Annotated in this window: 86 protein-coding genes, 3 tRNA genes and 1 rRNA gene; 37 read left to right on the forward strand and 53 right to left on the reverse strand. The window is 58.1% G+C overall.

Annotated features, from left to right (window positions below):
• Positions 1–470: 470 nt before the first annotated feature.
• Together QPL98_RS14755 and QPL98_RS19485 are read left to right on the forward strand one after the other, a co-directional pair.
• Positions 471–656, forward strand: coding sequence for a hypothetical protein (locus QPL98_RS14755; RefSeq protein WP_228285454.1), 186 nt, complete (start codon positions 471–473; stop codon positions 654–656).
• Between the two features lie 31 nt (positions 657–687).
• Complete coding sequence (locus QPL98_RS19485; RefSeq protein ID WP_341456418.1) at positions 688–852, forward strand: tyrosine-type recombinase/integrase; 165 nt, start codon at positions 688–690, stop codon at positions 850–852.
• Here the strand turns inward: QPL98_RS19485 and QPL98_RS14765 are convergent.
• Positions 803–1,078 carry a YrhK family protein gene (locus tag QPL98_RS14765; RefSeq protein WP_022991732.1) on the reverse strand — a complete coding sequence of 92 codons (276 nt, stop codon included), beginning with the start codon at positions 1,076–1,078 and terminating at the stop codon, positions 803–805. The genes QPL98_RS19485 and QPL98_RS14765 overlap by 50 nt on opposite strands.
• 32 nt (positions 1,079–1,110) lie before the next feature.
• Positions 1,111–1,449 (reverse strand): 4a-hydroxytetrahydrobiopterin dehydratase, encoded by a 339-nt coding sequence (locus QPL98_RS14770; protein WP_014421872.1) that lies wholly within the window; start codon positions 1,447–1,449, stop codon positions 1,111–1,113.
• A 127-nt stretch (positions 1,450–1,576) separates the two neighbouring features.
• Between QPL98_RS14770 and imuA the strand changes: the two genes are divergently transcribed.
• Genes imuA through QPL98_RS14785 form a run of 3 tightly spaced genes read left to right on the forward strand, consistent with a single transcriptional unit; the run spans position 1,577 to position 6,813 of the window.
• The gene (gene imuA, locus QPL98_RS14775; protein ID WP_011784491.1) at positions 1,577–2,269 is read left to right on the forward strand and encodes a translesion DNA synthesis-associated protein ImuA; all 693 of its coding nucleotides are present in this window, start codon (positions 1,577–1,579) and stop codon (positions 2,267–2,269) included.
• 3 nt (positions 2,270–2,272) lie between these two features.
• Complete coding sequence (locus tag QPL98_RS14780) at positions 2,273–3,694, forward strand: DNA polymerase Y family protein (RefSeq protein WP_023007869.1); 1,422 nt, start codon at positions 2,273–2,275, stop codon at positions 3,692–3,694.
• The gene (locus QPL98_RS14785; RefSeq protein ID WP_286893104.1) at positions 3,694–6,813 is read left to right on the forward strand and encodes an error-prone DNA polymerase; all 3,120 of its coding nucleotides are present in this window, start codon (positions 3,694–3,696) and stop codon (positions 6,811–6,813) included. The genes QPL98_RS14780 and QPL98_RS14785 overlap by 1 nt, the downstream gene beginning before the upstream one ends.
• Before the next feature lie 56 nt (positions 6,814–6,869).
• Here the strand turns inward: QPL98_RS14785 and QPL98_RS14790 are convergent, their stop codons facing one another.
• The 4 genes from QPL98_RS14790 to dbpA form a co-directional block, all read right to left on the reverse strand.
• Complete coding sequence (locus tag QPL98_RS14790; protein ID WP_022991729.1) at positions 6,870–8,192, reverse strand: sodium ion-translocating decarboxylase subunit beta; 1,323 nt, start codon at positions 8,190–8,192, stop codon at positions 6,870–6,872.
• A gap of 25 nt (positions 8,193–8,217) precedes the next feature.
• The gene (gene oadA, locus QPL98_RS14795; protein ID WP_183581307.1) at positions 8,218–10,005 is read right to left on the reverse strand and encodes a sodium-extruding oxaloacetate decarboxylase subunit alpha; all 1,788 of its coding nucleotides are present in this window, start codon (positions 10,003–10,005) and stop codon (positions 8,218–8,220) included.
• A gap of 42 nt (positions 10,006–10,047) precedes the next feature.
• Positions 10,048–10,299 carry an OadG family protein gene (locus tag QPL98_RS14800; RefSeq protein ID WP_011784486.1) on the reverse strand — a complete coding sequence of 84 codons (252 nt, stop codon included), beginning with the start codon at positions 10,297–10,299 and terminating at the stop codon, positions 10,048–10,050.
• Between the two features lie 225 nt (positions 10,300–10,524).
• A complete protein-coding gene (dbpA, locus tag QPL98_RS14805; protein WP_303293520.1) occupies positions 10,525–11,898 on the reverse strand; it encodes an ATP-dependent RNA helicase DbpA in 1,374 nt (457 codons plus the stop codon).
• 104 nt (positions 11,899–12,002) lie between these two features.
• Here dbpA and QPL98_RS14810 point away from each other — a divergent pair, with 104 nt between their 5' ends.
• Positions 12,003–12,539 carry a DUF2058 domain-containing protein gene (locus QPL98_RS14810; protein ID WP_303293521.1) on the forward strand — a complete coding sequence of 179 codons (537 nt, stop codon included), beginning with the start codon at positions 12,003–12,005 and terminating at the stop codon, positions 12,537–12,539.
• Positions 12,540–12,638: 99 nt separating this feature from the next.
• On the opposite strand, the gene QPL98_RS14815 is transcribed toward QPL98_RS14810, so the two are convergent.
• The 6 genes from QPL98_RS14815 to alaS all read right to left on the reverse strand — a co-directional run bounded on the left by QPL98_RS14815 (position 12,639) and on the right by alaS (position 17,428).
• Positions 12,639–12,715 (reverse strand) — tRNA-Arg (locus tag QPL98_RS14815).
• Positions 12,716–12,735: 20 nt separating this feature from the next.
• Positions 12,736–12,812: transfer RNA gene (locus QPL98_RS14820), tRNA-Arg, on the reverse strand.
• A 55-nt stretch (positions 12,813–12,867) separates the two neighbouring features.
• A tRNA-Ser gene (locus QPL98_RS14825) sits at positions 12,868–12,957 on the reverse strand.
• 126 nt (positions 12,958–13,083) lie between these two features.
• Positions 13,084–13,281 carry a carbon storage regulator CsrA gene (csrA, locus tag QPL98_RS14830; protein ID WP_011784483.1) on the reverse strand — a complete coding sequence of 66 codons (198 nt, stop codon included), beginning with the start codon at positions 13,279–13,281 and terminating at the stop codon, positions 13,084–13,086.
• Positions 13,282–13,453: 172 nt separating this feature from the next.
• Positions 13,454–14,692, reverse strand: a complete 1,239-nt coding sequence (locus QPL98_RS14835; protein ID WP_011784482.1) for an aspartate kinase — start codon at positions 14,690–14,692, stop codon at positions 13,454–13,456.
• Positions 14,693–14,797: 105 nt separating this feature from the next.
• Positions 14,798–17,428, reverse strand: coding sequence for an alanine--tRNA ligase (gene alaS, locus QPL98_RS14840; protein ID WP_023011361.1), 2,631 nt, complete (start codon positions 17,426–17,428; stop codon positions 14,798–14,800).
• Positions 17,429–17,586: 158 nt separating this feature from the next.
• Between alaS and QPL98_RS14845 the strand changes: the two genes are divergently transcribed.
• Positions 17,587–18,123 (forward strand): RDD family protein, encoded by a 537-nt coding sequence (locus tag QPL98_RS14845; RefSeq protein WP_226611705.1) that lies wholly within the window; start codon positions 17,587–17,589, stop codon positions 18,121–18,123.
• 8 nt (positions 18,124–18,131) lie between these two features.
• Here QPL98_RS14845 and lptG read toward each other — a convergent pair whose 3' ends face one another.
• Both lptG and lptF read right to left on the reverse strand, forming a co-directional pair.
• On the reverse strand, positions 18,132–19,193 hold the full coding sequence (gene lptG, locus QPL98_RS14850) for an LPS export ABC transporter permease LptG (protein WP_014421880.1): 1,062 nt from the start codon (positions 19,191–19,193) through the stop codon (positions 18,132–18,134).
• On the reverse strand, positions 19,186–20,289 hold the full coding sequence (gene lptF / locus QPL98_RS14855; RefSeq protein WP_303293522.1) for an LPS export ABC transporter permease LptF: 1,104 nt from the start codon (positions 20,287–20,289) through the stop codon (positions 19,186–19,188). The genes lptG and lptF overlap by 8 nt, the downstream gene beginning before the upstream one ends.
• A gap of 237 nt (positions 20,290–20,526) precedes the next feature.
• On the opposite strand from lptF, the gene QPL98_RS14860 reads away from it, so the two are divergent.
• From QPL98_RS14860 to QPL98_RS14880, 5 genes are all read left to right on the forward strand, one after another.
• The gene (locus QPL98_RS14860; protein ID WP_303293546.1) at positions 20,527–22,017 is read left to right on the forward strand and encodes a leucyl aminopeptidase; all 1,491 of its coding nucleotides are present in this window, start codon (positions 20,527–20,529) and stop codon (positions 22,015–22,017) included.
• Positions 22,007–22,516, forward strand: coding sequence for a DNA polymerase III subunit chi (locus QPL98_RS14865; protein WP_141067908.1), 510 nt, complete (start codon positions 22,007–22,009; stop codon positions 22,514–22,516). Before QPL98_RS14860 ends, QPL98_RS14865 begins: the two co-directional genes overlap by 11 nt.
• A 91-nt stretch (positions 22,517–22,607) precedes the next feature.
• Positions 22,608–25,460, forward strand: a complete 2,853-nt coding sequence (locus QPL98_RS14870; RefSeq protein ID WP_153741338.1) for a valine--tRNA ligase — start codon at positions 22,608–22,610, stop codon at positions 25,458–25,460.
• Positions 25,461–25,464: 4 nt separating this feature from the next.
• Positions 25,465–26,349, forward strand: coding sequence for a ketopantoate reductase family protein (locus tag QPL98_RS14875; protein WP_153741337.1), 885 nt, complete (start codon positions 25,465–25,467; stop codon positions 26,347–26,349).
• Positions 26,350–26,372: 23 nt separating this feature from the next.
• Positions 26,373–26,930, forward strand: coding sequence for a cob(I)yrinic acid a,c-diamide adenosyltransferase (locus QPL98_RS14880; RefSeq protein ID WP_153741336.1), 558 nt, complete (start codon positions 26,373–26,375; stop codon positions 26,928–26,930).
• Between the two features lie 27 nt (positions 26,931–26,957).
• On the opposite strand, the gene QPL98_RS14885 is transcribed toward QPL98_RS14880, so the two are convergent.
• The 4 genes from QPL98_RS14885 to QPL98_RS14900 all read right to left on the reverse strand — a co-directional run bounded on the left by QPL98_RS14885 (position 26,958) and on the right by QPL98_RS14900 (position 33,009).
• Positions 26,958–28,988 (reverse strand): methyl-accepting chemotaxis protein, encoded by a 2,031-nt coding sequence (locus tag QPL98_RS14885; RefSeq protein WP_303293523.1) that lies wholly within the window; start codon positions 28,986–28,988, stop codon positions 26,958–26,960.
• A gap of 116 nt (positions 28,989–29,104) precedes the next feature.
• Positions 29,105–29,992 carry a histidine kinase gene (locus QPL98_RS14890; RefSeq protein WP_011784471.1) on the reverse strand — a complete coding sequence of 296 codons (888 nt, stop codon included), beginning with the start codon at positions 29,990–29,992 and terminating at the stop codon, positions 29,105–29,107.
• Positions 29,992–30,603: a 1,6-anhydro-N-acetylmuramyl-L-alanine amidase AmpD gene (gene ampD, locus QPL98_RS14895; RefSeq protein ID WP_303293524.1), complete on the reverse strand. Its 612-nt coding sequence runs from the start codon at positions 30,601–30,603 to the stop codon at positions 29,992–29,994. Before ampD ends, QPL98_RS14890 begins: the two co-directional genes overlap by 1 nt.
• A 105-nt stretch (positions 30,604–30,708) precedes the next feature.
• Positions 30,709–33,009 carry a DUF1631 domain-containing protein gene (locus QPL98_RS14900; protein WP_303293525.1) on the reverse strand — a complete coding sequence of 767 codons (2,301 nt, stop codon included), beginning with the start codon at positions 33,007–33,009 and terminating at the stop codon, positions 30,709–30,711.
• 223 nt (positions 33,010–33,232) lie between these two features.
• Here QPL98_RS14900 and nadC point away from each other — a divergent pair, with 223 nt between their 5' ends.
• Positions 33,233–34,072 (forward strand): carboxylating nicotinate-nucleotide diphosphorylase, encoded by an 840-nt coding sequence (nadC, locus tag QPL98_RS14905; RefSeq protein ID WP_303293526.1) that lies wholly within the window; start codon positions 33,233–33,235, stop codon positions 34,070–34,072.
• Positions 34,073–34,088: 16 nt separating this feature from the next.
• On the opposite strand, the gene QPL98_RS14910 is transcribed toward nadC, so the two are convergent.
• The 5 genes from QPL98_RS14910 to QPL98_RS14930 are packed head-to-tail and all read right to left on the reverse strand — an operon-like array spanning position 34,089 to position 37,878.
• Positions 34,089–34,430, reverse strand: a complete 342-nt coding sequence (locus QPL98_RS14910) for a YqcC family protein (RefSeq protein WP_022991712.1) — start codon at positions 34,428–34,430, stop codon at positions 34,089–34,091.
• 10 nt (positions 34,431–34,440) lie between these two features.
• On the reverse strand, positions 34,441–35,238 hold the full coding sequence (locus QPL98_RS14915) for a ParA family protein (protein WP_011784466.1): 798 nt from the start codon (positions 35,236–35,238) through the stop codon (positions 34,441–34,443).
• Between the two features lie 43 nt (positions 35,239–35,281).
• Positions 35,282–35,980: a DnaA regulatory inactivator Hda gene (hda, locus tag QPL98_RS14920; RefSeq protein WP_014421894.1), complete on the reverse strand. Its 699-nt coding sequence runs from the start codon at positions 35,978–35,980 to the stop codon at positions 35,282–35,284.
• The gene (locus tag QPL98_RS14925) at positions 35,977–36,537 is read right to left on the reverse strand and encodes a CDP-alcohol phosphatidyltransferase family protein (protein ID WP_303293527.1); all 561 of its coding nucleotides are present in this window, start codon (positions 36,535–36,537) and stop codon (positions 35,977–35,979) included. Before QPL98_RS14925 ends, hda begins: the two co-directional genes overlap by 4 nt.
• 21 nt (positions 36,538–36,558) lie before the next feature.
• Positions 36,559–37,878, reverse strand: a complete 1,320-nt coding sequence (locus QPL98_RS14930) for a DUF2066 domain-containing protein (RefSeq protein WP_303293528.1) — start codon at positions 37,876–37,878, stop codon at positions 36,559–36,561.
• Positions 37,879–38,066: 188 nt separating this feature from the next.
• Between QPL98_RS14930 and purM the strand changes: the two genes are divergently transcribed.
• The 3 genes from purM (at position 38,067) to QPL98_RS14945 (ending at position 40,604) form a co-directional block, all read left to right on the forward strand.
• Positions 38,067–39,131, forward strand: a complete 1,065-nt coding sequence (gene purM / locus QPL98_RS14935; protein ID WP_023011367.1) for a phosphoribosylformylglycinamidine cyclo-ligase — start codon at positions 38,067–38,069, stop codon at positions 39,129–39,131.
• The gene (gene purN, locus QPL98_RS14940; RefSeq protein WP_014421897.1) at positions 39,128–39,790 is read left to right on the forward strand and encodes a phosphoribosylglycinamide formyltransferase; all 663 of its coding nucleotides are present in this window, start codon (positions 39,128–39,130) and stop codon (positions 39,788–39,790) included. Before purM ends, purN begins: the two co-directional genes overlap by 4 nt.
• Positions 39,791–39,863: 73 nt before the next feature.
• The gene (locus QPL98_RS14945; protein WP_023007882.1) at positions 39,864–40,604 is read left to right on the forward strand and encodes a DUF3108 domain-containing protein; all 741 of its coding nucleotides are present in this window, start codon (positions 39,864–39,866) and stop codon (positions 40,602–40,604) included.
• Here the strand turns inward: QPL98_RS14945 and QPL98_RS14950 are convergent.
• From QPL98_RS14950 to apbC, 4 genes are all read right to left on the reverse strand, one after another.
• Positions 40,601–41,878: a valine--pyruvate transaminase gene (locus QPL98_RS14950; RefSeq protein ID WP_303293529.1), complete on the reverse strand. Its 1,278-nt coding sequence runs from the start codon at positions 41,876–41,878 to the stop codon at positions 40,601–40,603. The two genes, QPL98_RS14945 and QPL98_RS14950, sit on opposite strands and share 4 nt — an antisense overlap.
• 63 nt (positions 41,879–41,941) lie before the next feature.
• Positions 41,942–42,541: a YjaG family protein gene (locus QPL98_RS14955; protein WP_303293530.1), complete on the reverse strand. Its 600-nt coding sequence runs from the start codon at positions 42,539–42,541 to the stop codon at positions 41,942–41,944.
• Positions 42,538–43,104 (reverse strand): dCTP deaminase, encoded by a 567-nt coding sequence (gene dcd, locus QPL98_RS14960; RefSeq protein WP_011784457.1) that lies wholly within the window; start codon positions 43,102–43,104, stop codon positions 42,538–42,540. Before dcd ends, QPL98_RS14955 begins: the two co-directional genes overlap by 4 nt.
• 305 nt (positions 43,105–43,409) lie before the next feature.
• Positions 43,410–44,510, reverse strand: a complete 1,101-nt coding sequence (apbC, locus tag QPL98_RS14965; protein WP_022991706.1) for an iron-sulfur cluster carrier protein ApbC — start codon at positions 44,508–44,510, stop codon at positions 43,410–43,412.
• A 180-nt stretch (positions 44,511–44,690) separates the two neighbouring features.
• Here apbC and metG point away from each other — a divergent pair, with 180 nt between their 5' ends.
• Genes metG through nth form a run of 8 tightly spaced genes read left to right on the forward strand, consistent with a single transcriptional unit; the run spans position 44,691 to position 52,902 of the window.
• Entirely contained in the window at positions 44,691–46,727 is a 2,037-nt protein-coding gene (gene metG / locus QPL98_RS14970; protein WP_023007885.1) for a methionine--tRNA ligase, read from the forward strand.
• A 21-nt stretch (positions 46,728–46,748) separates the two neighbouring features.
• Complete coding sequence (rsxA, locus tag QPL98_RS14975) at positions 46,749–47,330, forward strand: electron transport complex subunit RsxA (RefSeq protein WP_014421904.1); 582 nt, start codon at positions 46,749–46,751, stop codon at positions 47,328–47,330.
• Between the two features lie 13 nt (positions 47,331–47,343).
• A complete protein-coding gene (gene rsxB / locus QPL98_RS14980) occupies positions 47,344–47,922 on the forward strand; it encodes an electron transport complex subunit RsxB (RefSeq protein ID WP_023007886.1) in 579 nt (192 codons plus the stop codon).
• Positions 47,922–49,751 carry an electron transport complex subunit RsxC gene (gene rsxC, locus QPL98_RS14985; protein ID WP_303293531.1) on the forward strand — a complete coding sequence of 610 codons (1,830 nt, stop codon included), beginning with the start codon at positions 47,922–47,924 and terminating at the stop codon, positions 49,749–49,751. The genes rsxB and rsxC overlap by 1 nt, the downstream gene beginning before the upstream one ends.
• A gap of 20 nt (positions 49,752–49,771) precedes the next feature.
• Positions 49,772–50,824: an electron transport complex subunit RsxD gene (rsxD, locus tag QPL98_RS14990; RefSeq protein WP_031211406.1), complete on the forward strand. Its 1,053-nt coding sequence runs from the start codon at positions 49,772–49,774 to the stop codon at positions 50,822–50,824.
• Between the two features lie 2 nt (positions 50,825–50,826).
• Positions 50,827–51,528, forward strand: a complete 702-nt coding sequence (gene rsxG, locus QPL98_RS14995; RefSeq protein WP_031211407.1) for an electron transport complex subunit RsxG — start codon at positions 50,827–50,829, stop codon at positions 51,526–51,528.
• Positions 51,529–51,530: 2 nt separating this feature from the next.
• Positions 51,531–52,247: an electron transport complex subunit E gene (locus QPL98_RS15000; RefSeq protein WP_022991700.1), complete on the forward strand. Its 717-nt coding sequence runs from the start codon at positions 51,531–51,533 to the stop codon at positions 52,245–52,247.
• Between the two features lie 16 nt (positions 52,248–52,263).
• Entirely contained in the window at positions 52,264–52,902 is a 639-nt protein-coding gene (gene nth / locus QPL98_RS15005) for an endonuclease III (protein ID WP_014421910.1), read from the forward strand.
• A gap of 71 nt (positions 52,903–52,973) precedes the next feature.
• On the opposite strand, the gene QPL98_RS15010 is transcribed toward nth, so the two are convergent.
• The 17 genes from QPL98_RS15010 to QPL98_RS15090 form a co-directional block, all read right to left on the reverse strand.
• Positions 52,974–53,549 carry a chalcone isomerase family protein gene (locus QPL98_RS15010; RefSeq protein WP_011784447.1) on the reverse strand — a complete coding sequence of 192 codons (576 nt, stop codon included), beginning with the start codon at positions 53,547–53,549 and terminating at the stop codon, positions 52,974–52,976.
• 195 nt (positions 53,550–53,744) lie between these two features.
• Positions 53,745–54,743 carry an RNA polymerase sigma factor RpoS gene (rpoS, locus tag QPL98_RS15015; RefSeq protein ID WP_011784446.1) on the reverse strand — a complete coding sequence of 333 codons (999 nt, stop codon included), beginning with the start codon at positions 54,741–54,743 and terminating at the stop codon, positions 53,745–53,747.
• A gap of 194 nt (positions 54,744–54,937) precedes the next feature.
• Positions 54,938–55,723 (reverse strand): peptidoglycan DD-metalloendopeptidase family protein, encoded by a 786-nt coding sequence (locus tag QPL98_RS15020; RefSeq protein ID WP_023011372.1) that lies wholly within the window; start codon positions 55,721–55,723, stop codon positions 54,938–54,940.
• Between the two features lie 275 nt (positions 55,724–55,998).
• Positions 55,999–56,988, reverse strand: a complete 990-nt coding sequence (locus QPL98_RS15025) for a DUF368 domain-containing protein (RefSeq protein ID WP_023011373.1) — start codon at positions 56,986–56,988, stop codon at positions 55,999–56,001.
• The gene (locus QPL98_RS15030; RefSeq protein WP_014421914.1) at positions 56,988–57,644 is read right to left on the reverse strand and encodes a protein-L-isoaspartate(D-aspartate) O-methyltransferase; all 657 of its coding nucleotides are present in this window, start codon (positions 57,642–57,644) and stop codon (positions 56,988–56,990) included. Before QPL98_RS15030 ends, QPL98_RS15025 begins: the two co-directional genes overlap by 1 nt.
• On the reverse strand, positions 57,641–58,411 hold the full coding sequence (surE, locus tag QPL98_RS15035) for a 5'/3'-nucleotidase SurE (RefSeq protein WP_303293532.1): 771 nt from the start codon (positions 58,409–58,411) through the stop codon (positions 57,641–57,643). The genes QPL98_RS15030 and surE overlap by 4 nt, the downstream gene beginning before the upstream one ends.
• 20 nt (positions 58,412–58,431) lie before the next feature.
• Complete coding sequence (truD, locus tag QPL98_RS15040) at positions 58,432–59,487, reverse strand: tRNA pseudouridine(13) synthase TruD (protein ID WP_303293533.1); 1,056 nt, start codon at positions 59,485–59,487, stop codon at positions 58,432–58,434.
• The gene (gene ispF, locus QPL98_RS15045; RefSeq protein ID WP_011784440.1) at positions 59,484–59,963 is read right to left on the reverse strand and encodes a 2-C-methyl-D-erythritol 2,4-cyclodiphosphate synthase; all 480 of its coding nucleotides are present in this window, start codon (positions 59,961–59,963) and stop codon (positions 59,484–59,486) included. Before ispF ends, truD begins: the two co-directional genes overlap by 4 nt.
• 34 nt (positions 59,964–59,997) lie before the next feature.
• Entirely contained in the window at positions 59,998–60,699 is a 702-nt protein-coding gene (gene ispD, locus QPL98_RS15050; protein ID WP_011784439.1) for a 2-C-methyl-D-erythritol 4-phosphate cytidylyltransferase, read from the reverse strand.
• A 151-nt stretch (positions 60,700–60,850) separates the two neighbouring features.
• The gene (locus QPL98_RS15055; protein WP_011784438.1) at positions 60,851–61,123 is read right to left on the reverse strand and encodes a septum formation initiator family protein; all 273 of its coding nucleotides are present in this window, start codon (positions 61,121–61,123) and stop codon (positions 60,851–60,853) included.
• A gap of 199 nt (positions 61,124–61,322) precedes the next feature.
• Positions 61,323–62,618 carry a phosphopyruvate hydratase gene (gene eno / locus QPL98_RS15060; RefSeq protein WP_303293534.1) on the reverse strand — a complete coding sequence of 432 codons (1,296 nt, stop codon included), beginning with the start codon at positions 62,616–62,618 and terminating at the stop codon, positions 61,323–61,325.
• Between the two features lie 218 nt (positions 62,619–62,836).
• Positions 62,837–63,682, reverse strand: coding sequence for a 3-deoxy-8-phosphooctulonate synthase (kdsA, locus tag QPL98_RS15065; RefSeq protein WP_303293535.1), 846 nt, complete (start codon positions 63,680–63,682; stop codon positions 62,837–62,839).
• A gap of 2 nt (positions 63,683–63,684) precedes the next feature.
• Positions 63,685–65,313, reverse strand: coding sequence for a CTP synthase (locus tag QPL98_RS15070; RefSeq protein ID WP_022991690.1), 1,629 nt, complete (start codon positions 65,311–65,313; stop codon positions 63,685–63,687).
• Between the two features lie 88 nt (positions 65,314–65,401).
• Complete coding sequence (tilS, locus tag QPL98_RS15075) at positions 65,402–66,739, reverse strand: tRNA lysidine(34) synthetase TilS (protein ID WP_303293536.1); 1,338 nt, start codon at positions 66,737–66,739, stop codon at positions 65,402–65,404.
• Complete coding sequence (gene accA, locus QPL98_RS15080) at positions 66,723–67,676, reverse strand: acetyl-CoA carboxylase carboxyl transferase subunit alpha (protein WP_011784433.1); 954 nt, start codon at positions 67,674–67,676, stop codon at positions 66,723–66,725. The genes tilS and accA overlap by 17 nt, the downstream gene beginning before the upstream one ends.
• A 102-nt stretch (positions 67,677–67,778) precedes the next feature.
• Entirely contained in the window at positions 67,779–71,261 is a 3,483-nt protein-coding gene (dnaE, locus tag QPL98_RS15085) for a DNA polymerase III subunit alpha (RefSeq protein ID WP_303293537.1), read from the reverse strand.
• A 2-nt stretch (positions 71,262–71,263) separates the two neighbouring features.
• Positions 71,264–71,740: a TlpA disulfide reductase family protein gene (locus tag QPL98_RS15090; protein WP_303293538.1), complete on the reverse strand. Its 477-nt coding sequence runs from the start codon at positions 71,738–71,740 to the stop codon at positions 71,264–71,266.
• A gap of 67 nt (positions 71,741–71,807) precedes the next feature.
• Here QPL98_RS15090 and arsC point away from each other — a divergent pair, with 67 nt between their 5' ends.
• Genes arsC through QPL98_RS15110 form a run of 4 tightly spaced genes read left to right on the forward strand, consistent with a single transcriptional unit; the run spans position 71,808 to position 75,016 of the window.
• Entirely contained in the window at positions 71,808–72,161 is a 354-nt protein-coding gene (gene arsC / locus QPL98_RS15095) for an arsenate reductase (glutaredoxin) (protein ID WP_303293539.1), read from the forward strand.
• A 15-nt stretch (positions 72,162–72,176) separates the two neighbouring features.
• A complete protein-coding gene (gene wrbA / locus QPL98_RS15100) occupies positions 72,177–72,782 on the forward strand; it encodes an NAD(P)H:quinone oxidoreductase (protein ID WP_303293540.1) in 606 nt (201 codons plus the stop codon).
• Between the two features lie 42 nt (positions 72,783–72,824).
• Complete coding sequence (locus QPL98_RS15105) at positions 72,825–73,184, forward strand: DUF2069 domain-containing protein (RefSeq protein ID WP_014421925.1); 360 nt, start codon at positions 72,825–72,827, stop codon at positions 73,182–73,184.
• A 47-nt stretch (positions 73,185–73,231) separates the two neighbouring features.
• Entirely contained in the window at positions 73,232–75,016 is a 1,785-nt protein-coding gene (locus QPL98_RS15110) for a GspE/PulE family protein (RefSeq protein WP_227501061.1), read from the forward strand.
• A gap of 13 nt (positions 75,017–75,029) precedes the next feature.
• Here the strand turns inward: QPL98_RS15110 and QPL98_RS15115 are convergent, their stop codons facing one another.
• From QPL98_RS15115 to smrA, 8 genes are all read right to left on the reverse strand, one after another.
• Positions 75,030–76,091: a DUF3080 domain-containing protein gene (locus tag QPL98_RS15115; protein WP_303293541.1), complete on the reverse strand. Its 1,062-nt coding sequence runs from the start codon at positions 76,089–76,091 to the stop codon at positions 75,030–75,032.
• 10 nt (positions 76,092–76,101) lie between these two features.
• A complete protein-coding gene (mtnC, locus tag QPL98_RS15120) occupies positions 76,102–76,794 on the reverse strand; it encodes an acireductone synthase (protein ID WP_303293542.1) in 693 nt (230 codons plus the stop codon).
• Complete coding sequence (locus tag QPL98_RS15125) at positions 76,794–77,351, reverse strand: acireductone dioxygenase (protein ID WP_011784424.1); 558 nt, start codon at positions 77,349–77,351, stop codon at positions 76,794–76,796. The genes mtnC and QPL98_RS15125 overlap by 1 nt, the downstream gene beginning before the upstream one ends.
• The gene (locus tag QPL98_RS15130; protein WP_303293543.1) at positions 77,348–77,974 is read right to left on the reverse strand and encodes a methylthioribulose 1-phosphate dehydratase; all 627 of its coding nucleotides are present in this window, start codon (positions 77,972–77,974) and stop codon (positions 77,348–77,350) included. The genes QPL98_RS15125 and QPL98_RS15130 overlap by 4 nt, the downstream gene beginning before the upstream one ends.
• Positions 77,975–78,063: 89 nt before the next feature.
• A complete protein-coding gene (locus QPL98_RS15135; RefSeq protein ID WP_303293544.1) occupies positions 78,064–80,262 on the reverse strand; it encodes a xanthine dehydrogenase family protein molybdopterin-binding subunit in 2,199 nt (732 codons plus the stop codon).
• Between the two features lies 1 nt (position 80,263).
• Positions 80,264–80,752 carry a (2Fe-2S)-binding protein gene (locus QPL98_RS15140; protein ID WP_022991680.1) on the reverse strand — a complete coding sequence of 163 codons (489 nt, stop codon included), beginning with the start codon at positions 80,750–80,752 and terminating at the stop codon, positions 80,264–80,266.
• 59 nt (positions 80,753–80,811) lie between these two features.
• On the reverse strand, positions 80,812–81,003 hold the full coding sequence (locus QPL98_RS15145; protein WP_022991679.1) for a hypothetical protein: 192 nt from the start codon (positions 81,001–81,003) through the stop codon (positions 80,812–80,814).
• 53 nt (positions 81,004–81,056) lie between these two features.
• Complete coding sequence (gene smrA, locus QPL98_RS15150; protein WP_303293545.1) at positions 81,057–81,638, reverse strand: DNA endonuclease SmrA; 582 nt, start codon at positions 81,636–81,638, stop codon at positions 81,057–81,059.
• Between the two features lie 181 nt (positions 81,639–81,819).
• Here smrA and QPL98_RS15155 point away from each other — a divergent pair, with 181 nt between their 5' ends.
• From QPL98_RS15155 to QPL98_RS15195, 9 genes are all read left to right on the forward strand, one after another.
• Complete coding sequence (locus tag QPL98_RS15155) at positions 81,820–83,736, forward strand: putative nucleotidyltransferase substrate binding domain-containing protein (protein ID WP_014421935.1); 1,917 nt, start codon at positions 81,820–81,822, stop codon at positions 83,734–83,736.
• 15 nt (positions 83,737–83,751) lie between these two features.
• Positions 83,752–84,459: a PolC-type DNA polymerase III gene (locus QPL98_RS15160; protein WP_022991678.1), complete on the forward strand. Its 708-nt coding sequence runs from the start codon at positions 83,752–83,754 to the stop codon at positions 84,457–84,459.
• Positions 84,460–84,669: 210 nt separating this feature from the next.
• Entirely contained in the window at positions 84,670–84,933 is a 264-nt protein-coding gene (locus tag QPL98_RS15165; RefSeq protein ID WP_022991677.1) for a DUF4212 domain-containing protein, read from the forward strand.
• A gap of 6 nt (positions 84,934–84,939) precedes the next feature.
• The gene (locus QPL98_RS15170; RefSeq protein WP_022991676.1) at positions 84,940–86,706 is read left to right on the forward strand and encodes a sodium:solute symporter family protein; all 1,767 of its coding nucleotides are present in this window, start codon (positions 84,940–84,942) and stop codon (positions 86,704–86,706) included.
• Between the two features lie 97 nt (positions 86,707–86,803).
• Positions 86,804–87,310 (forward strand): hypothetical protein, encoded by a 507-nt coding sequence (locus QPL98_RS15175; protein WP_014421937.1) that lies wholly within the window; start codon positions 86,804–86,806, stop codon positions 87,308–87,310.
• A 27-nt stretch (positions 87,311–87,337) separates the two neighbouring features.
• A complete protein-coding gene (locus tag QPL98_RS15180) occupies positions 87,338–90,856 on the forward strand; it encodes a PAS domain-containing hybrid sensor histidine kinase/response regulator (protein ID WP_023011387.1) in 3,519 nt (1,172 codons plus the stop codon).
• On the forward strand, positions 90,853–92,493 hold the full coding sequence (locus QPL98_RS15185) for a tetratricopeptide repeat-containing response regulator (RefSeq protein ID WP_199451748.1): 1,641 nt from the start codon (positions 90,853–90,855) through the stop codon (positions 92,491–92,493). Before QPL98_RS15180 ends, QPL98_RS15185 begins: the two co-directional genes overlap by 4 nt.
• On the forward strand, positions 92,490–93,170 hold the full coding sequence (locus tag QPL98_RS15190) for a sensor histidine kinase KdpD (RefSeq protein WP_014421940.1): 681 nt from the start codon (positions 92,490–92,492) through the stop codon (positions 93,168–93,170). The genes QPL98_RS15185 and QPL98_RS15190 overlap by 4 nt, the downstream gene beginning before the upstream one ends.
• Positions 93,171–93,318: 148 nt before the next feature.
• The gene (locus QPL98_RS15195) at positions 93,319–94,071 is read left to right on the forward strand and encodes a PleD family two-component system response regulator (RefSeq protein ID WP_014421941.1); all 753 of its coding nucleotides are present in this window, start codon (positions 93,319–93,321) and stop codon (positions 94,069–94,071) included.
• A gap of 65 nt (positions 94,072–94,136) precedes the next feature.
• On the opposite strand, the gene rrf is transcribed toward QPL98_RS15195, so the two are convergent.
• A 5S ribosomal RNA gene (rrf, locus tag QPL98_RS15200) occupies positions 94,137–94,242 on the reverse strand; the annotation flags it as partial.

Consider the following 94,242-nt stretch of genomic DNA (forward strand, 5'->3'; position numbering starts at 1 on the left):
GGGTCATGGCGGCATCTCCTCTTTGAAAAGCCCACTTGGGCCATTCAAAAGTATCCTCCAATCACCTCCATTCCGGGGAGATTCTCAGTATCACCGCTACCGCGGAGCGGTTTAGTTCAACAGCTAATTATACGAACGCGTTCGTATAACACGCATTCGTATAACTCCAAAAAACGCGACTCTCAGAAACCCCAGCTTCACCAATAAAATCAGAAAATTACCTGAATCCACCACGGCTACCGCCGGAGTTATACGCCCGTGTTCGAGCCACCCCTGCTCCAGATTAGGGGCGTATAACTCCGCACGCCCCGATACTCCTTTTCAAACTTATCAGAAGGTTAGCAACATTTCGCCCTGGTTTCCCGGAGTTTTGCGAACGCGTTCGTATAACTCCGCTTCTGGATACTTGATTGACAATTCCGGAAAATTAAATACTGTATATTTATACATAATCATTAAGGAGCCAGGATATGGACATCCGCTGCCCGATTTCTCCGCAATCCACACGCTTTCTGGATCGGCTCAGAAATTTTATCCGACTTCGCGGTCTCGCTTACCAAACCGAGAAAACCTATGTGTTCTGGATCAAGTGCTTTGTCGGGAGTTTCGAGGCTTCCGGTTGTGTTCAGCCCGGACGAGGCCAGGCGGGTAATTGACAATCTGAAGGGCGAATTCAAACTGGTGGCCATGCTGATCTACGGTGCCGGCCTGAGGATTAACGAAGCTCTTCGATTACGTGTCAAAGACGTCGATTTCGGCATGCAGCAGTTGATCGTTCGCGAAGGGAAATTGACCAGGCCGTTTAGGATTCCCAGTTACTCTGTGGTATTCGGCGGATATGAATGTGGCTGATCAGGCGGATGGTGGGCCTTACCAGGAACTGGAAGCTGCCGATAATAAACAGCCAGATTGCGGCGGTCTCATGCTTCGGAAACAGGAAGAGTATGCTCCCCACCAGAAACCAGATGGCGATGAAGAAATCATTGATGATGCTGATCATCTCGTAGCGGCGCCGGATGATCAGCTCTTCGTGGCCAAGTTTCAGGGTAAGCGGGTTGTCCATTGATTGTTCGTCCATGGCACTTCCTGTTTCCGGTCTGTTTGAAGCGATTATGGGTAAAGTTCGTCGGTTCTGGCGGCCATGATGAAATCGTTTTTGTGCAGACCTCCGATTTTATGGGTCCACCAGCGTACGGTGGCTTTCCCCCATTCCAACAGTATCGCGGGGTGGTGGCCTTCTTCTTCCGCCAGGTCCGCCACTTTGTTGGTAAAGGCCTGGGCCTGGACAAAGTTTTTGAAGGTAAACACCCGCTGTAACTGCTCTTCCCCATCCTGAACGATCAACTGCCATTCAGGCACGTCTTTCAACAGGGTCTGCTTTTCAGCATCCGTGACCTGGGGTGCATCGGCACTGCAGGCGCTGCAGCTTTGCTGGCCAAGATTCGACATAGCGTCCTCCACTATATTTGTGGCTTCAATCACATCGTGGGTGCCCCCCCGTCGTTTATCAACCCGGCAGTTGAAATCGACCCTTTTTCCTAATACTGTATATATAAACAGTACTCGAGAAATAAGCATGAGCAAATCACTCAACCACCTGCTTCAGGACGCCCGTATCTGGCAGGGTCATAAGCCCCAGAAACACGCCTCTCCGGCGGAGCACACGGGGTATCAGGTTCTGGATAACCAACTTGGTGGGCTCGGCTGGCCCAAGGGTGCCTTGAGTGAATGCCTGCTGGACAGCTGTGGCATTGGCGAGCTGCACCTGGTACTTCCGCTTATGCAGAAGGTCGCCAGGCAGGGAAAGACCATTTTCTGGCTGAACCCGCCCCACACACCTTATGCCCCGGCGCTGGCCAGGGCTGGCGTAAATACCGATCAACTGGTGCTGGTTCAAACTCACGATTCCGCTGACTTTCTGTGGACACTGGAAAACTGCCTGCGCTCCCCTGTCACAGGCCTGGTGATGGCCTGGCCGGGGAAGTTGGCCACCCGGGATATCCGCCGGCTGCAACTGGCTTCCGAAGCGGGTAACAATGTCTGCATTCTGTTTCGGGAACGTCGGCAGGCAGAGCAGCATTCACCGGCCGCACTTCGGCTGGAGCTGATTCCCGGAGAACACCAGGATCTCAAGATCAACATTCTGAAACGCCGTGGTAGCTGGCCAGGACAGCGCTGCACTCTTGCCCTTGGGCATCGCGCGGGCATTCAGGCCAGCGACCCCACTGGTGTTATTCAGGGACCATGGTCACAGGATGGAGCCACCTGATTCATGTTGTGGCTGTATCTGCACTTCCCTCACCTGCTGCTGGATCATGTTCGCCGCAGCCAGCAAACTCAGGGCGCACTTGCGGTGGTCGATCTTGCCGGGCAGGCTATTCTGCAGGTTTGCCCAGAAGCCGATCACCTGGGTATTCGGCCGGGCATGCGCCTCAAGACCGCACTGGGCCTGGCACCAGACCTGGTGATTCTGCATCTCGATTCTCAACAGGAAGCCAATCTGCTGGAAGAGCAGGCCCGCTGGCTATACCGTTACGCGGCCCACATTACCCTGTCGCCGCCGCACGGTCTGTGGGCTGAAGTCAGCAGCCTCCAGCGGCTATATGGCGGGCTTCCCGCCGTTTGGCAAACGGTCGAGCAGGCTCTGGCAGAGCGGCAACTCACTGCCTGGCTGGCTCTTGGGCATACGCCACTGGCGGCTCAGCTCCTTGCGCAAGCAGGCAAAGGCGAGTGCACCGCAGACAAAGGCCACATTCTGACGGCCCTGGGCAAACTGCCTCTGGTGGCTGCGGGTTTTGATGAAAAATCCTGTACCCGCCTGCATCGCCTGGGACTGAATACGCTGGCTGAAGTCTTCAATCTGCCAGCCCGGGAACTGGCACGGAGGCTATCCCCGGAGCTGCTGGCACGTATACAAAAAGCCCAGGGCACCAGGCCAGACCCCAAATCGCCCTGGCACCCCCCGCACCGATTCCGCCAGCGGGCCGATTTTATTCAGGAAGTGGAGCATGCCCAGGGGCTTTTGTTCGCGCTGCAGCGGATTCTGACCGAGCTGGAAGAAGACCTGTGCTGGCGCCAACAGGACACCGACACCCTGCATCTTTTACTCCAACACCGGCACGAAGAAGCCACCCGGTTAACGTTGCGAACGACTGGCCCGGAGCATCGGGCAGAGAGCTTTCTGAAACTGCTGCGCCTGAAACTGGATCAGCACCCGCTGCGGGCACCGGTGATCAGTCTGTCCCTGTCGGTAAAGCGGTTTCTGGGCCGGGAAGCCCCGGTTGGCCAGGACCTCCTGGGCGATGGTCAGGACCTGAATGAAGCCTGGCATACGCTGGCCAGTCGTTTACAGGCCCGCCTTGGTACTGAGGCATTGCAACAGCTTGCACCGCGGGCAGACCACCGCCCGGAGTTTGCCTGGACAGCCTCCGCCATAAAACCGGCCAGCAGGCACAGCGAAACACCAGAGGTCTCTGGCCTGCCTGCGCGCCCTTTATGGCTGTTATCCACGCCGCACCCACTGGCAGAACCTCCGGCCAGATGGTTCTCGGGGCCGGAACGCATCAGTGCTGGCTGGTGGGACGGCCAGCGGGTGCACCGTGACTACTATATTGCCCAGTTGTCCAGCGGTCAGTTGGCGTGGGTGTTCCGGGATATTCGCGATGGCTGGTACATACACGGGTGGTTTGGCTGATGGATTCTGATTACGCCGAGCTGTTCTGCTTCAGCAACTTCACCTTCCTGACCGGCGCCTCCCATCCCCATGAACTGGCTGAGCAAGCCGCGGAGCTTGGCTATCGGGCAATTGCCATCACCGATGCCTGTTCGGTGGCAGGCATCCCCAGAGCCTGGGCAGCCCTTAAAGACAGCCCGGTAAAGCTGATTACCGGGAGCTGGTTCGAACTGAGCGATACTCCCGAGGGCGCCACTGCCCCACCCCGGTTCATACTGCTGGCTCGAACCCGCGAGGGCTACGGTCAGCTTTGCCAATTGATCACCACCGGGCGGCGACGCGCTGAGAAAGGGCAATACCGGTTATTTACCCGGGACATCGAAACCCATTCGCTGGACCACTGCCTCTGCCTGTGGCTGCCACCGCTGGTATCACAAACCAACGCGCACCAGGCATTGATCACCGGCGAATGGCTGCAACGGATTTTCGAGCACAGGCTACGCCTTGCAGCGACCCGTACACTGGAAGCCGGCGAGGAACAGCAACTGGTCCGCGTACGGTGGTTAGCTGAGCAAATGCGCTGCGCAGTGGTGGCAACCGGCCAGGTGCATATGCATCGCCGCGAACGCCAGCCATTACAGGACGTGCTGACAGCTCTGCGCCACCACACCACGCTGGAACAGGCCGGACACTGCCTGTTTCAGAATGCCGAGCGTTATTTGCGCCCGATACCGGTTATCCGGCGACTATTCCCCGAGCCCTGGGTTCGGGAGACCGTGGCAATCGCCGAAGCCTGCAGCTTTGAGCCTGGCAGCCTGCGTTATGAATACCCTCCCGATTTAGTGCCGGAACACGAAACACCCACATCGTTTCTGGCGCGACTCACCCGGGAGGGTGAACGGCGGCGTTACCCATCGGGCACACCCATGAAGGTGCAGGCACTGATTCGCAAAGAGCTGGAGCTGATTGCCGAACTGCGCTACGAACACTATTTTCTCACCATCCACGACATCGTCGACTTTGCCCGGCGTCAGGGCATTCTTTGCCAGGGCCGGGGATCCGCAGCCAATTCCGCAGTCTGTTACTGCCTGGGCATCACCGAGGTGAACCCGGCCAATGTGGAACTGCTGTTTGAACGGTTCATCTCCAAAGACCGGGATGAGCCCCCCGACATCGATGTGGATTTCGAGCACGAACGGCGTGAAGAGGTTATTCAGTACATTTACCAGCGCTACGGCCGTGAGCGGGCCGCCCTGGCCGCCACCGTGATTCGTTATCGCCCCCGCAGCGCCATCCGGGATGTGGGCAAGGCGCTGGGCTTTGATGCCACACTGGTGGAGAAGCTGCTGGATGGCATCGACTGGCGTGACAAGACCACCGGCTGGCGCCAGCAGATTCTGGACAAGGGCCTGACCCGCAGCCCCAAAGTCGCGGATCAGTTCTTCACGCTGGTGAACACCTTGCTGGGCTTTCCACGCCACCTGTCCCAGCACGTGGGCGGTTTCGTGATCAGCGCCGGCCCGCTTTCAGAACTGGTGCCTGTCGAGAATGCCGCCATGGAAGGGCGCACGGTTATCCAGTGGGACAAAGACGACCTGGAAAGTCTGGGGCTGATGAAGGTGGATGTCCTGGCCCTGGGCATGCTCACCGCCATTCGCAAAGCACTGGCGCTGATCAGTGAAGAGAAAGACACGCCGTTTACCATTCAGGATGTCCCTCAGGAAGACCCTGACACCTACGCCATGCTGCAAAAAGGCGACAGTATCGGTGTCTTTCAGGTGGAGTCCCGCGCCCAGATCAACATGCTCCCGCGGCTGAAACCGGAAACCTGGTACGACCTTGTGATCGAAGTCGCCATCGTTCGCCCGGGCCCCATACAAGGCGACATGGTGCACCCCTACCTGCGCCGAAAACACGGCATGGAAGCGGTGGAATACCCCAACGATGCCGTACGCCAGGTGCTGGAGCGCACCCTCGGGGTGCCGATCTTCCAGGAACAGGTCATCAAACTGGCCATGGTTGCCGCCGGTTTCAGTGCGGGCGAGGCCGATAAACTTCGCCGCGCCATGGCGGCCTGGAAATCCCATGGCGATCTGACACCTTTCCGCGACAAACTGATTCAGGGCATGCTGGAGCGGGGCCACGATGCCGACTTCGCCGAGCGCCTGTACAAACAGATCTGCGGCTTTGGTGGCTATGGATTTCCGGAATCCCATGCCGCCAGCTTTGCCTTGCTGGTGTACGTCTCCGCCTGGATCAAACGCCACCACCCGGCAGCGTTCTATTGCGCTCTGCTCAACAGCCAGCCAATGGGCTTTTACTCGCCCAGCCAACTGGTTCAGGATGCCCGGCGCCACAACGTTTCCGTGCTGCCACCAGACGTCAACCACAGCCAGTGGCAGCACACCCTGCAAGGTCAGGAGCAGCACCTGCGCCTTGGCCTTAGAATCATTCAAGGCCTGTCTCGCAGTGGCGCCGAGCGCGTCCACCAGAACCGCCCGGCAAACGGTTACCAAAGCGCCGCCGAACTGCGCACCCGAGCTGGCCTCAACCAGAGCGACATGGAACTTCTCGCCGGCGCCAACGCCATGCCCGGCTTCACCCGCAACCGCCACCAGGCTTACTGGCAACTGCTCGAACACGAAGAGCCCGCCGAACTCTTCGCTAACGAAGCCATGACCAAATACACACCGGAACCCTGCCACCTGCTCCCGGAGCCCACCGAAGGGCAAAACGTACTGGCCGACTACAGCAGCCAGGGTTTAACACTACAAAGGCATCCCCTTGCCCTGCTCCGCGAACAAGGCCACCTGCGCCATTGCCTCACCGCCGACCAACTCAAAGCCACCCGTCCCGGCATCCCCGTACAAGTAGCCGGCCTGGTCACCGGTCGCCAACGGCCCGGCACCGCTTCCGGCGTCACCTTCGTCACCCTTGAAGACGAAACCGGCAACGTCAACGTCGTCGTCTGGCTAGACACCGCCCGCCGCCAGCGCAAACCGTTGCTCACCGCCCGGTTGTTACACGTCAAAGGAGTCATCGAGAAAGAGGGGGATATCGTTCATGTCATGGCCGGCAAGCTGTCTGACTTGAGCCATCTGATCAACTCGCTACCGGTCAGCTCCCGGGATTTCCACTGACCACAAACGCAAAAACCCCGCCAAAGGCGGGGTTTTCAGGGCAGTGTCGGTAAGGATCAGCCGAGCAGCTTGATCATTACCCCCGCTGCAACCGCAGAGCCAATAACACCGGCCACGTTCGGACCCATTGCGTGCATCAGCAGGAAGTTCTGCGGGTTGGCTTCCAGGCCCACCTTGTTGGAGACCCGCGCCGCCATCGGCACCGCGGATACACCTGCGGAGCCAATCAACGGGTTGATCGCTTCCTTGGTGAACTTGTTCATCAGTTTCGCCATCAGTACACCGGAAGCCGTGCCTACACCGAAAGCCACAATACCCAGGCCCAGGATACCCAGCGTCTGGCCATCCAGGAACTTGTCGGCCATCAGCTTGGAGCCAACAGACAGACCCAGGAAGATGGTTACGATGTTGATCAGCGCGTTCTGTGCGGTATCGCTCAGACGCTCTACCACGCCACACTCACGCATCAGGTTACCGAAGCAGAACATACCCAGCAGCGGAGCCGCATCGGGCAGGAACAGAACCACGGCAATCAGAACAACCAGAGGGAAGACAATCTTCTCTTTCTTGCTCACCGGGCGCAGCTGCGACATCTTGATGGCACGCTCTTTCTCGCTGGTCAGCGCCTTCATGATCGGCGGCTGGATCATCGGCACCAGCGCCATGTACGCATAAGCAGAGACGGCAATCGCACCCAGAAGATGCGGGGCCAGTACGCTGGATACGTAGATGGAGGTGGGGCCGTCGGCGCCACCAATGATGCCGATTGCAGCGGCCTCGAGGATATTGAACTCCAGTATTCCCGTCCAGTCCAGCAACGCCGCGCCAATAACGGTACCGAAAATACCGAACTGCGCAGCCGCACCCAGAAGCAGGGTTTTGGGGTTAGCAAGCAAAGGGCCGAAATCGGTCATCGCCCCTACACCCATGAAAATCAGCAGAGGACCAACGGTACTGCCGATAATCACAGAGTAGAAGTTATACAGCATGCCATTGCCGTAGCCGTAATCCTGCGCAATGGAGTTGGCCATCGCCATTTCGGAATAACTGGCTTCTTTCACCGCTACTTTGAAGGCTTCTTTCAGCTCAGGCGTAATCGCCTGTCCGACCTGATAGGCCACATCCAGCGGCGCCGCCAGTGCAGCCAGAACCTTGGAGTTGCCACCCTGCAAAGCAAAGTGAATAGCGTTTTCAGCCGCAGTCAGGGCAAGCCCTGCCTCCGGAATATTCGCCAGAATGCCACCAAACCCGATGGGCACCAGCAGCAACGGCTCAAACTTCTTGTTGATCGCAAGATAGAGAAGCAACAGGCCAATAGCGATCATGATCACCTGGCCCAGCTCGATGTTGAACAGGCCACTGCCTGTCCACAGTGTCATTAATTTATCCATGGAATGCTGGCCCTTATGCGATTGTCAGCATTTCATCATCAGGGGAGACGGCATCACCGACCTTGATGAAGACTTCGCCGATAGTACCGGCTTTCGGTGCGCGAACCTCGGTTTCCATCTTCATGGCTTCGAGGATAATCAGCACGTCACCTTCCTCAACGGTGTCACCCGGAGAAACCAGAACCTTGAAGATGTTACCACCCAGCGGTGCCACCAGAGGCTCGCCTTCGCCTGCCGCCGGAGCGGGTGCGGAGGAAGCGGCCGGAGCAGACGCGGCGCCACCGTCACCCTGGATCTGGGTAATCTCGCCACCTTCGGAAACCGCCACCACAAACTTCTTGCCGTTAACTTCAACGGTGTAAGTCTCCGGGCCTGCGGCTTTCTTGGCCGGTGCGGCGTCTTCTGCGGTCGGTACCGGCTCGAACGCATCCGGGTTGTTGCGGTTCTCCAGGAACTTCAGGCCGATCTGTGGGAACAGCGCGTAGGTCAGCACGTCGTCTTCAAGATTGTCGGCCAGCTTGATGCCCTTCTCGTCCGCCAGCTTCTTCAGTTCGTCGGTCAGCTTGTCCATTTCTGGCTCAAGCACATCTGCAGGACGACAGGTCATGACTTCCTTGCCATCCAGCACACGCTCCTGAAGCTCTTTATTCATAGGGGCTGGCGCTGCGCCGTACTCACCCTTCAGAATGGCGGAGGTTTCCTTGGAGATGGACTTGTAACGCTCGCCGGTCAGAACATTCAGTACCGCCTGGGTGCCGACAATCTGCGAGGTCGGGGTCACCAGCGGAATGAAGCCCAGGTCTTCACGAACCTTGGGAATTTCTTCCAGCACCTGGTCAAACTTGTCGCTTGCGTTCTGCTCACGCAGCTGGTTTTCCATGTTAGTCAGCATGCCGCCCGGTACCTGAGCAATCAGGATGCGGGAATCAGTGCCGCGCAGGCTGCCCTCAAACTTCGCATACTTCTTGCGCACCTGGCGGAAATAGGCGGCAATTTCTTCCAGGAGGTTCAGATCAAGACCGGTGTCACGATCGGTACCTTCCAGGATGGCAACAACAGCCTCGGTGGGCGAGTGACCATAGGTCATGCTCATGGAGGAAATAGCAGTATCCACGTTATCGATACCGGCTTCCGCAGCCTTGATGGCGGTAGCGGTCGACATGCCGGTGGTGGCGTGGCACTGCATGTGGATAGGGATATCCAGCTCTTTCTTCAGGCGGCTGACCAGATCATAGGCCACATACGGCTTGAGAATACCGGCCATGTCCTTGATCGCGATGGAATCTGCGCCCATGTCGGCGACTTCTTTCGCCAGATCTACCCACATATCGATGGTGTGCACAGGGCTGGTGGTGTAAGCAATCGTACCCTGGGCATGCTTGCCGGTCTTGCGAACGGCCTTGATCGCGCGATCCATGTTGCGGGGATCGTTCATGGCATCAAAAATACGGAACACGTCTACGCCGTTCTCGGCGGCACGCTCACAGAAACGGTCAACCACATCATCCGCATAGTGACGATAGCCCAACAGGTTCTGGCCGCGCAGAAGCATCTGCTGGCGAGTATTGGGCATGGCTTTTTTAAGTTCGCGGATGCGCTCCCAGGGGTCTTCGCCCAGGTAACGGATACAGGCATCAAAGGTAGCCCCACCCCAGGATTCCAGCGACCAGAAACCCACTTTGTCGAGTTTCTCGGCGATTGGCAGCATGTCGTCCAGACGCATGCGGGTGGCGAGCAGGGATTGGTGGGCGTCACGCAGAATTACGTCCGTAATCCCCAGCGGTTTTTTCGTGTCAGTCATCGTGTCAGCCTTCTGTTAAAAGGTTCTAATCGTGTACCGGGGTCACTTCTTGTGGCGTGACCGGTATTGTGCAATCGCCTTCTTGATGGCCTCGGCGGTGTCAGGGTCAACCGACGTGGGCGCCTTCGGCTTGGCACGTGGCGTTCTGGCCGGGGTTGCCGGCTCTGGCGGCGCAAACCGCAGGATGATTTTGGACATCAGGCCGGTCGCGAATACCAGAATAATCAGGAACACGAACACGAAGCCCATGCCGGCAATCATCAAGTCTACGGCTTGTGACATCAGCTCATTCATATCGAACAGCTACCTGTATTGGTTTGTTGATTTCCCCGTACCGCCCGACAAGCCACCACTAAAACTAAAGTCTAATGGCCCGGCGGAACAATTCGGGAGGCAAAATCCTGCGTAATTTACCGTTTTCAATGACCAGGAGCAACCTGAAGCACGCATTTCTATAGGGACTTTCCGAGCGTCCCGGCCTGAAATGACAGCTGCTGAGACAATCTCACCCAGCTCTAATCATGCATATCTAACCCGGAATTTCCGGCCTTTCACCTTACCTTTCTCCAGCCGCGCCAGCGCCTGGGACGCCCACCGGGACTCAACCGCCACGAAGCACTGAAAATCGAACAGGTCGATTTTGCCAACGGCAGCGCCGGGAATACCAGCCTCGCCGGTAAGAGCTCCCATCACGTCGCCAGGGCGCACCTTGTCTTTGCGACCGCCAGCCAGGCACAGCGTTTTCATGGCCGGCGTAACCGGGCGCAACGCCTCCGCCAGCAACGCCTCCGTATCGCCCCACAACACCGGCTCGCCCCGCTCCGCTTCCAGGCGCGTAATCTTGTGGCCCTGGCGCGGAGTGCAAAGAGTAACCGCATGCCCCTGCTCGCCTGCCCGGCCGGTACGGCCCACCCGATGGGTGTGCACCTCGGGATCCCGCGCAGGCTCGGCATTGATGACCAGTGGTAGCCCTTTGATATCGAGCCCCCTTGCCGCCACATCGGTAGCCACCAGAACCGTACAACTCTGGTTGGCAAATCGAACCAGAGCGCTGTCCCGTTCGCGCTGGTCCAGATCGCCGTGTAGCGACAACGCCGAAAAGCCGAGACGACCCAGTTCATCCGACAGCTCATCACAGTCCCGTTTGGTGGTACAGAACACCAGAGACGACACCGGCTGAAAACGGGAAAGCAGTGCTGCCACGGCCGCCGCCCGCTGGTCCGGCTGGATTTCGTAAAAGGATTCTTCAATGGTGATGGCGGCCGCTTTTGATTCCACCCGCACGTCTTCCGGCTTGCTCTGGAATTGCTCGCTCAGCTTTCTGATGGCCGGCGGCCAGGTGGCGGAGAACAGCAGCGTCTGCCTGCCACCGGGAGATTGGGAGACGATACTGGTGACCACCTCCTCGAACCCCATATCCAGCATGCGGTCCGCCTCGTCCAGCACCAGCACTTTCAAGCCATCCAGCGAAAGCGTACCTTTGCGCAGGTGGTCATCTACCCGGCCAGGGGTACCCACGACGATATGAGCGCCATGGCTGAGCGACCCGATCTGGGGGCCGATAGGCACACCACCACACAACGTCAGCACCTTCACGTTATCTTTGGCCCGTGCCAACTCTCGCAACGCTTTGGCCACTTGATCCGCCAGTTCCCGGGTGGGACAAAGAACAAGACTCTGAACCTGGAAGCGTCGCGGATCGATGGCCTCGATAATCGGTATCCCGAACGCCGCTGTCTTGCCGCTGCCGGTTTGCGCCATGGCAATCACGTCCTTGCCCGCCAACGCAAGCGGAACCGCCTCTGCCTGAACCGGCGTAGGTTGCTGGTAACCCAATTGATCAAGATTGGCCTGCATGGCCGCGGAAAGACCAAGCGCTTTAAAAGATGACATAGAAAAATCCGTGGGGTGGGTTGTGATGGGTTATTGAGAGAATGCTGACGGCGTATACTTAACGTTTGATTGCACCAGTTTATCATGAATTCACGGAGTCGCTGATGGCCTCACTGCAGGAACAGTTATTAAAGGCCGGGCTGGCCGACGAAAAAAAAGCCCGGGAAGTACGAAATGAAAAACGAAAACAGAGAAAGCAACAGCCCAAAGGCGCCACGACTGTAAACGAAGCCGGAGAGCGCGCCCGCAAGGCTCGCCAGGAAAAGGCCGAGCGGGATCGGCAGCTCAACCTTGAGCGCAAGAAAGAGGCTGAGAAAAAGGCGATTCAGGCACAGATTCGGCAGCTGATCGAAACCAATCGCCTGGACCGGAGCCGCGGCGAAACCTCCTACCAGTTTGTCGACGGCAAGAAGATCAAGAAGATTCTAGTGAACGAACAGATGGTGGACCAACTCTCTCGAGGCCGTCTGGCCATTGTGGCGCTGGGTGACCACTATGAGATCGTCCCGGACAGGGTGGCCCGCAAGATTATGGAGCGCGATGAGAGCGCCATCATCTCAATGCATGATCGTAAACAGGATGACGCAGGCGAAGACGACCCGTATGCAGGGTATGAAATCCCCGACGATTTGATGTGGTAAAGACAATAAAAAACCCCGCACAAGGCGGGGTTTTTTATTTTGTATAGCAAAACGCCTCAGCCTGTGGGGTACACAAACTGAGGCGCTTTGACTTTAATATGGCGCGGCTGGGAGGATTCGAACCTCCGACCGCCTGGTTCGTAGCCAGGTACTCTATCCAGCTGAGCTACAGCCGCTTGAAACTGATTTGCGATGTTGGCGCGGCTGGGAGGATTCGAACCTCCGACCGCCTGGTTCGTAGCCAGGTACTCTATCCAGCTGAGCTACAGCCGCGCATCGCAACGTTGAGTGCTACCTCAACTGTTCTCACTTCTCTCCGGGGAGAAAATGGCGGAGAGGGAGGGATTCGAACCCTCGGTACGATTGCTCGTACGGTTCCTTAGCAGGGAACTGGTTTCAGCCACTCACCCACCTCTCCTTGAGAACGGGGCGTATACTACCATAATTTTTCTGTTTTCATAGGGTTGACACGACTTTTTTCTGGCCGATTTTCCCCACAATCAAAAAAGCCGTCCGGGTTACCCTCGAACGGCTTTTTAACTGATCAACGATTGCCCGATTCCGGCTCTTCGGAGCCTTTTTCAGATTGAATTCGCTGATAGATTTCTTCGCGGTGAACCGCCACATCTTTTGGCGCGTTCACACCGATGCGTACCTGATTCCCCTTTACACCCAGAACGGTGACGGTAATTTCGTCGCCGATCATGAGGGTTTCGCCAACACGGCGAGTCAAAATCAACATATCCCTTACTCCCTATTCCAGAGCTACCTGTTCCGACAAACACTACTGTTTACTTATTGCTTTTATAATGAGATCACTTCAGACACTAAAGACGCAGAAATACTTATACTTACCTGAACCCTGATAGCTATCTTCAATGACCTTGATCAGAGAGCATTTGAGACCTCCTGCCTCAGGCACTCTCCTCCACCCCGGCTTTATCCAGCTCGAACGCACTGTGCAGTGCGCGAACGGCAAGCTCGAGATACTTCTCATCAATCACCACCGAAATCTTGATTTCTGACGTGGAGATCATCTGAATATTGATGCCCTCATTGGACAGCGCTTCAAACATCTTGGTTGCAACGCCCGCATGGGAGCGCATACCCACGCCTACGATGCTGACCTTCGCGATCTTGGTATCTCCACCCACTTCACCGGCACCCAGCTCAGCGGTAACACCGCGCAACACTTCCTGGGCCCGTTTGAAATCGTTGCGATGCACCGTAAACGTAAAGGCAGTCTTGTTATCCTCGCCCACGTTCTGAACAATCATATCTACTTCGATATTAGCATCACTGACGGGCTTGAGAATCCGCAGTGCGCTGCCCGGTGTATCGGGCACACCAGAGATCGTCAGCTTGGCTTCGTCACGATTGAAAGCAATGCCGGAAACAACCGGTTGTTCCATGGCGTTCTCATCCTCAAAAGTAATCAGGGTGCCCTCGCCTTCCTGAAAGCTGGACAACACCCTTAATGGAACGTTGTATTTACCTGCAAACTCAACTGAGCGAATCTGGAGTACCTTAGAACCCAGACTAGCCATCTCGAGCATTTCTTCAAATGTAATGCGCTCCAACCGGCGGGCACTGTCCACTACCCTTGGGTCAGTTGTGTAAACACCATCTACATCAGTATAGATCTGGCATTCATCGGCTTTCAGTGCCGCCGCCAGGGCAACCGCCGTGGTGTCAGAACCGCCACGGCCGAGCGTGGTGATATTGCCGTTGTCATCAATGCCCTGGAAGCCGGCTACCACGACCACCCGACCGGCATCCAGATCTTCCCGCATGCGCTGCTCATCAATCTGCTTGATACGCGCCTTGGTATGGCTGCTGTCCGTGAGAATCCTGACCTGGGAACCGGTGTAGGACCGGGCATCGCAGCCCCGCTTCTGGAGTGCCATGGACAACAGGGCAATGGTCACCTGCTCGCCGGTGGAAACCAGAACGTCCATCTCACGGGGGGTAGGCTCATCCATAATATCGTTGGCGAGTGCAATCAAACGGTTGGTTTCACCGCTCATGGCCGAAACCACAACCACGACATCGTGCCCTTCTTTGCGGAACCGACAGACCTTGTCAGCTACCGCTTCAATCCGCTCGGTTGTCCCGACGGACGTACCACCAAATTTCTGAACCAGCAGAGCCATGTTTCCCAAACTCCGAAACGGGGTGTCACAACGGGGCTGGGCGCCCCGCCATTAAAAACAAACGGGCGGGATTATAAACCTCCGCCCGTATCAGAAAACAGTTGTTTACCCGATATTTTGCTCAACCCAGGCCGGTACACCAGCCAGGGCTTCGGCCAGACGGGATGGATCATTACCACCACCCTGGGCCATGTCGGGGCGACCGCCGCCTTTGCCATCTACCAGCGAGGCCAGATGCTTCATCAAGTCGCCAGCCTTGATGCGGTTGGTGGCGGACTTGGTAACACCGGCCACCAGCACCACCTTTCCGTCTTCGACAGTGGCCAGCACCACAACGCCCTCGCCCAGCTTGTTCTTGAGCTGATCCGCAGTTTCCATCAAGGCCTTGCGGTCAGCGCCTTCCATCTCGGAGGCCACCACTTTCAGGCCTGCCACTTCGACCGCGGAACCAGCCAGATCAGTACCCGCGGAACTCGCCAGTTTTGCTTTCAGGGCATCGACATCCTTCTCAAGCTGGCGATTGCGGTCCAGAACCTGCTTGACCTTGTCGACGACAGAATCACGGGTGCCCTTCACCAGACGTGCGGTCTCGCGCAGCGTACGCTCGGTTTCATCAACCCATTCCAGCGCACCCAACCCGGTTACAGCCTCAATACGACGAACGCCAGAGGAAATGCCGCTTTCGGAGGTAATGCGGAACAACCCGATATCGCCGGTACGGGCAACGTGAGTACCACCACACAGCTCAACAGAGTATTTGTCGGTACCCATGGTGAGCACCCGTACTACATCACCGTACTTCTCACCAAACAGAGCCATCGCGCCTTTTTCCTTGGCGGTATCCATATCGGTAATGTCGATATCTACCGGCGTGTTCTCCAGGATCTGCTCGTTAACCGTACGCTCGATTTCTCTCAGCTGCTCCGGCGTCACGGCTTCAAAATGGGAGAAGTCGAATCGCAGTTTGTCCGGGTCGACCAGCGAGCCCTTCTGGGTAACGTGTTCCCCCAGGATATTGCGCAGGGCCGCATGCAGCAGGTGCGTAGCCGAGTGGTTGCGCTTGGTGCGTTCACGACGGGCATGATCAATCCGCGCATCCACTTCCAGCCCGGGGAACAGCTCACCTTCAATCAGGGTGCCCACATGCAGGTGGTTATCACCTTCTTTGCGGGTGTCGGTTACCTGGAAGCGGCCACCGCTCCAGGTCAGCAGGCCGGTATCACCCACCTGGCCACCAGACTCCGCGTAGAACGGCGTGCGCTCCAATACCACCACACACTCATCACCCGCTTCCGCGTTACGCTCCTCACCGTTGACCAGCACCGTGCGGATACGTTCATGACCATCGACGTGGTCATAACCGGTAAACTCGGTCTTGCCCTCAATCGTGATGCCGGCGGCATTGTAGTCGATACCAAACTTGCTGGCGGCACGAGCCCGGTCGCGCTGGGCCTCCATGGCTTTTTCGTAGCCTTCGTAATCCAGAGTCAGACCACGCTCGCGGGCAATATCGTTGGTCAGATCGACCGGGAACCCATAGGTATCGTAAAGCGTAAACACGGTTTCACCGGGAATCTCGGTACCCTTCAGCTCCGCAATGTCCTGCTCCAGCAGGCGCAGACCTTTATCCAGGGTCTTGGCGAACTGTTCTTCCTCCTGCAGCAACACCTTTTCGATCTGCTTGCGACTACTCACCAATTGCGGATAGGCCTCGCCCATCAGTTCAACCAGAGCGCCGGTAAGCTTGTAGAAAAACGGCTGGGTAGCACCGAGCTTGTTGCCGTGGCGAGCTGCGCGACGAATAATTCGGCGCAGAACAAAGCCGCGCCCTTCGTTGGACGGCATCACGCCGTCGGCAATCAGGAAGGCGCAAGAACGGATATGATCCGCCACCACGCGCAGAGACGCTTCTGTGGTGGCCGCACCACCCAGGATGTCGGATGCCGCCTTCAACAGGTCCTGGAACAGGTCGATTTCGTAGTTACTGTGAACACCCTGCAGAACCGCAGCAATCCGCTCCAGCCCCATGCCGGTGTCCACCGAGGGCTTGGGCAGGTTCAGCATCTCGCCGTCGGCGGTGCGGTTGTACTGCATGAAAACCACGTTCCAGATTTCAATGTAGCGGTCGCCGTCTTCTTCCGGGCTGCCGGGAGGCCCACCCGCCACATCCGGGCCGTGATCGTAGAAAATCTCGGTGCACGGGCCGCAGGGTCCGGTATCACCCATCTGCCAGAAGTTATCGGAGGCGTAGCGGGCGCCTTTGTTGTCGCCGATGCGCACAATCCGTTCCGCCGGCACACCGATTTCCTGGTTCCAGATATCAAAGGCTTCGTCGTCTTCGGCGTAAACCGTTACCCACAGCTTCTCCTGGGGCAGGTTGAGGTGCTGTTCGCCAGTCAGGAACGTCCAGGCAAAATTAATGGCCTCGCGCTTGAAGTAATCGCCGAAGCTGAAGTTGCCAAGCATCTCGAAGAAGGTATGGTGGCGCGCTGTATAGCCCACGTTTTCCAGATCATTGTGCTTGCCGCCGGCACGCACACATTTCTGGGAGCTGGTCGCTCGTGTATAGTCGCGCTCCTCGCGGCCGAGGAAAAGATCCTTGAACTGGTTCATCCCCGCGTTGGTAAACAGCAGAGTGGGATCATCGTGGGGTACCAGTGAACTGCTGGGCACAATGGCATGCCCTTGCTGCTGGAAATATTCGAGGAATGCTTGTCGCAACTCTGCGGTTTTCATAGACCTTTGATACCTTTCGACCTGATACACCTTGCCAGACACCCGCCGAATGAACCGCCGGGTCTGAGGTTAAATGCGATTACTTACATGCGTGTGCAAATCGGCTACTCTAGCACACGCCGAGAACTTGAAAAACGTGAAAACTCACAGGAGACGCCATGCCCCGACGCTTTCATGAAGCCGATGAACTTCTGCCACCGGCGACCGGCCTGAAACGCGCCCTGGCCATTATTTACGATGGACTGATCAGTATCGCCGTGCTGCTTGTCGCCAGTTGGGTATACACCATGATTGCTGGATGGATTACGGGCTGGGATCGCTATGAACAAATGGCCGAAGCCGGTGAAATCTCAGGAGACCCGGGGCTGACCTTCGTTCTGTTTCTGGTGCTGTATCTGTTTTTCGCCTACTTTTGGACCCGCATCGGCCAGACCCTCGGCATGCAGGTATGGCGCGTTCGCATCGAGAATCTTGATGGCACCTCCGTGAGCTGGACCCAGGCCCTGATTCGCTATGTTACCGCTGCGATCGTCGTTTTCCTGAGCATTCTCGGCGCCTACTACCTGGGCGCGCTGACGTTGCTGCTCAGCATCCCGGCCATCATCGCGTTGTTCTATCCCATCAATGGGCTGTCGCTGACCGACCGCACCTCCAACAGCGTGGTTGTTCAGGTGGCCAAGCCCGAGAAGAAATAGGTCTGGCGCTACCCCGCCCGACGCATCAGGACGGCTCCGACAATACCGTTAACAACAATCGGAGCCAGCACTGCAATCAGCGGATTAAAGCCATAAACCATACTCATCGGCCCCAGCAGATCCTGCATATACTTGAACAGCAATCCCACCAGCAGACCGGTAAATACCCGGAACCCCATGGTCACAGACCGCAGTGGCCCGAACACAAAGGAGATGGCGACCAACACCATCACCGCCGTGCCCAGGGGCATCAGTGCCTTTTTCCAGAACGCGAGCCAGTATTGCGCCGCACTCAGCCCCTGCTCTCCGAGATAGGCCGCGTAGGTATACAGGCCCGTCATCGACAGATTCTCCGGCTTCACAATCAGCACACTCAGCACGCTCGGCGACAGGCCGGTCTCCCAACGCAGTGACGCACTCACATCACGCACGGTCCGCTCCGGCTCAATGCGAGTGGAGGTCACGTTCTCCAGCAACCAGTAGTCGCCCTGGTAGATGGCACGCTCGGCGAAGCTGGCAACCCGCAATTGCCGGGCATCGTCAAACCGGAACAGCGAAACCCCATGCAACACACCGTTTGGCTGAACCGCATTCAGGTGCATGAAAGTATTGCCTTCCCGATGCCACACCCCTTCCGCGGAAGCCACGCTGCTCCCCGCACCCAAGGCCACCGCCTTGTCACTCTGGGCAATACGTTCGGTGGTCGGCGCGACATACTCACCAATCGCCACGCCGAGCAGAACCACGATCAGCGCCGGCTTCATGGCAGACCAGACAATGCGTTTGAGCGACACGCCGGCTGCCCGGATCACCGTCAGCTCCGAGGAACTGGCCATGGAGCCCAGGCCGACAAGGCACCCCATGAAGGCCCCAAGAGGCAGGTAATCGTAGATTCGCCGGGGCAAGGTCAGCGCCACATACCACAACGCCTGCAGGGTTTGATATTCGTTGCGCGTATCTTCCAGTTCAGCAATGAACGCAAAGATCACATCCAGCGACAACACCACAACCATAACCAGGAACATGGCGCCGCCAACGGTACGCATGACATAACCATCGATCTTATGCACGCTGGCGCCCCTCCCTCTCAAGACGACGACGGTTCAGCCACCCGGGGCCAAACTGCAGCCACAGGCCGAGCGCCAGGAACAGCGCATGCACCCAGAGCATACCCACCCATTCAGGCACCTTTTCATCCGCCAGCGCATCCCGCGCCACAATCAGTAAGCCCAGATAGGTGATGTAAACCAGCATTGCCGGCAACAGATGGAAAAACCGCCCCTGCCGGGGATTCACCCGGCTGAGCCGCACGGCCAGCAAGGTAACAATCGGCACTATCAGCGGTAGCGATATTCGCCAGTGCAAGAGAGCCCGGTCTTCCGGATCATCCGAGTTCCAAAGTGCCAGCGTGCTCAGGCCTTCCTCCAGCTCCTTGCTGCCCTCCTGGCCGCTGACAATCTTCAAACCGTAGGCTTCAAATTCAGTGACGTTGTAATCCAGCCGGCCGGGAGCACCCTGAAAACGCCCACCATCCTCCAGCACCAGAAACCGGCTGCCGGTTTCCTCGTCAATGAACTGGGAGCCAGACTCCGCAGTGATCAGAGTGACACCCTTACCGTCCTTGTCGTACTCGGCAATAAACACCCCCTGCAACTGGCGCTTGTCGTCGCTCAGGGCCTCGGTGTAAGTGACCCGATCCCCGGAGGTAAAGTCCTGAAACCGCCCCGGGGCCAGCATTTCAAACTCGGTGGCCTTTCGCTGCTCGTTAAAGATGTGCTCCACCTGTTTCATGCCCCAGGGAGAGATGTAAAGGCTCATGGCCCCCACCACCAGCATGACCGGCAGCGCTCCAAGTAACGTTTTCGCCAGCAACTGCTTTTCACTCACACCGCAGGCGAACAACACCGTCATCTCGCTTTCGAGGTACATCCGGCCATAGGCCAGCAGAATTCCGATAAACAGGCCCAGGGGCAGAATTAATTCCAGAAACCCGGGGAAACGATACCCCATAATCGCAAACAGGACGCCGGCCGCAATCTCGCCCTCAGCAGCATCGGCCAGATACTTGATAAAACGCCCACTCATGAACACCAGCAACAGAATGCCTGACACCGCAAGCATACTGACCATGATCTGGCGAATGAGGTAACGGAAGATAATACTCAAATCAGTCTCTCTGGCGGCGCCGTCATTGGAGATGGAGGTTAAGGAGAACAGCGCGTATTCTATGTAACCTCGCCGACGAATGACAGTACGGGGCCTACACGATAAAACCATCGTAACGAAGCGGGCACCCGGCTTGATTAATAAAGGCTTTGCCCCAATCCTTATGAGCATTGCCATCAACATTCAATTCAATTGAATAAAGCATAATCTGACAACGGAGTTGCCATGAGAGTTGCCATGAATTTCAGCCTGAGCAGCAAAGCCATCACAGCCACCAAAGCCGACTGCCTGGTTATCGGCCTGCCTGAGAAAGGCGAGTGGCCAGAATCCACCAAAGCGGCAGACGACGCGCTGGGCGGACTGATCAAGCAACTCGAGAAAGCCGGCGACCTGACCGGCAAGAACGCCTCCGTGAATACCCTGCCCCTGGTGGATCAACCCTGGCAGCGCGTTGTGGTAATTGGCACCGGCAAAGATGCAGACCGCACAGCCACAGCGTATCGTAAGAGCCTGATTGCCATGACCGGCGCATTGAAAGATGGCCCCTCCAAAAGTGCACTGATCAGCCTGACCGATACAGCGGTTCAGGGCGAAGCTGCGGTCAGCTCTGAAGAAGCCCGGCTCGACCTGATTGGCCGGATTCTGGAAGACCAGCTCTACACCTTCACCGAATTCAAAAGCGACAAGCCTGCCGCCCGCAAACTGAAAAAAGTTGTGGTACAGGCATCCGGCGCCGGCAAGTCCCTGAAAGATGCTTTCAACCTTGGCCTGGCCACCGGCCGCGGCATGAACTACACCAAAGACCTGGGCAACACCCCACCCAACATCTGCCACCCGGTCTGGCTTGCCGAACAGGCCAAGGCCATGGCCAAAGACTACGACTCCATCCAGACCGAAGTTCTGGACGAGAAGCAGATGGAAAAACTGGGCATGAACACCATCCTGGCCGTAGGCAAAGGTTCCAAGCAGCCTCCGCGCCTGATCGTGATGGAATACCGTGGCGGCAAGGCCAAAGACAAACCCTACGTACTGGTGGGGAAAGGCATCACCTTCGATACCGGCGGCATCAGCCTCAAGCCTGGCGAAGGCATGGACGAAATGAAATACGATATGGGTGGTTCCGCCAGCGTATTCGGCACCATGAAAGTCCTGGCTGAAACCAAACCCAAGATCAACGTGGTTGCCGTGATCGCTGCCGCTGAAAACATGCCCGACGGCGGTGCCTCCCGCCCCGGCGATATCGTCAAAACCCTGAGCGGCATGACCGTCGAAATCCTCAACACGGACGCTGAAGGCCGCCTGGTACTGTGCGACGCCCTCACCTACGTGAAGAAATTTGACCCGGCAGCCGTGGTCGACATGGCCACCCTCACCGGCGCCTGCATTATCGCCCTGGGCAATCATGCCACCGGGCTGTTGTCCAACAACGACGAACTGGCCAACGAACTGCTCGCCGCCGGCGAACGCACCGGCGACCGCGCCTGGCGCCTGCCTCTGTGGGACGAATACCAGAGCCAGCTCGACAGCAACTTCGCGGACATGGCCAACATTGGCGGCCGCCCCGCGGGCACCATCACCGCCGCCTGCTTCCTGAGCCGCTTCGCCAAGGACTACCGCTGGGCCCACCTGGACATCGCGGGCACCGCCTGGAACTCCGGCAAAGCCAAAGGTGCCACCGGCCGTCCGGTCCCCCTGCTGGTCGACTACCTGATGACCCATGCAGGATAACCAGCCAAACCCACCGGAGCCCGGCAGCCCAGCTGCCGGCCCCTCCGGCCAGGACGACAGAAACCAGCGCTACTGGTTCCACATCCTCGCCCAGAACACCCACGCCGCCCGCCACCTCCACGCTGCCAAACTCGTGGACAAAGCCTGGCAGCAAGGCGACCGTGTGTGCGTTCTTTGTGACACTGAAGAACAGGCCTTGGAACTCGACGACCTGTTGTGGAACTTCACCCCCGAAGCCTTCATCCCTCACAGCATCGCCAAAGCAGCAACCACACCTTGCACCGACCCCGTCGGCATTTTGCTCTACCCGCCAGCCGCGGTGGACTGGGACACCGTTATCGTATTGTCCTCAGCGCTGCCTGAAGACGCTGACCAATACCGCCGCCTGGCACTGGTTGCCCATAATGATCCGGCGGTATTGAACCAGGCGCGGGGGCATTACAAGCAGTTGCGGTCACTGGGCATTGAAGCTCGGGTGCATGATATGCGGAAACGCTAGCCAGGTTCGCCGCGATCAAGACGACCATGTATAATCGTCCGATTCAGAATTTCCCTATGTGAATCAACCAAAACGGTCACTGCATAATCCCATGGAAAAAACCTACCAGCCAGAAAACATCGAGCGCCAGTGGTACGAAAACTGGGAATCCAAAGGCTATTTCCGCCCCAGCGGCGAAGGCGACTCCTATAGCATCGCCATCCCGCCACCCAACGTGACCGGCAGTCTGCACATGGGCCACGCCTTCCAACACACCATCATGGACACCCTCACCCGCTTCAAGCGCATGCAGGGCCGTAACGCACTGTGGACCGTCGGCACCGATCATGCCGGCATCGCCACCCAGATGGTCGTCGAACGCAAACTGGCTGCAGAAGAAGACAAAACCCGCCACGATCTCGGCCGGGAAGAATTCATCAAGCGCATCTGGGACTGGAAAGAACACTCCGGCGGTACCATCACCCGCCAGATGCGTCGCCTGGGCAACTCCGTGGACTGGAGCAACGAACGCTTCACCATGGACGATGGCTTCTACAAAGCCGTACAGGAAGTCTTTATCCGCCTGTACGATGAAGGCCTGGTGTACCGCGGCAAACGGCTGGTGAACTGGGATCCGAAGCTGCACACCGCCATCTCTGATCTGGAAGTCGAAAACAAGGAAGAAAAGGGCTATTTCTGGCACCTGCGCTACCCGCTGGCCGACGGCCAGAAAACCCAGGACGGCAAAGACTACGTCATCGTCGCCACCACCCGCCCGGAAACCATGCTGGGTGACACCGCCGTAGCCGTGCACCCGGAGGATGAGCGCTACCAGCATCTGATTGGCCAGCACGTTCTGCTGCCGCTGGTTAACCGCCGCATTCCCATCGTGGCTGACCACCACGCCGATCCGGAAAAAGGTTCCGGCTGCGTGAAGATCACCCCCGCTCACGACTTCAACGATTACGCCGTAGGCAAACGCAACAACCTGCCCATGATCAACGTCATGACGCAGGACGCCAACATTCGTGAAATCGCCGAAGTCTTCAATGCGGACGGCACCGAAAATTCCGAGATTAACAGCGCCCTCCCGGCCGCCTATGCCGGCCTGAGCCGGGAAGCAGCCCGCAAGCAGATTGTTGCCGACATGGAACTGGCAGGCCTGGTCGAGAAAATCGAAGACCACGTGCTGAGCGTACCCCGCGGCGATCGCTCCGGGCTGATTATCGAGCCGATGCTGACGGATCAGTGGTTTGCCGACGCCAAGACTCTGGCCAAGCCGGCTATTGAAGCGGTAGAAGACGGTCGCATCCAGTTCGTACCCAAACAGTACGAGAACATGTACTTCGCCTGGATGCGCGACATCCAGGACTGGTGCATCTCCCGCCAGCTCTGGTGGGGGCACCGGATTCCTGCCTGGTACGACGCTGAAGGCAATATCTATGTGGGCCGGAGCGAGGCTGAGGTTCGCAGCAAACATCAGCTCCCGGACACACTGGAACTCAAGCAGGACGACGATGTACTGGACACCTGGTTCAGCTCCGCCCTGTGGACCTTCGGCACTCTGGGCTGGCCGGAAATCACCGAACGGCTGAAGACGTTCCACCCCACCGACGTGCTGGTGACCGGTTTCGATATCATCTTCTTCTGGGTTGCCCGGATGATCATGATGACCATGCACTTCATGAAAAACGAAGACGGCACCCCACAGGTACCCTTCCATACCGTGTATGTCACCGGTCTGATCCGGGACGAGCACGGCGACAAGATGTCCAAGTCCAAGGGTAACGTGATCGACCCGCTGGATATGATCGACGGCATCAGCCTGCCGGACCTGCTGGAAAAACGCACCGGCAACCTGATGCAGCCCAAGCTTGCCGAGAAAATCGGCAAGCGCACCGAGAAGGAATTTCCGGAAGGCATCGCCGCCCATGGTACTGACGCCCTGCGTTTCACCCTCGCCGCCATGGCGACCACCGGCCGTGACATCAACTGGGATATGAAGCGCCTGGAAGGCTACCGTAACTTTTGCAACAAGCTGTGGAATGCCGCCCGCTATGTGCTGATGAACACGGAAGGCGAAGACTGCGGCGTGAACAATGAGCCGGTGGAACTGTCACTGGCAGACCGCTGGATCATCAGCGAACTGCAGCACTGCGAGCAGGAGGTGATCCGTCACCTGGACCAGTACCGCTTTGACCTGGCCGCCTACGCCCTGTACGAGTTCATCTGGAACGAATACTGCGACTGGTACCTGGAACTGTCCAAACCAGCCCTGAGCGATGACAGCGCCAGTGCCGAGGCCAAACGGGGCACCCGTCGTACCCTGGTACGCGTACTCGAAGCCGTACTCCGCCTGGCGCATCCGATCATGCCGTTCATTACCGAAGAAATCTGGCAACGCATTGCACCGCTGGCCGGCAAGCAGGGCGACAGCATCATGCTGCAGCCCTACCCGCAGCCGGATGCCAGCAAGCAGGATGCGGCCGTGGCCGCCGATATCGAGTGGCTGAAAGGCGTGATTGTAGCGGTGCGTAATATCCGCGGCGAGATGAACATCTCCCCTGGTAAGCAGGTACCGGTACTTCTGAAAGGCGGCAACGCCGACGATCAGCGCCGCCTGAACGACAACCGCCAATTCCTCATTTCCCTGGCCAAACTTGAGAAGCTGGAATGGTTCGAGGGCGACAAAGCTCCCATGAGCGCCACCCAACTGGTAGGCGAAATGGAAGTGCTGGTGCCCATGGCCGGCCTGATCGACAAGGACGCCGAACTCAAGCGCCTGGACAAGGAGCTGGAACGCCTGAACAAGGAAATCGGTCGCCTGGAAGGCAAGCTGAACAACGAGAAGTTCACCGCCAAGGCACCAGCCGAAGTCGTAGAGAAGGAAAAAGAGAAGCTGAAGGATGCCCAGGGCAGCCTGCAGCGGCTCAGTGCGCAACGGGCAGAAATCGAGGCCATGTAAGGCCATGATCGCCATCCTCGGTGCCGGCTCCCTGGGCCGGCTCTGGGCGGCAACGCTACCTGCCGGGCAGGTAGCGTTTGTGCCCCGTCCGGGGCAGGCCCCTGCCCCCGTCTGTTATCGCTTTCAGCCCATTGACGGCGAATCAGGCAGTACCATTATTCCCTGGCTACAACCCGGCCAATCTCCTGATCTACTCCTGGTGACGACCAAAGCCGGCAACACTCTCGAAGCCCTCAAGGCGGCCCTGCCCTCCATTGCCAAACAGACTCCCATTGTGTTGTTCCAAAACGGGCTTGGGAGCCAGCAGCAGGTCACCGAAACATGGCCGGACCGGCCGGTACTGGCCGCATCCACGACCGAAGGCGCAAACCGGCCCGCCCCCGGGCTGACCGTTCACGCTGGCCGCGGCACAACCTGGGTCGGTGCCCTGAACCCGGCGGGGGACCCATCGGTCGAATGGGTTGCCCAACAGCTCGCCAGCAGCGGCCTCATGGTCCACCCTGAACACGACATACTGGCAAGGCTCTGGCAAAAACTGGTGATCAACGCCGGCATAAACGCCTTTACGGCCATTCTGGATTGCCCCAACGGAGAGATTCTGACACAACCGTTTTACCTGCAATGGATTGCCCCCTTGTGTGAGGAGATCAGCCGCCTGCTCCCTGCCGCCGGACAACCGCAACAACCCCCGGAAAACCTGCGCGAGACTATTGAGACTGTCGCCCGCAAAACCGCCGCCAACACGTCTTCCATGCGGGCTGATGTACAGGCAGGCAGAACCACGGAAATCGACTTCATTAACGGTTACCTGGCGCGGCTCGGCCATCAACATGGCATACCGGCACAGGTGAACCAAATGCTCGCCGAACAGGTACAACAACTGAACTGACTTTTACCAGAGGGAGCAAGACCATGGGCAATCGCCTGTCGAAGATCTACACCCGAACCGGAGACGACGGCTCTACCGGCCTGGCCGATGGCAACCGTATCGCCAAAAATGCCCAGCGAGTGGAAGCCATGGGTATGGCCGATGAGCTGAATTGCCATATCGGCGTTTTGATTGAGACGCTTCCCTCTCGTGACAGTCTGATCGATACCTTCCGGCGCATTCAGCATCACCTGTTTGATCTGGGCGGCGAATTTGCCATCCCGGGCAGCAAGGTGATCAGCGACAATCACATTGAGTGGCTGGAGCAGACTCTGGACGAGTACAACACCGACCTGCCGCCGCTAAAAAACTTCATCCTGCCCGGGGGCTGCCCTGCCGCAGCACAATGTCATCTGGCACGGGCGGTCTGTCGCCGGGCCGAGCGCGTGGTGGTGGCCCTTGGCCACGAGGACTCCATCAATACTGCCTCGCGTCACTACCTGAACCGGTTATCCGATCTGCTGTTTGTCATCGCCCGGGTGCTGGCTCGCCGGGATGGCAGCCAGGAGATTCTCTGGGAGCAAAAAAAATCCGGCCTCTGAGGCCGGATTTTTCACAACAACCACAGATTACACCTTGAATGCTTCCACCAGGCGCTGAAGCGACGCGGTAAGCTCCGACATCTGTCTGGACGAAGCCAGAGTCTCTTCGGCGTTGGAGGCAGTGCTCTGGCCAAATTCGCCAATGCGCTCCACGTTGGCATTCACGTTCCTGGCCACGGCCGACTGTTCCTCCGCCGCCTGGGCAATCTGGTGGCTCATATCAACGATCTCGGAAATGCCCGAGGCGATCCGATCCAGCGCTTCGGTCACTTCACCAGACTTCTGTACCGTCTTCTCCGTGGCATCGTGACTTGAGGTCATGGCAGATACCGCTTCTTTTACACCACCCTGAAGCCGGGAGATCATGCCTTCAATTTCCTCAGTGGACTTGTGGGTACGCTGAGACAATGAACGAACCTCATCCGCCACCACCGCAAAGCCACGCCCCTGTTCTCCCGCCCTCGCTGCCTCGATGGCCGCGTTCAGCGCCAGCAGGTTGGTCTGCTCGGCAATTGCTTTAATCTCAACCAGAACCTGACTGATATTGTCACTGTCCGCACTCACCCGGTTGATGACATCAACGGCGCCTGCAATCTCCGTAGCCAGCCGGTTAATGGTCGCCACCGTATCGGCCACCACTTCCCGACCCTTCTCGGTATCTTTCTCGGCATTCCCCGCACTATCCGCCACCCGGTGCGCACTCTCCGTGACTTCATTGACCGCTTCCACCATCTGGCCCATGGCCTCGTTGATCTGACCGGTCTCTTCCATCTGTCGGGCCACGGCCTGACTGTTCGCCGAAGCGGTGTCATTCACCCGGACCGCCTGCTGATCAACATCCGCTGTTGTAGAGCCCACCGACCGGACAAGCTCAGCAATACGATCGGTCATGTTGTTGAACTCAGAGGTGAGCTCACCCAGTTCGTCCCGGTTGTTCAACCGGATATGGGTGGTCATATCGCCGGCGGCCACATTTCTTGCAGCTTCGCTGAACCGGTTGATGGCAATCCGCACAGACATAAAGAAACCCACATAGAGGTAGACCACCACCAGCATCACAGCAATCAGCGCCACCAGAATCAGGGTGCGCTGCCCGGTCTGGCGAGCCAGGCGATCCTCAAGATTACCGGCAACCACATCGAAGATACGATCGCTGAGGGTATCGTAATATCCCATCTGCGCCGATACGGTCTCGTCAAATTCCTGCCAGGGCAGCTCCAGGCGCATAGGCGTGATGACATTCAGATCCAGCTCATCACGGACTGTCATCAGACTCTCTTCCGTGCGGGTCAACGCACCGCTCGCACTCTCTGCCAGCTGGGGCGACGCCTCCACAGCAACGGAAAGGGCCGGCGAAAGCAGCGAACTGCGGTTGGTCAACTGATCGTAGATTTCATTCAGGGTTTCGCTGAGTGCATAGCCCACCTGACCTTCCACCAGCGCAAAAATACCGTATGAACGGGCGCGGCCAACAACAGTGCGAGACTCAGGCAACGCAGAACCCACCAGCCCTAACAGCAGCAGGTTTTCCCGGGACGCATCCTGACCCAATCCGCTGATTTCAATGGTCGCCGGCAGCAAGGCCATCACCTTCTGCACAAACTCCTGGTAGTACTTGAACTGAGGGTCAATGTTGCCCTGATAGTTATCGTTGGCTTTGAGCGTCTCCCATTCTTCCCTTACAGCCAGAATCTGCTCCTGCCAGGAGCCGGAGGTGTCAAAAGAACGCTGTGGTTCGGCGAGATCTGCCAACAGGGCATCCATGCGACTGGCCGCCTCGTTGGCTTTTTCGAGCAAGGGCTGTTCGTCTTTCAGAATGCCGGGGGCCTGATAGTCACGGTAATCCATTGCCGCCACCAGCAGGCGCTCCACCTTCTGGAGTTCTGCAAGACCTTCAATGCCGCGGGTCATGGTCTGAACCGACTGGTTAAGCCCGGAAATCACCAACCAGGAGAGCACGATGATGGGACCAAGAAAGAGAATGCTGATGAGGCTGAATTTGTAAACCATGGGCAGCCGATTCATCAGTGCTACAGCCGGATTGATTATATAGTTCACAGAGCCCTCGCTGCTTCTAACAACTGAATCTTTATTCTTTTGTTTGATTATCGCCCGTTGCCGGAAAAACTTAATCACTATTTAGTGTTATTCTGTAATCCGTTTTTGCTTTCCGGCTAGGCCATGCCTGCGATCACCAGCAATGCAAACGCACATATCCACACCAGCATGCTCCGGTTGAGGAGGTCCCTTATAGCGCTGAGGCTCCGCCCGCCAAAATCGGGCCACTCTTCCGGGTGTAACTCCGAAAAGCGCGCAGGATCAAGTGCATATCCAGTTAACGACCCGTTGGCGGAAATCATGAGCACATCCGCGGTCTTTTTCCCGAATCCCGGGAATACCTTGCGTATCTCCCGGGACCAGCCGGCCAGGTCACCGGCGAGCCCGAATGTGCATGACAGCAAGCGGGAAGGAATCCAGCCGATAAGCCGGGCCGCCCGCTGATAGCGTTCCCGCGCGGCCGCCTGCGGCCATTGGCCCGCCAGAGCTACAAGCCCGCGAGCCAGAAAAGCCAGCGCTATGCCGCCGACGGCATACCAGAAAACCACCAGGAAGAAACGCTCGAAAACCGAGACCATCAGCGCCCGCGACACCGACAGGTGCATGGCTTCTGGCGATAGCGCCGCTCCTCTTTCGGAGGCGGGCAGGCGCTCTTGAACATGGTGCCAGGCAGCCTGCATATCTCCGCGCCGCCAGGCATCGGAATAGGCTCGCAGCACCTTGCGCCAGCCCGGCGCTCCCATCAGCACCACCATCAGCACGAGTTCAAGCGGATACAGGGCATAGCGGTAGCCCGCCTCACTGGACAGCGCCCACGCGCCAGCGAGCGCCAGAGAAGGTAACACAACCAGCAGCGCACCTCTCCAGACTGACCGCTCCTGACCCGCTTCAACCCGGCCCCAACGATGAAACCAGTTACGCCAGACCTCATCGCCAGCCAGGTGATCGGCGCGGTCCAGCCTGCGGCGAATCACGTACGCAATCAGAAAAACAACCAACGACATCAGGCCATCTCCTCGTTCGACAGCAGTGCCTGGAAGCGAGACCACTCAAACGCGGGCCCTGGGTCGGTTTTTCGGCCCGGCGCAATATCACTGTGGCCGGCAATGCGACCCGGCGTGATCTCCGGCCAGGCTGTCATTACGAGGCGCGCCAGACGCGCCAGCGCACGGTACTGATCCTCGGTATAGGAAATGTCATCCGCACCTTCGAGCTCGATACCAATGGAGTAGTCGTTGCACTCCTCCTTACCCTGAAAACTGGAACGGCCAGCGTGCCATGCCCTGTCCAGACAGCTGACAAACTGAATAACGGAACCATCCCGGCGAACCAACGCGTGCGCAGACACCTTCAGCTCTGCGATCGTTTCAAAATAGGGGTGGGCAGCGGTATCCAGACAGTTACAGAAAAAATTCTCGATGTGCGGGCCGCCAAACTGTTCCGGCGGCAGGCTGATGTTGTGAACCACCAGCAGTGAGATAGAGGAACCGTCCGGGCGGGGACCAAAATTGGGCGACGGACACCAGCGCACGCCGGGGAACCGGCCACTGGAACGCAAAAGTGCTGCCGCATCTTTCAGGGAGTGTGGGTGATGATCGTTCTGGATACTAGACAACGTGTTTCCATCGGCGCAGGGGACTCATGCAGATGATTGAATCACAAAGCGCCCATGGATGCCACGACGTCGCCGGTGCCCTGCGTGGGCACTCAGTACCAGAGATCAGTCTTTTCGGTTATGACGCAGGTTGTCGATGATGGACTCCAGTGCCCGATCAAAAATCAGGCCGTCATCCAGCATGGTGATCGCCTGCTCCTGCAGAGCAATCGCCAGGTCATCCCTATGATATTCCGCCACCTTCGCACCACTGCGGTTAACAAAGATGTACTTGCCGGTGGCCTTGATGAAGGCGGCCAGCTTGCAACGGACCCTGGTCTCGTCTCTGGCCATTTCAACCCAGGATCCAACTCTCAGGCCGTCCGCCTTCGCCAGCCATTCCGCCGACGCTACTGGTGATTGGATCTCCGCGGATTCCTCGGCGACGGCTGCCGTCTCAACGCCGGCTGAGATCTCAGCAGGCTTGACTGACGCAGGTTCAGTCACCTCGTCAATCACCTCCGGCGCAGGTTCCGATTGCTCGGGAGTTTCCGCCGGCTCTGCCGGAGCTTCAGGTACCTCAAAATTCTCAATCGTGGGTGCCTTGTCTTCAACAACCGGCGCGGTCACCAGTTTCTGGAAAACATCGACATGGGCAAGCTCCAGGTCCCGGATGGCCGCATCGGTTGCAAACGGATCCCAGGAGATCTCCTGAAGCGCCTTGCGGAGCTCTTCCACCACCTCTGGAATCATTCGCAACAGTTCCGCCCGGGTATCAGAAGACACCGGTCGCGGGTCAACACTCCACACCAGCCGCTCGCTGATGGCCTTTGCCTGCAGCCAACGCTCGCTTTCTTCACCCTCGCGCAACACCACCCACTGCAGGTAGCGGGTCCAGGGCTCGTTCAGCACCTGTAAAACCGGCTCGGGAATGTCCCGGCCTGCCGTGTGCTCACGGATAACATCGGTAGCAGCCTGACTGGCACGCTCCTGCCGGGCGCGTCCTTCCTCGGCATCCCGAAGGCGCTGCTCAACCAGCTCGCGACGCCGGCGATCCAGATCCATGAAGTGACCAAAGTCCTTCAGCAATTCCTCGAACAGCCCTACCTGATCGGTGTATTCGGTCAGCACCCGACCCACCACTTCCTCAATCTTTTCCCGAAGCGGATCACGCATTCCGGCACGTTTCTCGCTCCAGCCAATGGCGGCCAGGGCAAGTTCGTTGAGGAGCTTGCGAACCGGATGGCCACCACGATTGAAAAAGTTCTTGTCGCTGAGTGCGACCTTGAGCACCGGAATCTGTAGCCGCCCGATCAGCGCCTTCATGACCGAATGCAACTGACGATCCTCGAGAATAAAATCAAACAGCATTGAGACCAGATTGATCACATCACTGTCGACCTGCCCTACTGAGAATCGCTTCCCTTCCGGACCCTGCAACAGCGGCTGTAACTGCTGGCGCAAAGGCACCACATTGTCGCCTTCACCCTGCGGCGCTGCGCCCTGCAGTTCGTTCAGGCGCGCCATCAGACGATCGGTATCCAGAACAGCGCCGGTTTGTGCCATACCGGCACTACTGGTCTCTCCCTGGTGCAACAGCGCACTCAGCTCACTGAAAGTAGGCGACGGTCCATGGCTATGGGCAGTACCTTCGGCAGCCGGGGCTTCCTGGGCGGGCGCTGGCGAACCGCCTGCCTTTGGCGCACTGCGACCCGGCGCTACCTGAGCACCACCCACCGGAGCCCGCTTCATGTCAGGCAGCACGCCGGCGGCGATCAGGGTTTTGTTGCATTCCTGGTAGAAATCACTGAGCTTGTCCACCAGCAGTCGCTCAAACAGCTTCAAAACCACCAGCTTGGCGCGGATATCAATGTCCAGATCGGTGCAGGCATCCGAGATGGCACCGCAGATCACTTCCGGGCTGAGAGGCATCTGGTCGTCTGAGAGATCCAGTTGCGGAACGAGATGGCGAATCCGGGCCGCCAACATCCTTACCGGCTCCTGGTATCGATTCCGCAGGCGATTGGTCAGGTTATCTATCGCTACCTGCTGTTCAAGATCAGAGTGATCCACCAGGCTGAGGGAGTCCTGGTCCACTTCTTCCAGTGAACCACCGGAGCGGGCAGGTTTGAACTTACCCAGCTCATTGAAGGCCTGGCTGACGTATTGCAGGACTGACACTGTCATTGCCTTCCGGCGCAGTCGCAGCTCCCGCATGGCGTCGAAGTAGGCAGTCTGGTCCTGGTTGGAGCCGGCCCGGTCTGCGAGGGCAAACAAACTGTCGTCAGCCTGTTCGAAAAAACTGGCAAGTACCGCCTTGAGTGACTGACCCGATGTGTCACGCAGTCGCACCAGCTCTACCGGTAACGAGAACCGGCTCACCGGCTTCTGACCGGCCAAGCGGACTACCTTGTTATCGTGCGCCATGTGGATGCTCCGGAATCGAACAGCTGATGGTACTTAAACCTTTATAGGATTACATCATACGGGCGAGTGTCGTCACCTTGTGTCAGAATTTGTCACCTTTTGTGTCAGCAGGAACTGCATCACACTTCAGACCGCTCACACCTCCATTTGGCGAATCGATAGCGCTGGCAGTAGAATTGCCCTCCACACTTTTCCAAGCCACCAACAACCTCCGGACGTCCCAATGATTTCTGCCGAACTGCTGCGCCAGGCCCGTATCGAATCCGTTGCCCAGAGTCTGCGGGAAGATATTGGCGATGGCGACATCACTGCCCAGCTGATTCCTGCCGAAAAACTGGCAACCGCAAGGGTAATCACCCGGGAAGACGCCCGCCTGGCTGGAAGCGCCTGGGTGGAGGAGGTTTTTCGCCAGGTGGATCCCTCAGTAACACTTCAGTGGCAGTTTCACGATGGCGACGACGTACCCGCCAACGCCGTGATTTTCCGCATGCAAGGCCCGGCCCGCTCGCTTCTGACCGCTGAACGAGCTGCTCTTAACTGGTTGCAGACCCTGTCTGGCGTGGCAACGGCCTGTGCCCATTACGCTCGCCGGGTGTCCCATACCAACGTCCGCCTTCTGGACACCAGGAAAACCCTGCCAGGGCTGCGACTGGCCCAGAAATACGCGGTGACTTGCGGTGACTGCGACAATCACCGGCTGGGGCTCTGGGACGCCTTCCTGATCAAGGAAAACCACATTGCCGCCTGCGGCTCCATTGCCAATGCGGTCGCCGAAGCGCACCGCATTGCACCAGGCAAACCCGTGGAAGTGGAAACCGAATCGCTCGACGAACTGGACCAGGCTCTTGAGGCCGGGGCCGACATCATCATGCTGGACGAGTTCTCGCTTGCCGACATGGCTGAAGCGGTAAAGCGGAATGCCGGAAAAGCCCGCCTTGAAGCTTCCGGTGGCATCAACGCGCACACGCTGGTGCCCGTTGCCGAAACCGGCGTGGATTACATCTCTATTGGCGCACTGACCAAAGACGTACGAGCCATCGATTTGTCCATGCGCCTGGAGTAATCCAGTCCCGGAATAATCAGCGGCCGCCAGAGGACAACAGCCGATCCATCTCCTCAAGCGCTGAGATCAGCTCACGGCCGGACTGCTCACGCCCACGGAAATGCTCTTCTGCCATGGGCGCAATACCAGATACCTCTGGCAGCGCGTGACCGGCTTCCACCAGCGCCTTCATTTTTTCAAGAAACACGAACTGCAGCCACTGGGTGAAGTCCATGGTATCCAGGCAGAACGGCTGCGTACTCTGGAACGCCTCCGGTGGCAGGCTTTCTGTCTGCCAGACACCCAGTTGCCGAAGTTCAATTTCAATCTGCAGCAAACCGTCGGTCACCTGATCCAGGTGGCGTGCTTTTTCACTCATGGGATTCCTCTCAGTCTGCCAATGGCTCCAGCTCAACAGACTCCCCATGCAGCACACGGTATAGATCCTCATACTGGCGTGTGAGCGTGTGTTTCGGAGCCATGTGAATCAGCGGTTGGCGACTCTGGTGTGATTCTTTCATCTTGACGGAACTGGACAGGCGTACCGGCAGCACCGGCAACCCCTCCTCCGTCAGCTCCCGGACCAACTGCCTGGGCAGGCTCGCCCTTGGCTGGAACTGGTTTGCAATGATGCCCTCAACAACCAGCTCCTCATTATGATCCTCCTGCAATTCGCGGATTTCATGGAGGATGTTGTAGAGCGCCTGGCGGGAGAAATCATCGCAGTCGAACGGGATCAGGCAGCGCTGGGCAGCAATCAGGGCAGAACGGGTGTAGAAATTCAGGGCCGGAGCGGTATCGATATAGATCTCATCGAAACTGTCGCTGAGCTTTTTCAGGAACTCCCTGAGCTTGTAGATCTTGTGCTTGGCTTCGAGTTTGCGTTCCAGAAAATCCAGCTCAGGGCTGGATGGCAACACGTACAGGTTGTCGAACGACGAGGCGTGTACAAACTCGTCAGGTCGACGATTGAAGACACTGAAGGCGACCGTCTGCTCCAGCAGATCGGCAACGGTATCTTTCAGTTCAGCCGCCGGCTTGCCCAGCAGGTAGTGGGTGGAGTTGCCCTGTGGGTCCAGATCCACCACCAGGGTACGCTTTCCTCTTGCGGCGCTGATGGCCGCCAGATTACAGGTGATACTGGACTTGCCAACGCCACCTTTCTGATTGAATACAACCCGTCTCATGTCGTCTCTCCAATGGCCTTTATCGTTATTAATCCCTTTGCCGTTACCATCCCATCACAGCTTTAACAAACGGAATGGTTAAACGTCGCTGGGCCTGCAGCGAATTCTCATCCAATGTATCCAGCAGCCCCAGCAGATCACCCAGCTTTCTAGGGGCCCTGCGCATGATGAAGCCGGCAACATCCTCACTCATCACCAGCCCGCGCTGCTCTGCCCGGGCCATCAGGATTCGCTGCCGATCCTCATCCCGGTACACGCCCAACTGAATGAGCAAGCCATGCGCCAGACGAGATCCCAGGTCTGCCAGTCCGAACGGCAGCGAAGCGGGCACCTCAGACAGACTGACCACCAGCAGGCCATTACGATCCAGCACCCGGTTGTACAGGTGGAAAACCGCCTCCTCCCAGCCGGGATCACCCGCGGCATGCTCCAGATCGTCAAGACAGATCACATCATGACTGTCCAGGCCCGCCAAGGCGTCCGGGCCGAACGGCAGCAGCTCGACAATGCTGATGCAGACGGCGGTTTTTCCCATCTGCTCGGACTCATGGCAGATCGCCTGCAACAGATGACTTTTGCCGGTATCGGAATCGCCACAGATCACCACTACCGGAAGCCCCGACGGCTCCCGGCACACCAGCTCCAGCCGCTGTGCGGCCGAACGGTTACGGTCACCGTGAAAGTTGTCGAAGCGGGCATCGTCCCGGAGCTTGACCCCCAATACCATTTGTGAGGCTTTCATGACCGCTTCGCCCTCCAGGCCCGCAAACTCCACACTGCCACATAGTGCCCCCCGCTCACCAGCGCGCTGACGGCAACCAGCCAGATCCCGGTGTCGATGACCCAGGGCTGCATGGGCAAACCCGCCAGCAGGATGATAATGGCGAGCGCCACCAGTATCTGGACAAACGTGTTGATCTTGCCCGGAATACTGGGTTCCATATCGAAGCGGCCGATGCCGTAATGAAAAGCCAGGCCGCCGCAGACAATGACAAGATCCCGACCCAGCACCAGGACAAACAGCCACAGCGGAAGTACACCGGTAATGGTGAGCATGAGGTAGGCCGAAATCAACAGCGCCTTGTCCGCGAGAGGGTCGGCCACAGCGCCAAGCCGGGAGCGCCAGTTGAAATGACGGGCCAGAAACCCGTCAAAGGCATCGGTCAGTGCGGCAACGAAGAATATCACCAGAGACAGCCGGTAGTTACCTTCCAGCAGCGCGCCGGCGAACGGCACGATCAGCACCATTCGCAGGAATGTCAGTGCATTCGGGATCCAGCGCCACTGCTTAGAACTCACCGGGCTGCCTCCATCAAGCCATCAGCTTCGGTCGCCGCCAGTGGCGCCGGGAGCGGGTTGCCAGCGGTAATAAAGTACCTGGTACAAAGACTCAAAAGCCTGTTCGGCATCCTGCTCATCGCCCGGAGCCAGGGGCTGATAGCTGAACCCAGGCGTCGAAGCACTATCCTGCGCATCCGTTCCGGCCGGTGCTTCGGTTTCATTGCGGGAACCGGGCTCGCCTGTTTGCGCCGCACCATCCCCGTCCGAGCCAGCAGTCTGGCTGTTCTTGCTGGCCGTTATCGGCTCTGCAGGCTGCTCCGCCGGCACAAATCGTGCGTCCAGCGCGATATGCTCCTTCAACTGGTCAAGTTCTCCGGAGAATGCCACCTCCACGGTCAGCCGGTTGCCACGAACCCGTGACGCACCAACAGACACTACCGGAGTCATGTCCTGCAGGGCCCGGGTCACCTGACCGTAATCTGCCAGCGTCGTTACACCCTCAAGCACCATATCAACTTTCGGAGCCTCACCCGCCTCGCCGGCTGTAACCGCATATCGGCTGGCGTATTGCTCTGTCCAGCGATCGATCAAAGCTTGCGCCAACTGTTCCGGCGTATCGGCATTGACCGACTGCTCACCCGCATCGAGCCCCATGCCTTCAACCACCCAGCCTGCGCGCCATTGGCCGCCGGAACGACTGATACGCACCAGAGCCAGGGCGTCGTGGGACAGATCGTCTGAAGCTTGTTCGATGCGGCCGACAAACTGGCCCCACAAATCCGACAGCAAGGCCCGGTCACCGGCATAGGTCTCCGGCGGGAAGGCGATGGGCAGACCGCGATCGGCCGCTGCTGATAAGAGATGCTGGGCCCAGAGCCCCTCGTTACTGCCCGGCGCTGAATCCGCTGAACGGGTCAGTAATTGCCGGTCTCCCCGGTCTTCCACGGCAATCCAGGCCAGTGTCAGGGGGCGGTTGGCGCCCCATACCGGCGCCTGCACAGACGCCAGCGCGCGGTTGACCCCCACGGCCCCGAAACTCATCTGCAGACGCGACTGCCCCGCGGTACGGTTCACCTGATAAGACAGCAACATGGACTCGGCGTCTGCCAGTACCTCGTCTATCCCTTCGAGTTCCAGCACCTCACGGGTCCCGGACACCCTCACCATTACCTGACGCAGCCCTTCAGCGTATCCGGCCTTCAAGGCATCCGCCGAGGTGCCTGCAACCGGAACATCGGCCGTGTAAAGTCCCGACACGCTGACCGCCGATGCCGGGCCGGCCGAGAGTACCCAACAGACTGCCGCCAACAGAAACGCAGCAACTCGCCCGTTCCTGGCTGTTTTCACTGATTCGGTCATGAAACACCTTGCCATTCCCATGGTTGGCGCACAGGATACACCATCACCAGAGCCGAGAGTAGCAAGCACAGGTTGCAGTCAGGCAATCTGAAACCGGCAATATTGCCTGTGCTCCCAATTCCATTTGGAGCCCCCGTGCGCACCTGTTAAAATCCGCGCCTTGACTCACAGGCCTACGGTTATTTTCCATGAGCGAACAGAAGCCCTCCCTGACCTACCGCGATGCCGGCGTGGACATCGACGCAGGTAACGATCTTGTCAACCGAATCAAGAGCACTGCAGCGCGCACCCGTCGCCCGGAAGTACTCGGCGGCCTCGGCGGCTTTGGTGCCATGGTATCGATTCCGGCAGGCTACAAAGAGCCCGTACTGGTTTCTGGCACGGACGGCGTAGGCACCAAGCTTCGGCTTGCCATGCAACTGCAGAAGCATGACAGCATCGGCATCGACCTGGTGGCCATGTGCGTGAATGACCTGGTGGTCGGTGGCGCCGAGCCTCTGTTCTTTCTGGACTACTACGCAACCGGCAAACTGAATGTTGACGTTGCCGCCCAGGTAGTAGAAGGCATTGGCCAGGGTTGTGAGCAGGCCGGATGTGCTCTGGTTGGTGGCGAGACCGCTGAGATGCCGGGCATGTATGAAGGCGACGATTACGATCTGGCCGGCTTCTGTGTAGGCATTGTGGAGCGTGACAAGATCATTGACGGTAGCCGCGCCCAGCCGGGTGACGCACTGCTGGCCCTGGGCTCCTCTGGCCCCCACTCCAACGGCTACTCGCTGATTCGCAAGATTATCGAAGTCAGTGGCGCAGACCTGAGCCAGTCAATGGGCGACACCACACTGGCCGACGCCCTGATGGCACCCACACGCATTTATGTGAAGAATCTGCTTCAACTGATTCGCGAAGTCGATGTTCGGGCCCTGTCGCACATTACCGGCGGCGGCCTGCCCGAGAACATCCCCCGGGTACTGCCCAAGGGCACCATAGCCGCACTCGACACCCAGAGCTGGGAGCTGCCCCCGGTATTCCAGTGGCTTCAGAATGCCGGCGGCGTAGCCCGGGAGGAAATGTATCGCACCTTTAACTGTGGTATCGGTATGGTCATCTGTGTACCGGAAGACCAGAAGGCACTGGCCATGGACACCCTGAATGCCATGGGTGAAAAGGTATGGCAGATCGGCGTAATGGAAGCAGCCGAATCCAGCGATGCCGAGCCCGTTGTTCGCTACGCACCGGGGCTTTTGACGGCATGAAGGCAGATCCGGCCCCCGTTCCGAAGATCCTGGTGCTCGCCTCTGGCAGCGGTACCAACCTCCAGGCTTTGATCGACGCCACCCGGGAACGCGACTTTCCGGGTGAGATCATTGCCGTTGGCTGCAACAAACCGGGCGCGTTTGCCCTGGAGCGCGCCGCCCAGGCCAATCTCACCACCTTTGTGGTCGACCATACAAAATATGGCTCCCGAGAAGAATTCGACGCCGCCCTGCTGGCCGAAATCCTTCGCCACAATCCGGATCTGGTGGTGCTGGCCGGCTTCATGCGGATTCTGACCAGCGACTTTGTCCGCGCATTCCGTGGCCGGATGCTTAACATTCACCCTTCCCTGTTGCCGGCCTACACCGGACTGAACACCCACCAAAGGGTCCTGGAAGCCGGTGACCGCACCCACGGTGTATCCATTCACTTTGTGACCGAGGAACTGGACGGCGGGCCGGTCATCGCCCAGGCGGAAGTTGCCGTGGCAGAGGATGACACTCCGGAGTCCCTGGCGGAAAAAGTTCAGCAACAGGAGCACGTGCTCTACCCCATCGTCGTGCGCTGGTTCTGCGAGGGTCGCATTCAGCTGGGCGCTGAGGGCGTTCTGTTTGACGGCGCGCCCATCGAGCGTCCCATGCGACTGCCGGCGAACTGAACAGATTGTCATCACAAGGCCTCGCCGAACCAACTACACTGTCGCTAGCGTAGACGGTCAAAGAGGCTTTTTGATGCACACAGACAACCCCCACAAACCACGTTTTCAGCTCTGGGCAGCCCTAATTGCCGGCATGATTGCGCTGCCGGCGTCCGCCGCCGATGTAGATTACGCCCCTCTGGTGCCCTATGAGGCCCGCTACACCGCCTCCATGTCCAAAGGCGTCAGCCTCAACGGCGAGGGTGTTCGGGAACTGACAGACCAGGGCAATAACGTATGGCTGTACCGTACGGATGTCGACTCTTTCATCGCCGATATCAACGAATCACTGATTTTTCGCTGGGAAGATGGCCAGGTGATTCCCCTGCGCTACCGCTATCACCTCTCCGGTTTCCTGATCAAAGATCGCAAACAGTCCATTGATTTTGACTGGCAGGCAGGCATTGCCACCGGCAGCTATCGTGGCGATAAGTTTGAAGTGGAGTTACGAGACAACACCCTGGACCCCTTGGGCTACCAACTGCAACTCCATCAGGACCTCAAGGCAGGCAAACGCGATGTCACCTACCAGGTGCTGGACAAGGGGGATTACGACGACGACCGCTTTGCTGTCATCGACGAAGATAGCCTGAGCGACAATGGCCGCACCATGAACACCCTGAAGGCGGAAAAAGTCCGGGACGAAGACTCCAAACGCCAGACCCTGATGTGGTTTGATCCGGCCCGGGATTACCTGCTGGTTCGCCTGCTCCAGGTGGAGCCGGACGGCAGCGAGTACGAGCTGAAACTCAAAGACGCAACACTGGCCGATTAATCGGCCAGTCCCTGCTCGGCCCACACCGCTTTTACTTCTTCAGCAATGATTCTCAGGCCCTCAGCCACCCGGGCATCGTCCTGCGAATAGGTGACCCTGAGGCACTCATGGCGATGACGCCAGCCATCCTCGGGCAAGCCCGGGAAGAAGTAATGCCCGGAGACCACCAGTACACCCCGAGCCTTGAGACGCTGATAAAGCTCCAGACTGGAGACCGGCAAATCCGGGAACCAGAGCCACAGGAACATCGCTCCTTCCGGTTTGTGGATGTACCAGCGGCAACTATCTTCGCCCATAGCATCCCGGAACACCGATACCGCCCGCTCCATTTTTTCCTTGTAGAATGGGCAAACCACATCCCGGCTCAGGGACAGAATCTCTCCGGAGCGCACCAGCGGTTCCGCCAGCATCGCACCAAAGCTTCCGGTGGCCAGGTTCATGATGGCGTTGATGCCCGACAACGCCTTGATGATGGACGCCTCGGCAATCACGATCCCGGTTCGCGCCGCTGGCAAGCCCAGCTTGGACAGGCTCAGGCACAGGATGATCTGCTCGTTCCAGGTTGGCTGCGCGTCGACAAACAGCAGGCTTGGAAATGGCGTTCCATAGGCTCCGTCGACAATCAGCGGAATATCATTTTGCCGGGCCAGTTCTTCCAGCCGGGCCAACTCCTCATCGGTAATCACGTTCCCGGTGGGATTGGTTGGCCGGGAGACACAGATAGCGCCGGTTTCTCCGGTCACCTCCACGGCATCGAAATCTACCCGATATTTGAATTCATGGGCATCGGTAAACGAGATGTCCGGCTGCACCGCGTGGAACAGCCCCTGCTCAATACCCGCATCGGCGTAGCCAATGTATTCGGGCGCCAGAGGCAGCAGGATATGCTTGCGATGGCCATCACCGTAGTCGCCGCCAAACATGTTGAACAGCATGAAGAAGGCGGCCTGACTGCCGTTGGTCAGCGCAATGTTTTCAGGCTTCAGACCCCAGCCGTATTCCTGGTTCAACAGATCGGCCAGGGACGCAATAAACTGCTTTTCCCCCTGAGGGGGATCGTAAATACCCACCAGCCGACGTACGTCACCTTCATTGGATGCCATCTCCGCCAGAATGCTCTGAACTCTCTGCTGGATCTCCGGGATGTGGCCGGGGTTACCACCGCCCATCATGATCATGTCTTCACCGGAGGCCATGGCATTCCCGAGATCGTCCATCAGGGAAGTAATGCCGGCATCAGCGGTGAATTTACGACCGAAAGCAGAGAGTTTCATGATTCATTCCGTTCAATTAAGTACTGAGGGAGGTTACAGGCAGTGTAGCTCGGTTGCCTTATGTCAGCCTTCCAGGGAGATTCCCAGATTGCTGACACCGTCGTTGGCGGCACCGGCTCGCAATTCAGCCAGGAAGGCTTCTTTGGGTGTTCGCTGCTTTTTCAGCGCCATGACGGTGTCGCGCTGAAACAGTTTGTCGTCCTTGAGCAGTGGATGGTGCTCAAACACGCGCACCAGTTCGTTTTCATCCAGCCCCTCACCTTCGGACATTTCAACGAAATCCATCACGGTGCGGGTCGCCAGCTGAGAGGCTTCGGTGGCGCGATGCTTGTTCGGGTTCAGACGGTTCAGCAGCGCCTGCTCAAGCAGCTGGCAGAAATCGAAGGCCGGGTAGACACCGTAGGCGTCGTACTCATCTACATTGGGGCACAGGGTTTCTAGCTTACTGAGCAGCTGCGGAATTGCGGCATCGGTCACCTCTTTCTGGAGCATGTCCCAGGCCAGATCGAGCAACTGGCGCATCTTGCCGCCGGTTTTCAGGCCAACGGCGTCGGCGAACAGGGCGTAGTTGGGAAAGGAACGTTCGGCCAGGGCAAGCAGGAAGGCGCATTCGCGCCAGCCCTGCAGCTGTGAGACGGCTTTGAGAAACTGGTTGGCGTTCATGTCCTGGGCAGGGTCACGCCGGTCTGGCCAAGGTACTTGCCGCCGCGGTCTTTGTAGCTGGTTTCACAGATTTCGTCGGATTCGAAGAACAGCATCTGGGCAACGCCTTCGTTGGCGTAGATTTTCGCTGGCAAATTGGTGGTGTTGGAGAATTCCAGGGTTACCTGACCTTCCCACTCCGGCTCCAGCGGGGTGACGTTCACAATGATGCCGCAGCGTGCATAGGTGCTTTTGCCCAGGCAGATAGTAAGTACGCTTCTGGGGATGCGGAAGTATTCAACGGTGCGCGCCAGGGCGAAGCTGTTCGGCGGGATGATGCAGACGTCGCCGGTGTAGTTGACGAAGCTGTTTTCGTCGAAGTTCTTCGGGTCTACGGTGGCGCTGTGGACGTTGGTGAAGATTTTGAATTCGTTGCTGCAACGTACGTCGTAGCCGTAGCTTGAGGTGCCGTAGGAGATGACGCGGCCTTTTTCGCTTTCCCGAACTTGTCCGGCTTCGAAGGGTTCGATCATGCCGTGCTGTTCGGACATCCGGCGGATCCACTTGTCGGATTTGATGCTCATGGGTGAATTCTCGTTTCCAGCTGGGAAAAATTGGGGCGTAGTTTACCTTGTCGTGCGGTGACTGTCGAAGCCTCGACGCTCTCGCTCTTCGCAGCCTGCGAGCAGAACCAAAGGAAGTGTGGGCTGCTTTCCAAAAAACGCTACAGCAGGTGGCTGCGACATCAGGCCCTTCTGTCCAAAAATCGCTACGAGCACTTCCCTGTGCGCTTCTCTCCGGCCATCCATGGCCTCCGACATTTTTGGACAGAAGGGCCTGACGTCGCGATCAGACTGTGGAGTTGAAGTCCCTTTGCACCTGATCTTGGTTAATGCTCAGTTACGGAAACACTGGAAATCGTCCCACCAAGATTCCGCTCGCGGGTGGACAGCTCCGCCCCCACCCTTCTGGCGATGTCCCGATAGCGTCTTGCCACTTCCGAATCCGGCTCGGCGACCACAGTCGGGGCGCCGCTGTCGGTCTGTTCGCGGATGGTCATGTGCAGGGGTAGCTGGCCCAGGAGGGTGGTTTCGTATTCTTCCGCGATGCGTTCGCCACCGCCGTGGCCGAAGAGGGGTTCTTCGTGGCCGCAGTTGCTGCAGATGTGCACGCTCATGTTTTCAACCACGCCCAGCACCGGGATGTCGACTTTGCGGAACATTTCGATGCCTTTCTTGCCGTCCAGCAAGGCGATGTCCTGGGGGGTGGTGACGATGACGGCGCCGGTTACCGGGACTTTCTGGGCCAGGGTGAGCTGGATATCGCCGGTGCCGGGAGGCATGTCGATGATGAGGTAGTCGAGTTCATCCCACAGGGTTTGCTGGAGCAACTGCATCACCGCACCGCTGACCATGGGGCCGCGCCAGACCATGGGGGTTTTGTCGGTGGTGACGAAGGCCATGGAGTTGGCTTGCAGGCCGTGGGCCAGCATGGGGACGAAGTATTTGTTTTCGCGTACGTCCGGGCGTTTGCCTTCGGGTACGCCGAGCATCATGCCGATGCTGGGCCCGTAGATATCGGCGTCAAGGATGCCGACCCGGGCGCCTTCGGCGTGAAGGGCAAGAGCGAGGTTGACGGCGGTGGTGGATTTGCCCACGCCGCCTTTGCCGGAGGCGACTGCGATGATGTTTTTCACACCGGGGACGGCCGGCAGGTCTTTGTTAGTTTTGTAGCTGTGGATTTTCTGGGCTACGTGCACCTCGGCACTTTCAACGCCATCGACAAATTCCAGAGCGTTGGCGACGATCTGTTTCAGGCCACCAGCGATGCCTTTGGAAGGGTATGGCAGTTCGACCATCAGGGTCACGTTGCCGCTGTCGTCTGCGCTCAGGTTTTTCACGGCTCCCAGTTCGTACAGGTCTTTGTTCAGGTAGGGGTCCCGGTATTCGCGAACGGCGGCTTCTAGGGCCTGTTGGGAAATCTGGGTCATCGGGGTCTCCGGAATAAGCTCATAAGCTTGAATGCAGGTGAAAAATGATGGCTCGGAAGGTATCATCTGTGCCCGTTTCTGACCATATGGGGTCTTTACCTGGAACAATCAATTGCGATTGGCGCCGGAACCCCGTTTTTGTCTTTCCAACCCGATTCAACATAAGGTTCGGACATCACCATGACGCAAGCGAGCAAGCAACAGCGCGATATTCTGGTTACCAGCGCCCTGCCCTACGCCAACGGGCCCATTCATCTGGGGCATCTGCTGGAATACATTCAGACCGATATCTGGGTGCGCTTCCAGAACATGCGCGGCCACAACTGCTACTACGTTTGCGCAGACGATGCTCACGGCACCGCCATTATGCTGCGGGCCGAGCGTGAGGGGATTACCCCGGAGCAGCTGATTGACCGGATTCGCCAGGAGCATCAGGAAGATTTCGCGGGCTTTCACATCCGTTTCGACAATTATTACTCCACGCACTCGGAGGAGAATCAGTACTTCTCGGAGTACATCTACCGCCAGCTCAAGGACAATGATCACATTGCCACGCGCAAGATCACGCAGTTCTTTGATCCGGAAAAAGAGATGTTTCTGGCGGATCGTTTCATCAAAGGCACTTGCCCCAAGTGCAAAACCGAAGACCAGTACGGTGATAACTGTGAGGCCTGCGGCGCCACCTACACACCCGCCGAGCTGATCAATCCCCGCTCTGCGGTGTCTGGCGCTACCCCTGTAGAAAAGGAATCCGAGCATTACTTCTTCAAACTGCCGGAGTTCCACGATTTTCTGAGCAAGTGGACCCGCAGCGGTGCTCTGCAACCCCAGGTGGCCAACAAGCTGGCCGAGTGGCTGGATGCGGGCCTGCAGGAGTGGGACATCAGTCGGGATGCGCCCTATTTCGGGTTTGAGATCCCGGATGCACCAGGTAAGTACTTCTACGTTTGGCTGGATGCACCTATCGGCTACCTGGCCAGCTTCAAGAACCTGTGCAACCGCGAGGGCATCGATTTCGAGCATTTCTGGAAGAAGGATTCCAGTGCCGAGGTGTACCATTTTATCGGTAAGGACATCATCAATTTCCATGCCCTTTTCTGGCCGTCAATGCTGCACGATGCGGGCTTCCGCACGCCAACCGCGGTTTGGGCCCATGGCTTCGTGACGGTGAACGGCAAGAAAATGTCCAAGTCCCGCGGCACCTTCATCATGGCCCGGACCTACCTGGACCATCTGAACCCGGAGTACCTGCGCTACTACTTCGCCGCGAAGCTGACCGGCGGTGTGGATGACATGGACCTGAACCTGGAGGACTTTGCCGCCCGGGTGAATTCCGATCTGGTGGGCAAGGTGGTGAACATTGCCAGCCGCAGTGCCGGTTTTATCACCAAGCGCTTTGACGGCAAGCTGGGCAAGGTTACCGAGCAGGACAAGCTGAAAGAGTTTATTGATGCCGGCGAACAGATCGCAGAGTTCTACGAAGCACGTGAGTTCGGCCGCGCCATGCGTCGGATTATGGAGCTGGCAGACATTGCCAACCAGTACGTGAATGATGAGCAGCCCTGGGTGATTGCCAAACAGGACGGCCAGGATGACCAGCTGCAGGCCATCTGTACCAACGCCATCAACATGTTCCGCCTGCTGATGACCTATCTGGCACCGGTACTGCCGAAGACCGCCGATGCAGCCCAGTCGTTCCTGAATTCGCGCCTGGACTGGAACAACCGTGCCGCCCTGCTCGAAAACCACGGCATCGACAAGTTCAAGCCGCTGATGAACCGGGTGGATATGGACCAGATCGAAAAAATGCTGGAGGCCTCCAAAGAGGAACTGCCGGCAGCCCAGGGTGACAGCAAGAAAGAGGCGGCAAAGGATCTCGAACCGATCGCCGAGGAAATCGAGTTCCCGGATTTTGCCAAGGTGGATCTGCGGGTCGTCAAGATTGTCAAAGCAGAGCATGTGGAAGGCGCTGACAAACTTCTTCGACTGACTCTTGACGTGGGGCATGGCGAACGCAACGTGTTTGCTGGTATTAAGTCCGCCTACAAACCGGAAGATCTGGAAGGTCGTATGACCGTGATGGTCGCCAACCTCAAACCCAGAAAGATGAAGTTCGGTATGTCCGAAGGCATGGTACTGGCGGCCGGCCCCGGTGGTAAGGATATCTTCATTCTGTCTCCGGATTCCGGCGCTGTGCCGGGCATGCGGGTGATGTAAAGCAGAGACTGAGACGCTCCGATGACAGAGTATTTACTGATTCTGGTCAGCACCATTCTGGTGAACAACTTTGTGCTGGTGCAGTTCCTGGGGCTGTGCCCTTTCATGGGCGTTTCCGGGAAATTGGAAACCGCCATGGGCATGTCGCTGGCAACCACGTTCGTGCTGACCCTGTCATCGGTGTGCAGTTATCTGGCCTACACCTATCTGCTGGCCCCGCTGGATCTCGCTTTCCTGAAAACCATCACCTTCATCCTTGTGATTGCGGTGGTGGTACAGTTCACCGAAATGGTGGTACGCAAGACCAGTCCGCTGCTGTATCGGGTTCTCGGGATTTTCCTGCCCCTGATCACCACTAACTGCGCGGTATTGGGTGTAGCCCTCCTGAACCTCAACAAAAACAACAACTTCGTGGAATCTGTGCTTTACGGCTTTGGCGCCGCCGTCGGGTTCTCCCTGGTGCTGGTGCTGTTTGCCGCCATGCGCGAGCGCATTGCCGTATCCGATGTGCCGGTGGCCTTCCGGGGCGCGGCTATCGGGATGATTACCGCAGGGCTCATGTCGCTGGCTTTCCTGGGCTTCACCGGCCTGGTCGCGGTCTGACGGAGCGGTTGTTATGTGGACGAGTTTCCTGATTGCCGTTGTGGTCCTGCTGGCGCTTGCCCTGGTCTTTGGCGGGCTACTGGGATTTGCCTCTGAACGGTTCAAGGTTGAAGGTAACCCACTGGTTGACCAGATTGATTCGCTGCTGCCGCAGACACAGTGCGGCCAGTGTGGCTTCCCCGGCTGCCGGCCCTATGCCGAATCCATTGCCAACGGCGACGCCATCAACAAATGTCCGCCCGGTGGTGAAAGCACCATCAAGGCGCTGGCCGACCTGCTGGATGTAGAGCCACAACCGCTGGACGCAGAACACGGTGTTGAGCAGGCCAAGCGGGTGGCAGTTATTCGCGAGGACGAATGCATTGGCTGCACCAAATGCATTCAGGCCTGCCCGGTAGACGCCATCCTGGGCGCCGCCAAGCACATGCACACCGTTATCGAGAGCGAGTGCACCGGCTGTGACTTGTGCGTGGAACCCTGCCCGGTGGATTGCATCGACATGATCACCATCGAGCCGGATATCCGTACCTGGACCTGGACACCTCCAGTGCCCCAAATCATCGCCACCGATCGCCAGGGAGCCAGCGCCTGATGACTCAGCTGTGGGATTTCACCGGCGGCATTCATCCGCCCGAGAACAAGCATCAGTCCACGGCCCGCCCGATCCGCAAGGCCGCCATGCCCGATCGCCTGGTATTGCCATTGCAACAACACATCGGCGAACCGGCAGAGTTGGTGGTTGCGGTGGGCGACCGGGTACTGAAGGGTCAGAAAATCGCAGACGTTACCAATGGCATGGGCGTGCCGGTGCATGCTCCCACTTCGGGGGTGATCGAGGCCATTGAACAACGTCCGGTTCCCCACCCGTCCGGTATGGCGGACTGGTGCGTGGTACTGAAACCGGATGGCGAAGACCAGTGGTGCGCCCTGTCACCGATTGACGATTACAAACAACTTGACCGGGAAGCGGTGCTGCAGCGAATTCGCGAAGCCGGCATTTCCGGCATGGGTGGCGCCGGTTTTCCTACCGATATCAAGCTGAGGCCTCCAAGGGATCGCAAGGTCGATACCCTGATTCTCAACGGCGCGGAATGCGAGCCCTACATCACCGCCGACGACATGACCATGCGCGAGCAGGCCGCCGAGGTGGTTGCAGGCCTGAAAGTGATGGCGTGGATTCTCCGGCCCTCCCGGTGCGTTGTCGGCATTGAAGACAACAAGCCCGAGGCCATTGCCGCCATGCGCAAGGCGGTGGCGGGCACTCAGATTGAAATTGCGGTGGTGCCCACCAAGTACCCGTCTGGTGGTGAAAAACAGTTGATACAGATTCTGACCGGCCAGGAAGTCCCCAGTGGCGGTATTCCGGCCGATATCGGGGTGATGTGCCAGAACATCGGAACTGCCGTCGCCGTGGCCCGTGCTGTCTTTGAGGGCAAGCCGCTGATATCCCGTGTGGTAACCGTTACCGGCGACGCCGTGCGGGAACCCGGCAATTTTGAAGTCCTGATCGGCACGACGATCCATCACCTGCTCGAAACGGCAGGGATGGCGCAGGAACGTCTGGACCGGCTGATTCTTGGCGGCCCCATGATGGGGTATACCCTGACCACCGATTCCGTGCCTGTGGTAAAAACCACCAACTGCGTGATCGCGGCAACCGAGGCAGAACTGCCGGCTCCGCCGCCAGAGCAGCCGTGCATCCGTTGTGGACAGTGCGCCGAGGCGTGCCCCATGGAACTGTTGCCGCAGCAATTGTTCTGGTATTCCAAGGCGGGTGAATTCGAGAAAGCAGAACACCTGAACCTGTTCGACTGCATCGAATGCGGAGCCTGTTCCTATGTCTGCCCCAGCTCCATTCCGTTGGTCCAGTACTATCGGTTTGCCAAAGGCGAGATTCGCACCCAGCGCGCGGAACAGCTGAAAGCGGATCGCGCTCGCGAGCGCTTCGAGGCACGTCAGGCCCGCCTGGAACGGGAGCAACAGGAAAAGGAATTACGGCGCAAGGAGCGGGCCAAGGCTGCTGCCGAAGCTCAGGCCAAAAAGCAGGCGGAAGCCGAAATGGCCGCCGCCGATGGCCAGGCAAGCGACGACCGGGCAGCCAAAGCCGCCCTGGTACAGCAGGCCCTGGAACGCAAGAAGGCCAAAACAGCCGCCGACACCAAAGAGCAACCGGTACCGAGCAGCACTGAAGTGGCCGATGACAAACCCGACATAGAGGCGCTGGAGAAGCAACTCACCCAGGCAGAAGCCAAGCTCAACACCATGCAGGGCATGCTCGATGAGGCCCGGTCTCAGCAGGCGGATAATGTTGAGAAACTGGAACGTGCTGTCGCCAAGAACCATGATCGGGTGCAACGGGCTCAGCAGGCGCTTGATCAGGCTCGCAAGCAAGTGGCGGAAGAACCCGCGTCGTCTCAATAATTCAATCAGGCTGGAACTTCATGGCTCTTGTTCAACAGTCCTCACCCCACGCTCGTCGCGCGCGGCCCACGTCACAGGTCATGCTCTGGGTCATTCTGGCCGCTCTGCCCGGCCTGCTGGCCCAGACTCTGTTCTTTGGCTGGGGCAACCTGATCAATGTCATCTGGTGCATTGCCCTGGCGCTGGGCTCTGAAGCCGCCTTCCTGAAGCTGCGCGGCAAACCCGTCGCCTTTTTCCTGCGTGACAACACCGCAGCGGTCACCGGCCTGCTGCTGGGGCTATCCCTGCCCCAGTTCACGCCCTGGTGGGTATCCGGTATTGCCGTGGTCTCAGCAATCGTAGTGGCCAAGCAGCTGTACGGTGGTCTGGGCTCCAATCCCTTTAACCCGGCCATGGTGGGCTATGCCCTGGCATTGATCTCGTTTCCGGTCGCCATGACCACCAACTGGGCCGAAGCGGCCACGCTCTGGGGCGGCGCACCCGGCTTAGGTGAAACCCTCGCGAAGATTTTCACTGGAAGCCAGACCGCCGTCGACGGCTGGACCATGGCAACACCGCTGGACGAATACAAACACAAGATTGCCAGTCACACGTCAGTGGAAGTACTCGGCCACCCCACCTTTGGCGACCTGATTGCCCGGGGCTGGGAGTGGGTCAATCTGGCCTTCCTGGCCGGCGGCGTCCTGCTGATCGCCCTTAGAATCATAACCTGGCATATTCCGGTTGCCTTCCTGGCCGGTATTGCCGCCATGAGCCTGGCCTTTGGCAGCAACGCCGACCAGTACGCGCCTTTGCAACTGCACCTGCTGGCCGGTGGTACCATGCTTGGCGCGTTCTTTATTGCCACCGACCCGGTTTCGGCAGCCACCAGCCATCAGGGCAAGCTGATATACGGTGCCGGCATCGGTATCCTGGTGTACCTCATTCGCAGTTGGGGTAACTATCCCGATGCAGTCGCGTTCAGCGTGCTACTGATGAACTTCGCGGTCCCGTTTATCGACCATTACACACCACCCCGCACTTACGGCCATCACAAGGCCCGCCGGGGTGTCCCGGGCCGGAGTGGAGGTTGACCATGAGTGCAGTAACCACCGCCATCCGTCGAAGCGCCATCGGCCTGGGCCTGTTTGCCATTATTACCGGCGGCACCATTGCCCTGACTCAGGGGCTGACCAAAGACCGGATTCAGGAGCAGGCTGCCCGCGCCGAGGCCAGGGCACTGTTCGAGATTATTCCGGAAAGCCAGCATGATAATGACCTGCTGAAAGATGTGGTCGCCCTGCCCGCCAGCGAGCGGCTACCCGTTGAAGGCCCCTTGCGGGCCTGGGTTGCCCGAAAAGACGGCCGACCTATCGGCATGATACTGCCCACCGTGGCGCCAGACGGCTACTCCGGGAATATCCGCCTGTTGGTTGGCCTGGATCTTCAAGGCCGGGTGTTGGGCGTTCGGGTCACCAGTCATAAGGAAACACCGGGGCTCGGCGATCGTATCGAGACCCGCAAGTCTGACTGGATCTATGGGTTTGACGGTAAGTCTCTCGGTAATCCTGCCCCCAACGCCTGGAACGTGAAGAAGAACGGTGGCATCTTCGACCAGTTCACCGGTGCCACCATCACTCCGAGAGCGGTGGTGAAAGCGGTACAGAAAACCCTGGTCTATTTTCGCCAGAACCGTGAGATCATCCGCGAACGGGTGAACGCGCCCCCGGAGCCCGGTAAACGCCGCCTGTCTCCGGAAGCCATTGCCGCCGATACTCAACCAGCGGAGCACTCCTGATCATGAGCACGAAAACGTCCAGCGAAATCATCAAGGATGGCCTCTGGCACAACAACCCTGCCCTGGTACAGGTTCTCGGGTTGTGTCCGCTGCTTGCCGTCACCAGCACGGTCGTCAACGCCATCGGCCTGGGCCTGGCCACACTATTGGTGTTGATGGGCTCAAACCTGTCGGTCTCTCTTATCCGGAACTTCGTCAGCGAATCCGTTCGACTGCCGGCGTTCGTCATGATCATTGCCTCGTTCGTAACCTGCGCCGAACTGCTGATGCAGGCGTTTACCTATGAGCTGTACCAGATTCTCGGCATCTTCATCCCGCTGATCGTTACCAATTGCGCCATTCTTGGCCGTGCCGATGCCTTTGCTTCCAAGAATCCACCGTTACCGGCCATTCTGGACGGCGCCATGATGGGGATCGGCTTCCTGGCGGTATTGATAACGCTGGGCGCCATGAGGGAACTGGTCGGCCAGGGCACGTTGTTCGCCGACATGCACCTGCTCCTCGGCCCCATGGCGGCGGACTGGGTCATCCGGCCGTTCGAACAGTACCCCGACATGCTGTTCATGGTGCTTCCACCAGGCGCCTTTGTGGGCCTCGGGTTGTTGATTGCCCTGAAGAATGGCATCGACAATCACGTCAAAGAACGCAGAAAAGCCGCCGAACCCGCTCCGGCCAGCACAGGTAGCAAACGTGTGCGCGTAACCGGCACTATTTCCTGAACCAGATCGGGCCAGCATGAACAAAGAAAAACGTACCGAGATTTTCTCCCGGTTGCGGGAGGCTAACCCCAATCCGACCACAGAGCTCAATTACAGCACGCCATTTGAGCTACTGATTGCGGTCATTCTCTCCGCTCAGGCCACAGACGTAGGCGTGAACAAGGCCACCGACAAGCTGTTCCCGGTAGCGAACACGCCCGAGGCCATTCTTGCCCTGGGCGTTGACGGCCTGAAGGAATACATCAAGACCATCGGCCTGTTTAACAGCAAGGCCGAGAATGTGATCAAGACCTGCCGCATTCTGATCGAGAAACACGGCAGTGAAGTCCCGGCCCGGCGGGAAGACCTGGAAGCCTTGCCCGGCGTCGGCCGTAAAACGGCTAATGTGGTGCTGAACACAGCGTTCCGGCAGCCAGCCATGGCCGTGGACACCCACATTTTCCGGGTCTCCAACCGTACCGGTATCGCGCCGGGCAAGAATGTACTGGAAGTCGAGAAACGCTTGGTCAGGCTGGTGCCGAAAGAGTTCCTGATGGACGCTCACCACTGGCTGATCCTGCACGGCCGGTATACCTGCACAGCCCGAAAGCCGAAATGTGGCGCCTGCATAATTGAGGATCTGTGCGAATTCAAGCAAAAGCGGGACTACCAGTAAACTGTCTTGAAAGCGAACTGACAGGAACAAAAAAGCCGGCGAATGCCGGCTTTTTCAGATCTGGGTTGCGATCAACGCTGGCCCAGCATTTTCTCTTTCAGGTCTTCCTGGGCGGGCTTGTCTGACAGCCAGATACCAAACAGCGCCTTCTTGAACTCCAGGCCACCAACGGTATCTTTCTGCTCGCCGTTCTTGAGTACGCGAACGCCTTCGCCGGGCAGGTAAACCAGATCAAACACATCACCTTCGGTGATCTCTTCCTGGAATACCGCCATGAACTGGTCCACATCCGACTGGATAGCAGACAGGTCACCATCGGTGGATGCCTTGAAGCCGTCCATGGTCGCCTCGGTCATGCGCTCGCTGGTGATCATCCCCGAGGTAATGTGCAGCGTGATGGCCTGGGGCTCATCAGCGTTGATAACCGCTTCGCCATCGCTCACCTGTTCAGGTACATAGAGACCACCCACATAAAGATCCATAAACCACTTGGAACGGGTGCCGGCGCCATTGAGCTTGAGTTCCTGCCCCATGGCAGAATAGGTATCGGGCACATCGACGTCCCCTACGGTCAGGGCGGAAGCCGGGGCTGACAGAACACCGGTTAGCAAAAGGGATGCAAATCCTGCAGTAAGAGCCTTCTTCATAGTCCTTTCCTTTCGATCGTTATTATTGAGTGTTTCATTCGACACCAGGGCGACTCCCTAGATCTGCCCGGTGGCCCATTCTAACAACGAACTTTGCGGGCTGATCGCCACCTGGTTCTCATTTGCCGCCACATTTAACAAAAAAGCCGACCATGTTTCCATGGCCGGCTTTTTCACTGATCTCGTCAATCCAGTCTATTTGAACAGCAGACTTCCGGACAATCCCTCTTTCTCAAGGATCTCCCGCAGGCGACGCAAGGCTTCCACCTGAATCTGCCGCACCCTTTCCCGGGTCAGGCCAATCTCCTGGCCAACCTCTTCCAGGGTACTGATGGGATAGCCCCTCAGCCCGAAACGGCGGGAAAGCACTTCCTGCTGTTTGTCGCTGAGCTGATCAATCCACTTCTCCAGGCATGAACACATGTTGTTGTCCTGCAGCAGATCCGCAGGATCCGACGCGCCCTCATCGGCCACGGTATCCATCAGGGACTTGTCACTGCCAGCCCCGATCGGAGTGTCCATGGAGGCAACGCGCTCGTTGAGGCCGAGCATGCGTTTTACGTCGTCAACCGGCTTGTCGACCATGCGGGCAATTTCTTCCGCGGTCGGTTCATGGTCCAGTTTCTGGGTCAGCTCACGGGCGGCCCGCAGGTACAGGTTCAATTCCTTGACCACATGAATCGGCAGACGGATGGTGCGGGTCTGGTTCATGATGGCTCGTTCGATGGTCTGGCGAATCCACCAGGTAGCGTAGGTGGAGAAACGGAATCCACGCTCGGGATCGAACTTCTCAACCGCCCGAATCAGCCCCAGGTTGCCTTCCTCGATCAGATCAAGCAGTGTCAGCCCACGGTTGACGTAGCGGCGCGCAATCTTGACCACCAACCGGAGATTACTCTCGATCATGCGCTTACGGCCGCTCTCTTCGCCTTTACGGGCAAGCCGCGCGAAGTACACCTCTTCTTCCGGAGTAAGCAGGGGAGAAAAACCAATTTCGTTGAGGTACAGCTGAGTGGCATCCAGCTGCTTCTGGTTGGAGTAGTACTTTCCCTGTGCGGGAAATCCGTCTTCGACTTCTGCAGTTTCGTCTTCAGCAGAAGCTTTTTCAGGCTTGTCTTCGGCTAACAGTTGATCGTCGGCGTCTTCCAGATCTGCTACGCGATCAATGATGATATCTTCCTGTTCTACTGACATTGTTTACCCCGCCTCTCAATAATCCTGTTGTCACCCGCTACTTCTTTTTATTCCGGGAGTGTTTCAGTTTTGGTTTTCTTCAGGACATTTACTTGTTGGCTGGCAATTACCGTTGCCGTTTTTGTTCTTCTGTTTCGCGGTTTCAGTCAGGCTGTTGGGTAATACCCTCCGGGCCTCGGGCCCGTGCGCGTTTTTCAGCGCCTTGGCAAATACCTGGATGGATCTACCGGGTTGCCATTCTTGCGTATCTCGAAATGCAACTTCGGTTTGTCGGTTCCGGTATTGCCCAGTTCGGCGATTACCTGTCCAGCTTTCACACCCTCCCCTTCCTTTACGAGAATTTTCCGATTGTGTGCGTAGGCGCTCAAATAATGTTCGTTATGGTTCACGATAATCAGATTGCCATAACCTAGCAACCCGTTTCCTGCGTATACCACGCTTCCATCAGCCGCCGCCTTGACAGCATCACCGGGATTGCCGGCGATATCAATGCCTTTATTGACTTTGCCAGACGAAGAAAAGTTTGCAATTACAGTGCCAGAATGCGGCCAGTGCCACCGCACATTGGCCACCACCTGACTAACGGATGACCTGGCCGTCGGAGCGGAGGTCGCGGGTTTGGCAGCCGGTTTCGACACCGTCGCGCGGGCACCTGAACGGGAAGGGGGTGGTGATGCCGCGGGCCTGGAGGGCGCGGTCGTCCGCGCGGTCCGGGGGATCGTGCCCTTGCGATCGAGTCGAAGCACCTGCCCCGGACGAATATTCCAGGGCGGCCCGATGCCATTGGCATTACCCAGCTCCCGATAGTCCCGGCCGTACTGCCAGGCGATCCGATACAGGGTTTCGCCCTTTTTGACCACATGGGAGCCCCAGTAAACCGGGGGGTTATACAGATCGTCCTGATAGATTGCACTGGTATTGCAGCCAGAGAGCACAAGCACGGCGACGACCAGAAGCGCCGTCATGAGGGCCCGGAACAATGGAGGGCTCCGGCGCTCAGAAGCCGGGACTTCAGACCACCAAACGGGGAAATGCTCAAATTGAATGCGCCCGTTAAAAAGAGTCACGTATTAAAAGCTGCCCGGTTATGAAAAATCCGTCTTAAGAATAGCCCTGATTTTATCCAGTTTCTTATCATTCAGGACTAACTTACTAATATATTGCACGATTATCGGGCAATTCCAAGTTACCCTGTGCACAGGATTGTTACCCTCGGGAACAGTCTTTTTGTGCGCCAGGTAACGCTTTCTCTTGCTCAGGCAGAACCACTCTCCGCAGGCGTTGCCTTTTTGCCGACCAATTCAATCACTAATACCAACGCCAGCCCGAGCGCCGCCATTAACACCGCTAGCAGAATCTGGGGATCCTGCCCGTAAAGCGTTGTCCAGGTTTCCGGTGTCACCGGGGTCTGGCTCAACGGTACCTGATGCCCGGCACTGTTGGTACGCCAGCTGAGGGTTTCCTGCCAGGGCCAAACCTTACTCAAGGCGCCCACCATAAAGCCGGTGAGCAGCGCTAACACAGTGTCGTGAAAATGCCGAAAGGCCAGCGTAATCAGGCGCGCAACCGACAACAACCCAATCAGGCAACCCAGCACAAACAGCCCCAGATGGATCAGTTCAAGATTTTTGATCGCGGCAAGAACGGGGGCGTACATGCCGATAATCAACAGCAGGAAGCTGCCAGAGATTCCGGGCAGAATCATGGCGCAGATGGCCAGCGCGCCAGCTCCAAGGAAGGCAATACCCGTGGGCGCAAGTTCACTGGCCGGCAAGGTCGTCACCCACCAGGCAAAGACAGCCCCCGCCACAAACGGCACGAGCAAACCGGCCCGAGGGCGCTGGATCTGCTGACCAACATGCCAGACCGAGGCCACGATCAAACCGAAAAAGAAGCTCCATATCAGAACCGGCTGGGTTTCGAGCAACCAGGTAATAACAGAGGCCAGACTGGCAACACTCGAGACAATCCCCGCCAGCAGGCACACCAGAAATGTTCCGTCGATGGCTCGCCAGAAGCCGGCCACATTACCCCGCACCAGTTGGCGCACAAAGGCTACGGGCGCGGCACTGATGGCCTCCAGCAAGCGGAAGTAGATACCGGTGATGAAGGCAATGGTGCCACCGGAAACACCTGGCACAATATCCGCGGCACCCATCGCCATGCCCCTCAGAAATATCGCAGGCAGGCGGTGATGATACTCAGTCTGGTTTTGGTCTGTTTCCGACACCGACGGTTCTGACATTAACGGATAACTCCCCCCAACAAAGGCACAAAATGCACCGGTTCAAGGTTGTGGCGCTCAAAGCGATTGCCTTTGCGGATAATCTCAACCAACACCTGATTCTCTTCCCCCACCGGGGCTATCAGCACGCCACCATCGGCCAGCTGATCCAGCAGTTCTCTGGGAACTTCCACCGGGGCTGCCGTTACGATGATGCCATCGAAGGGCCCTCGTTCTGGCCAGCCCATACCACCATCCGCATGTTTAAGCAGGACATTGCGCACGTTTAACTGGCGCAGCCGGTCCCGGGCGCGATCCTGGAGCGGGCGGATACGCTCAACACTGTAGATCTCGGGGAACAGTTGCGAAAGCACGGCCGTCTGGTAGCCGGAGCCGGTCCCCAGTTCCAGCACCCGTTGCGGCGCATGGGCCAGCAACAGCTCAGTCATCCGGGCGACGATGTAGGGTTGGGAAAGAGTCTGGCCATGCCCGATGGGCAGCGAGGTATCCTCGTAGGCCCGGTGTGACAACGCTTCGTCCAGAAAGATATGCCGGGGCACCTGGCCAATCACCTCAAGCACCCGGTCAGACTCTATTCCCCCCTCACGTAGACGCTGCACCAGACGCATGCGCGTGCGCCGTGAGGTCATGCCGATGCCTTCGAGCTGGGCCGTCATGACTGACCTCCGGTAGTCATATCCAGACCGTCAACCCATTCCCTGAGGCCGGACAAGGCTTCGTGCCGGGTCATATCGATGTGCACCGGGGTGATGGACACATAGCCCTCACGCACCGCATGAAAATCCGTACCCGGGCCTGCATCTCCGCCCTGCCCCGCTGCCCCTATCCAGTATCTCTGCTTGCCTCTCGGGCAGGTCATCGGCACCGCACCCTCGGCCCGTTCACGGTGTCCCAGACGGGTCACGCGGAACCCGCTAAGCTGTTCCCAGGGCAGATCCGGCACATTTACATTGAGAATGGAACGGGGGCCCAGTTTCAGGGCCTGCTTGTACTCCAGCAACAGCCGCACTACCCGGGCAGCCGTGTCGTAATGGAAGTGGCCATTGTTGACCAGCGATACAGCAATGGCAGGCAGCCCCAGATGGCGCCCTTCTGTAGCAGCAGCCACTGTGCCCGAGTAGATGATGTCATCACCAAGATTGGCGTGGGTATTGATGCCCGACACCACCCGATCAAACGCCTTTTCGAACAAACCGTTAACGGCCAGATGCACGCAATCTGTCGGCGTTCCGTCGACAGACCGGAAACCGTTGGGATGCTGCTCTACCGTAAGAGGCCGGTTCAGTGTCAGGGCATTACTGGCACCGCTGTGATCCCGGTCCGGGGCAACAACTTCCAGCTCCCCCAGGCCCTTCAGACCCTCATACAGCGCCACCAGACCCGGCGAATGAACGCCATCGTCGTTGGACAACAGAATTCGCACAATTATCTCCGCTAGCCTTACTACTTGTTATCACGGCTGAGGCTCAGGTCCTCAAGCTCGAAAAGATCACCCAATACCGTTGTGGCATATTGCCCGGGCGACAACACAAACTGAATTCTCAGGGTGGTGGTATCCAGCCACTGCCATTTGAACTCTCCCGGGCGGGCTACCAGGGGGCGACGCTCCGGTTTCATGCGGGTGGACTGGAACAACCTGGCCAACCCCGGGCAGGCATCCACCACACCACGCTCAAGGGCTTCCTGCTCGCCCGAGGCCAGCGTACCGCCATCGCCCCACAGTGGTCCGGTTGGCCCGGCACCTGAGGGTTCCGGCTCTCCCGGCAACACCTCAGTCCAGGTTCGATTGCTGACCCGCTCCGCAAGTACCTGATTGAACAGCCAGGAACGTGCCGCCGAAAAGTACAATACGTTTTTCGACGCGCTTCTGCCAGCGCGTCCGCGCTTGCGATTGAGCCGTGAGGGATCAATCTGTACAGCACGGTCGAGATTCGCTCCCTGAAAACCGAACCGCTGGGGGCCAAAATAATTGGGGGCGCCCTGACTCGCCAACCGCGCAAGCCCGGCTTCCACAAGCTCGCGCTGGCCCGTCACATTGCGCAGCACAATCTCAAAACCATTGGCCTGATGATCGCCGCGCCTCAGTTTGCGGGAATGGCGAACCGCGGCCCGAACCGGCCAACGCTGGCCAACCTCTGCCATCAACGCCTGATCGTCCGCTTCCTGGCCAGGCCGATAAAGACTGAACCACTGAACCGTCACCGCATGCCGATCTTTCAGGCCACAGAAACCAACATCGAAAGAACGACAGCCCGCCAGTGCCGCCAGCTCCCGGGCGACGTACTCGGTATTGTCACCGGTTTTCTCCAGCCGCAGGCAAAGGTGCTCACCGTCGCCGGATACCTCAACCGGACCTGGCGCCGCGGCATCGTCCTCCCGCTCCGGCCAGAGCAACTCCGTAACCCGGAAATCCTCTGGCGACGTTTTCAGTTCAGCACGACCAACCCGGGCTCCGCCAGACACCGGCCAGTCCAACAGCCACTGAGAATCCTCACTCACTGGGAAACCGCCTCAAGCAGACACACCGCCTGACAGGCAATACCTTCCCCTCGCCCGGTAAAACCCAGCTTTTCTGTGGTGGTGGCTTTCACGCTCACCCGATTAGCAGGCACCCCCAGATCCTCGGCAATATTCATCCGCATCGCCTCTATATGGGGCGCCATTTTCGGCGCCTGGGCAATGATTGTGGTATCAATATTGGTAACCGCGTAACCCTCATCCAGCACCCGCTGCATCACCCGCCGCAACAAGTCCCGGCTGTCTGCGCCGGCCCACTCCTCGCTGGAATCCGGAAAGAAATGGCCAATATCACCCAGCGCCACCGCACCCAACAGCGCATCCGCAAGCGCATGCAACAGAACATCCCCGTCCGAGTGCGCCATGAGACCGTGGCTATGGGGAATTGTCACACCCCCAAGAATGACAGAATCGCCCTCACAGAAGGCATGGACATCAAAGCCCTGACCAATGCGCATGATCATCTCCGAAAACAGAACAGAATGCAGGGAATCACTGACGCCCGAGGATAAACTCCGCCAACGCCAGATCCGAGGGGACCGTAATCTTCAGATTATCCGGGCGCCCTTCCACCAGAACCGGCATGTTACCGGAAAACTCCATGGCAGAGGACTCATCCGTAATCGCCTGGCCACGTTCCAGACACAATGACAACGCCTGTTTTAACGCTCCGAACCGGAACATCTGCGGCGTCAACGCCCGCCACAACCGGCTCCGGTCAATGGTCTCACTCACCACCGGCAATGATCCGGCCTCCGCAAGCTTCAACGTGTCCGCCACCGGCGCAGCCAGCAAACCACCCACCGGATGCTCAGACAAGGTCTCAATCAGACGGGACAGATCTTCAGAATGAACACATGGCCGCGCCGCATCATGTACCAGCACCCAGTCATTATCCGCCGCCTGCCCCTCCAGGGCTACCAGAGCCGACAACACCGAATCCGCCCGTTCTTTGCCCCCAGTACAGGTCTGCACCCGATCATCCCTCGCCGACTCACTCTCCGGCCACCAGTGGTCCTTCGGATTCAGCGGCACCATACAACCTTTAAACGGGGCGTTGTCCAACAAACGGGACAGGGTGATATCCAGGATGAAACGGTTATTGATTTTGAGGTATTGCTTGGGGCATTCGGCGTTCATGCGCTGGCCGATACCGGCGGCGGGGACAATAAGCCAAAGATCTGCATTTTTCATGGGACGGCACTTCAAAGGTCAGGTGAGCGTCGGGGAGTGTCTCTCCGGGAATTTCGAAGGCCAGGGATGGCCTGAGAGAAGCGCACATGGATGTGCTTGTAGCGGTTCCCGGAGAGACACTCCCCGGCGCTCGCACCACCCGGGTCTGAAATCAATTTTCAACAACGAGAAAGAACGTCTCATCCTCACGAATCAGGCCAAGATTCATCCGGGCCCGCTCCTCAACGGCGCCCTGCTCATTGCGAAGATTCCGCACCTCCGCATAAAGCCGGTCATTCCGGGCCGCCAACTCGGCATTCTCTTCCCGCTGCTCGGCAATCGACTGCTCCAGGGCCCACACCTGCGCAAAACTGCCCTCCCCGATCCACAGGCGAACCTGCAGCAGGAGTATCAGCACTACCAGAATGGCCCAAAGCGATTTCATGCCGAATCCGTACAGAAAATGAACAACAAAATAAACGAGTCGAGGGTCAAGTATAGACCTTATAGTAGATTAGCAACAATTTTCTGTAAGTCACTGTACAAAAAGGCCATCGTGTCTGAATTTTCATTCAGAACGCGATGGCCTTAACATTTTGTTACCTGCCGGAATGGACCGGCAGGTCAGAAAACGTCGCTAATCCTCAACCCTGACCTTTGATTTCGCTCAGGCCACGGTATGGTGCCTTGCCTTCCAGCGCCTCTTCAATACGCAGCAGCTGGTTGTACTTGGCAACCCGGTCGGAACGACACAGAGAACCAGTTTTGATCTGGCCAGCACAGGTAGCTACGGCCAGATCCGCAATGGTGGTATCTTCGGTTTCACCGGAGCGGTGAGAAATGACCGCCGTGTAGCCAGCATCCTGAGCCATCTTGATGGCATCCAGAGTCTCGGTCAGGCTACCGATCTGATTGAACTTGATCAGAATGGAATTACCAATGCCCTTCTCGATACCCTGCTTCAGAATCTTGGTATTGGTGACAAAAAGGTCATCCCCGACCAGTTGAACCTTGCTGCCCAGTTTGTCGGTCAGCACTTTCCAGCCGTCCCAGTCGCTCTCGTCCATACCATCTTCGATGGACACAATCGGGTAACGGTCGCACAGGCCGGACAGGTAATCGGCAAAGCCTTCGGAATCGAAGCTCTTGCCTTCACCAGACAGCTGGTACTGGCCATCTTTGTAAAACTCGGAAGAGGCACAGTCCAGCGCCAGAGTGACGTCTTTGCCCAGTTCATAACCGGCTTTCTCGACGGCTTCCTTGATCGCCGCCAGGGCTGCTTCGTTGGACGGCAGGTTGGGTGCAAAACCGCCTTCGTCGCCTACGGCTGTATTCAGGCCCTGGGCCTTCAGCACTTTCTTGAGGCTATGGAAGATTTCGGCACCAACGCGCAGGGCTTCACCGAAGCTGTTCACGGAGACCGGCTGGACCATGAATTCCTGGATGTCGACGTTGTTGTCGGCGTGCTCACCACCGTTGAGGATGTTCATCATCGGCACCGGCATGGAGAACTTGCCGGAGGTGCCGTTTACATCGGCGATGTGCTCATACAGAGGCTTGCCCAGGGAGATCGCTGCGGCTTTGGCGGCAGCCAGGGATACGGCCAGGATGGCGTTGGCGCCCAGGTTGGCTTTGTTTTCGGTGCCGTCCAGGTCGATCATGATCTGGTCCAGACTGCGCTGGTCGGCGGCATCTTTACCCAGCAGGGCGTCACGAATCTGACCGTTGATGGCTTCAACGGCTTTGCGAACACCTTTACCGAGGTAACGGGAGGCGTCACCATCGCGCAGTTCCAGAGCTTCGCGGGAACCGGTAGAGGCGCCGGACGGCGCGCAAGCGCGGCCCAGGGTGGCGTCTTCCAGGATGACGTCTGCTTCCACGGTGGGGTTACCACGGGAATCCAGAACCTCACGGGCTTTGATGTTGGCAATCTTGGTCATTCGAAAATTTCTCCAGATTTTCAGTATCTAAACACTAAGTTGTCTATCAAGCTGGTGCCAGAGCGATCAACTGGAACGACTTTGCGAAAACCGCTACAAGCACATCCATGTGCGCTTATTTCGGGCCATCCATGGCCCTCAAAATTTTCGCAAAGTCGTTCCAGTCGCTCGCTCCCAAACTATTCAGTATGCAGTCTCTTAAACACCAACACCGCCAATCAGGCGGTGTCGATAGGTTTAAAACTTTTTACCAGATCGTCGACAGCTTTCACTCGCTCAAGGAACGGTTCCAGCTGGCTCAGGCGCAAGGCGCAGGGGCCATCGCATTTGGCGTTATCCGGGTCTGGGTGAGCCTCAAGGAACAGGCCCGCCAGGCTTTGGGACATGCCCGCCAGGGCCAGGTCGGTGACCTGGGCTCGGCGGCCACCGGCGGAGTCGGCCCGACCGCCCGGCATCTGCAGGGCGTGGGTGACGTCGAAGAACACCGGCACATTCATCTGTTTCATGATGCCAAAGCCGAGCATGTCCACCACCAGGTTGTTGTAGCCGAAGCTGGTGCCGCGTTCGCAGAGGATGATCTGGTCGTTGCCGGCTTCTTCGCACTTGGTGATGATATGCTTCATTTCCTGGGGTGCCAGGAACTGGGCTTTCTTGATGTTGATTACCGCACCGGTTTTGGCCATGGCCACCACCAGGTCAGTCTGGCGACTCAGGAAAGCAGGCAACTGTATGATGTCGCAGACTTCCGCCGCCGGGGCAGCCTGGCCGGGCTCGTGCACGTCCGAGATGATCGGTACGCCATACTTGCTCTTGATATCAGCCAGGATCTGCAACCCCTTGTCGAGGCCGGGGCCGCGGAAGGAGTTGACGGATGAGCGGTTGGCTTTGTCGAAGGACGCCTTGAATACGTACGGGATGCCCAGACGAGTGCAGACATCCACATACTTTTCCGCCACTTCAAACGCCAGTTCCCTGGACTCAAGCACGTTCATGCCGCCGAACAGCACAAACGGCCTATCGTTGGCGATCTCGATGCCCGAGACGTTCAGGTTGCTGCGCACCATAATCAGGATCCTTTCTTGTTCGCCAGCGCGGCTTCAACAAAGCCCTTGAACAGCGGATGGCCGTCGCGGGGTGTTGAGGTAAATTCCGGGTGGAACTGGCAGGCAACAAACCAGGGGTGGTTCGGCGCCTCCACCACTTCAACCAGTTTGCCATCGGCAGAGCGGCCGGAGATTTGCAGGCCTGCTTCTTCCAGTCTCGGCAGGAAGTGGTTGTTGACTTCGTAACGGTGACGATGGCGCTCACGGATGGTCTTCTTGCCGTAGCAGCCAACGATGGTGGAGCCTTCAGTCAGTACACAATCCTGGGCACCCAGACGCATGGTGCCGCCCAGGTCGGATTCCTCGGTGCGCTCTTCTTTTTCACCGGTGGCATCGAGCCATTCGGTGATCAGGCCGACAACTGGCTCCGGTGTGTGTTCACGGAATTCCGTGCTGTGGGCGTCTTTCAGGCCTGCCACGTTGCGGGCGTATTCGATAACCGCCACCTGCATACCCAGGCAGATGCCCAGATACGGCACCTTGTTTTCACGGGCGTATTGAACAGTGCGGATCTTGCCTTCCACGCCACGCTCACCAAAGCCACCGGGCACCAGAATGGCATCGGCGGATTCCAGCACGGAGGTGCCGTCGCGTTCGATGTCTTCGGAGTCGATGTAGTTGATGTTGACCTTGGTGCGTGTCTTGATACCGGCGTGCAGCAGGGATTCGATCAGGGACTTGTAGGCGTCCAGCAGCTCCATGTATTTGCCGACCATGGCGATGGTGACTTCGTCCTGCGGATTCATCAGTGAATCCACAACCGCGTCCCATTCGCTCAGGTCTGCTTCACGAGCATCCAGGCCGAAGCGTTCGATAACCAACTGGTCCAGACCGTATTCGTGCAGCATGCGCGGAATGGCGTAGATGGACCTGGCATCCTGCATCGGGATGACCGCACGCTCTTCCACGTTGGTGAACAGGGCAATCTTGCGACGGGAGCTGGCGTCTACTTCGTGCTCAGAGCGGCACAGCAGGATATCCGGCTGCAGGCCGATGGAGCGCATTTCTTTCACGGAATGCTGAGTCGGCTTGGTTTTGATCTCGCCGGCGGTAGCAATGTAAGGAACCAGCGTCAGGTGCATGAACAGTGCACGCTGGGAGCCTACTTCCACCTTCAGCTGACGGCAGGCTTCCAGGAACGGCAGGGATTCGATATCACCTACCGTGCCACCGACTTCAATCAGTGCCACGTCGGCACCCGCTGCGCCTTCCACCACACGGCGTTTGATTTCGTCGGTGATGTGCGGAATGACCTGAACGGTACCACCCAGATAATCGCCCCGACGCTCCTTGCGAATAACCTCTTCGTACACCCGGCCGGTGGTGAAGTTATTGCGTTTGGTCATTGGAGTGCGAATGAAACGCTCGTAGTGGCCAAGGTCGAGGTCGGTTTCCGCGCCATCTTCGGTGACGAAAACCTCACCGTGCTGGAACGGGCTCATGGTGCCGGGGTCCACGTTGATGTACGGGTCCAGCTTGAGAATGGTGACCTTCAGGCCGCGTGCCTCAAGGATGGCTGCCAGTGAGGCAGACGCAATACCTTTCCCCAATGAGGACACGACACCGCCGGTGACGAAAATATAACGCGTCATGCAGATTCCGTGATTATCTGGTTCGGTGAAGGAGGGAGATTATTCATCTCAAGATGGGACGCCAGACTACCAGAAAGCCCCTCTCTACTCAATCACAATCCCGCTCCACAATCAGCCGCCAGCCGGCGGCATGGGCGCCTCCGGAGTATTGTTCAGAACACCACAAATCGCCAATGGCAATCCATGCCTCTCCAGCCGCCGAGACCTCGCAAACCAACGGCAGTGCTGCTCTCTCCCAGGGCGGCACGCCCTGCTCCTGCAACCAGGTTTTCAACGACCGGGAGGGTAAATTGGCCCCGAACCGGATTCGCTCCCCGCCCTGCCTCGTAGATACCCTTATTTCCGGGCAGGAAGATTCCGGTGTAGTGCTCAGCGAATCCGGAACCAGTTGAAGGGTCCACCACCCCCACTTCAATAACTGACCAGGCAACAAGGATCTGGGGGCTTCCGGAATCCGGACCTCAGCCACCAGGTACAGATGATCCCGATAACGGCGGATACAGAATCCGTTTCCAAGAATTTCCGGTGAGCGGTCCGGCCCGGCATGAATCAACTGGTCAAGTGCTGAGTCCCAGCCCGACAGCGCCGGAACCGGCAATCCCCGGCCATGAATCCACCAGCGCACCAGGTTCCGGCGTTCAATCTGCCCGAGCGCAGAGAAGGGGGCCAGCCGGATTCGACCTTTATCATCGCCGCAACTCTGCCATTGCAACTCCGCCAGCCGCTGACTCAGGATTTCACTCTCGGCACAGGCCCGGGCAGTGTGGGCAACGCGTTTCAACAAACCCGGCCAACGCTGTTTTAGGCCCGGCATTACCGAGTGCCGCAGATAATTGCGGTCGTGCACTTCACTCTGGTTGCTGGGGTCTTCTGTCCAGCTTACCCCCTGCTCACGCGCTACCTGCTCCAACCGACTGCGGGTTACGCCAAGCCAGGGCCGGTATAGGTGCCCTCGCCCGAGTGACCGGGAGGTTGGCATTCCGGCCAGACCGTTTACGCCGGTACCACGCAGCAGCCGGAACAGAACCGTTTCCGCCTGGTCGTCTGCATGGTGTGCCATCAGCAGAAGGTCGTCGTCTTGCAGAACCTCCTTGAAGACCTCATAGCGCGCCGCCCTGGCCGAATCTTCGAGGCTCCCTACTGCGGTATCCACGGACACTCGACGCACTTCAAGTTCAACGCCCAATCCCTTACAGAGCTCCACACAGGCGCGTTCAGTCTGGTCGTGATTGGGCTGTAGCTGATGATTGATGTGCAACGCCCTGACGCCCGGATAAACAGCCGCAACAACATGCAAAAGCAGGGATGAGTCCAGGCCGCCGCTCAGGGCGACCCAGAGTTCTTTACAGGCGGGAAGTTTCTGAACCGGCCCGATCAGGTCTTCGGGCCAGGTATCCCGGCGAGCGGTGTTACCGCCCGCCGTCATAGCGGGTAAGACGCTCGTACCGGCGGGAAACCAGTTCATCCAGCGGCAATCGGCTCAGCTCAGCCACGCCCTGGGCCAGCGACGTCTTCAGGGTTTCCGCCATTTTTTCCGGATTACGGTGAGCGCCGCCCAGCGGCTCATCGATCACGTGATCCGCCACACCCAGCTCTTTCAGACGATCGGCGGTAACGCCCATGGCCTCAGCCGCCTGAGCGGCGTACTCGGCGCTCTTCCAGAGGATGGAGGCGCAGCCTTCCGGAGAAATAACGGCGTAGGTGGAGTACTGCAACATGTTGAGCTGGTCGCAGACACCGATCGCCAGTGCGCCACCGGAACCACCCTCGCCGATCACGGTAGAGATAATCGGAGTTTTCAGTCTCGACATCACCGCGAGGTTGAATGCGATGGCTTCACTCTGTCCGCGCTCTTCGGCACCGATACCGGGATAAGCGCCCGGGGTATCGATAAAGGTCAGAATCGGCATTTTGAAACGTTCAGCCATTTCCATCAGGCGCAGAGCCTTGCGATAACCTTCCGGACGAGGCATCCCGAAGTTGCGCTTGACCTTGTCCCGCACTTCACGACCCTTCTGGTGGCCGATAATCATGACCGGCGTGTTATCGAGGCGAGCGGTGCCGCCAATGATCGACAGATCATCGGCGTAGCGTCGGTCACCATGCAGTTCGTCAAAATCCTCGAAGATCAGGTCAATATAATCCTGGGTATAGGGCCGGCGCGGGTGCCGGGCCAGACGGGCAATGTCCCAGGACTTAAGGTCGGAGAAGATCGACTCGGTCAGACTGATGCTCTTCTTTTTCAGGCGGCTGATTTCGTCGGTGATATTGATATCGGTGTCGTTACCCACCATGCGAAGCTCTTCAATCTTGGCTTCCAGGTCGGCGATCGGCTGTTCGAAATCCAGGTAGTTAGGGTTCATGATGTTCCATCATTTTATTGCCAGGCGGGCCGAAACCCGCCAAAACCAGAATTTGGGACAAAGATAGCAGCGCTGCCGGCAAGGCTAAAGCGGACATTGGTCTTAATCATAGACCAGTTCCACAGACTGGTCGCCCACCAAGTGCTTCAGCTCGAACAACAGTGTGTCGTCTGGCTGTACCCGCCAGCTTTCACCCAGTTCAATACGGGTGCTGGCCTCGGCACTGCGGTACTCAATCCAGACCGGACTGCCTTCACTGCGAAACGGCCTGAGGGTATCGTCCAGCTTCTCCAGAAGTCCATTCTGCAACTGCTCTGAACGCAACGCCAGTTTGATCCCCCGGCTGAATTGCTGACGGGCGGTCGCCACATCCATCACGCTGCTGACCCGCATTTTCATCTGGCCGGAGTAATCATCGTGGCTGACCTGTCCTTCCACCACAATTACCTGATCCGACTGCAGCAACTCCCGGTTCTCGAAGAAGGCCTCGGAAAACAGGGTAGCCTCAATCCGGGCGCTGCGATCATCCAGAGTAATGAAGCACATGGTAGAGCCGGTCTTGGTCTTCATGGTGCGCTGGGCCACCACCAGCCCGGCTACCCGCTGTGGCGATTTATTGGGCTTCAGATCGGCGATTGAGCAACGGACAAACCGACGCACTTCCCGTTCGTATTCATCAAAGGGGTGGCCGGTAAGGTACAGGCCCAGAGTGTCCTTTTCGCCTTTCAGACGCTCTTTCTCCGGCCACTCCCGAACGTGGGCAACGTCCGCATAGGCGTCTTCATCGTCGCCACCGCCCTCAAGCATTTCTCCGAACATGTCCACCATGCCGGCGGCATCGTTGCGGGACTGCTGGTCCGCTTGTTGGATGGCCTTGTCGATACTGGCCATCAGCTTGGCGCGATCGGCACCCAGTTTATCCATGGCGCCAGAGCGAATCAGGGCTTCCATGGCCCGCTTGTTGACCTTTTTCAGATCCACCCGGCGGCAGAAATCAAAGATATCCTGGAAGGGGCCTGCTTTGGCCGCTTCCACAATGCTCTCGATGGGACCTTCACCCAGGCCCTTGATTGCGCCCAGGCCGTACACAATCTGGCCCTGATCGTTAACGGTAAAGGTATAAGCGGACCGGCTGACGTCCGGCACCAGCAAGTCCAGCTTCATGTTGCGGCACTCTTCCACCAGCGTCACCACCTTGTCGGTGTTCTGCATATCGGCGGTGAGTACCGCGGCCATAAACTCGGCCGGATAGTGGGCTTTCAGCCACAGAGTCTGGTAAGACACCAGCGCGTAGGCGGCGGAGTGGGACTTGTTGAAGCCGTAACCGGCGAACTTCTCCACCAGGTCAAAAATGTTTTCCGCCAGCGTCTTGTCGATGCCGTTGTTTTCACAACCGTCCAGGAAGATGGCCTTCTGCTTGGCCATTTCTTCAGGCTTCTTCTTACCCATGGCCCGGCGCAGCATGTCGGCGCCACCAAGGGTATAGCCCGCCATCACCTGAGCGATCTGCATGACCTGCTCCTGGTACAGGATAACCCCGTAGGTGGGCTCCAGAACCGGCTTCAGGCCCTGATACTGGTAATCCGGGTGCGGATAAGACAACGGCTGCCGACCGTGCTTCCGGTCAATAAAGTCATCCACCATGCCGGACTGCAGCGGACCGGGACGGAACAGGGCGACCAGGGCGATCATGTCTTCCAGGGAGTCCGGTTGCAGGCGGCGGATAAGATCTTTCATACCCCGGGATTCCAACTGGAATACCGCCGTGGTCTCTGCCTTCTTGAGCATGTCAAAAGAGGGCTTGTCGTCCAGCGGAATCGCGCTGATGTCGAGCTCGCCTTCCCCACGCTGCTGCCGGCGCGGGTTGATCATGTTCAGTGCCCATTTGATGATGGTCAGGGTTCGCAGGCCCAGAAAGTCAAATTTCACCAGGCCGGCGTCTTCCACATCGCCCTTGTCAAATTGGGTCACCAGACTGCCGCCTTCGTCATCACAGTAAAGCGGCGAAAAATCGGTGATCTTGGTGGGTGCGATCACCACGCCCCCGGCGTGCTTGCCGGCGTTGCGGCACACGCCTTCCAGCTTCAGAGCCATCTCCCAGATTTCCTGGGCTTCTTCATCCTGCTCCAGGAATTCTTTGAGCTGGGGCTCCTGCTCGATCGCCTTGTTCAGGGTCATGCCCACTTCAAAGGGGATCAGTTTGGAGAGTTTGTCTGCCAGGCCATAGGATTTTCCCTGCACCCGGGCCACATCACGGACCACCGCCTTGGCGGCCATGGTACCGAAGGTAATAATCTGGGATACCGCTTCCCGGCCGTATTTCTGGGCGGTGTAGTCGATGACGCGGTCCCGGCCTTCCATGCAGAAGTCGACGTCGAAGTCAGGCATGGAGACCCGCTCCGGGTTAAGGAACCGCTCGAACAGCAGGTCGTATTCCAATGGATCCAGGTCCGTGATCAGCAGCGCATACGCCACCAGCGAGCCTGCACCGGAACCCCGGCCCGGCCCTACCGGAACGCCGTTGTTCTTGGCCCACTTGATGAAGTCCATTACGATCAGGAAGTAGCCGGGGAACCCCATCTGGATAATGATATCCAGCTCAAACTTCAGGCGCTTGTAATACTCTTCACGCTTTTGATCATACTCCGGATCGTCCTTGCTCAGGGTCTTCGCCAGCCGGGCTTCCAGTCCTTCTTCCGACACATGGCGAAAATATTCGTCCATGGTCATACCGTCCGGAATGGGGTAATTAGGCAGAAAGTATTCGCCCATCCGGACCTTCACCGAACAGCGCCTGGCGATTTCCACGGTGTTTTCCACGGCTTCCGGAATGTCCGAGAACAGCTCGATCATTTCCTCGGCGCTGCGAAGATATTGCTGGTCGCTGAACCGACGATCCCGCCTGGGATCGTCCAGAGTCCGGCTTTCGCCGATGCAGACCCGGGCTTCGTGGGCTTCGAAATCATCCGCCTCGAGGAAGTGCACATCATTGGTCGCCACCACCGGTAAACCGAGTTCAGCCGCCAACTCCACACTCATGTGCAGACAATCTTCGTCACCGGCCCGCCCGGTGCGCTGCAATTCCAGGTAATAACTGTCGGGATACAGTTTTCGCCAGTAGTCTGCACGCTCCCTGGCCAGTTCCGGCTTCCCGGCCAGCAAGGCCTTGCCGACGTCCCCCATCTTGGCGCCGGACAGCACAATCAGGCCCTTGGCACGGGATTCCAGCCAGCTTTTCTGGACAATCGGCTTGCCGTAGCGCTGGCCTTCGGTATAGCCCTGGGAAATGATCTCCGTCAGGTTCAGGTAACCATCGTTGTCTCGGGCCAGCAAGGTCAGCCGGAACGGGGTTTCGGGCTCATCCGGATTCTCCAGCCAGATATCGGCACCGATAATGGGCTTGACGCCCGCGCCCATGGCGGCCTTGTAGAAACGTACCAGTGAGCACATGTTGGACTGTTCGGTCAGGCCAACCGCCGGCATGCCCAGTTCCGCGACCCGGCCGATCAACGGTTTGACCCGAACCAGGCCATCCACCATGGAGTATTCGGAGTGAACGCGCAGGTGTACAAAGGTGTTTGCCATGGTCATTCGCCAATCAGTGCTCGGATGTCTTCTTCGGTCTGGGGCCCGAATCGGGCCTCAATCAGGGTGCCTTCAAGATCCACAACGAAAGTGGCAGGCAGCGCCATCGGCACCTGCCAACCGAACCCGGGCCCCGGATCAGAGGCCAGCATGGTAAATTCAATCCCCATACGTTCGCCAAGTTCAACCAGCGGCACACCCGTAACGCCATCAAAATTAACCCCAAGCACCGCAATATCCGGAGCCTTGTCCAACTCGTTCAGCTCGGGGATTTCCTCAAGGCAGGGTTTGCACCACTCCGCCCAGTAATTCACCAGTACCCATTGGCCGCGGTACTTGTCCCAGTTGGCCAGGGTGCCGTCGGCCCGTTCCAGCTCGATCTTTTCACAACCTGAGACCAACAACAGCATCAGCATGAGTACCGGCCATGCCAGCCAACGTTCGCCACTACAAAAGAGCCCGGACTGAGGGTACTGCAAGGGTTATCCTCCTGTTAGACTAACGCCCCTGAAAAGTCTGCAATCAATAGGTTAAACGGCCACGACCATGACAGAAGCTACCCGTATTTTCCATAACCCCAGGTGCTCAAAATCACGCCAGACCCTGGAACTGTTGCAGCAAAAGGGCATCGAACCGGAGATTATACGCTACCTTGAGACGCCACCGACAGAGCAGGAACTTCTACACATTCTGGATCTGCTTGGTTGCGAACCCAGGGAACTCATGCGAACCAAGGAAGCCGAATACCGGGAACAAGGGCTGGACAACCCGGATCTCAGCCGCGAAGTCCTGGTACGTGCCATGGTGAATACACCGAAACTGATAGAGCGCCCGATCGTGCTGGCTAACGGCAAGGCCGCCGTCGGCCGGCCTCCAGAAAGCGTACTGGACATTCTCTGACAACCAGGGTTACCGATGACCGAGACCACCCCCTATCTGTTGGTACTCTATTACAGCCGCAACGGACAGACCGCCGAGATGGCCACCCAGATAGGCCGCGGCGTTGCCAGAGTGCCAGGCATTGAAGCCAGAATCCGGACGGTTCCACCGGTTTCCCCGGACACCGCCGCCAGCCTGCCCCCGGTACCGGATGCCGGAGCACCCTATGCCACCAAAGCCGACCTGGCGGAGTGCGCAGGTCTCGCCCTGGGTAGCCCGACCCGCTTCGGGAACATGGCAGCACCACTCAAGCACTTTCTGGACGGCACCGGCGACCTCTGGCTCAACGGCAAACTGGCCGGCAAACCGGCAGGCGCCTTTACCTCCACCGGCAGCCTGCACGGGGGCCAGGAAACCACCTTGCTAACCATGATGATGCCGTTACTGCATCACGGCATGGTACTGTGTGGCCTGCCCTATTCCGAAAGCGCGCTCAACGAGACCGCCACCGGAGGCACACCGTATGGCCCCTCCCACTGGGCCGGCACGGGTGAACAGCAGGCTCTGAGTGACCATGAGAAAACCCTGTGCCAGGCCTTCGGTGAACGCCTCGCCAGACTGGCCCTGAAACTGGCCAACTAAACTGGACCAAACTTTCAAACAACCCTTAATGCGGACTGCTCCATGCTCCACAACGACAAAGCCAGAAATACCGCACGCCTGACCATCGCCCTTTACCTGGCCGTGCTCGCCACCCTGCTGGTCACTACGTTCTGGCCCGCGCCGGTCGAGGGCGTCTCCATACCGCTGATGCTGACCGTCAAACTCCTGCCGCTGCTGGCTTTTGCAGTGCCGGTCTTCCGCGGTCACAATCGGGGTTATATCTGGCTGGCCTTTGTGGTGATCTTCTACTTCACTCAGGCCGTGGTTTCGGCCTGGCTGTCGGAGGGCGCGGCCGGCCCGGTGACACTGACTATTCTGACATTCCTGTTGTTTACCGTTGCCATGGTGCACCTCAAGGTCAATCGACCGGTCGCAAACTGATGCTGATGGCTCCCGGAGGCACATAGATGGCGAATGACATCGTGACCATGCCGGCACCGCCGCATCGCCAGACCCTGACCTTGAGGGACATCTGCTCAGCGCTGGTGGAAAGCGGCGAGATCGCCCAGCGAGATGCTGAAAAAGTACTGACGGCCAATCTCGGTGCCGCCTCGGGTGCCGGCCATACGCCACAGCGGCACCCTCTTGAACTGGTGGCAATTGCCGCACTGACCAGCCAGCGGGACGGCCGAACTCTTGATCTGGAGCGGCTGACCCATTGGCTTGCGCGCTGGGGTGGTCAGGACTACTACCATATAGACCCGCTCAAGATCGACACGCCGGCCATCGCGCGGGTGATGTCCTACGCCTTCGCACAACGCCATGGCATTCTCGCGGTGGAGATCACACCGGATGAAGTCGTAATTGCCAGCACCGAACCTTTCAAGCGGGAATGGGAAAGCAACCTCCGCCAGGCGGTACGCAAGGACATTCGCCGGGTGGTCGCCAATCCAGAGGATATCCGCCGTTACACCGTCGAGTTCTATCAACTGGCAAGCTCGGTCAGCAAAGCCAGTGGCGGCCAGTCGTCAAGCGGTACCGGAAATCAGAATTTCGAACAGTTGCTGGACCTCGGCGCCAGCGAGAATCCGGACGCCAACGACCAGCATGTAGTCAAAATTGTTGACTGGCTGCTGCAATATGCCTTCGAGCAGCGAGCCTCCGACATTCATATAGAGCCCCGGCGCACGGTTACCCAGGTGCGGTTCCGGATCGACGGGGTACTGCACAACGTCTACGAATTCCCGGAACATGTTGGGGTGGCCGTAACCAGCCGCCTGAAAATCCTCGGGCGCCTGAACGTGGCCGAGAAACGACGACCCCAGGACGGCCGCATCAAGACCCGCAAACCCGATAACAGCGAAGTGGAGCTGCGCCTGGCCACTATGCCAACGGCGTTCGGTGAAAAAATGGTGATGCGGATTTTTGACCCGGAGGTACTGCTCAAATCCTTCGAGCAACTGGGCTTCAGCAAGGAAGACCGGGAACGCTGGCAAACCATGACCTCGCGGCCCCACGGTATCGTGCTGGTAACCGGGCCCACCGGTTCCGGTAAAACCACCACGCTGTATTCCACACTCAAACAACTGGCATCTCCGGAGCTCAACATCTGCACCATTGAGGATCCGATCGAGATGGTGGAGCCCGCATTCAACCAGATGCAGGTGCAAACCAATATCGACCTGACCTTTGCCCACGGTGTTCGTGCCCTGCTGCGGCAGGACCCGGACATCATCATGATCGGTGAGATCCGGGATCTGGAAACCGCTGAAATGGCAGTGCAGGCAGCGCTAACCGGGCATCTGGTTCTCTCAACGCTGCATACCAACGATGCCCCCAGCGCCATCACCCGCCTGATGGAGCTGGGCATTCCGCCCTATCTGATCCGGGCCACGGTACTCGGCGTGATGGCCCAGCGACTGGCGCGTACGCTCTGCCCGCACTGCAAGCAGCCCGGGGAGTCGGATGCTCACGCCTGGCAGACGCTGACCCGGCCGTGGAAGGCACTGCTGCCCCGGCAGTTCTACCAGCCGGTCGGCTGCCTGGAATGCCGGAACACCGGTTACATGGGCCGAGCAGGGGTATACGAGATTATGGCACTGTCAGACAAACTCACCCGCCAGATCACCGATCACTGCGAGCTGGAACAGCTTCGGTTGGATGCCTACAAAGAAGGCATGAAGTCATTGCGGCTCAATGGCGCCCAGAAAGTGGCCGCGGGACTGACCACGGTGGAGGAAATTCTGAGGGTAACGCCGGAAAGCCAACGCTGAACAAAACGGACAATCAGGCGCCCGGACGAAGCCCGCACTGCCCCAAGAGATCCTGCCAGTGCCGGGTATGCCGCATCATGGCCTGATCCAGTTCCTGCCAGAGGCTATTCCGGGTATCGGCCGCCAGATGACGCTGGTACCAGGGCGTAAAACTCTCTGGCATCACGGCTTGCTGCTGTCTGGTGAGTTCCTCAAAGCCCGCAATCAGCGCATCCCGTGCCCGGCTGACATCACTCATGTACGGCTGGATTTTTCCGATATAGATACTGAAGAAGAAGTTCTGAACAATTTCCGACTGGTTATTGGGCTGGCCATTGAGACACAGCGGCCGGCCCTCCAGTCGAGTGCCGAGCAGCTCGGTGCCGGCATTCAGGGTGCTGATCAGCAAGCGGGCGCTGTTAATAGTCTGGCCCGCCAGCACATCCGCCTGCCAGCGCTGATGGACCTGGCCGAGATTCTCCAGGGAGATCTCGAGCTTCTGAGCCAGTAAGGCTTCCACCTGGCGGTTCAGCTGCTGCAGATCCCGGACCAGATCCGACGCGGGATTGCCCGTTTCCGCCACCGGATAATACCCTTTGGACAGGGTAAACTGGCGCTCTACTTCCTCGGTGCCCCAGGTAGCATTCCAGACAGCCAGCGGCAGACTGTCCCGTTTGCTTTCAATGGCGGATTCCAGGGCGTCTGTCAGTTCCTCGTCGTCTACCTCGGGCAGACAGGCCTCCGCGGCACGGATAAAACGAGTCTCATAGCGTAACTGATTGATGGGCTGCATCACCTTGCCCATCACGGAATTGCGTTCGCCCACCACATACTGGAGCTCGCAGCCGTAAAGCGACAGAAAATCCAGCATGCCCAGGTCCAGCTCCGGCAAGGCCAGCACACGCTCCCGCCGCCTGGGGGGAATGGAGGCGGCGGGCAGCTCTGCCCTGGTAACGGGCGCGGTATCGAGCACCCGGGCCAAACGTTCCAGATACTCACCGGTGAGGGATTCAGCGTCTGAAAAGGGATTGCAGCCGACCAGGCTCAGTGCACACACCCCCGGCAACAGCCATGAATACCAGCGGCGCCCGGGCATGAATCACCTCCTATCGTTTGCGCAAAAGCGCATCAACCTCCGAAAAATCCCTGGCCACGACCCGGGCGGTATCCGGCAGTTCGCCTTCTCTTACCAGCCAAACAGTTTTCAGGCCGGCTTCCTCGGCAGCACGCAGTTCTTCCTCAACATCGGACAGAAACAATACAGTGCCCGCATCGACTCCCAGTTCCGCAAGAATGTTGCGATAGGACTGCGCCTCCTTTTTTCCCCCGACGGCCGTGTCAAAATAGCCTGAGAAGAAAACCGTGAAGTCGCCTTCATTGCTGTGGCCGAAGATCAACTTCTGGGCCTTGACGGATCCGGAGGAATATACGAACAGTCTCAGGCCCCGATCATGCCAGCGCTTGAGATAATCCGCGGCATCCGGATAGATATGGCCTTTCAGCTCACCACTATGATAGCCCTGCTCCCAGACCATGCCTTGCAGAGCCTTGAGTGAGCCCTCTTTGCGATCTTCGGCAATCCACCCTTGCAGCACATCAATCAGGCCATCGATATCTTTCGGGTCAGTACCACTGATCTCTGCCACCCGCGCCAGCTGTTCCGCCACCGCCGGCAGAGTGTGGTGGTTGGCCCGGATAAACCCTGGCAGGTGCTCGCTGGCGTAGGGAAACAGGACATCGTGTACAAAGGAGATCGAACTGGTGGTGCCCTCGATGTCCGTCAGGATCACTCGAATCATCAGGCCCCTCCCGCCAGGCTCTCATAACGTGGCAGCCGGGAAGCGATATCCTCACCGGTAAAGCTCGCAACCCAGCCTTCCGGGTTGCTGAATAACCGGATACAGGTGAACTCAGGCTCCGGCCCCATATCAAACCAGTGCCGGGTGCCGTCAGGCACACTGATCAGGTCATTCTTCTCGCACAGCAGCGCGTATACCTGGTCACCGAAGTGCAGGTAAAACAACCCCTGACCACGAACGAAGAAGCGCACTTCGTCCTCGCTGTGGGTGTGCTCATCCAGAAATTTCTGACGGAACGCGTCTTTCTGGGGGTGATCCGCGGTCAGGCTGACCACGTCGGCGGTCTGAAACCCCCAATCCTGCTTGAGCCGTGCCACTTCGTCGGCATAGGCCTCAAGAATCTCCTCCTGAGTGGCATCGGCCGGCAGATCGCGGGTTGCCCAACGATCGAAATGCACACCGTGGGCACTCAGTTTATTCCGGATGGTGTCCGGGTCTGTTACGACTGTCTGGGCCTGCTCGGGCTGGTTCTGATGAAAAATGCTCAGGGTGGTCATCGGCGTACCCTCATGGTTTCGAGTTCACATTCAAAGAGAAATTCAAACGCTTCAATATGGCGCAGGCAATCGGCCATCGTGCGGCCCCAGGTGTAAAGACCATGGCCGCGGATAAGGTATCCAGGCTGTTCCGGGTGACGCGCAAACCAGTCCCGGGTTTCCTCAGCCAGTGCCGGAATATCCTGGGTGTTGTCGAACACGGGAACAATCAGCTGACCCTCATGGGTTTGCACGCCATTGAAGGCTTTCTGTAGCTCATAGCCTTCAAGCTCCAGTGCCTGCCCCGCCGGGATCAGGCGGCTAAGCACGGTAGCCTTGACCGAGTGGGTATGCAGAACGGCGCCAACCTCGGGATAAAGCTGATAGATCACCGTGTGCAGAAGGGTTTCTGCCGACGAGCGGCAATCGCTTTGCACCGCCTGGCCATGAAGATCCACCACCATGACGTCGCCTGCGCCCAACTGGCCCTTGTGCCGGCCAGATACCGTTATCGCCACATGGTCGCCATCGATACGAGCCGAATAATTACTGCTGGTGGCGGGCGACCAGCCGCGGTCGTAGAGAAAGCGGCCGGCCTCGACGATGGATTGGGCGGCGGTGGCGTAGCGGGTTACATCAAACACAGGCATCCTCCGGGTTGGTACGAGCCCTGCCCGGGCGCGAATCTGGCGCCATTATAGAACCACCCCAGCCCGGGTAAAACCGATTCCGCTCAGGCTTTAAGGGGCAGACGGCGCTGGCGCTTGCCGGTCAGCGCAAACAAGGCGTTGCCCAGGGCCGGAATCACCGGCGGGACGCCAGGTTCCCCAACGCCGGTGGGCGGCTCTTCGCTGTCGACAATATCCACCACCATCTCCGGTACCTGATGCATATGCAGCAGACGATAATCGTGGAAGTTACTTTGCTGCACCTCGCCGCCCTCCAGGGTAATTTCCCCGTTCAGCGCCGCCGTCAGGCCAAAGACAATGCCGCCGGTCATCTGATCCTCGACAATTCGCGGGTTCACCACCTGACCACAGTCCACGCTGCACGTGACCTTATGAACGCGAATTCCACCCTGCTCAATACTGGCTTCCACCACCTGGGCAACATAGGTACCAAAGCTCTTGAACAAGGCCACTCCGCGCGCCCTGCCCTCTGGCACCGGCTGGTTCCAGCCCGCCAGCTCGGCAGCCCGCTCCAGAACCCGCCGATGACGGGGCTCACTCTCCAGCAGTTTCAGCCGGAAACTGACTGGATCTTCGTTGGCCTGGTTGGCGAGTTCATCCATAAAGGTCTCAACCGCGAAACCATTGTGGGAATAGCCCACGGAGCGCCACCAGGTAATTGGCACGCCCGGGTCAGTATGGGTATGCCGAACCCGGACATTGGGTACCGCGTAGGGATAGCCAATAGCACCCTCAATGGCCGAAATGTCTTTCGGGGTTGCGATACCTTCAACCATCAGGCCAACCCGGCCCAATGTGCCGTACAGTAATTTTGGTGCCCAGGGGTACTGGGCTGGTGCAGCGTTCCGGACGTACCAGTCAAGTATCTGCGGGCCAACAATCTGATGATCCCAGCCCGTCAACTGCCCATCCTCCAGACTGGCCGCCATACGATGCAACATGGCCGGGCGGAAAAAGCCATGGCGGGTGTCTTCTTCCCGGGACCAGATCAGTTTGACCGGCACTTTCACCCGGTAGGCGACCAGGGCTGCTTCCTCAATGTAGTCCTGGGTCAACCTGCGGCCGAAGCCACCGCCAAGAAAGGTCGTGTGGATAGTCACGTCATCCGGAGAGAGATCGGTGTGTCGCGCGGCGGCTATGCGGCCCAGATCCGGCGCCTGGGTCGGCGCCCAGACTTCCATGCCACCGTCCCGATACCAGGCGGTCGCATTCATTGGTTCCATGGTGGCGTGGGCCAGGTACGGCTGCTCATATTCAGCCTCCACCAGGGTACCCGCTTTCTCCAGAACAGCCTCGGGGTCACCGTCCACCCGTTCGTCCTCGCCGGGATCATCACCGGCGGCCTGACGATAGTGTTTGAACACGTCCGGATTGGATAACCCGACGGCCTCGGAAAAATCCCACTCAACTGCCAGCGCTTCCTGAGCCTTGCGGGCTCGCCAGTAGCGATCTGCCACTACGGCCACACCGCGCTCGGTGATGAAGGCATCAAGCACGCCCGGCATGGCCCGAACCTGATCGCGGTTGAAACTGACCGCCAGTCCGCCATAGCGGGGGCTCCGGGTCATAACGGCATAGACCATATCCGGCAGCTCTACGTCTATCCCGTACATCGCCTGGCCGGTGGACTTGGCCTCGGCATCCAGCCTTCCGGCCTGTCGGCCGATGTATTTCCACTGGGAGCGGGGTTTCAGTGGCACATCACCACGAATCACCTCTTTGTCCGCCAACTCCACCAGTTTGCCATAGGGCATGGAATCCAGGCCGTTGGGGTGGCGTACGTACCCGCCCTCCGTTTTGCATTGTCCCGGCTCGACCCGCCAAACCCGGGCGGCGGCCATCACCAGCATCAGTCGCGCCGAAGCTCCGGCCTCCCGCAGGGGCTGCCAACTGGAGGCGACACTGGTGCTGCCACCGGTAAGCTGGAGCCCGAACAACGGGTTACGGTACTCCGGAGCAACCGGGGCAAATTCCACGCGAATGGCCTCCGGCGCTACATCCAGCTCCTCCGCTATCAAAGTGGTAAGGCCGGTGTAGGTGCCCTGGCCCATCTCAACCCGATCCAGGGTGAAAATAATGTCGTTGTCCAGGGTGAGTTCCAGCCAGGCGTTCGGTTTCCATTCTCCGGTTTCAGGCTCATAGCCGGTTTGCACGGAGGCACAACCAGGCAGATTCAGCGCCAATAGCAGTCCACCGGAAGCCGAGGTGCTGACCTTCAGGAAATCCCGTCGATTCATCGCCATATTACGCATCCTCCCCGGCCGTCTGGTACTGACCCACACCACCGGCGACGGACTCAACCGCAGCCACAATGCGAGGATAGGTGCCGCAGCGACACAGGTTGCCGGTCATGGCGGTGACGATCTGTTCGCGATCCGGAGAGGGGTTGTTGGCCAGCAGGTGCGCGGCCGTCATGATCTGGCCAGACTGGCAATAACCACACTGGGGCACCCCCTGTTCCACCCAGGCTTTCTGTAACGGATGCAACTCGCCATCAGCGGACAGGCCTTCGATGGTGGTGATTTCGGCACCTTCAGCCATCTCCACCGGCGTAGAGCAGGAACGGGCGGGCTGACCGTTCAGGTGCACAGTGCAGGCGCCACAGAGGCCTGCACCGCAGCCAAACTTGGTCCCTTTCAGCCCAAGTTCATCCCGAAGCACCCATAACAACGGGGTATCGGGTTCGACATCCAGCGAATGCTGGCGACCGTTCACAGTCAGCGTGAAAGCCATTCCGTGCTCCTCATCATGTTATTGTTTTGGCAGGTTCGGGGCGTTTTACCGCCACGCCTTTACTTGACGACGTCTTCACCATCCTTGTTTACCCAGATCTTGCGCTCACCGGTTTCCAGCTTGCCGTTGGAATCCCAGACTTCACGGTTCTGGGTGGCACTTTCCACTTTGCCATTGTCGTTCCAGATTACCCGGTCTTTACAGCCGGCCAATGTCAGTACAGAAATCAAAGCCACTAAAATCAAACGCATCTTAATTCTCCCGATTCGGTGTTTCCGTCGTAGCGAATAATCCAGACGATTCCTTATCTGGAACCATGGATCTCCCGATTATGCTGTTTTTCCCGATCGTTTTTCCTGACCATTACGTAAACCGCGCCGGTGCCACCGTGGTGTTTCTTTGCCGAATGGAAAGCCGGAACGTTGTCCAGCTCTGGCAACCACTTCGCCAGGTAGCTCTTGAGCTGGGCGATGCCATCGGGATTGCGTTCGCCCTTGCCGTGCAGGATGATCACCGAGCGTAAACCGTAATGTACGCAGTCGTTGATAAAACCGAACACTTCCCGGCGGGCTTCTTCCACCGTCATGCGATGCAGATCCAGCCGGGCCTCGATCGGGTACTGACCAAGACGCAGCTTGCGGAAAACCCCGTGCTGAACGCCTGGGCGTTGCCAGCTGAGAATGTCGTGTGCCGTTAGCGGCTCTACCATATCGGATGTCAGCGGGTTCAGGTCTCGCACCGGTTTTTCAACCGCCGCCCTCTGGCGTTCAAGGTGCCCGGGCGTCAGCTCCTTGGGCACCGATACCTCGGCCCGATTGGGTTTGCGTATCCGCTGCACATCCTTCATTTCTTCGAGGAAGGCAAGGCGTTCATCTTTACTGGTCATGACACTAACTGATTCCGGTTTGACGAGTATCAGAACTCTATCACCGCACCGGTCTACCATAAAGAAAAGCTCTGCGACGAAAATCGTAGAGCCCCTCCGGGTTCCGCTGAACTACACTGCAAGCGGAGAATAATAATGACGGAGCTCCCCGTACCTGGCTCCCAAGCTTACGGATCACGATATGGCCGCAGCAAATCAGGACACTACCCGCCCTCAGAACACCCGAGCGATTATGTCATTCCTGAGGGAACATGCCCCGTTCTCCAGCATGGACGACACCCATCTGGCCCATTTTGCTGAGCATGCGACCCTGAGGTTTTACGCCGATGGCGACGAAGTGCTCTCGCCCGACGATGGAGTGGTCAAGCGGTTTTATGTGGTCAAGCAGGGACGTATCCGGGGTGAGCGCCACAATGAAAAAGAAGACCGGGCAGAAACCACCTTTGAAATCAGCCAGGGTGAGTGCTTTCCGCTTGCGGCACTGATTGGCGAGCGCCCGACCCGAACGCTACACAGGGCTTCCGGCGATACCTTCTGCCTCAGTATTGAACAGAACGCCTTCATCACCCTGTTTTCCGAAAGCGAATCCTTTCGCGATTTCTGCCTGCGGGGCGTGAGCAGCCTGCTGGATCAGGTCAATCAGCGCATCCAGTCCAAGGCCATGGCTTCCATTGGCTCCAGCAACAGCCTGGACACCCCCCTGGAGCGCTATGCGCTGCGCAACCCGATTGTCTGCTCACCGGATCTGCCGGTTCGCAAGGCCGTAGCCCGGATGCACGAGAATAATGTGGGCAGCATCATTATCACCGATGACAATCGTCATCCAACCGGCATTTTCACGCTGCGCGACCTGCGCACCATGATCGCTGAGGAAAAGGGCCCCCTCGACACGCCCATTCGTCAGGTGATGACAGGCAATCCCTGTCGCCTGCCCGCCACAGCGGACGCCTTTGAGGCGGCAATGCTGATGGCGGAACACCATTTTGCCCATCTGTGTGTGGTCGACGAAGAGGACCGCCTGATTGGCGTGGTATCCGAGCGGGATCTGTTTTCTCTTCAGCGGGTAGACCTGGTCAACCTGGCTCGAACCATCGGCACTGCCACCCACTTGCGCACCCTGGTCAGCCTTCGCTCCGATGTCTCAAGGCTGGTCGACGCCATGCTGGCCCACGGCGCGGATTCGGGCCAAGTGGTGAAGATCATTACCACCCTGAACGATGTCACCGTGCGCAGGGTACTCGAACTTAACCTCAAGAAAAACGACCCTGGCATTCCGTTTACCTGGCTTACCTTTGGCAGTGAAGGCCGCCAGGAGCAAACCCTGCTGACCGACCAGGACAACGGTATTCTGTTCGAAACACCAGAGGGCATGACCGAAGACCAGGTGCGTGAGAAACTGCTGCCCTTTGCCCGCAAGGTCAACGACGAACTGGCGGAGTGCGGGTTCACCCTGTGCAAAGGCAACATTATGGCCAGCAACCCCAAACTCTGCCTGAGTGACCGGGAATGGGACGACTGGTTTATCCGCTTTATTGATGCCTCAACCCCCCAGAACCTGGTCTACTCGTCGATATTCCTGGATATGAGAGCGGTCTTCGGCCCCACTGAGCCACTCCATCGTCTGCTGGAGAAGGTGCTCCAACGCATCCGCAAGAACGCCCTGTTCCAGAAAATGCTCGCTGGCAACGCGCTGCAGCGAAAACCGCCCCTGACCATGTTCCGGAACTTCCGCTATCTGAACGACGAGAAGAAACACTCGCTGGATCTGAAACGTCAGGGCCTGGCGCCATTTGTGGAATCCGTAAGGGTGTTCGCACTGGCCCATGGGGTGGAAGCCGCCAATACCCTGGAGCGCATTGACGCCCTGGCCAGAAAAGACATCTTTGACGCCAAGGACGCCAACGCCTGGAAGGAAGCCTACAGCCTGATTCAGGCCATCCGTATGCGTGCTCATCAGGAAATGCTCGACCGGGGCGAGGAGCTGACCAATTACATCGATCCGGACGACCTGAATCCTCTGGACCGGCGCATACTTCGCGAGTCTTTCCGCCAGGCCCAGCGGCTCCAGCAGAAACTCGAAGTCACGTACCAACTATAGGCCCGCACACAGATCATGCTGGAATACATCAAACAGTGGCTCGCCCAACGGCGTGGCGGCACGGTCGGCGATCACGATGCCGCCAACCTGCCCAGCCCGAAAACCGTTGCCGACCAGCCCCTGTCCCGGAGCCGGCTGATTGTCCTTGACCTTGAGACCACCGGCCTGAACGCATCCAAAGATGAAGTGATCGCCATCGGAGCGGTTGCCATCGAAGGTGGCGTCATCCACCTGAAAGACCAGTTTGACCTGATTCTGCGTCGCCCTGAACTGGACATCCGGGAAACCGTGCTGATCCATGGCATCGGCCCCGAAGCCCTGACTCAGGGCTACGAAACCCAGGATGCACTGCTCTACCTTCTGGAATGGATGAACGGTGATCCGATTCTTGCCTACCACTCCGCCTTCGACCAGAAGTTCCTCGAAAAAACGCTGAAAAGCCAGTTGGGCTACACGCTGCCCCACGTTTGGATGGATGTTGCCGAGCTGATGCCGGCGTTCTTCCCGAAAGCAACGATCAAAGGGCGCGGCCTGGACGACTGGGCGGATGTATTTGGCCTGGAAATCAGTGAACGCCATCACGCCGCAGCCGACGCGCTGGTTACCGCAGAACTGGCACTGATAGCCCTCAATAAAGCCCGGAAAAACGACGTCAAAACTCTCAAAGAACTCAGTGAAAAGCTGCATTATCAACGCCGTTTACAGCATATGCACCGCTATTAGCGGAACAGGATCTACTGGCGATGTCCTTGACCAAATACAAGGCAAGTTACTGAGAGTTAGACCATTTGCCAATATCCATAAATCCATTGACCGGTAAAGTCGGAGGAGACAACAAGTCGGAGAAGTACTACATGAATAATAAATTCTCTATCCGCAACACCTCACCAAAAAAACACCCAATCTCCACAACAACAATACAGGAGTGATTGTATGTCAGGTCATAGCTACGACGCTGAAAACTACTGGAAGGCGAATCTACGCCTGATATTCGGGAGCCTGATTATCTGGGCCCTGGCATCTTACGGCTTCGCTATTCTGTTACGCCCGATGCTGGCGGGAATCCCCGTAGGCGGCACCGATCTGGGCTTCTGGTTTGCCCAGCAAGGCTCCATCCTTACCTTCATTGTTCTGATCTTTCACTATGCATGGCGCATGAACAAGATCGACGAAAAATTCGGCGTGCATGAGGAGTAAGGACAAATGAGCCAATTTGCAATCAACATTATGTTCGTAGGGGGCTCGTTCCTCCTCTACATCGCCATTGCTGTCTGGGCCAAGGCCGGCAGTACCAGCGATTTCTACGTTGCGGGCGGTGGTGTGCATCCTATCACCAACGGCGCCGCAATCGGTGCTGACTGGATGTCTGCCGCTTCGTTTATCTCCATGGCTGGTCTGATCGCGGCCGGTGGCTATGCCAACTCCACGTTCCTTATGGGCTGGACCGGTGGCTACGTCCTGTTGGCCATGCTGCTGGCTCCTTACCTGAGGAAGTTCGGTAAGTTTACGGTTCCGGAGTTCATCGGGGATCGATACTACAGCGCAAACGCGCGACTGGTAGCCGTTATCTGTCTGATCGTTGCCTCGGTAACCTACGTTATCGGCCAGATGGCTGGCGCTGGTGTGGCCTTCTCCCGCTTCCTGGAAGTGGATGCCACCACCGGTCTGATCATCGCGGCAGTTGTTGTATTCGTCTATGCGGTACTCGGTGGCATGAAAGGCATTACCTACACCCAGGTAGCCCAGTACTGTGTACTGATTGTCGCTTACACGATTCCCGCAGTATTCATTTCCATTCAACTGACAGGCAATCCGATTCCGGGCCTGGGCATGTTCTCTACCCATACCGACTCTGGCTTGCCGCTGCTTGAGAAGCTGAACCAGGTCATCACTGATCTCGGTTTCAACGAGTATACCGCTGATGTGGACAACAAACTGAACATGGTTCTGTTCACACTGTCCCTGATGATCGGTACTGCCGGTCTGCCACACGTTATCATTCGTTTCTTCACCGTGCCCAAGGTGGCTGACGCGCGCTGGTCTGGCGGCTGGGCCCTGGTCTTCATTGCCCTGCTGTACCTGACGGCTCCTGCTGTCGCTTCCATGGCTCGCCTGAACCTGATGACCACTATCTACCCGGACGGAACCCAGGCCGCCCCCATCGAATATGATGAGCGCCCGAACTGGGTCAAGGAATGGGAAGTAACGGGTCTGATTCAGTTTACCGACAAAAACGAAGACGGCCGTATCCAGCTTTACAACGACGTACCTGCGTTTGAAGCTGAAGCCCAGGCCCGCGGCTGGAACGGCAACGAACTGGTGGTTAACCGTGACATCCTGGTACTGGCCAACCCCGAAATCGCCAACCTGCCAGGCTGGGTCATTGGCCTGATCGCAGCCGGTGGTCTTGCAGCCGCGCTGTCGACAGCCGCCGGCCTGCTGCTGGCGATTTCCTCGGCGGTGAGTCACGACCTTATCAAGGGACGATTCAACCCCAGTATCAGTGATAAGGGCGAACTGATGGCTGCCCGGATATCCATGGCCGTTGCCATTGTTGTCGCCACCTATCTCGGTGCAAACCCGCCAGGGTTCGCGGCTCAGGTGGTTGCCCTTGCCTTCGGTATTGCGGCTGCCTCGCTGTTCCCGGCACTGATGATGGGTATCTTCTCCAAACGCGTAAACAACGTGGGCGCGACTCTGGGCATGCTGTCCGGCCTGATCTTCACTCTGGTGTACATCTTCGTGTACAAAGGCTGGTTCTTCATCCCGGGCACCAACAATCTGGCAGACACTCCCGAGAACTGGGTGCTGGGTATTTCCCCGCTGTCTATCGGTGCCATTGGTGCGATCGTCAACTTTGCGGTAGCCTTCGCAGTATCCAAGGTGACTGCAGAGCCGCCCGTTGAAATTCAGGAACTGGTTGAAAGCGTCCGCTACCCGCGTGGTGCCGGTACTGCCCAGGATCACTGAAGCGAAAGACAATCTGATTCATCGCACCTGATGACAGGTTGAAACCGAACGGGCTTCCTCAGTGAGGGAGCCCGTTCTTTTTTGAGGAAACCGTTGTATGTTCTGGACATTTGTAGCCACCGTTTTTTGCGGTCTTGGTGCCGCTGGCATCGCCATGGGTATTCGCGCGGCCACCGCCAAAAAAGCCCCGAAGTGGCTGATTCCGGTCTTTGCCGGTGCGGGCATGCTGGGTTATCTGATCTATGGAGAATACACCTGGTATGACCACAAACGAGCCATGCTGCCGGAAGAAGCTGTGGTTGTGGCCACCGAACAGGAGAGAATTTTCTTTCGCCCCTGGACCTTTGTGTTTCCCTACGTGACCTCATTCTCTGCGGTCGACAAGGAAAGTATCAGCCGTGATACCGGTGATCAGAACATTGTTCGCTTCACCCTTTACCGTTTCGAGCAGACGGTCACCGATGCGGTTTCGCACCGGATTCATCTCATTAACTGTGGCAGCCGGGAGCTGGTACCACTGGGTTCCGACGGGGCGCCGAGAGTAGATAACATGAAGTTGCTGGAGAGCGACGATCCACTCTATACCATCATTTGCAGAAGCTGAGACCACAGGAGCGGATAACAAGACCCCATGATTAGCGCCTGGCTGCTTGTCCTTATATCGATCACTTACATTTCACTGCTGTTCCTGATCGCCTGGGCAGGTGACCGGCACCCGGGGCTCTACAAGCGCCGTCTGGCCAGAACCCATATTTACGGTTTGTCCCTGGCCGTCTATTTCACGTCATGGACCTTCTATGGCGCAGTTGGTCGGGCCACCCAGGAAGGTCTGGCATTTCTCCCCATCTACCTGGGCCCGTTACTGGTATTCATTTTCTTTGCGCCGCTGCTCCGGCGCATCATCTACATCAGTAAACGCAACAACAGCACCTCCATTGCCGACTTTATTGCCTCGCGTTACGGCAAATCCCAGGTGCTGGCGGCCATGGTGGCCATCTTTGCCCTGATCGGCAGCGTTCCCTACATTGCCCTTCAGCTCAAAGCCATTGCCCTGGGGTTTAATGTCCTCTCGGGCACCGGTGACAGTTATCAGGAATTGAGTACAGCGGCCTGGAACGACTCTGCCTGGTACATCACCCTGGCTCTGGCGGTCTTTACCGTGCTGTTCGGAACCCGGCACCTGGAGTCCACAGAACATCATCGGGGCATGATCCAGGCCGTTGCCTTTGAATCACTGATCAAGCTCATCGCCTTTGTGGCGGTGGGGCTGTTTGTTGGCTACGGGCTGTACGATGGCTTCGGGGACCTGTTTACCCGAGTCCGCGAAGCTGACCTGATGGGCACGCTTACCACAGAGTCGCTGGAAGCCCCTGCGTTCCTCACACAGACGCTGGTTGCCATGCTGGCCATCATCTGCCTGCCACGGCAATTTCACGTGATGGTGGTGGAGAACACCGATCACCGGGATTTTGAGGTCGCTCGCTGGGCGATGCCGATCTATCTGATCATCGCCAGCGCATTCGTCATTCCCATTGCCGCAGCCGGACTGTTGAGCACTCACCTGGCGGGCAGCGATCCGGACATCGTCATCCTGCAACTGCCGATCATGGCAGGGGAACACTGGCTTGCCGTACTGGCGTTTCTGGGCGGTGGATCAGCGGCGGCCGCCATGGTGATTGTCTGTTCCGTCGCCATAGCCACCATGGTGAGTAATGAAATCATCATGCCAGGCCTGCTCAAGTTCTTCCGACCAGGCATGAACCGACGAACTGATCTCAGCTTCCTGCTGCTGACGATCCGGCGGGTTGCCATCTTTGTAGTACTGCTGACCGCCTACGGCTTCTACCGCATGGCTGGCGAAGACTACAGCCTGACGGCGTTTGGCTTACTGTCCTTTGCCGCAGCGGCCCAGTTTGGTCCCGCGCTCGTAGGCGGTATTCTCTGGCGCCAGGGTAACTTCACCGGAGCTGCCTGGGGCCTTGGGCTGGGCTTCCTGATGTGGTGTTACACCTTGCTGTTGCCCGCGCTGGTATCCACCGGGTGGGTTGCGGATACCCTGATTGAGCACGGCCTGTTTGGCTGGAACTGGACCCGACCAACAGCCCTGTTCGGTTCCGACCTGGATCAGATTAGCCATGGCATTCTTTGGAGTCTGGGGGTAAACACCGGGGCCTATATTCTGCTCTCCCTGATTACCCGGCAACGTATTCGGGAGAAGATTCAGATTGCCGCGTTCTTCCACGATGCGCAGCCCAAAGCCGAGAATGCCCAGCACCAGAGCTGGCAGGGTGAGATTCTTACCTCCGACCTGCAGGCCCTGACCGACCGGTTCATGGGGGAAGAACGTTCCGAAAGCATTTTCAGGAACTACGAACGACGTAATGCCATCCGGCTCTATCCTCAGCGGCCAGCTTCCACCCACCTGATGAAGTACATAGAGCGCCAGCTGGCATCGGTGATTGGAGCCTCCACCGCCCGCGTGGTTCTGGAGTCGACCCTGACTGGCCGCGATATGCAGATTGAGGACGTGGTCAGCATTGTCGATGAAGCCTCCCAGGCCATGACCTTCAGCCGGGAATTACTGCAGTCTGCCATCGAGAACATCAGCCTGGGCGTGTCCGTGGTCAACCATCAGCAGCAACTTGTCGTCTGGAACCATCGCTATCTCGAGCTGTTCAACTATCCCAAGGGCTTTGTCCGGGTTGGCCGGCCGGTTGAAGACCTGATGCGCTATAACCTCACCAACGCCAACCTGTCTGCCCGTCGAATTGACGACATCGTCGAGAACCGCTGTAACAGCATGCGTGAAGGCAAACCCATGTCTTACGAGCGTCAGCGCCCCGACGGCACGGTCGTCCGGGTGGATGGCAGTCCGATTCCAGGCGGCGGCTATGTCACCACATTCCAGGACATTACCGCCATGCGCAGGACCGAGCAGGCCCTGAAGGAAACCAACATCTATCTGGAGCAAAGGGTCCGGGAGCGTACCCAGGAACTGCAGGTGATCAATGAGCAGATGCTCAAGGCCAAGTCGGTAGCCGAGCAGGCAAACCAGAGTAAAACCCGCTTCCTTGCCTCTGCAAGCCACGACCTGCTGCAACCCCTGAACGCAGCAAGACTCTTTACCTCCGCGTTGTCCGGCAAAGTGAACGAGGGCGAAACCCGGGATCTGGTAGACCACATCGACAGCTCGCTGGGCGCGGCTGAGGAGATCATCAGTACACTGCTGGACATTTCAAAGCTTGATGCCGGGGCACTTGAGCCGGATATCGGCGTGTTTCCGGTCAACGAGCTGCTTCGGCATCTGGCCACCGAGTTTTCAGCCATCGCCAAGGATCAGGGGCTGGAACTGCATGTAGTCCCCAGTACCGCCTGGGTCCGTTCCGATGCGAAACTTCTGCGTCGTGTGGTACAGAACTTCCTGTCCAATGCCATCCGCTACACTGCAAGCGGCAAGATCCTGATGGGCTGCCGACGCCTCAAAGGCTATCTTCGCATTGAAGTCTGGGATACCGGCCCGGGCATGTCGGATGACCAGCTTAATCACATCTTCGAGGAGTTCCGCCGATTCCAGCATGGTCGCGACAAGAAGGGGCTGGGGCTTGGCCTGGCCATTGTTGATCGTATCAGCGGCATGCTGAATCACCCCGTCACCGTGCACTCCATCCAGGGCAAAGGCAGCGTATTCGGGATCACGGTTCCGGTCGCCCCGGCCGATCAAAGCCGGCTGGATTCCCAGAAAAGCGGCAGCAGTTCAAGGCGGGTCTCCAATCTCGGGGGCCTTCACGTTCTGTGCATCGACAATGACGCAGCCATTCTGCAAGGCATGGTCGCGTTGCTGGGCAACTGGCAGTGTGATGTCACTGCCGCCGAAAGCCTGGATGATGCCCTGGACAAACTGGACGCACGCAGGCCCGATATTATACTGGCTGATTATCAGCTGGATGATAACCGCAATGGACTGGATGCCATGGACAGCATAAGGGAACATCGGGGAAGCGACATTCCCGGCATCCTCATTACCGGCTATATGGCGCCGGAGGTACGTGACGACGCAGGCAACCGGGGCTACCAGGTACTGTACAAGCCAGTGAAGCCTGCAGCCCTGCGAGCACTCGTAAACAAACTACTTAAACAGAAGCGGTCATGAATCCATCCGACCGGAAAGACGCAGTAAATCCGTTTGGCAAGCTTACTTTTCTTGTTGTCGACGATTTCGAGAACTTTCGGCTATCCATGCGGCAGATGCTCCGCAGTTGTGGTGCCGACAAGATTGAGCTGGTTGCTCACGCCACGCCCGCCATCCAGTACTGTACCTACAATCACGTCGATGTCGTGCTGTGCGATTACAACCTGGGGGAAGGCAAAAACGGCCAGCACGTACTGGAAGAGCTGAGGCACAAGAAACTCCTCAAACGCTCATCGCTGTTCCTGATGGTAACCGCGGAAACCTCCAAGGAAATGGTCATGGGGGCACGGGAATATCAGCCTGACGGCTATCTGACAAAGCCCATTAACCGTGCCATGCTGGAGCAACGTCTGGGCAGCCTGATCAAACAGCGCAATGCCCTGCTCCCCATCACCCGGGAGATCGACCGGGAAAACTACCCGGAAGCCATCGTTCTTTGCCTGCAAACCCTGCCCAAACAGCCCCGCTACAAAACCTGGCTGATGAAGACACTCGGGGAACTCTACTTCATGGTCGGCGACCTGGCCCACGCCCAGAAGGTCTACGATGATGTTCTGAATCAGCGGGAGCTGTCCTGGGCCCGGCTAGGCCGGTGTAAGGTATTGCTCGCCAACCGGAACTTTGATCAGGCCGTCGACGGCCTCAAGGCTCTGATTGAAAAACACCCGGACTATATGGAAGCCTACGACCTGCTGGCCGAAGGCCTTCAGAAACAGGGACGATCGGCCCAGGCCCAACAGGTTCTTGAGAAAGCAGCTGAACATTCCCCCAACGCTCTGCTCCGCCAGAAGCATCTCGCTGAACTTGCCGGCGCAAACCAGGATATTGACACCGCCTCCCAGGCCTGGCGACAGACGGTGTCTCTGGGCACCTATTCCATACACGACAATGCAGAGCATTACCTGTCGCTCGCCCAGAGCCTGTCCGATCTGAGCGAGGGCGATCTGGACGAAGAAGGCGCGGCGCGCTCGTCAGAAGCCCTCTCTGTGCTTACGAAAATGGAGAAACGGTTCGACAACGATGAAACCATCGGGCTCAAAAGCCGGATCGTGCAGTGCCGTCTCCATGCCGGACAAGGCCGCCACCGGGAGGCCGAAAAGATTCTTACCGCGGTCAGCTCGGAGCTCGAGAGCCTGGCGGAACTCCCGGCCGATATGGGGCTGGATTTCGCAAAAACCCTGTTCCGGATGGGCCGGGAAGATCAGGCCAAAAGAATCCTCGGCGATCTGGCCTCACGATTTGATAACGACCCGGACACCTTGCAGAAAATTGAAAACCTCCTGGACGAGCCCGTTGGCTTCCGTCAGAAACTGGAAGCGCGCAGCATGAACCGGGATGGCATCAAAGCGTTTGAGGCAGGCGACCTCGACGCTGCAGTGGAAGCCTTCAACAAAGCCCTGGCGATCGTTCCGGACCATGCCGCCCTGAACCTGAACCTGGTTCAGGTGTTGATGAAGCAATATGACCAGAGCCCGGAGCCTGCGTTACTGGCTGCCTGCCAACAGCGCCTGGATCGTCTGAGCAAGCTGCCAGAGCAGCATCGTCAACACCGTCGATACCTGGCCCTCACCCGAAAACTGAAAGGACTGACCGCATGACCGACCCAAACATCGACTTTTCGATGGTGCTGGCCTCTGCCGTGCACGACATGAAAAATTCTCTCGGCATGTTACTGAACAGCCTCGACGAACTTCGTGGTGAACATGAGCAATCCCTTGCTGGCTCCGACAAATTCAACATGCTCCAGTACGAAGCCGAGCGTATGCATAACGATCTGGTTCAGTTACTGGGTATCTATCGCCTGGGAGAAAACAATCTCTCTGCCCACATTGACGAGCATTTTGTGCCGGATTTCCTGGAGGAGCACCTCGCCAGGCATATCCCTTTGTTGCAGGGACTCGGCCTCAAATATTCAATTGCCGCAGATGACATCAATGGTTTTTTCGACGAGGACCTGTTGACCGGCGTACTCAACAACACCATCAACAACGCCATCCGTTATACCAAAAGCCAGATACGGCTTATTGCGCGCGAAGAAGACGGTTATCTGGTGCTGGGGGTTGAAGATGATGGCCAGGGCTACCCGGAAAGCATGCAACATACTGGTACCCTGAGTTTCAAGTCGCTGGACTTCAATACCGGCAGTACCAGCCTGGGGCTGTTCTTCGCCTCGTCTGTGGCCGCACTGCATAGCGAAGGCGAGCGAACCGGCTCCATCAAACTGCACAACGGCGGCAGCCTGGGTGGGGGTGTATTCGAAATCTGGCTGCCCTGACGCAAAAATGAAATGGGAGTCTCAAAAACGGAACCCGGGCCCGCCAACCCACTGCATATTTTCTGAGCTGCACTTATAGTGCCCGAGTCTTTCGGACTGATTCATCACGGCGTAACAACGTCTGTCACTTCCAGGGAGGAGCTCTCTCATGCCGCGAGGGCACGCACTGATCATCGAAGACTCGTCAACGGCCCGTATTCTGTTGTCCCGGCTGCTTGAACGGGCGGATATCTCTACCAAAGGGGTTGCCACTGCAGAGCAGGCCTTTCCCCTGCTTCAGCAGGAACATTTCGACCTTATCTTCCTTGATCATCTCCTCCCGGGTATGAATGGCTTTCAGGCACTGGAGAGACTCAAGCAGCAGCCGGAGACGCGGGACATCCCGGTATTCATGTATACCTCCCAGAACGCAGAGCGTTACCTACAGGAAGCCAGAGCCCTCGGTGCTGCCGGCGTCATTCGCAAGCAGGTTGACCGGGACCAGCTGATGCGAACTCTGGATATCATTCTGTCTAACGTGCCTGATCAGGAACAAAGTGAAGCCATCCGCCTGGCCGTTGAGGAAGGAGGACATCACGGGTTGGAAGCAACGGAACAGAACTCCCGGGGCATGACCGGGCGCCTGTCCACGCTGGAAATTGCCTATGAAGAGCTGGAGGAAGAAATCCGTGAGTTGCGCGCTGCCTTTACCGAATGTCAGCTACAACAGGTTCAGAAGTTAGACCAGCAACAACGGCAAATGCGCTGGCTCGGCGGCTTATCCATTGCGGGTTTGGTGGCACTGGTTTGGCTTGTCACATGGCAGGGAGGGGTTCTGGACGAGTATATTGCGCGCACCGATGAACAATTCAGTTTGCTGCACAGCATTGTTGGCGGCGTTATTGAATTAATCGGTCGCTAGTGACCATAAAGGCAGAAATAAAAAACCCCCGACAGCGAAGCTGTCGGGGGTTTTAGGCATTAGGCGCCTGACGATGACCTACTCTCACATGGGCAACGCCACACTACCATCGGCGCAGGTCTGTTTCACTTCTGAGTTCGGGATGGGATCAGGTGGTTCCAGACCGCTATG

The sequence above is a fragment of the Marinobacter sp. ST-43 genome (assembly GCF_030541085.1).
Taxonomy (GTDB): Bacteria; Pseudomonadota; Gammaproteobacteria; order Pseudomonadales; family Oleiphilaceae; genus Marinobacter; species Marinobacter nauticus.

Bases quoted from the DNA above. Each gene is read 5' to 3' on its own strand.
- QPL98_RS14915 (WP_011784466.1), bottom strand. From the start codon at position 35,238: ATGAGACGGGTTGTATTCAATCAGAAAGGTGGCGTTGGCAAGTCCAGT.
- wrbA (WP_303293540.1), top strand. From the start codon at position 72,177: ATGACCGAGACCACCCCCTATCTGTTGGTACTCTATTACAGCCGCAAC.
- QPL98_RS14955 (WP_303293530.1), bottom strand. From the start codon at position 42,541: ATGAACGCCAACCAGTTTCTCAAAGCCGTCTCACAGCTGCAGGGCTGG.
- QPL98_RS15140 (WP_022991680.1), bottom strand. From the start codon at position 80,752: ATGGCTTTCACGCTGACTGTGAACGGTCGCCAGCATTCGCTGGATGTC.
- dcd (WP_011784457.1), bottom strand. From the start codon at position 43,104: ATGAGCATCAAATCCGACAAGTGGATCCGCCGGATGTCCGAACAGCAC.
- QPL98_RS14865 (WP_141067908.1), top strand. From the start codon at position 22,007: ATGCAGGATAACCAGCCAAACCCACCGGAGCCCGGCAGCCCAGCTGCC.
- QPL98_RS15185 (WP_199451748.1), top strand. From the start codon at position 90,853: ATGAATCCATCCGACCGGAAAGACGCAGTAAATCCGTTTGGCAAGCTT.
- QPL98_RS15180 (WP_023011387.1), top strand. From the start codon at position 87,338: ATGATTAGCGCCTGGCTGCTTGTCCTTATATCGATCACTTACATTTCA.
- alaS (WP_023011361.1), bottom strand. From the start codon at position 17,428: ATGAAAACCGCAGAGTTGCGACAAGCATTCCTCGAATATTTCCAGCAG.
- QPL98_RS15155 (WP_014421935.1), top strand. From the start codon at position 81,820: ATGGCCGCAGCAAATCAGGACACTACCCGCCCTCAGAACACCCGAGCG.
- nth (WP_014421910.1), top strand. From the start codon at position 52,264: ATGAACAAAGAAAAACGTACCGAGATTTTCTCCCGGTTGCGGGAGGCT.
- QPL98_RS14800 (WP_011784486.1), bottom strand. From the start codon at position 10,299: ATGAATGAGCTGATGTCACAAGCCGTAGACTTGATGATTGCCGGCATG.
- oadA (WP_183581307.1), bottom strand. From the start codon at position 10,005: ATGACTGACACGAAAAAACCGCTGGGGATTACGGACGTAATTCTGCGT.
- ispD (WP_011784439.1), bottom strand. From the start codon at position 60,699: ATGAAAAATGCAGATCTTTGGCTTATTGTCCCCGCCGCCGGTATCGGC.
- QPL98_RS15190 (WP_014421940.1), top strand. From the start codon at position 92,490: ATGACCGACCCAAACATCGACTTTTCGATGGTGCTGGCCTCTGCCGTG.
- QPL98_RS14945 (WP_023007882.1), top strand. From the start codon at position 39,864: ATGCACACAGACAACCCCCACAAACCACGTTTTCAGCTCTGGGCAGCC.
- metG (WP_023007885.1), top strand. From the start codon at position 44,691: ATGACGCAAGCGAGCAAGCAACAGCGCGATATTCTGGTTACCAGCGCC.
- QPL98_RS14875 (WP_153741337.1), top strand. From the start codon at position 25,465: ATGATCGCCATCCTCGGTGCCGGCTCCCTGGGCCGGCTCTGGGCGGCA.
- QPL98_RS14950 (WP_303293529.1), bottom strand. From the start codon at position 41,878: ATGAAACTCTCTGCTTTCGGTCGTAAATTCACCGCTGATGCCGGCATT.
- dnaE (WP_303293537.1), bottom strand. From the start codon at position 71,261: ATGGCAAACACCTTTGTACACCTGCGCGTTCACTCCGAATACTCCATG.
- QPL98_RS15010 (WP_011784447.1), bottom strand. From the start codon at position 53,549: ATGAAGAAGGCTCTTACTGCAGGATTTGCATCCCTTTTGCTAACCGGT.
- QPL98_RS14780 (WP_023007869.1), top strand. From the start codon at position 2,273: ATGTTGTGGCTGTATCTGCACTTCCCTCACCTGCTGCTGGATCATGTT.
- QPL98_RS19485 (WP_341456418.1), top strand. From the start codon at position 688: ATGCTGATCTACGGTGCCGGCCTGAGGATTAACGAAGCTCTTCGATTA.
- nadC (WP_303293526.1), top strand. From the start codon at position 33,233: ATGATTTCTGCCGAACTGCTGCGCCAGGCCCGTATCGAATCCGTTGCC.
- rsxA (WP_014421904.1), top strand. From the start codon at position 46,749: ATGACAGAGTATTTACTGATTCTGGTCAGCACCATTCTGGTGAACAAC.
- QPL98_RS15105 (WP_014421925.1), top strand. From the start codon at position 72,825: ATGCTCCACAACGACAAAGCCAGAAATACCGCACGCCTGACCATCGCC.
- QPL98_RS14890 (WP_011784471.1), bottom strand. From the start codon at position 29,992: ATGTCGTTGGTTGTTTTTCTGATTGCGTACGTGATTCGCCGCAGGCTG.
- smrA (WP_303293545.1), bottom strand. From the start codon at position 81,638: ATGACCAGTAAAGATGAACGCCTTGCCTTCCTCGAAGAAATGAAGGAT.
- tilS (WP_303293536.1), bottom strand. From the start codon at position 66,739: ATGACGGCGGGCGGTAACACCGCTCGCCGGGATACCTGGCCCGAAGAC.
- QPL98_RS15125 (WP_011784424.1), bottom strand. From the start codon at position 77,351: ATGACCACCCTGAGCATTTTTCATCAGAACCAGCCCGAGCAGGCCCAG.
- QPL98_RS15135 (WP_303293544.1), bottom strand. From the start codon at position 80,262: ATGGCGATGAATCGACGGGATTTCCTGAAGGTCAGCACCTCGGCTTCC.
- QPL98_RS14785 (WP_286893104.1), top strand. From the start codon at position 3,694: ATGGATTCTGATTACGCCGAGCTGTTCTGCTTCAGCAACTTCACCTTC.
- QPL98_RS15160 (WP_022991678.1), top strand. From the start codon at position 83,752: ATGCTGGAATACATCAAACAGTGGCTCGCCCAACGGCGTGGCGGCACG.
- rsxG (WP_031211407.1), top strand. From the start codon at position 50,827: ATGAGTGCAGTAACCACCGCCATCCGTCGAAGCGCCATCGGCCTGGGC.
- apbC (WP_022991706.1), bottom strand. From the start codon at position 44,510: ATGACCCAGATTTCCCAACAGGCCCTAGAAGCCGCCGTTCGCGAATAC.
- QPL98_RS14810 (WP_303293521.1), top strand. From the start codon at position 12,003: ATGGCCTCACTGCAGGAACAGTTATTAAAGGCCGGGCTGGCCGACGAA.
- purN (WP_014421897.1), top strand. From the start codon at position 39,128: ATGAAGGCAGATCCGGCCCCCGTTCCGAAGATCCTGGTGCTCGCCTCT.
- QPL98_RS15195 (WP_014421941.1), top strand. From the start codon at position 93,319: ATGCCGCGAGGGCACGCACTGATCATCGAAGACTCGTCAACGGCCCGT.
- purM (WP_023011367.1), top strand. From the start codon at position 38,067: ATGAGCGAACAGAAGCCCTCCCTGACCTACCGCGATGCCGGCGTGGAC.
- QPL98_RS14755 (WP_228285454.1), top strand. From the start codon at position 471: ATGGACATCCGCTGCCCGATTTCTCCGCAATCCACACGCTTTCTGGAT.
- arsC (WP_303293539.1), top strand. From the start codon at position 71,808: ATGACAGAAGCTACCCGTATTTTCCATAACCCCAGGTGCTCAAAATCA.
- QPL98_RS15030 (WP_014421914.1), bottom strand. From the start codon at position 57,644: ATGACGGCCCAGCTCGAAGGCATCGGCATGACCTCACGGCGCACGCGC.
- kdsA (WP_303293535.1), bottom strand. From the start codon at position 63,682: ATGGTGCGCAGCAACCTGAACGTCTCGGGCATCGAGATCGCCAACGAT.
- rsxB (WP_023007886.1), top strand. From the start codon at position 47,344: ATGTGGACGAGTTTCCTGATTGCCGTTGTGGTCCTGCTGGCGCTTGCC.
- accA (WP_011784433.1), bottom strand. From the start codon at position 67,676: ATGAACCCTAACTACCTGGATTTCGAACAGCCGATCGCCGACCTGGAA.
- QPL98_RS15070 (WP_022991690.1), bottom strand. From the start codon at position 65,313: ATGACGCGTTATATTTTCGTCACCGGCGGTGTCGTGTCCTCATTGGGG.
- QPL98_RS14860 (WP_303293546.1), top strand. From the start codon at position 20,527: ATGAATTTCAGCCTGAGCAGCAAAGCCATCACAGCCACCAAAGCCGAC.
- QPL98_RS14880 (WP_153741336.1), top strand. From the start codon at position 26,373: ATGGGCAATCGCCTGTCGAAGATCTACACCCGAACCGGAGACGACGGC.
- ispF (WP_011784440.1), bottom strand. From the start codon at position 59,963: ATGCGCATTGGTCAGGGCTTTGATGTCCATGCCTTCTGTGAGGGCGAT.
- rpoS (WP_011784446.1), bottom strand. From the start codon at position 54,743: ATGTCAGTAGAACAGGAAGATATCATCATTGATCGCGTAGCAGATCTG.
- imuA (WP_011784491.1), top strand. From the start codon at position 1,577: ATGAGCAAATCACTCAACCACCTGCTTCAGGACGCCCGTATCTGGCAG.
- QPL98_RS14790 (WP_022991729.1), bottom strand. From the start codon at position 8,192: ATGACACTGTGGACAGGCAGTGGCCTGTTCAACATCGAGCTGGGCCAG.
- QPL98_RS14765 (WP_022991732.1), bottom strand. From the start codon at position 1,078: ATGGACGAACAATCAATGGACAACCCGCTTACCCTGAAACTTGGCCAC.
- QPL98_RS15145 (WP_022991679.1), bottom strand. From the start codon at position 81,003: ATGCGTTTGATTTTAGTGGCTTTGATTTCTGTACTGACATTGGCCGGC.
- rsxD (WP_031211406.1), top strand. From the start codon at position 49,772: ATGGCTCTTGTTCAACAGTCCTCACCCCACGCTCGTCGCGCGCGGCCC.
- csrA (WP_011784483.1), bottom strand. From the start codon at position 13,281: ATGTTGATTTTGACTCGCCGTGTTGGCGAAACCCTCATGATCGGCGAC.
- hda (WP_014421894.1), bottom strand. From the start codon at position 35,980: ATGAAAGCCTCACAAATGGTATTGGGGGTCAAGCTCCGGGACGATGCC.
- QPL98_RS15000 (WP_022991700.1), top strand. From the start codon at position 51,531: ATGAGCACGAAAACGTCCAGCGAAATCATCAAGGATGGCCTCTGGCAC.
- dbpA (WP_303293520.1), bottom strand. From the start codon at position 11,898: ATGTCATCTTTTAAAGCGCTTGGTCTTTCCGCGGCCATGCAGGCCAAT.
- mtnC (WP_303293542.1), bottom strand. From the start codon at position 76,794: ATGATTCGAGTGATCCTGACGGACATCGAGGGCACCACCAGTTCGATC.
- QPL98_RS15115 (WP_303293541.1), bottom strand. From the start codon at position 76,091: ATGCCCGGGCGCCGCTGGTATTCATGGCTGTTGCCGGGGGTGTGTGCA.
- QPL98_RS14870 (WP_153741338.1), top strand. From the start codon at position 22,608: ATGGAAAAAACCTACCAGCCAGAAAACATCGAGCGCCAGTGGTACGAA.
- QPL98_RS15025 (WP_023011373.1), bottom strand. From the start codon at position 56,988: ATGTCAGAACCGTCGGTGTCGGAAACAGACCAAAACCAGACTGAGTAT.
- eno (WP_303293534.1), bottom strand. From the start codon at position 62,618: ATGACCAAGATTGCCAACATCAAAGCCCGTGAGGTTCTGGATTCCCGT.
- QPL98_RS15170 (WP_022991676.1), top strand. From the start codon at position 84,940: ATGAGCCAATTTGCAATCAACATTATGTTCGTAGGGGGCTCGTTCCTC.
- QPL98_RS15055 (WP_011784438.1), bottom strand. From the start codon at position 61,123: ATGAAATCGCTTTGGGCCATTCTGGTAGTGCTGATACTCCTGCTGCAG.
- QPL98_RS14910 (WP_022991712.1), bottom strand. From the start codon at position 34,430: ATGAGTGAAAAAGCACGCCACCTGGATCAGGTGACCGACGGTTTGCTG.
- rsxC (WP_303293531.1), top strand. From the start codon at position 47,922: ATGACTCAGCTGTGGGATTTCACCGGCGGCATTCATCCGCCCGAGAAC.
- QPL98_RS14900 (WP_303293525.1), bottom strand. From the start codon at position 33,009: ATGGCGCACGATAACAAGGTAGTCCGCTTGGCCGGTCAGAAGCCGGTG.
- QPL98_RS15165 (WP_022991677.1), top strand. From the start codon at position 84,670: ATGTCAGGTCATAGCTACGACGCTGAAAACTACTGGAAGGCGAATCTA.
- QPL98_RS15110 (WP_227501061.1), top strand. From the start codon at position 73,232: ATGCCGGCACCGCCGCATCGCCAGACCCTGACCTTGAGGGACATCTGC.
- QPL98_RS15175 (WP_014421937.1), top strand. From the start codon at position 86,804: ATGTTCTGGACATTTGTAGCCACCGTTTTTTGCGGTCTTGGTGCCGCT.
- QPL98_RS14845 (WP_226611705.1), top strand. From the start codon at position 17,587: ATGCCCCGACGCTTTCATGAAGCCGATGAACTTCTGCCACCGGCGACC.
- QPL98_RS14930 (WP_303293528.1), bottom strand. From the start codon at position 37,878: ATGACCGAATCAGTGAAAACAGCCAGGAACGGGCGAGTTGCTGCGTTT.
- QPL98_RS14770 (WP_014421872.1), bottom strand. From the start codon at position 1,449: ATGTCGAATCTTGGCCAGCAAAGCTGCAGCGCCTGCAGTGCCGATGCA.
- QPL98_RS14835 (WP_011784482.1), bottom strand. From the start codon at position 14,692: ATGGCTCTGCTGGTTCAGAAATTTGGTGGTACGTCCGTCGGGACAACC.